Genomic DNA, 115,343 nt, shown 5'->3' on the forward strand with positions numbered 1-115,343 from the left:
GTCGACGAGGCCGCGTTGTCAGCGGCGTTGCGCGAAAACCGCATCGCCGGTGCCGCGATGGATGTCGGCCGCGCGCTGGACCAGATGCCGTCGCCTGAGCTGGCAAAACTGCCGAACGTCATCGCGACGCCGCATATCGGCGGACTGACGCCGCCGGCGATCGAGAGCCAGTCGCTGGAGACGGTAAGGCAGGTGGAGGCCATCGTTGCGGGCGAGGTCCCGGCCGGCGCGGTCAATGCCGACCGTTGGACGCGGCGTACCTGACTTAAGCGCGGGCGATCGCGTCTTCGGCATTTCGCGCCGCGATTAATACTACGGCCACCGCCGCCAGCGATGCGTTGGAGGTGATCCAATTCTGCCTGCGCCGATGCGCTGGTCCGGCGCTGGTATTGTTAGGGGCGGGCAGGAGTCATGAGTTCCGGCAAACGTTTTTAGAGCGGCGCGGTCGCTCGGCAGTCCCGAACTCATCCATTCCGCAATCAGTCGTGTAATCCGTGGCGCAGCTACGCTCGTTCCATCCATTGCTACGACCGAACCGGTCCGAGTGCCAGCCGCGAGAACGCCGTGCAGTGCAACGGAATCGTCCGCTACGGCAGCGGCGTCCGGGCCGGTTCGTGGAGGGAGGGCCATAGTCGGTGTTGCAACGGGCCCGGCACCGGAATAGCGGCTAGGGCGGCAATCGCTGCGCCGGAATCCGCCGATCACGATGGCGCGCTGTCCGGTGCCGAGCGCGTTGATGGTGCCTCTTCTGCGAATGGAACTGAGGCCTGCATCCTCCTCCTGCGGCCGCCCGGCCAGATCAAACCGCTGGTAAAGATCGTCATCGAATCGCGATTGCCGCCCCCAGAGTGGGTATCCGAATGGCGTGTCGCCGCGTTGCACCCATGCATCGACCGGACAAGCACTTCCCAGGTTATGGATTTCAACGCGCCAAGTGCCTGAAGGCGCGGTGGGAACGCCTGCGGTCATAGTCGTGGTCGGCGCCAGCGCCAACTTAATGTACGGCCGCTCTCCGGCAACGTCTACCGAACGCAGCCGGAAGCGGACGTTCGGCGGACCTATCGGAGGCCAGGCGCTGCCGGGATGAACCAAGTTGGACGTCTCACCGTTCGGCGCTACGAGGCGGACGGCGATTTGCGGGCGAGTTCCATCCGGTGCTCGCAGCGGCAGCCAAATATGCATGAAACTGTCGGCCTTGTTGTCCGGTTGGACGCGCCAGCGCAGTATTTCGTCCGGAGTGTTCGGTGACGTCGCCGGAGGCAGGTCGAAACGTGAATGACATCGCGCGAGGTAGTGATTGCCGGCGGGCAGAACGACGCGCAATGGAGTCGTGCGAGTCGCGATCAATTGGTCAATCGCACGTTCAAGAGGCGCTGTGCCGTCATGCGGTCCGGCGATGAAGCCATAGCTTAGATTGATGACCACCGGAAGGTGGCCAGCGCGATTCAAAATGTAGTGGATCGCATAAATCGCTGTCGCGGTAAGCAGAGCGCCAGAAGTTTCCTCAGTCACCCACTTCGGCAATTGAACGCCAATAAGAACGGGGACATCGGGACCTGCTTGCTGCGGATCGAGCCCGCAGGCAATGTCCATGACATGAGTACCGTGCTTGGCGCGGCGAGCGACCAAATTCTGTCCGGTCCGCCGATAGAACCGATCTTCATCCACGATATTTGAGTGCGTGCATTGCCCGAGCAACAGGTTGATCCGGCTCTCGGTCAGTTCGATCCCTGGCCCGAGCACGAAAAATGCAGGGTCATCCTGGTTCAAAAAATACTTGAATCGGGTATTACCATTGCTGAAGCGAAACCGTTCGTGTGCAAATGCCAGGCCGTCGTCGATCACACCGACGACAACCTTTTGCGTGGTCACCTTGGATTCTTCCACGGGTTCGGCTTCGATCTCCCTGTACGAACCTTCTTTCGCCAAGGACATCTCAATAGGCGTGCCTAGTTCGATGGTTTTGATCAGAGCCGCGAGCCGGGTCAACTTCGCAATGACCGTAGGATCAAATGCTGCCCCGGATGACAAGCGCAGTTTGCCCTCCGTGACAAGCAGTTCGAGTGTATCCCGATTCACAATGGCCATGCAGAATGTGATGTCGCTCGGTTTGAAGCCGTTCGGCGGCCTCTCAAAGACACGTGGGATGATGAACAGGTCCTGAGCCTCCAGATCCCGGACGGCCGACACAAAGGAAACGACCGATTCCTCCACTTCCAAAAGCACCCGAAACCACTGCCCGCGGAGGTAGGCGAATTGCGTGGCGACCGCCCATTCGAGTTCAGGAGCAATCAAGCTTGCGTTTCCGAGCATTGACGAACCCCAAAGTCTGTGGAGTAACCGGCCGAGCCGCGTAAAATTACTTCCACTCGGTCTTGGCCTCATCCCAGAGCCAGCCGAGGACGTCCGATCGCTCCGGCCATTGTGAATCTATCGGATCGACAAATGGCGGGACGATGCCGGGATGAGGTCTCTCTGTATCCATCGCCGGTGTAAAGTGATGGAAATCGAAATCGAGGCGGTCGGGATAGCGCTCGCCGTCGAAACGCCACGCGTCGAAAGGGGGCGATCCGCTTCCTGTTCCTGTGGCCCGTTGAATAAAGTAGCGGCCCAGCGTAAGTCCAAGCACTTGTCCAGCCGCGGTGTCGACCGGGAAGTGAACGCCCGCCACGGTACGATTGACAGAGATTCTCGCAGCTTCTCGCATCAGTTGCTCGCCAAGGTCCGCTCCTTTGCCGAGCAGTTCCCAGAGAACGCGCGCGACCATGTGGCACTCGGTCGCGTGTCCGCTCGGAAACGCGCCATGCCCGGGCGTGAGAATAATCGGCTGTACTTGAGACGACAGCTCGTTCGGTCGGCGGCACGCGAACGCATGCTTGATACGCATTTCGACGAAGTTGGCGAGCCTTAGCGCTGCGTCAATTAGTTCGATCGTCCTTTTCGTACGGTCAGGATGAAGATTGACGACCGAACTCCAGAATGCATATGGCGCTCCAAGCTCGGACAGGATTTCCGAGGCGCGATCCTCGCGCAGGTCCGAATACTGATCGAGAAAATCAAGCTGCTTGGTGAAGGTTGAGTCCGTGGGACGGATGAAGGTGGCAACCCTGCTAGAAGTGGCGGTGGGAGCCGCGGTTGACGCAAAGTGAAGGTGCCAAATCGTCATTGCATCATTCGACGTCTTCGTGACGGTTTGACCGTTATCCTGATAACTGAAATTTTCCGTGTGCCGGCTGAAATACAAATGCGACAACAAGTCGAAATCAATGATGGCTGCCCGTACCCACGGCTCCCAGGCATAAAGATTGGTTTTATCGTCAAGGTAGCGCGGAGGAGGGGTAATCGTTTGCCCCAACCAGTTTCCGACAATGCCGTCACGCTGCTTGATGAGGGCATCGGAGACAATTAGTGAGCCATAGCCGCCGTATGAGGCGCCGCCGGCTCCACCAGCACCGCCGGCACCACCAGCACCACCAGCACCACCAGCGCCGCCCGCACCGCCAGCCCCACCCAACAGACCCGCGCCGCCTGCTCCGCCTTCAGGACCCATCGTAGCCATCGACCGCCCTCCTGTTTATGCTATTGCGGCACGCCCGCTCCTTGTAGTGCGTTTGACCAAATCTTGCCGGTCTCGAACCCGCTGCTGGGATGGCGTTCCCGATATCCCGAGATCGTAAGACTCGGGTCAAGCCGCAGCAGTTCGCTCACCGTCTTGCGCGCATCGTCGTGCAATCCAAGCTGCCATTGCGAAATCGCGAGCGCACGAAACGTGGAGGTGTGGGTGCGATTTGCGCGCAGCGATCGCTTGGCAAGCTCGATTGCCCGTTTGTATTGCCCGGCGGAAAGAGCGGCCGTTGCGGCGAGTGAATCATAGAAGTATCGATGCGGGTCCAGCGGCGAGAGCCTTAACGCGCGTTGCGTGTGGTCAGTCGCGATCTTTCCTTCACCCTTGAATGCGTGAAGAGTGCCCTTCAACAGCCATGCCATTGAATCATTCGGATTTACTCGCAGCGCAAGGTCATACTGTTCTTCGGCGATATCAAACCGCCTCAAAAGGTTGGTATGCACAAAGCCCGAGATGGCCAGCGCGAGCGAGCATTGCGGGTCTGCATCGAGTGCCCGTCGCCCGCAGTCCAGAGCCAGTTGGGTATCCACTGCCGGCTCGTTGGACCAACCTTGCTGGATCCGCAAGACGTACCATTTGGCCAACCACGCCCACGGTATCGCCTGTCGAGGAACGCGTTCGGTCAGCGCCTGCAGCATTTGCCGGGACCGATCGAAATCCTGCGGCGAAAGCCGATGCATCAGGGCGATCGCGCCCATGAGCAGCGTATAGCTTTCCAGAGTGGGCAACGGCTGAGATTGGGCGCGCTGGAGTTCGCGAGTCATCACAGCCATGCTGACGCCGCTAACGATGCTTTCAACGACGCCGTCTTTGCCGCTGATGAGAGCAAGCGCATTGCCGTCCAGGCTTTCGGACCAAACGATGGTGCCGGGCTCGGATGCCGTCAGCTCGACATTTAGCCGTAACTTGTTTCCCAGTTTCCGATAGGCGCCAGACAAGACATAATTGGCGCTCAAATACCGGCTGACTTCGTCAAGAGATGTTTCGCGCTCGCGAAATACGGTTGTTGAGAGGCGAGAGATGACATTCAGTTCCGACGAGCGCGACAAGGCTGAAATGATTTCGTCGGCAAGAACTTCGCCTACGACCGAATGCTCTGGCTGATCAGCGCGTTCGGCAAACGGGATCACCGCGATGGTCGGGCGGAGCTGCGGCATCGATGTTGCGTGAGGTTCAATCACCGGCCGTGGTCCTGGTGGGCCAACGCGGTATGCGCGCACCGGCTGATGAAGATGCTTCAGGTAGCACGAACCCAAATCTTCGATGTCCGCGTCGAGCACGGGCGTAAGCTGGTCGCGCACATCCGCAGAAACAACGATCTCGCCCGGTCCGGCCAACCCAGTGAGCCGAGCGGCAAGGTTTACCCCGGACCCGTAGACGTCGTGATCGTCCGCCAGCAGATGACCGAAGTGCACTCCTATGCGAAGCAAGATTTGCTGGTTGGGCGGCACCCCTTCGTTGGCGCTCGCACCAGCACGCTGTAGCGCAAAGGCCGCTTTCACCGCGGGCGGTACAACTGGGAATTCGAGTAACAGGCCGTCGCCGTGGCTCTTGACGAGACGACCCCGATGGGAGGGCAAGATATCTCTTTCCACGGTCCCTACGAGTTGTCGCCATCGTCGTACCGAGTCATTTTCGTTTTCCTCCATGAGTCGAACAGACTCGACCACGTCGACGAACATTAGGGTCCGTACAACCCATTCAGGATCGTCCAAAGCACTGGTGAGATCGTTTCGAACCATCTGCCGTGCGGGTCTTTCGAGGAAGCGCTACTATTTTCGGACACGGCCTTGTCGATAGCAAGGCCGAACGTTTCCAATTGCGCCAACAAATCAGACCACCCCGGCCGAGGCTCAGGGCGATCTCGGGCCTCGGTTTCCAAAACATGCTGCCTTTCTTTTCCTCGATCAGATATGAAGTGCTTCACATTTAATGCGTTTTAGGCGTTTCCGGGCTTTGCCCGCGAACCAGCTCGAACAGAAACAGACCTTTCGGCCAAGGCTGCCGGTATTCGGAGCCACACAAGAAGGTACCCAATGCGTCTTCCCTTCTTCTACGGCTGGCTGATTGTCGTCGTGACGTTCGTCACCATGGCGATCGGCGTCAATGCGCGGACGGCGTTCTCGCTGTTCTTTCCGCCGATCATTTCCGAGTTCGGATGGGAGCGCGGCGTCACGGCCGGCGCCTTCTCCTTCGGCTTCGTGGTGTCGGGTGCCGTCAGTCCGCTGATCGGGCGCATGATGGATCGCTTCGGGCCGCGCGCGGTGATGGAGCTCGGCGTCGCGCTGATGGGCGGCGGGCTGTTGCTCGCGCCGCTGACGACGCAGCCATGGCATCTCTATCTCACGATCGGCGTGCTGGTCGGCGCGGGCAGTGTGTGCCTCGGCTATTCCGGCCAATCGCTGTTTCTGCCGAACTGGTTCATTCGCCGCCGCGGGCTCGCCATGGGGCTCGCCTTTGCCGGCGTCGGCATCGGCTCGGTAACGTTGCTGCCGTGGGTGCAGCATTTGATCGAGCAGACCAGCTGGCGCACCGCCTGTACAGCGATGGGCATCCTGGTGCTCGCCGTGCTCGCGCCGATCAATTTCTTGCTGCGCAAGCGCCCCGAGGATATCGGCTTGCTGCCGGATGGCGATGCGGCGCCGTCGGCGACATCGGCCGCGCCTCGCTCGAACGTCGTCGATCCCATGTGGGCCGGCACTGACTGGACGCTTGGCCGCGCGCTGCGCACCGCTCGGTTCTGGTGGATTGCGATCGGTTACTTCTGTGGCCTGTACATCTGGTACGCGGTGCAGGTGCACCAGACCAAATTTCTGCTCGACATCGGCTTCAGCGCAAACGTCGCGGTGTGGGCGCTCGGCGTCGTCAGCCTGCTCGGCATTCCCGGCCAGATCTGGCTCGGGCATCTTTCCGACCGGATCGGGCGCGAATGGATCTGGGCTATCAGCTGCGCCGGCTTTGCGATCTGTTTCGCCGCGCTGATCGCCTTGAAATTCGCGCCGGTGTTGCCGCTGGTCTATCTCATGATCTTCACGCAAGGCGCACTCGGCTACGGACTGACGTCGATCATGGGCGCGGTGGTGCTGGAAATCTTTCAGGGCAAGCAATATGGCAGCATCTTCGGCACCATTATGCTGGCGGCGCTGGCCGGCGGCGCCGCGGGCCCGTGGGCGACCGGGGTGCTGTACGATCTTTCGGGCAGCTACACGTCAGCCTTTGCGATCGGCATCGCCGTCAGCATCCTGTCGGCGGTTGCGATCTGGCGGGCGTCGCCGGGCAAGGTGAGGGCGGTCGCGGGACAAATGCACAAGGCGCACATCAGAAGCGACGCGGGTTAGCTGCCGTTGTTGCAAGGCTCGCGATCGCCGCTCATCGGGCGCGCGCTTCAATGTCGAACGTCTTTCGCAGCACTTCCGCACCGTCTCCGATCACGAGGCGGATATTTTCGTCTCAGGTCGATGAAATTCCCATCGTCCTCTGCAGGTCGCCGATGGCGCGAAAAAAGCTGTCGGGTGGCGTGGTCTCGGGGTCGATCAGGCGGTGCAGGCGGAAGCCGTCCTCCAGCGCCAGCACCAGCGCGCCGGCCCATGTCGGGTTGAGAATGGTCGTCCTGCCGCTGTTCCTGGCCGTGGTCTCGATAATGTCGGTGACCAGCTTTCGCCGGGCGCGCAGCCGCTTGGCGAGTTCAGGCCGGCGCTTTTCGGCGCGCGCCACGAACAGGATCATTTCCATGTGCAAGAGGGGAGAGCGGCCGAGCGGATCCTGCTGGCTGCGGTTCATGGTCTTCAGCGCATCGATGAAATCCGCAAGGTTCCTGTGCTTCTCGAGCAGGTCGCGGATGCGCCCGATGGATTGCTCGACGTGATCCTCGAGCATGGCGATGATCAGTTCGTCCTTGCTCCTGAAGTTCGAATAGAACGCCCCGCGCGTGAAGCCGGCCGCCGCCGCGATCGCCTCGATGCTGGCGCCGCCGATTCCCTGTTCCTCGAACACGCGCGCCGCCGCTTCGAACAGCTTTTCGCGGGTGTCGTCCCTGGTGGGTCTCGTTCGCACTCTTGACATCTGCCCAGTTTAGGCGAGAATGCAACTCAATACAACAATGTATCGAGTTTCGATCGCTCGACCCGGGGGAAACGCGCTGTACTGCGCATAGCAACCAGTTGAGGTCACCATGAACGAGCACGTTCAGCCTGCCAGTAGCGCGCCGCTGTTCAATCCGCTGTCCCCCGATTTCATTCGCGATCCCTATCCGCATTACGAGCGGATGCGCACCACCGATCCGGTGCACCTGACGCCGCTCGGCGTGTATGTCTGCAGCCGCCACGCCGAGGCCAGCCTCGTGGTGCGCGACAAGCGGTTCGGCAAGGACTATGTCGAGCGCACCATTCGCCGCTACGGTCCCAAGATCATGGACGAGCCGGTGTTCCGCAGCATGAGCCACTGGATGCTGCAGCAGGATCCGCCGGACCATACCCGCCTGCGCGGGCTGGTGGTGAAGGCCTTCACCGCGCGCCGGGTCGAGGACATGCGGCCGCGCATCCAGCAGATCGTCGATGAGACGCTCGACCGCATCATCCCGCAGGGCAAGATGGACCTGATCGAGGATTTCGCGTTCCGCCTGCCGGTCACCATCATCTGCGACATGCTCGGAATCCCCGAAGAGCATCGCGAGGTGTTTTATACCGGTTCGCGCGATGGCGGACGCCTGCTCGATCCGGTGCCGCTGACGCCGGACGAGATCAAGCAGGGCAACGCCGGCAATGTGATGGCGGCGATGTATTTCCAGCAGATGTTCGAGCTGCGGCGGAAGACCCCCGGTGACGACCTGATCACGCAGCTGGTGCAAGCCGAGGAAGACGGCAGCAAGCTCTCCAACGAGGAACTGACCGCCAATATCATTCTGTTATTCGGCGCGGGCCACGAGACCACGGTCAACCTGATCGGCAACGGCCTGCTGGCGCTGTATCGCAATCCCGACCAGCTTGCGCTGCTCAAGGCCAGGCCCGAGCTCATCACCAACGCCATCGAGGAGTTCCTGCGCTACGATTCCTCGGTGCAACTGACCGGCCGGGTGGCGCTGGAAGACATCGACGATCTCGGGGGAAAACGTATCCCGAAGGGCGAGAGCGTGCTGTGCCTGCTGGGCTCGGCCAACCATGACCCGGCGGTCTATCCCGACCATCCGGAACGCCTCGATATCGCCCGGCCCAATGTAAGGCCGCTGTCCTTTGGCGGCGGCATCCATTTCTGCCTCGGCGCCCAGTTGGCGCGGATCGAGGCCGAGGTCGCGATTTCGACCCTGCTTCGGCGGATCCCGGACCTGCGGCTGGATGACGCCGTCAATCCGGAATGGCGGCCGACCTTCGTGCTGCGCGGCCTGAAACGCCTGCCGGCGAGCTGGTAACGCCCTGGCGGGGCGTTTTTAACCCTCGGCTCCGGTGCTTGGAGCCGGTTGGGGCGTCTGTCAGTATGCCGCTGTGACATCGCCGCACTTGCCTCTATATTCCGGGCTGCTCCGGGGCCGGGTTCGGCGTAGCGCGGCCTGCGCGCCGGGGCGGTTCAAGGGGAGATACCGTGCAGACGACGCTGCTCGGCCTGGCAATCGCCTTCATCATTGCGTTGATTGCCGCGCTCGTCGGGCCATATTTCATTGACTGGAACCAGTTCCGGCCGCAATTCGAGGCTGAGGCGACGCGAATCGTTGGCGCGCCGGTCCGGGTCGGCGGCAAGCTCGACGCACGGCTGTTGCCGGCGCCGTCCCTGCAACTGCGCTCGGTCGTGGTCGGCGGCGCCAACGATCTCGGCAAGGTTCGCGCCGACAAGCTCGACGTGGAATTCAGCCTGGGCTCGCTGATGCGCGGCGAGGTGCGCGCCACCGAACTGACGATCAACGGCATGTCGCTCGATCTCGGGCTCGACGCCAAGGGACGCATCGATTGGCCGGCATCGACCGGGACGGTCAATCTGGGTTCGCTGGCGATCGACCGGCTCAATCTCACCGGGCGCATCGCCCTCCATGACGCGGCCAGCCGCAGCACGCTCGAACTGAACGATATCGCTTTCAGTGGCGACGTGCGCTCGCTGGCCGGCTCGGTCCGCGGCGACGGCAACTTCATGCTGTCGGGCACGCGCTATCCGTTCCGCGTCTCCTCGGGGCAGGGTCCTGACGGCAATGGCACCCGCATTCATCTCAATATCGACCCGGGCCGGCGCCTGCTCCTGGCAGATCTCGACGGCGTGCTGAACTTCGATTCCCGCAGCCCCCGCTTCGAAGGCGCGATCACGCTGGCCGCTCCTCCCGGCCAGAAAGGCAAGGGTAACGACCCACCGTGGCGCATTGCCGCGAAGGTCAAGGCCGATTATTCGGCGGCGCGACTCGATCAAATCGAGGTGACCTATGGCGCCGAGGAGCGCGCGCTGAAACTTTCAGGCAATGGCGACATCCGTTTCGGGGTGGCGCCGCTGTTGCGCGCGGCGCTATCGGCGCGTCAGCTCGACGCCGACAGGTTCGTCGCCAAGGACAATGTCAAGGATAATGCCACTGAGCCGGTTCGCGCGTTACCGGCGCTGCGGGCGCTCACATCAGTCATTCCGCATCTGCCGATCCCCGCGCAGGTCGAACTCGCTTCCGAGCAGGTCATGCTGGGCGGACGCCCATTGCAGGACATCGCTGCCGAGCTGCATGGTGACGACAAATTCTGGCATCTGCGAAGACTGGAGTTCCGCGCACCCGGCGCCACCAGGGTTTCGCTCAGCGAGGCCAGTGCGACGGTCGCTGCGCCGGACCGCTTCAAGGCCGCGCTCAGCGTCGAATCCTCCGATCCCGAGGCGCTGCTGACCTGGCTGCAGGGCCGCGGCGAGATCGCCTATCGCAGCCAGAAGCCGCTTCGGCTGCGCGGCGATGTGACCGTTGCGCCTGAGGGCTTTGCCATCGACGCCATGAAAGCCGACATCGAGGGCGGCACGGTGGAGGGGCGGGTGGTGGTGTCGCACCGGCAAGCCATTCACGGCTCCCGGGTCGATGCGGAACTGAAGGCGGAGCGTCTCGATCTCGATGCCGCCACGGCCTTTGCGCGGTCGCTGGCGGGGCCGCAAGGCGAGTGGCCGGATGAGGGAAAGCTTTCGCTCGACATCGGCCGCGCCACCTCCGCCGGCCAGGAGCTTAGTCCGCTGCTCGCCAGACTGGCCTACTCGCCGGCGAAGATATCGCTCGAGCAGTTGAAGATCGGCCAGCTTGAAAGCGTGACGCTGGACGGTGCGGGTAATTTCGACCGCGTCAGCGCGACCGGATGGTTCGCGCTCAATTCGAGCGCCGCCTCGCTCAGTCGGTTGACCAGCCTGATCGTCCCCTTTTCACCGGCGCTGGCCGCGCGGCTCAATGCGATGGCGCCCGGCACGGGCCCGGCGCGCCTGAAACTGGCGCTCGATCTCACCAGGATTGCCGGACAGTCCGATCGCGTCCAGGCGCGCGCCACGGCCGACCTTGACTCGGCGCTGCTCAAGGGCGTCACCACGATCACCGCAAGGCCAACTGTGGCGGCCATCCAGGGTATCGATCTCACCGCGCTCCGGCAGAGTGATGTCGGGATCGAATCGAAATTGTCGTCCGAGCAAGGCCGCGCTCTGCTTGTCCTGCTCGGCCTCGATCGCGCGGTGGCGGCGGGCGACGGCCCGGCGCAATTCGAGGGCAGTGCGACAGGCACGTGGGGCGGGCCGTTGCGGCTCAAGGCAAAGATCTCGGGAACGGGACTTGAAGCCGAAGCGGAAGGCTCCGCCGAACCATGGGCGCAGGAGGCCAACGGCAGTCTCTCCTTGAGGATTCGCCGCGCCGATTTCGGGCCGCTGCTCGATCTCAAGCCGGCGGATACGCTGGCGCAGAACATCGGCCTGTCTTCGCGCGTGCAGCTCACCGGCAACAGGTTGACCTTCGACGACCTCGACAGCAGCCTCGGCGGTTCGCGCCTGCGCGGCAGCCTCGCCGTGACGCTCGGCGAGGAGAAGGAGATCGAGGGCGAAATCGGCGCCGAGCAGCTCGCGCTGGCGCCGGCCTTTGCCCTGGCGCTCGGCGCCGCCGGACACGATGCCGCCGAGCCGCTCAGCACCGGGCTCGCGAAGGGCTGGCGCGGCAGGATCGCGTTTCAGGCGTTGCGCGGCCTGCTGCCGGGCGGAAGCGAATTGCAGCCGGTGAGCGGCGTGGTCAAGAGCGACGGCCAGTCGCTGACCTTCGATGCCATCAAGGGGAAGATCGGCGGCGGCGAGGTCACCGCCAGTGTGGATGCGAAGCCGGGCGCGAACGGCATTGCGTTGAACGGGAGCGTCCAGTTCTCCGGTGTCGACGGCACGGCGCTGCGTTATCGCAACCTCACGATGCCTGCCGGCCGCGCGTCGATGCAGATGACGCTGACGAGCCAGGGCCGCAGCGCCTCGGCGCTGGCGGGCGCGCTGTCCGGCAGCGGAACGCTGACGCTGGAGGCGGCGCGGATCTCAGGCCTCGATCCGCGCGCCTTCGAAGTAGCGGTCCGCGCCAATGACAGCGGTCAGGCAAAGGACGACGTTCGATTGAAGCAGATCGTCGAAGCCGCCCTTCCGGCCGGCGCGCTCGCGGTTCCTTCCGCGCAGATCCCGTTCACCGTCAGGGACGGCCGGCTTCGCGTGGGCGCCACGACGCTGGACGGCAATGGCGTGCGGGCCACCGTCTCCGGCGGATACGATATCGCCGCCGATCAGGCTGATATCCGCGCCGCGCTTTCCCTGACGATGACGACCGGGCGTCCGGAGATTCAACTGCTTGCCGTGGGCACGCCCGACGCGCTCAGCCGCAGTGTCGACGTTGCCCCTTTGTCGTCATGGCTGGCGGTCCGCGCGATCGATCACGAAACCCGAAGGCTCGATGCCATCGAACGTGGCGAACCGCCGCCGCCGGCGCCGGCGCCGATCGTACTGCCGCCCGTGGATGGACAATTGCCGATCCCGGAAGCGACGCTGCCGCCCGCACTGGTGACGCCAAAGGGTCGCGACCCACGGCGGCCTCCGGCGAAGAAGGCGACGGCGCCGCGTCCACCCGTGGTCAATGCGCCGCCCGCGCCCGTCGCGGGCCAGCCGCAGGTTGCGCCGCTGCCGCCGCCGATCGACGTGAGGCCCGCGCCGGGCGCCGCCAAGCCGAGGCCGCCGCGTCCGCCGCTTGCGCTGACGCCGCAGGTCGCCAATCCGCCACCGCGCTCGAACTAGCCGAGCACGATCTCGCGGCTAATCCCGATCGCCTTCAGAAATGCCTCGTCGTGGCTGACGGCGATCAGCGCGCCATCGAATCCTTGCAGCGCATTTTCCAGTTCCTCGATGGAAGCGAGATCGAGATGGTTGGTCGGCTCGTCCAGCAGCAGGAGGAACGGCGGTTGCGGGCGCGCGAATACGCAGGCGAGGCCCGCGCGCAGCCGCTCGCCGCCTGAGAGCGTGGCCGCGGTCTGCAGCGCCGCCCGGTTGCGGAACGCAAACCGCGCCAGCGCGGCGTGGGCCGCGTTGGCCGAGAGCTCCGGATTCAGGCGGCGCAGATTGTCGAGAATGCTCAGCCCGGGGTCGAGCAGGCCGATATGCTGATCGAGCACGGCAACGCGGTCGGTGTGACGGCGGACATCGCCGCGCGCGGGTTTCAGCTCGCCAGTGATCAGCCGGAACAGGGTGGTCTTGCCACTCCCGTTGGCGCCGCGTATAGCGATCCGCTCGGGTCCGCGCACATCGAACGACAGCGGTCCGAACAGATGGCGCTCGCCGAAGGCCATCGCCACGTCCTTGAAGGCGATAAGTTCGCGCCCACCGGGCAGATCGGTGCGCGGCAGATCGATCGAAAGCGGCGTCAGGATCTCGACTTGCGCCCTGGCTTTTTCCAGCGCCTCGGTGCGCTCGTCGATCAGGCGGCCGGCAAGCTGGCTTTCGCGCGCGGCGCTGTTCTCGGCGCGCTCCTTCTCGCGGTCCATGAACATCTTGTCCTCGATGCCCTTGGCGCGCCAGGCGCGGCCGGCCTTGTCGCGGCGCGCCTTCTTTTCCCGCGCCTTCTGCAGCGTGCGCTCGGTATTGCGCAGGGCATCCGAGGCGCGGTCGAGGTCGTCAGCGGCGCGGGCGCGGGCCGCCTCGCGCGCTTCGGCAAAGGCGGACCACGCGCCGCCGAATATGCTGATGCCGACCGGCGTCAGTTCGACGATGCGGTCGACGCGTTCCAGCAGCGCGCGGTCATGGCTGGCGACGAGGACGCCGCCCCGCCAGCGTTCGAGCAACTGCGCCACGGCCTGCCGGCCGTCGGTATCGAGATTGTTGGTGGGCTCGTCCAGCAGTAAGAGATCCGGCGCCTCGATCAGGAGGCGCGCCAGCGCGAGGCGCGTTCGCTCGCCGCCGCTCAAGGAGACGATCGGGCGATGCAGCGGCAGTGACGGCAGTCCGGCTTCGACCAGCGCCGCCTGCATCCTCGCTTCCAGCGTCCAGTCCGCTTCGGTTGCGTCATCAAGCGATTCTTGAAGCGATCCTTGGCCGCGTTCGAGCCGGCGCAGGCGGGCAAGATCGCCGGCGACGCCGAGCGCCTCGTCGACCGTCAGCCGTTCATCGGTCAGCTGCGCGAGCATGCCGATCGAGCCGATGCGTTGCAGCGATCCGCCCGCAGGTTCGATCTCGCCCGCGATCAGGCGAAGCAATGTGGATTTGCCGCAGCCGTTGCGGCCGACAAGGCCGGTGCGCTCGCGCCCGATGGCAAGCGTCAATCCATCGAACAGCGGGCGTCCGTCAGGCGTGGCCAGCGAGATGGAATCCAGAACGAGAAAGGCAGGCATGGAGAGCTTCCGAAAATGGACTGAGGTCGCGAGGCGCGGTCAGCTTTGCGATGTCCATTTCTCTCTCCAGGGTTTCTCTGTGACGGGTCTTCTTCCGTCGGTCGTCTTCCGTCGGTCGTCGGGTTCCGCCCGCCAGTTAGGCAGGGAACCGCAACGGCCAATCAATTAGATACATTGCCGTCATTCGTCCAGCCTGCCGCAACGCGCAGCGCCTCTGCGCGGCAGGCGGAATACTTGCCGCCCGGCGGGGTCTGTACCTGCGGCTGGACCATGGATTCGCTCACGCAGGAAACCGGAGGGTTCGCGGATGAAATCAGCAATCAAGCTCGCAACGCTGGCACTGTTTTCGGTGGCTCTGATCGCATCGCCGCCATCCGTTCCGGCCTTTGCCGCGGGGGGCGGAGGCGGCGGAGGCGGCGGCGGTGATCCGCCTTCGGCCAGCCCGCCGCCGCCGGACACCAGGTCCGCTCCCAGGTCGAGCTCCAAATCCAGGAAGAAGCCTACTAAACAGTCGAGCGCCGACGATGCCGCCTTCCGACAGGGATACCGTGCGGCTCACGCGACGATCTACGAGCGCAACGATTATGCTGCCGCCATCGATCAGCTCAAGGCGCTCGGCCACGACGATAACGCCGGCGTCGCCAACCTGATCGGCTATTCCTATCGCAAGCTCGGCGATTACAAGCTGTCGCAGACCTGGTACGAGCGCGCGCTGAAGGCGGACCCGAACCACGTGCTGACCTGGCAGTATTACGGCCTGTGGCAGATCGAGCAGGGCAATCGCGACCAGGCGTCGTATCATCTGAGCCGGATCGCAGCGATTTGCGGCACGGGCTGCGACGAATATCGGTCGTTGGCTGCGGCGCTCGAAAAGCCGCCCGGCACCGGACTCGTTTATTGAGCGTTGCTCTATTGAACGCGCAATGGAGCAGGGCGGGCGCGCTTGCGGCGCGCTCGCGCTGATCGAAGCCTTAAGCCTGCGGCCGCGGCGCGTCCGGCGCGGCAGCCGGCATGGCGCGGGTGCGGAAATAGTCGAGCACGAAGAGACGGATCGCCGAGGACAGATTGCCCTGTTGGCGATTGCTGTCGATCTCGCCGACCAGTTCGGACAGCGTCATGTTCCGCAGGCTCGAGATTTCCTTCATGCCGTTCCAGAAAGCCTCTTCGAGGCTGACGCTGGTCTTGTGGCCGGCGACCACGATCGAGCGCTTGACGACGGGTGACTTCATGATGCGTCTCCGTCATCGAGCTTGTGCTGGTCCAGGAGCTTGTGCTGATCCAAGAGATCGCCGGCGCGATCCTTGCGACGTTCATCGAGAGCGCGTTCGGCCTTGGTGCGGCCGAACCGTGCGCGGTTGGCATCGGCTCGCTTTGCCGATTGTTCCCGCTCGCTGCGCTTCTTGAACCGCTTCAGGTTGATCAGGTCTGCCATGTGCGCTTCCATCATCCGGCGACTCGAAGGCATGATGATCGATGACTTAAGCAAATATTTTCGCGCGGCGCGCAAGCAAACTCGACCGTCATTCAGAATCCTCGTATGGTACCCTGTGATAGCACCAAAAAATATATTTCGCTCTGCGAAAACCGAACAATGCTTGCTCCTACCATGCGTCAACGCAACCGCGATAGATGATCAACCTCATTCTTCAGCAATGATCCATAATTTTATATCTCTCACCCCGTAGTTTCCCGGGGGGCGCCGCCGCGGCGATCAGCCCGGGTGTGTCATTTTGTCCGGCTGCACCAGGCGTTCGAATTCGGCGTCGTTGACAAGACCGAGGCGCACAGCCTCTTCCTTCAATGTTGTTCCGCGCGCATGCGCCGATTTGGCGACCTTCGCCGCGTTGTCGTATCCGATCTTGGGAGCCAGCGCGGTGACCAGCATCAGCGAGCGCTCCATCAATTCGCGAATTCGCTTTTCGTCGGCGCGTATGCCCACCACGCAGTGTTCGGTGAACGAACGCGTCGCGTCCGACAACAGTTGAATGGAATTCATCATACAATATGCCAATACGGGCTTGTAAACATTCAATTCGAAATGCCCCTGGCTCCCGGCAACGGTGACGGTCGTCTGGTTACCGAACACCTGACAGCAGACCATGGTCATCGCTTCGCACTGGGTCGGGTTGACCTTGCCGGGCATGATCGACGAGCCCGGTTCGTTTTCCGGCAGGATCAATTCGCCGAGACCGGAACGCGGGCCCGAGCCCAGCAGGCGAATGTCGTTGGCGATCTTGAACAGGCCGGTCGCCACCGAATTGATTGCGCCATGCACCGAGACATAAGCGTCGTTGGAAGCCAGTGCCTCGAACTTGTTGGGCGCGCTGGTGAACGGCAGTTGTGTAATTTCCGCGACGTGCCCGGCGAACAGTTTCGCAAATCTCGGTTTCGAGTTGAGGCCGGTGCCGACAGCCGTTCCGCCCTGCGCCAGCGGGAACAAATCCTTCACCGCGATGCGCAGCCGCGCCATGCCGCTTTCGACCTGCGCGGCGTAGCCCGAGAATTCCTGTCCCAGCGTCAATGGCGTTGCGTCCTGGGTGTGGGTTCGCCCGATCTTGACGATTTTTGCGAAGGCCTTTTCCTTCTTGCGCAATTCGCGATGCAATTCGTCGAGCGCCGGAATCAGGTCGGCGATGATGCGTCCGGCGGCAGCGATATGCATCGCCGTCGGAAATGAATCGTTCGACGACTGACTCATATTGACGTGATCGTTGGGATGAACCGGTTTCTTTGCGCCGAGTTCGCCGCCCAGCATCTGGTTGGCGCGGTTGGCGATCACCTCGTTCAGGTTCATGTTGGTTTGGGTGCCGGAGCCGGTCTGCCAGACGACCAGAGGAAAGTGATCGTCAAGCTTGCCTTCGATCACCTCGCGTGCGGCACGGATGATGGCGCCGGCGCGGCGCGCATCGAGCAATCCGAGTTCCCGGTTGGTTTGGGCGGCGGCGAGTTTGACGATGCCGAGCGCATGGACGATCGCGATCGGCATGCGGTCCTGGCCGATCTTGAAATTCTGTCGCGAGCGCTCGGTTTGCGCGCCCCAATAGCGATCGGCGGGAACGTCGATCGGACCGAAGCTGTCGGTCTCACTGCGGGTGGATTTGTTTCCAGATGTTTCTGTGCGGGCCATGCGTCATGTCCGTTGCGCCGTGAAGTGGCGGAACGTTTACACTACAGCGTAGCCTATTTCTCGCGCTTAGATTATTTCTTGCGGAAACGATCCAGCCGAACCACTTCAGCGCCTTCGCTCGTCTTCGCCGGCTCGTCCTTGCTTTCCGCGGCGGGCTCCGGCGCGGCGACGGGCAGGGCGGACGGAGCGGGGACAGCCGGCAGCTTCGCCGCCGGTGCCTCAGCCGCCGTCTCCGACGGCTCGAACTGCAGGCCGAACTGCACCGAAGGATCGAGGAAGCTCTTGATCGCCGCGAACGGAACCACCAGCCGCTCGGGGATGCCGCCGAACGACAGGCCGACCTCGAAACGATCCTCCGTCACCACCAGGTCCCAGAACTGATGCTGCAGGATGATCGTCATTTCTTCCGGATATTGAGCGAGCAGCCGCGGCGACAGCTTCACGCCGTCGGCGGTGGACAGGAAGGTGATGAAGAAATGGTGCTCGCCCGGCAGGCCGTGTTCGGCGGCGTCGGTGAGCACGCGGCGCAGGACCCCGCGCAGCGCGTCGCGCGCCAGCACGTCATAACGGATGTGATCGGTCGCCATGGTCGTCCTGTATGGTCGTCCTGTTACGTTGGATGGCCGCCGGTCCCCCGACTCGCCCCTTTGCGCCATGCTACCCCGGGGGGAGCCGCAGGTCAGCAGGCGTGACGGAGCGAATTTGCGGCAGAACGGCGTCGTCGGCCGGAAATAAAAAGAATAAAGTGGAGGCTTCTGTTGCCAGGTGCCTCCGAACCCCGCCTAGCGGAGCTTAACCCACTAGGACTTTAGACTTGGTCTTTCAAACTGCGTTACGCAGCCTGAGCAACCGGAGCATAGTTGTCGTTTGCAACTATTGCATAGCCCGATAACGGCGGAACTATACCGGGAAAAAACTCGCCCTTTACGCCCTCGTCGATCCTGGTTCGCCCCCGCCGAAACCCATGCTGCAAGGTGGGCAAGGGTGGGCTTGGGTGGAGGCGCCGGGTACTGCCCCCGGGTCCGAATGGTTTATTGCGACGGTCATTTATTTCCATAGCCGGCGAACCGGCACCCCCAATATAGGGCGCAATTTTGGAGAAAAACAGGGGCCGAAGGCGCTGAACAAGAGGGGAACACGAGGTAATACTTTCGGTTTGATGTCGCTCAGTTGCGGTTTCGCCACGAATTCGACCGTTCCTGAAGTGCGACGGGTGCGGATCGGGTCCCGGCGCTGCATGAATTTTCGCCAGCAGGCCGTGCGGATCGCGCGGCCGATCGCCAATCGTTCGGGGGCTGCGACGCACCAATCGAAGGTTGCGATCTGCGGCCCCGTTGCTGGGCCTGATTGCAGCTTTGCATTTCATTTGCCATTCGGCTCGGAAGCGTTTTGGGTTTTGCTGGCGTTGTCTGAGGAAACTCGCTAGCAAGTTTCCGGGACAAGCATCCAGGTTATCCAAGCAACGGGCTCGAAGCCCGCTTTGGGGAGGAGTATCCATGAACGCCACGCCGGGCCATACGCCGGTTGAATCTATCTTGCCGAAATGGGTCCGCGGCCCGCAGGATTTTATCGGCGGCCTTGCGCTGATGGCCATCGCCCTGTTCGCCCTTTGGGCGTCGAGCGACCTGCAGGGCATGCGCGGATTTTCGTTCGGTGCCGGCACGGCGCCCCGGATGTTCGGATTTCTGCTGCTGGGCCTGGGCGCTGCCATCGCCCTCGTCGGCGTTTTCACCGAAGGCGCTCACCTCGCGAAATACCACTGGCGGGGTCCTCTGTTTGTGTCGCTGGCGATCCTGTCGTTTGCCTTCACGATCCGGCCGATGGGAATGATCTTCGCGGCCATGGCAAGCTTCGTCATCGCGGCATGCGGAACACCGGAGACACGGTGGGTGGAAACACTGATCGTCGGCGCCTGCCTGACGGCGTTCTGCAGCCTTTTGTTTCCTTACGCGCTCGGTCTGCCTTTGCAGCTCCTGCCGACTTTCTTGATCCGTTGAGGGCGTGATGGGAGATATTTTCTCAAACCTTGGACTCGGCTTCGGTGTCGTTTTCAACCTCGTGCAGTGGACGCCGGCCTTTCTTGGCGGGACCTCCATTCCGATCCCCGTCAACATTCTGCTGTGCCTGATCGGCGCGCTGGTCGGCACGCTGGTGGGCGTACTGCCGGGCATCGGCACCATCGCCACCGTGGCCATGCTGCTTCCGATCACGTTCGGCCTGCCGCCGGTCGGCGCGCTGATCATGCTCGCCGGCATCTATTATGGGGCGCAGTATGGCGGCTCGACCACGTCGATCCTGGTCAACATTCCCGGTGAGGCCGGCTCGGTGGTCACCGCGCTCGATGGCTTCCAGATGGCCAAACAAGGTCGCGCCGGTCCGGCACTGGCGATCGCGGCGATCGGATCGTTCTTCGCCGGCTGCGTCGCGACCGTTCTGATTGCCGTGCTGGGCGCGCCGCTCACCAAGCTCGCGCTGGCATTCGGGCCTGCCGAATATTTCTCGCTGATGGTGCTCGGCCTGATCTTCGCGGTCGTGCTCGCAAAGGGCTCGGTGCTGAAGGCGATCGCGATGATCGTGCTCGGACTGCTGCTGTCGATGGTGGGATCCGACATCGAAACCGGCGCATCGCGCATGGCTTTCAACATTCCCGAACTGGCTGACGGTCTCGGCTTCGCCACGGTGGCGATGGGACTGTTCGGGTTTGCGGAGATCATCCGCAATCTCGATGCCGGCGGTGAAAGCGATCGCCAGTTGGTTCAGCAAAAGGTCTCGGGCCTGATGCCGACGGCAAAGGATCTCAAGGATGCGGCGCCCGCGATCGGGCGCGGCACCGTGCTTGGATCGATCCTCGGCATTCTGCCGGGCGGCGGCGCCGTGATCGCATCGTTCGCGGCCTACACGCTCGAAAAGAAGATTTCGAAAACGCCCCAGAAGTTCGGCCGCGGCGCGATCCAGGGCGTTGCGGCGCCCGAAAGCGCCAACAATGCCGCCGCCCAGACCTCGTTCATCCCGCTCTTGACGCTCGGCATTCCGCCGAACGCGGTGATGGCGCTGATGGTCGGCGCGATGACCATTCACGGCATCGTGCCCGGTCCTCAGGTGATGCAGAAGCAGCCGGAACTCGTCTGGGGCATGATCGCCTCGATGTGGGTCGGCAATTTGATGCTGCTCATCATCAACCTGCCGCTGGTCGGCATCTGGGTGCGGCTGCTGCGGGTGCCGTATCGCCTGATGTTCCCGTCCATCGTGATCTTCTGTTCCATCGGCATCTACTCGGTGAACAACGCCCCGGTCGACGTCATGCTTGCCGGTGCATTCGGGCTGGTCGGCTACTGGCTGATCAAGCACGATTTCGAGCCGGCGCCGCTGCTGCTCGGCATGGTGCTCGGGCCGCTGATGGAAGAGAACCTGCGGCGGGCGCTTCTGATCTCGCGCGGTGACTGGTCAGTGTTCCTGACCCGCCCGTTGTCGGCGGTGCTGATGGCGATCGCCGCTGCCCTGCTGGTGCTTGCGGTACTGCCTTCGCTGCGCAAGAAGCGCGATGAGGTGTTTGTGGAGTCGGAAAACTGACCTGCGTCGGTGCGTCGCAGCTCGAAGTCTGGGCGACTTCGGGCTAACTGATGTGAGAAGCGAATGCCGGCTCGGGAGCGCCAGCATTTACGAATATCTCGGGAGGAAATCAAAATGAACTGGTATGGTCGCTCGCTTGCGAGCGGTTGCCTGGCTGTGCTTGCCGGACTGGCTGCGTTTACTGCGCAGGCGCAGGCTCAAGCCTATCCGACACGCAGCATCACCATGATCGTGCCGTTTGCGGCTGGCGGTCCGACCGATGTCATCTCGCGCATCGTCACCGGCCATATGGCGCAGACGCTCGGTCAAACCATCATCATCGAGAACGTGGTCGGCGCCGGCGGCACCACCGCCACCACACGCGCCTCGAAGGCAGCCAATGACGGCTATACGCTGATCACCGGGCATATGGGGACGCATGCGGCCTCCGTACCGCTTTATCCCAAGCTGGCCTATCATCCAGAGAAGGATTTCGAGCCTGTCGGCCTGCTCGCCGGCACGCCGATCCTGATCCTGGCGCGAAAGGATTTCCCGCCGAAGGACCTCAAGGAATTCATCACCTATGTGAAAGCGAATGAATCCAAGGTCAACGCGGCGCATGCCGGCGTCGGTTCGGTCTCGAACGTATCGTGCGAATTGTTGAACTCGATCCTGGGGGTCAAGCCGATCGGCGTTCCCTTCAACGGCACCGGGCCTGCGATGAACGCGCTGGTGGGCGGGCAGGTCGATTACATGTGCGACCAGATCGTCAACGCGGTGCCGCAGATTAACGGTGGCACGATCAAGGCCTATGCCGTGGCGACGGCGGAGCGCAATCCGTCCCTGCCTGATGTTCCGACCACCACCGAGGCCGGTCTGCCGGCCTTCCAGGCTCAGGCGTGGAACGCGATTTTTGCGCCCAAGGGAACGCCAGCGGACGTCGTTGCCAAGTTGAACGCCGCGATCGTCAAGGCGCTGGAGGACGAGGGCGTGCGCAAGCGCCTGCTCGATCTCGGCAGCGTTATCCCGGCTGCCGCGGATCGCACCCCGGCTGCGTTGGGAACCCTGGTGAAGAACGAAGTCGCGAAGTGGACGCCGGTGCTCAAGCCGGTGAATTAACCCATACAATCAAGACAATGAGCGAGGGGCGGGACGCAGGTTCCGCCCCTTGTCGTTTGCGCGCGGGATGATCATTTTTCCGGGTATAATCGGTGTGCGAAGCCGAATCGGCGTGTCGATCGGATGTCCCGGCCGCTAAATTCGCCGTTCTGACAAAGGCCTGAAGCACCTGCCATGAACCAGTACCACGATCTGCTCGAACGGATTCTCTCAGACGGCGCGGAGAAGCACGACCGCACCGGCACCGGCACGCTGTCGATCTTCGGTCACCAGATGCGGTTCAACCTGTCTGTCGGGTTTCCGATGTTGACCACCAAGCGGTTGCCGCTGAAGGCGATCGTGCACGAATTGCTGTGGTTCCTCGCCGGCGACACCAACATCAAATATCTCAAGGACAATGGCGTTTCGATCTGGGATGAATGGGCCGACGCCAACGGCGATCTGGGTCCGGTCTACGGATCGCAGTGGCGCTCCTGGCCGGCGCCGGACGGGCGCAGCATCGACCAGATTTCCAACGTCATCGACATGATCAAGCGCAACCCGGATTCGCGGCGGCTGATCGTGAGTGCGTGGAATCCGGCCGACGTCGACAAGATGGCGCTGCCGCCCTGTCATTGCCTGTTTCAGTTCTATGTCGCCAACGGCAAGCTGTCCTGCCAACTCTATCAGCGCTCGGCCGACGTGTTCCTCGGCGTCCCCTTCAACATCGCGTCCTATTCGCTGCTGACCATGATGGTCGCGCAGGTGACGGGATTGAAGCCCGGCGATTTCGTGCACTCGTTCGGCGATACGCATCTCTACTCCAACCACCTCGAGCAGGCGCGGCTGCAACTGACGCGGCCGACGCGTCAATTGCCGGTCATGAAGATCAATCCGGACGTGAAGGATATCTTTGCATTCCGGTACGAGGATTTTGCTCTCGAGGGCTACGATCCGCACCCGCACATCAAGGCCGAAGTCGCCGTATGAGCAGCAGCGGTGTGAGCATCTGATGTCCCTTCTGATCCGCCGCGCGCGGCCGGGCGAAGCGGGACTCGTGCTGTCCTTTGTTCGCGAACTCGCCGAATACGAAAAGCTGCTTCACGAAATGGAGGCGACGGAGGCCGACATCGATGCGGCGCTGTTCGGCGCCGATCCGCGATTGTTCTGCGAGATCGCCGAATGGGACGGGATGCCTGCCGGCTTCGCGGTCTGGTTCGTCAATTTCTCGACCTTCAGCGGCCGCTCCGGGATCTATCTGGAAGACCTGTTCGTTCGCCCCGCACTGCGCGGCAAGGGTATCGGCAAGGCGCTGCTGGTGCATCTCGCAAGGGAATGCGTGGCAAACGGCTGGTCGCGTTTGCAATGGTCGGTGCTCGACTGGAACACGCCGTCGATCGAATTCTACAAATCGCTCGGCGCCGAACTGATGGACGAGTGGACGATTTGCCGGGTCGGCGGCCCTGATCTGACGGCGCTGGCGCAAGGGACGCGGTAATGGAAATCGTTCTCATCGTGGCAGTCGCCGAGAACGGCGTGATCGGGGCCAGCGGCGCCATGCCGTGGCGGCTGAAGTCCGACATGGCGCGCTTCAAGGCGCTGACAACGGGAAGGCCCGTGGTGATGGGGCGCAAGACCTTCGTTACGATCGGCCGGCCGCTTCCCGGACGGACCAATATCGTCGTCACCCGCGACGTGGGCTTTCGCGCCGGCGGCGTTGTGGTCGCCAACTCCTTCGCGAATGCGAGGGCGATCGCCACCGGCGATGCGCTGCGACGTTTCGCCACTGAGATCGCTGTGATCGGCGGCGCGGAAATCTATGCCCAGTGGATGGAGGACGCCGATCGCCTCGAGATTACCGAGGTGCACGCCCGGCCCGATGGCGACACGCGTTTCCCACCCGTCGATCCAACCGCATGGGAAGAGGTGGCGCGCGTGCGGAATCCGGCCGGGCCGCACGACAGTGCCGATTTCTCCTATGTGACATTTCGCCGGCGCGGGAAGCGCTAATCGTCGCGTTAACCTCGCTAACCAATGTTTGCATTGACAATTATGGCGTCAGGCATAGCTGCTTCGAGCAGTAAGCTTGCGTTGTAAGGGACCTAGCGGTCCCCTATAAAGCCGGGCGGATATGCGAGGCTTTAAGGCATCCTGCCCCACAGGCGGACCCGGCCACCCGCAGAGGAGAGTTTATATGCCGTGGAAGAATCAAGGCGGGGGCCCCTGGGGCCAGGGTCCCAAAGGACCATGGGGCGGCGGTCCGCAATCGGTCGGGCCAAGGCCCCCCGATCTGGAGGACCTCCTGCGGCGCGGCCAGGACAAGCTGCAGCAGCTTCTGCCCGGCGGGCATTTCAGCGGCATGGGCATCGCGCTGGTGCTGGTTGGCGCGCTGGCGATCTGGGGGTTGTCCGGATTCTTCCGCGTGCAGTCGGAAGAACTCGGCGTCGTGCTGCGGTTCGGCAAGCACGTGCGCACCGTGCAGCCCGGCCTGAACTATCATCTGCCCTATCCGATTGAGGCCGTGCTGCTTCCGAAGGCGTTGCGCGTCTCCACCCTCTCGATCGGCATGTCGCTGATCGACGATCCGGCACGGCGCGGCCGCACCATGCGGGACGTGCCGGAAGAAAGCCTTATGCTGACCGGCGACGAAAACATCGTCGACGTCGACTTTACCGTGTTGTGGCGGATCAAGCCCGACGGCGTCGGCAATTTCCTGTTCAACATCCAAAACCCCGAAGGCACCGTGAAGGCAGTGGCCGAAAGCGCGATGCGCGAGGTGATCGGGCGTTCGCAGATCCAGCCGATCCTCACCGGCGCCCGCAACACGACCGAGCAGGCGGTCCAGGAACTGATGCAGAAGACGCTGGATACCTATGGCTCCGGCGTGCAGATCACGCAGGTGCAGATGCAGAAGGTCGACCCGCCTGCGCAGGTCATCGACGCGTTCCGCGACGTGCAGGCCGCGCGTGCCGACTTCGAGCGGCTGCAGAACGAGGCGCAGAGCTATGCCAACCGCGTCGTTCCCGACGCGCGCGGACGCGCCGCGCAGATCCTGCAGGTCGCCGAAGGTTACAAGGAACAGGCGGTCGCCGAGGCCAAGGGCCAGAGCGCGCGCTTCACGAAAGTCTACGACGAATACAAGAAGGCGCCTGACGTGACGCGGCAGCGAATTTACCTGGAGACGATGGAGCGGATTCTCGGCGGGTCCGAGAAGCTGGTCTATGACGGCGGCAACTCCGGACAAGGCCAAGGCCTCGTGCCGTATCTGCCGCTCAGCGAATTGACGCCGCGCCGTCCGGCGCCGACGGCTGGCCAGCAGCAGACCGGAGGCACCCGATGAGGTCTCCCGTTGCAGGTATTGTCACCCTGATCCTGCTGTTTCTCGCGGCGATCGTGGGCTACAGCTCGATCTTCACGGTGTCGCAGACCGAACAGGCGCTCGTGGTTCGGCTCGGCCGGCCGGTCGACGTCGTGTCGGAGCCGGGCCTTAACTTCAAGGCGCCGTTCATCGACACCGTCATCAGCATCGACAAGCGCATCCTCGATCTGGAAAATCCGTCGCAGGAAGTCATCGCTTCCGACCAGAAGCGGCTCGTCGTCGACGCCTTCGCCCGCTACCGGATCAAGAACCCGTTGCGCTTCTATCAGAGCATCGGCTCGATCCAGGCCGCCAACATCCAGCTCACCACGCTCTTGAACGCGGCGCTGCGCCGCGTGCTGGGCGAGGTCACCTTCATCAATGTGGTGCGCGACGAGCGCGAGGGCCTGATGACGCGCATCCGCGAGCAGCTCGACCGGGAGGCCGATCAGTACGGCATCCAGGTGGTCGACGTGCGTATCCGCCGCGCCGATCTGCCGGAACAGAACAGCCAGGCGGTCTACAAGCGCATGCAGACCGAACGTGAGCGCGAGGCCCAGGAATTCCGCGCCCAGGGCGGCCAGAAATCGCAGGAGATCCGCTCCAAGGCCGATCGCGAGGCGACCGTCATCGTTGCGGAGGCCAATTCGACCGCCGAGCAGACCCGCGGTGTCGGCGACGCCGAACGCAACCGTCTGTTCGCCGAGGCCTATGGCAGGGATCCGGATTTCTTCGCCTTCTACCGTTCGATGTCGGCCTACGAGACCGGGCTCCGTTCCAACGACACCCGCTTCCTGCTGCGGCCGGATTCCGAGTTCTTCCGCTTCTTCGCCAATCCGTCGGGCCATCCGCCGGCGGCTGCGGCACCGAAGCCTTAAGAACGTCCGGCCGGATACACGCGTTACGGCGAAGCGGGTCCGCTTCGCCGGCATAAAAGCAAAAGACGCTGAATAGCGGGGGGTTGTTTTCCGATGAGGTCCATAGCGTTCACCGACTTCCTCATCGGTGTGGGTATCCTCTTTGTGCTCGAAGGCCTGATGTTCGCCGCCAGTCCGGCCTGGATGCGCCGGGCGATGAAGAGCGCGCTGGCAACGCCGGACAATGTCCTGCGGATCGTCGGCATCGTCTCGGCGGTCGTGGGTCTGGTGCTGATCTGGTTTGTGCGGCGGTAGATATTCACCGTCATTCCGGGATGGTCCGAAGGACCAGAGCTCAGCTGTGCAAGTGCACCGGGGAACCCAAAGATTCTAAGATGTGCAATTGCGCATCTTAGTTTGACTTCGCGCCCCGGAATGACGGCAATAAACGGCCCGCAACTAGCTGTGGCGCCAACGCAATCGTGAGCCGGTTTTTCGCCGGAATATCAGGCGCAGATGCTTGCGCCTCGGACCCGTTCGGGCGCACTGTAGGCCCGAATTCACCCCCTTGGAGACAAGCCGACATGACCGGTGCCAGACCCGCCTTGAGCCGCCGCCTGTGCCTGATGGGGATTGCGATCTCGCTCAGTGCCGCCAGCTTGCTGGCGTCGGTGCCGGCTAGCGCGCGCGGGCCGGACGGCATCGCCGACATTGCCGAAAAGGTGATCGATTCCGTCGTCAATATCTCGACCTCGCAGAACGTCGAGGCCAAAGGCGGCGGCAACAACAGGGAAGCGATGCCGCAATTGCCGCCGGGCTCGCCGTTCGAAGAGTTCTTCGACGATTTCTTCAAGAACCGTCGCGGCGGCGCCCCCAAGGACGGCGACAAGAGCGGTGAGTTGCAGCGCCGCAAGACCAATTCGCTCGGCTCCGGTTTCATCATCGACGCCGCAGGCGTCGTCGTCACCAACAATCACGTCATCGCGGATGCCGACGAGATCAACGTGATCATGAATGATGGCACCAAGATCAAGGCCGAACTGGTCGGCGTCGACAAGAAGACCGACATTGCGGTGCTGAAGTTCAAGCCGGTGAAGCCGGTGAACGCGGTGAAGTTCGGCGATTCCGACAAGCTGCGGCTCGGCGAGTGGGTGATCGCGATCGGCAATCCGTTCAGCCTCGGCGGCTCGGTCACGGCCGGCATCGTGTCGGCGCGCAACCGCGACATCAGCCAGGGACCGTATGACAGCTACATCCAGACCGATGCATCGATCAATCGCGGCAATTCCGGCGGGCCGCTGTTCAACCTCGAAGGCGAGGTGGTCGGCGTCAACACGCTGATCATTTCACCGACCGGCGGTTCGATCGGCCTCGGCTTCGCGGTGCCGTCGAAGACGGTGGCAGGCGTGGTCGATCAGCTCCGGCAGTTCGGCGAACTGCGCCGCGGCTGGCTCGGCGTGCGGATCCAGCAGGTCACCGAGGAGATCGCCGAAAGCCTCAACATCAAGCCTGCGCGCGGCGCGCTGGTTGCCGGCGTCGACGACAAGGGGCCGGCCAAGCCGGCCGGCATCGAGCCCGGCGACGTCGTCGTCAAGTTCGACGGCAAGGACGTCAAGGACCCGAAGGATCTGTCGCGCGTCGTCGCCGACACCGCGGTCGGCAAGGAAGTCGACGTGGTGATCATCCGCAAGGGCAAGGAGGAAAGCCGCAAGGTCATGCTCGGGCGCCTCGAGGATACTGAAAAGGTGCAGCAAGCCGCCGCCAAGACCAAGGAAGACCCCGTCGAAAAGCCGGTGACGCAGAAGGCGCTCGGCCTCGATCTCGCCGCGCTGAGCAAGGACCTGCGCACCAGGTACAAGATCAAGGACAGCGTGAAGGGCGTGATCGTCACCGGCGTCGACAACGGTTCCGATGCCGCCGAAAAGCGGCTGTCGGCCGGCGACGTCATCGTCGAGGTGGCGCAGGAAGCGGTCAGCAACGCGGCCGACATCAAGAAGCGCGTCGATCAGCTCAAGAAGGACGGCAAGAAGTCGGTGCTGCTGCTGGTCTCGAACGGCGAAGGCGAATTGAGGTTCGTGGCGCTGAGCGTGCAGTAGGGGGCGCGCCGCCACGCGCTAGCTGTCATACTCCGCGAAGGCGGAGTATCCAGTACGCCGCGGCCCTTCGGTTCTATCGCTGACGTCTCTGGAATACTGGATCACCCGCCTTCGCGGGTGATGACAGTTGGGCACTACCTCCCACCCTGCGAACTCCTCGCGCCGATACCTTGCAACGCGGTGAGATCGCCGTCGATCCGCGCGCCCGCGGCCAGCGTCACCGCGAACTCTTCGGTAGTAATGCGCGAATGCCTCAGGTGAGCGAGACGACGGCCAGAAAGTGGATTGGTTCAAGGCGAAGCTTCGATCGCTTGACTTCAGGTATCTTGCTGTAGTGCTGCAGCCATAGTTCAAGAAAGCGGTCGAGGTCGACCAGTTCGATGTGAACGGCGCCGTGGCCTGCTTCGCGACGCGCCTCCCGTGAGAAGCCGCCGGAAGAAACAAACAGGCCGATTTCCCGGTCGCCCCGAATGATGCCTCGAAGTGCCGCGACATCTTCACGCGAAGCTGTCTGGTCTCGATGCTTTACTTGAACGCGGATATGCGGCGTCTGCGCGCCCAGCGGATCGATATAGGCAAGGATATCCGTCCCTCCATCCGAGCCTGGTTTTGAAACGGTGCTGGTGGCGTATCCCATCCCTTCAAGCAAGGCCGCCACGAGGTTCTGAAATTCGTAGCCCGAGAGGGTGTCGAGATAGGTGTCGATTTCTTCGCGCGCCTTCTCCTTGGCATCTTCGAACAAAACCGAAGTGTCGAGTGGCGCCGTTTCGTCGCGGGATCGCATCAGCCGCTTGAGTTCGTAATCCGGCAGCGTCACGAACTTCTGGCCTTCGTCGGTCACCCGCCATCGTCCGTCCGACTTGACGAGCAATACAGCCTTCGTCGCAGCGACAGAGTGGAAATGGAGGGCGGCTCGCCACCGCGGCAGCCCCGACCCCTTCATCGTCTCCTTGTCGAAATCATCCAAAGGCAGCTTTGATTCGATCTCCGCGTAGATGTCGCGTGGGCGCATGCCGTCCGGGTGAGCCCTTAGAAGTCCAAGCACGAATTTGATGAATGAAACGCCACGATCAACCGTCTTAGGTTGGCTCATTGCGACCCCTTAAGATGCTCATTCGTAGCAAGCTACTTAAGGTTGCTCATCGTCGCAATAGGTTCACGTTGCTGGCGTGAGCAACGAACCGATTTCAATTAGTCCGCGAACTCCTCGCGCCGATACCCCTGCGCATACAACAACGCGGTGAGGTCGCCGTAGTCGATCCGCGCGGCGGCGGCAGCCGCGACTGCCGGCTTGGCGTGATAGGCGACGCCGAGCCCCGCCGCCTGGATCATGCCGAGATCGTTGGCGCCGTCGCCGGTCACCAGCGTGTCGATCTCGTCGAGGTCGAAGGACTCGCGAAGCTCGATCAGCGTGGCCAGCTTGGCGGCGCGGCCGAGGATCGGCTCGGCGACTTCGCCGCTGAACTTGCCGTCGCGTACCATCAACGCGTTGGCGCGGTTCTCCTGGAAGCCGATCTTGGCGGCGACCGCATGGGTGAACAGCGTGAAGCCGCCCGAGATCAGGCAGGTGTAAGCGCCGCTGGCGCGCATGGTCATCACCAGCTCGCGGCCGCCCGGCGTCGGCGTGATGCGTTTTGCCAAGACCTCGTCGACCACGCCGACAGGCAGATCTTTCAAGAGCGCAACGCGCTCGCGCAGCGCCGGCTCGAATTCGATTTCGCCGCGCATCGCCCGTTCGGTGATCCCGGCGACATGCGCCTTCAGCCCGGCGAAATCGGCGAGCTCGTCGATGCATTCCTGGCCGATCATGGTGGAATCCATGTCGGCCAGAAAAAGCTTCTTGCGCCTGAAAGCTACAGGCTGCACGACAATGTCGATCGGCAGGTCGCCGCGCGCCTGTTGCAGGCGGGCTTCGATCGCCTTGATGTCATCAGGGCTCTTGACCCGATAGTCGAAGGGAATGTCGACTGCCACCTCGTCGAACAGCCATTGCGCCGTTCCCGGCGAGGGGAGAACGGCCAGCGCGCCGTCGACGATGGTGGTGTCGAGCGCGGGATTGGCCGGGTTGCAGATAAGGGTGGCGACGAGGGACATGCAGGCGAATTCGCTAATGTTGAGCAAGGCCGTGCTTATCGCAGGGCCGACCGCCAGCGGCAAGTCGGCCCTGGCGCTCGAATTGGCGCAAAAGGCCGGCGGTATCATCATCAACACCGATTCCATGCAGGTCTATCGCGATCTCCGCATCATCACGGCGCGGCCGACGGTGGAGGAGGAGGCCCGCGCGCCGCACCGGCTCTATGGCCATGTCGACGCGTCAGTCAATTTCTCGGCCGGCGCCTGGGTCGCGGACGCTGCCAAAGTGCTAGCGGAGGCGCGGGCGGAAAAGCGCTTGGCCGTCTTCATCGGGGGCTCCGGCCTGTACTTCAAGGCGTTGACGCGCGGTCTTTCCGCGGTGCCGCCGATCCCGGCCGAGGTGCGCGAGGCTGTTCGCGCCCGGCTGGAACGTGACGGTGTCGAAGCGCTGCATGCAGACCTGGCGCGGCGCGATTCCGTCTCGGCCGAGCGCCTGAAGCCGCGCGACCGCACACGGATTGCGCGCGCGCTGGAGGTCGTGGAGGCCACTGGCCGTACGCTGCCGGACTGGCATCGCGAAGGCCTGCCGCCGCTACTGCCTCGGAGCGAATTCACCGCCCTGTTCCTCGCGCCCGAACGGGACCAGCTTTATGCGCGGATCGATGCGCGGTTTGGCACGATGCTGGACGCCGGCGCGCTGGAGGAAGTCGCGGCGCTTGCCGCGCGAAAGCTCGATCCCCTGCTGCCAGCAATGAAGGCCCACGGCGTGCCCGCGCTGATCCGCTTCCTCCGCGGCGAAATCACGCGCGAACAGGCCGCCGAAATCGGCCGCGCCGACACCCGCCATTACGCCAAGCGCCAATTCACCTGGTTCAGGCATCAACTGCCGGAGTTCGAGTGGGTGAAGCCGGAGACGGCGAGGGAGTGGGTGGAAAGCCATCTGCCGTAGATCCTATGGGGTGGCAGGTGGTCAGGGGTAAGCTGAGTTTGCGAGCACCCAACCACCCGGAGGATCAACGATGCGCACTGATCACACTGACACACCCGCCGGCTGCGAGTATGGCACGGTTTACATTGCTTTCGAACTGAGCAAGGCGAAATGGCAGCTGGGCATAATGATGCCTGGCGGCGAGAAGATGAGCCGTTACCGGATTGATGGGGGCGACCTGGCGGCGCTGTCGGGTTTGCTGGTCAAGGCTCGGGCGAAAGCGGCGCAGGCGGGGAAGCCGGTTCGTATTCTGTCCTGCTATGAAGCGGGTCTCGACGGTCATTGGCTGCACCGCTGGCTGGCCGACAACGAGGTACTCAATTACGAGATCGATGCGTCGAGCATCGAGGTGAACCGGCGGGCCCGGCGTGCCAAGACCGATCGGATCGACCTGGCGCAGTTGATGCGCTCGTTTCTGGCGTACCTGCGGGGCGAACCGCGGGTTTGCAGCATGGTTCGGGTTCCCACGCCTGAGGATGAGGATCGCAAACGGCGTACGCGCGAGCGCGAGCGGCTGCTGAAGGAGCGCACCGGACACAGCAACCGGATCAAGGGGCTGCTGCATGGCCAGGGCATCCGCGATGTCATGCCCCTGAAGCCGGGCTTCTTGTCGGGTCTGGACGAGATGCGTACCGGCGATGGGCGCGTTCTGCCGCCACGGCTGAAGGATGAGATCCGCCGCGAGCATGAGCGGCTGGTATTGGTGCACACGCAGATCAGGGCGCTCGAGGCGGCGAATGCGGCCGCGCATCGGGCACCGGCAAAGGACTCGGTCGAGGCGAAGGCGGTTCAGCTTGCCCAACTCAAGGCGATCGGCCCGCACATCGCCCAGCTCCTGGCCAACGAGGTCTTCTACCGTGACTTTAAGAACCGGCGTCAGGTCGGCAGTTGCGTCGGACTGACCGACATGCCCTACGACAGCGGCGCCCGCCGTCGACAACAGGGCATCAGCAAGGCGGGCAATCGCCGGGCGCGAACGACCGCAATCGAGCTCGCCTGGCTGTGGCTGAGCCATCAGCCCGACAGCGAGCTGAGCCGCTGGTTCCGCGCGCGGGTTGGCAACCTCAAGGGCCGCATCCGCAAGATCGCCATCGTAGCGCTGGCGCGCAAGCTGATGGTGGCACTGTGGCGCTATCTGGAAACCGGCCTCGTGCCAACCGGCGCGGCGCTGCGCCCAAGCCTCTAACGAACGCCGGTGCGCCAATGACGGCCGACGTGACCCAGGACAGACGTGTGACCGAACCCGGGTTTGGGTCTTCGGATTCCGCTTTCGTAGATGGGTCCCGTCTCTTCTGGGCCTTACCTTCACCCGTGCATGAAAGATCAGGGTCCGGGTCACCACACCCGACCGGATACAAGTTGATGCGGTGTCTGCCGCATAACAACGTCACGGCCCAGTCCAGGATGTCGCGTCAACCCGCTCACCGCGCGCACCAAAACGTTCCGATCCGAAAGCTTCGCGCCAGCCTTGCCGCCGTCAAGGTCGCTACGCGCCGCCTCCGGCGGTGGCCTGCGGCCAACCTTGACCGCGGCCGCGCCTGGCGCAGCGATCAACCATCGGAACGAAACAGCCACTGCGAGCGCAGCGCGCTCCACGACAACGACCGGGAGCAACACATGCCCTGATCAATCATTCCCCTTGACAACCACAACCCCATACAAGCCCGGATGGAGCGCAGCGCAATCCGGGATTCGCTCAGCAACCACCGGCCCCGGATTACGCTGCGCTCCAATCCAGGCTACGAGCCTCCCCGCATGGCTGCACGCATAAAAATCCCACTCGCCGAACCGCCGGAACACAGTTACACTGCCTAAATCGCGCAAATGGCGTCCTTCCCTTGACTTCCGGGGACTGGGCGGTATAACCGCGCAACCTTTGGGAAGTCCGAGCCGCCGAATGCGCAATATTATTACCAAACTCCTTATCGTAGTCGTACCCAGGCGCACCGCCGGGGGTGGCTGAGGCCATCCCAAATTCAGGCGGTGTGCATGGGGCCTCTCGGGCCCTTTTTTTATTCCCTAGAGCATGATCCGGAAAAGTGGGAACCGGTTTTCCGAAAAGATCATGCTCAAACAAGAAGATAGAGCGAGATGAAGTTTCGAAGAAGCGTCATCTCGCTCTAGACCTCGAAACCGAAAAAGCCGCTGGCAGCAGTGCACCGGAGCAGACCATGACCGACAAGAGCCACGATCCGAACCAGATGACCGGCGCTGCGATGATCGTGCGCGCGCTCATCGATCATGGTGTCGAGCACCTGTTCGGCTATCCCGGCGGCGCGGTGCTTCCGATCTATGACGAGATTTTCCAGCAGAGCGACGTCGAGCACATCCTGGTGCGGCACGAGCAGGGCGCCGGCCATGCGGCCGAGGGCTATGCGCGCTCGACCGGCAAGCCCGGCGTGGTGTTGGTGACGTCGGGCCCCGGCGCCACCAACATGGTGACGCCGCTGACGGACGCCCTGATGGATTCGATTCCCCTGGTCTGCATCACCGGGCAGGTGCCGACGCATCTGATCGGCAACGACGCGTTCCAGGAGTGCGACACCGTCGGCATCACGCGTCCCTGCACCAAGCACAACTGGCTGGTGCGTGACGTCAACGATCTCGCCAAGGTGCTGCACGAGGCGTTCTACGTCGCGACCACGGGCCGTCCCGGACCCGTGCTGGTCGACGTGCCCAAGGACGTGCAGTTTGCAACCGGTACCTATCATCCGCCGCGCAGGGACGACGTGCACGTTTCCTACACGCCGCGCGTGAAGGGCGATGCGACGCAGATTCGCAAAGCCGTCGCGCTGCTGGCTTCGGCCAGGCGGCCGGTGATCTACTCCGGCGGCGGCGTCATCAATGCCGGGCCTGAGGCGTCAAAGCTGTTGCGCGAGCTGGTCGAGGTCACGGGATTCCCGATCACTTCGACCCTGATGGGCCTCGGCGCCTATCCCGCGACCGGCAAGAACTGGCTGGGCATGCTCGGCATGCACGGCACCTACGAGTCCAACATGGCGATGCATGGTTGCGACGTCATGCTGTGCGTCGGCGCGCGCTTCGACGACCGCATCACCGGCCGCGTCGATGCGTTCTCGCCGGGCTCCAAGAAGATCCACATCGATATCGATCCGTCCTCGATCAACAAGAACATCCATGTCGACGTGCCGATCATCGGCGACGCCGGCAATGTGCTCGGCGATTTGCTGCAGGTGTTCAAGGCGGAAGCGAAGAAGCCCGACATCAAGAGTTGGTGGCAGGAGATTGCCACCTGGCGCGCGCGTAATTCGCTCGCCTACAAGAAGAGCAACGACGTCATCCTGCCGCAGTATGCCATCCAGAAGCTGTTCGAGGCGACGCGCGGGCACGACACCTACATCACGACCGAAGTCGGCCAGCACCAGATGTGGGCGGCGCAGTTCTTCGGGTTCGAGGAGCCGCACCGCTGGATGACGTCGGGTGGTCTCGGCACCATGGGCTACGGCCTGCCGGCAGCACTTGGCGTGCAGGTCGCGCATCGCGACAGCCTCGTGATTGATATCGCAGGCGACGCCTCGGTGCAGATGACGATGCAGGAGATGTCGACGGCCGTTCAGTTTGAATTGCCGATCAAGATCTTCATCCTGAACAACCAGTACATGGGCATGGTGCGGCAGTGGCAGCAGCTCCTGCATGGCAACCGGCTGTCGCATTCTTACTCCGAGGCGCTGCCGGATTTCGTCAAGCTCGCGGACGCGTTCGGCTGCGTCGGTTTGCAGGCGATCAAGCCCGGCGATCTCGACGGCGCGCTCAAGGAGATGATCAAGGTCAAGCGCCCGGTGCTGTTCGATTGCCGCGTCGCTGCGCTGGAAAACTGCTTCCCGATGATTCCGTCCGGCAAGGCGCATAACGAAATGCTGCTGCCGGCGGAAGCCACCGACGAAACCACCGCCGCGGCGTTCGCCGGCGGCAAGGCGCTGGTGTGAGGTGAGACCGCAAAATGTTTGACCTCGAGGAGCTCGAACGCGCGCACGAAATCGTGGGGCAGGCGGTGCCGCCGACGCCGGCGCACACGTGGCCGTTGCTTAGCGAGCGGCTCGGCGCTGATGTCGTGGTCAAGCATGAGAACCACACGCCGATCGGCGCCTTCAAGGTGCGCGGCGGGCTGGTCTATCTCGACCGGCTGAAGCGGGAGCGGCCGAATACGCCCGGGATCATTTCCGCCACGCGCGGCAATCACGGGCAGAGCCTCGCCTTCGCGGCCGGCCGCCACGGCGTTCCGGCCGTGATTTATGTGCCGCGCGGCAATTCGGTGGAGAAGAACCGCGCCATGCGCGCGTTCGGTGCCGAACTGGTCGAACATGGCGAGGACTTTCAGGCGGCAGCCGAAGAAGCCGCGCGCCATGCCCAGTTCGCCGGCCTTCACATGGTGCCGTCATTCCATCCCGACCTCGTGCTCGGCGTCGCGACCTATGCGCTCGAATTGCTGCGCGCGGCGCCCGCCCTCGACGTGCTCTACGTGCCGATCGGGCAGGGTTCTGGCATCTGCGGCTGCATCATGGCGCGCGATCTGCTCGGGCGCAAAACCGAGATCGTCGGCGTGCAGTCGACCGAAGCGCCATCCTATGCGCTGTCGTTTGCGGCCGGCACGGTCGTGACGACTGAGTCCAGCAACACGCTGGCCGACGGCATGGCCACCCGCGTTCCCGTGGCCGAAGCGCTTGCGGTCATCCGCAAGGGTGCCTCGCGCATCGTGCAGGTCACGGACGATGAGGTCGCCGCGGCGGTGCGCGCCTACTGGACCGACACGCACAATCTCGCCGAGGGCGCGGGCGCGGCTGCGCTCGCAGCGGCGCTGCAGGAGAAGGCCAAGCTCGCCGGCAAGCGCGTCGGCCTGATCCTGAGCGGTGGCAATATCGATTTCGATCTGTTCCAAAAATGGATCGGGACAGACATCACTGCTACCGCCCAACGGGCGATGGTGTGACGAGAGGACATTTGAGGGGACGATAATGAACCAGCCCGCATCCGCCTACTTCCTGGAAGAGCGCCACGATCCCAACGAGACGCACACGCTCTCGGTCCTGGTGCAGAACGAGCCGGGGGTGCTCGCGCGCGTGATCGGGCTGTTCTCCGGCCGCGGCTACAACATCGAGAGCCTCACGGTCTCTGAAACCGAAAGCCAGAAACATCTCTCGCGCATCACCATCGTCACGACGGGTACGCCGATGGTGATCGAGCAGATCAAGCACCAGCTCGACCGCATGGTGCCGGTCTATCGCGTCGTCGACATGACGATCACCGGCCGCTCGATCGAACGGGAGCTCGCCATGGTGAAGGTGCGTGGCGGTGGCGACCACCGGGTCGAGGCGCTGCGGCTGGCGGATGCGTTCCGCGCCCGCGTGATCGACGCCACCACCGAGAGTTTTGTGTTCGAGATCACAGGCAATTCTTCCAAAATCAGTCAATTCATCGACCTGATGCGCCCGCTCGGCCTTGTCGAAGTGTCGCGCACCGGTGTTGCCGCGATCGGGCGCGGGCCTGAGGGGATGTGAAACATGCTGGCGCGGGACTGGTATTACAATCAAAGGCGGCAGCTCGGGCTCGATTCCGCGGTCGCCTCGATCTACGACCGGCATGACGACAGCGACCTCCGCGCCCGCGCGGCGCTGACCATGCTCGGCGTGCAGAAGGGCTGGCGGGTGGCCGATATCGGCTGCGGCAACGGCGTACTGGCCTGCGAGGCGGCGCTGCTGGGCGCCGAAGTCGACGCGATCGACATTTCGCCGGCGATGCTGGCGCTCGCCAACATCCAGGCCCGCGACCGCAAGGTGGCGATCCGCACCCAGCCGGCCGGCATGCTGAGCTTCGCCTACCAGCCGAATTCCTATGACCTGATCGTCAGCGAATTCACGCTGCACCATTTGCCGGATTTCTGGAAGGCGGTGTCGCTGGCAAGAATCTATGCGGCGCTGAAGCCCGGCGCCAATTTCTACCTGCGCGACATCGTGTTCGTCAGCACGCCGGACGGCACCGAACGCGATGTCGAGCAGTGGGCCGATTTCACCATCAAGAACCACGACTTCCAGCGCGAGGGCGTGGTCACCCATATGCGCGACGAGTACTCGACCTTCGGCTGGGTGATCGAGCGCATGCTGACCGATGTCGGCTTCACGCTGGAATCGGTCGACTATCACGCGCCGCTGCACGGCACCTATCTCCTGCGCAAACCGAAGCCGGACCAACAGAGCTAAGAAGACCAACAGAGCCAAGAACCAACAGAGCCAAGAAGAATGAAACCGGCCGATGTCTGCATCGCCGTCCTGGTGGCGGTGATCTGGGGGCTTGCCTTTGTCGCGAGCCGGATCGCGCTCAACGAATTTTCGCCGGAACTGATGACGACGCTGCGCTTCGCCATCGCCGCCTTGCCCTGCCTGTTCGTGGCGCGGCCGAAGGTTTCATGGACGGTGCTGGCCTCGATCAGCTTCACTTTGTTCCTCGGCCAGTTTCTGGCGCAAGCCTTTGCCATCGCGTATGGCGTTCCCGTCGGTCTTTCCAGCGTGATCGTGCAGAGCCAGGCGCTGTTCACCATCGGCTTTGCCGCGCTGCTGTTCCGCGAGCGGCCGGGCGCATGGCAGACCGTCGGCATCGGTGTTGCCACCATTGGCCTGCTGATGATCTGCGGCACCGTCGGTTACGATTTCAGCGTCGGTGCGTTTGCCGTTCTGATGATCTCGCCGCTCAGCTTCGCGGCCGGCAATCTGTTGCTCCGGCGCGCGCCTGATGTGCCGATGTTCGACCTGTTCGCGTGGCTGTGTCTGGTCGCGGCGGTCCCGCTGCTTGCGCTGACGCTGGTCAGCAATGGCCCGCAGCCGACCTGGCATGCGCTGACCCATATGTCGCTGACCGGCCTGATGTGCATGATCGGTCTCGGCGGGGTCTCCACCAGCATCGCCTACTGGCTGTGGGGGAGGCTGCTGCGCGACTACCCGGCGGCGCAGGTGGTGCCGTTCGCGCTGCTGGTGCCGTTCGTCGGTTCCGCCGCCTCGAGCGTGGTGTTCGGCGAAACCTTTGGACCGCTGCGGCTCGCCGGCATGGTCACGGTGGTGGGTGGCATTGCCGTCATGCTGCTGTCGAAGCGTCCCAAGACTTCAGAAGATTCGGCCTTAGAAAAACAAGTTCTGCCAAAGATCGCGTGAGGCCCCATGTCGCATTCGCTCCTGATCGCCTTCGTCATGTTCGCCACGGTGATGTTCTTCACACCGGGGCCGAACAACATCATGCTGCTGTCGTCGGGGCTGACCTACGGCTTCCGTCCCACCATCCCCCACATCATGGGCATTACGGTCGGCTTTGCCTTCATGGTCGGCGCGGTTGGCCTCGGGCTCGGGACCATCTTCATCGCCTATCCGATTTTGCAGACCATCCTGAAATATGCCGGGGTGGCCTACCTGGTCTACCTGGCCTGGGCGATCGCGATCTCCGAGCCGCCCTCGGCGGAGCAGGACAAGGCCCGCGGCCGCCCGATGACATTCTGGGGCGCGGCCATGTTCCAGTGGGTCAACGCCAAGGGCTGGGTCATGGTGATCGGCACCATCACCGCCTATGCGGCGATCGCCGCTTACCCCTGGAACATCGTGATCCAGGTCGGGCTGAGCCTGCTCCTGGGTATCCTGTCCTGCACCACCTGGGCCCTGTTCGGCACGGCGCTGCGGCCGGTCCTGACCTCCCCGCGGGCGGTGCGGGCCTTCAACATCGTCATGGCGGTGCTGCTGCTGGCCTCGCTCTATCCGGTCTTCATGGACGCATGATGCCGCACCGCGCCATGCAGAAACGGGTTTCCCCTCAAGCGGAAAATGCTCTAGACAACGCCGGAAATTCGCGGGCGACCGGCGGTCTTACCCACCCAAATGCCTGATTAACCGGCCGATTTGGCCATCGATTAAGGAAACGACCCATGCGTGTTTATTACGATCGCGACGCCGACCTGAACCTGATCAAGGGCAAGAAGGTCGTCATCGTCGGCTACGGCAGCCAGGGCCACGCCCATGCGCTGAACCTGAAGGATTCCGGCGTCAAGGAAGTCGCGATTGCGCTACGCAAGGGCTCGGCCTCGGCCAAGAAGGCGGAAGCCGCCGGCTTCAAGGTGATGGAAGTCGCCGAAGCCGCCAAATGGGCCGACCTCGTCATGATGCTCACCCCCGACGAGCTGCAGGGCGACATCTACCGCGAGCACCTGCACGACAACATGAAGAAGGGCGCCGCGCTCGTGTTCGCCCACGGCCTCAACGTCCATTTCAACCTGCTCGATCCGCGCGCCGACCTCGACGTGCTGATGATCGCGCCGAAGGGCCCCGGCCACACCGTGCGCTCGGAATACCAGCGCGGCGGCGGCGTGCCCTGCCTGATCGCGATCGCCAAGGACATCTCGGGCAACGCCCATGACCTCGGCCTCAGCTACGCCTCGGCAATCGGCGGTGGCCGCGCCGGCATCATCGAGACCACCTTTAAGGAAGAGTGCGAGACCGACCTGTTCGGCGAGCAGGTGGTGCTCTGCGGCGGCCTGGTCGAGCTGATCAAGGGCGGCTACGAGACGCTGGTCGAAGCCGGCTACGCGCCCGAGATGGCCTATTTCGAGTGCCTGCACGAGGTGAAGCTGATCGTCGACCTGATCTATGAAGGCGGCATCGCCAACATGAACTACTCGATCTCCAACACCGCCGAGTACGGCGAATACGTCACCGGCCCGCGCATCGTGACCGCGGAGACCAAGGCCGAGATGAAGCGCGTCCTCGCCGACATCCAGGGTGGCAAGTTCGCCCGCGACTGGATGCTGGAGAACAAGGTCAACCAGACCTCGTTCAAGGCGACCCGCGCCAAGCTCGCCGAGCACCCGATCGAGGAAGTCGGCGCCAAACTCCGCGACATGATGCCGTGGATCAAGAAGGGCGCGCTGGTCGACAAGACGAAGAATTGATGGTGTCGTTCCCCGGATGCAGCGCAGCACGCTCCCGGCGATGCGAAGCATCGTCCGGTGTGATGCGCTGCTGGTCCGGGGTCCCTCTCGCGAAGCGGTTCCGGCTCTGCGGCGCATCGCTAACGCGCTGCACGCTTCCAGGACGCGAGAGTATCCAGTGGCCGGTTCGAACGATGCACTACCGGCATACCAAATCTTAAACCTTGGTCGGCATTATCCGGCGAGATCGCGAATGCGGTCTCGCCGTTTCTTCGAAGAATTGTTGGCTCGACTATATTCTTGAAGGCGTCGCACCGAGTGTGCCGCCCGAGCCGAAACGAAGAGCTGACGCTTCATGCACATTCTTGGTGCGAAGCAATTCAACAAATACATTAGCGACGGAAAAGTCAGCGTTTACCGAGTCAAAGCGCAGTTACTTAATCTGCGCTCTCATTCGTGAAACGAGATCGACGGCGCGTTGAACAGCGAGACCGGTATCCGTTTCCTCGCTCCGAACGTCTCACGTGTTGGATCAGCAGCGAACCCGGCCTCGACCTTGAGTCTCTGCAGAGTGATGCGCGTTCCGTCGTCGGAACGTGCGACAGTCTCCAGCATTGCGTGGCATTTATTGGGCCGGGAAGTCGCCTCTGTCGCGGACTAGGATTTGGATTTCGCGACTGTGGCCGTGTCCCCGGGAATCACAATCCAGTAGTTTCTGCCGTTGTATCGGGGATCGGTGTTGTCGCTGGACGAGAACATAATGCCGAAATCTTTCCAGTGGGCATATCGGCCCAGACCAATGTCCTCGATGGTGTGGTGTGCGCTGTAGGCCGGTCCTAGCGCCTTGTCGTTCTCGTAGAGAATAACCGGAGACCTCTGGTTTTGTGGATCGCTGTCTTCCAGCGCCCGCAAGCCCGGCGGCCCCCTGTAGAGGAACATATGTTTGGTCCTGTCGCTGCCGAAAAGTGTCGCACCACTTACCAGCAGCGCGCCGGGCTTCGGCGGGTGCGGAGCGGAGAGGGCCGTCCAAAGCGCGACAGGCAAATAGGCTGCAAAGACAGCCAACGCCATGCCAGTCACCTTTGCCGTTTGAAGACGCTCGATCATGTGTCTGGCGGGAAAAAGTACCGCATGGTGAAGCGAGCCGCGAGCAGCAGCACCACGAGGGTGACCGTCGCGCAAATGAGAAGTTCCAGTTTCATTCGGTTATTGCAGCCCCCTGCACCACGAGTCGGATCATAGCATTCCAACCAAACCGCGAACAACCTTAAATAGTTGCTCGGATGCCTCACCCGGAGCACAGCCCGGCTCGGGCGACGCCGCAACGATCGCGTCGAAGTTACAGGCCAAGCCCGCGAATCCAAACGGCCGGCGACGATTTCAGGGTGGCAGTGACGTTCTTGCGGGCCTTGGCGGCGCCGACTTTTATCGATGGCGGTGCGGGTGCCGATACGGCAGGTTCATTCCGGGCTGGACGGCCAAGACGAAATCATCATGATCAATGGAGCCGCCGCCGGCAGCATCCATGCCAGTGATGATCAGTTCCCGGCATCGTGCTCATTCGAACGGAAATGCCGGGCCCGGGGCGGCGTGCTCAACTCGCCCGAATGATCGGTTCCTTCTCGATCTTGTTGTGAAGCTGCCAGAAGCGGACGGTGCGCTGCGCCGTCTCCATCGACAGCTTGCGGAAATCACGTTGCGCGATCTCCAGGGTCTGTTCGCTGATCGGAGGCTTTACCGGCCGGTTGCGCAGGATCGACTCGACCGTCGGCCAGTTCAGGCGTGCCGAGCGGCAGGGGATGAGGATCAGGTCGGCGCGGGGGCCTTCCATCAACCTGGCTGTCATTTCGACCGGCATGTCGTTGAGGACGGCAAGCGCCACGGTGACCTCGTCGAACTTGTTCGATTCGGCGAACTTGTAGACCGCCGCGTCGTCCAGCTCGTTCAGTCCCTTCATCAGCTTCACGTATTCCTCGGCAACGCCGAAGCTGCGGCTCGAAGGCGGTGCCTCGCGGGCGATCTCGTTCAGGACCCGTTTGATCTCTTCCTGGACTGTGGGCGGCGCGATGGCCAAAAGCCGGGCGCGGACCGCGTCCTTGGCGCGGCGCAACAGGTCAGCAATGAACTTTGCCGGGAAATCGGCGCGCAGGCCGAGGATTTCCACCAGTTCGTCGTCCGCGCCGGCGCGGGCGACGATCGTGGAAAAGCCCTGGTCGGAGAACTTGGCGCCGGCGTTGTTGGCGAGTTTTCGGATCACCTGGTCTTCGCCGCGGCCGACGATGACGTCGGTCACGGCCGCAGGCAGTTCGGCACGGCTGGAAATGGCGAGCAGGTGGTCCTGCCCCTTGCTGCTGGCGATCTCGACCAGCACCTCGGTCCCGAGCCGGCTGGAATTGGCAAGCACATTGCCGGCGACCTCGATCTCGTCGTCCCAGGCCAAATGCTGGATCACCTCGAACGGCGCGTAGTCGAGCGGCGCCAGCCGCCTGGAAAGTTCGGCCTTCGCCCGCGTTTCGACGCGCGCGATCAGGAGGCAGAGCACGTCGTCGAAGACCTTGACCTGGTCGTCGCTGAGGCGTTCCCCGTCATTGAGGAACAGATCGGTGACCTGCCGCAGGGTTTCCACCCGTCGGGCAGACGAGCCGCCTCTGACGGCATCTTCAAGTTCGGCAATGATTGAGTGCGCCGGCTGTTGCACCATTGTGGGCAGCCTGTCTGGTTGTTGAAGGGTTGGCGCGCACAATGACAAGCCGAGCCTTACGCCCGCGTTAAAGGCGCGACCCGGTAGAAATACAGATCGACTGCGCCTGAAATGGGCAATCGGTTGGCGGCGGCGTAACAAGCGCGTCGGCGTCGAAGCAGGCCGCGCATTGCCAACACCGCGTTTCGAATTGCTTTACCAACGTGATTGGGACGTATGCGGCGATTTCACGCGATAAATCGCCGATGTCGAACCGGATCTGGCATGTGCCGCCGCTTCCGGTATCTTGGTCCGGCTGCTATCCTCTCCAAACCGTTCCCGGGAAAGATCGAATAGCAACGGGCCGAACAAGACGCCGTCAAGGCTGGCCGCACCCGCGGAGGAAGCTCACCAAGCCGGTGCTTAAGCATTCCTTCACGACGAACTTCATTAAACCTCTCACAAGGGCTTAAGGTCATGAGATCTGTTGTCATCACCGGGGCGTCCACCGGCATTGGCTGGGCCAGCGCCAAGATGTTGCTCGACCGCGGTTTCCGCGTGTTCGGCAGCGTGCGCAAGCAGGCCGACGCCGACCGTCTCAAGGGCGAGTTTGGAGCAAACTTCACGCCATTGATCTTCGACGTCACCGATGAGGCTGCCGTGCTGGCCGCCGCGCGCGAGGTCCGTGGCGCCCTCAATGGCGAAACGCTCGCCGGCCTCGTCAACAATGCCGGCATTGCGGTCACCGGCCCGGTGCTCGAACTCGCCGCCGACGAATTCCGCCGCCAGATGGAGGTCAATTTCATCGGGCCGATCATCGCAACCCAGGCTTTCGGACCGCTGCTCGGCTCCGATCCGTCCCTGAAGGGACCGAAGGGACGGATCGTGATGATCTCCTCGGTCTCCGGCAAGAGCGGCAGCCCGATGACGGCAGCCTATGCCGCCTCGAAGCATGCGATCGAGGGGCTGTCAGAGAGCCTGCGCCGCGAACTGATGCTGTTCGGGATCGACGTCATCATCATTGCGCCGGGCGCGGTGAAGACGCCGATCTGGAGCAAGGCCGAGGAGGTCGATATCTCTCCTTACAAGAACTCGCCGTATTTTCCGGCGCTGGAGAAAATCCGCGCCTTCATGCTCGGCCTTGGTGCCACCGGATTGCCGGCGGAGACAATTGCCGAGAAGGTGTTCGGGGCATTGACGTTGCCGAACCCCAAGGTGCGCTACATGATCGCGCCGGATCCGATTCAGCAGTTCATGGCGGCGGTGCTGCCCAAGCGCACCCTCGACCGGATCATCGCCAAGCGCCTCGGGCTGACGCCGCAGGGATGAAGTCGGCCGTGATGACGCGCATTGGCAAGACCCACGCCGAGTTGACCCTGCTCGCCAACGCAGCGCTTCGCGCTCAACCCGGGTGCGAAACAGCTTCCGTTCCGGCGCTGTCGGCATTGCCCGTCCGCGAGGGGCGAAACTGGGAAATCCCCAACGTCGTGCTCGGCGACAGCCTGATCAGCGATGTCGATCGGGCTGTCATCACGGTGCACCATCAACTCGGCCGTAAGTTTTTCTTGCTGGCGAACAACTAGATCAACCGGCCTGAACGGTCCGCTTGGCCCGCGGTGCCATCGCGATCATGCGCAGCGCGAACACGGCAACCAGCGGAATCAGGAACAGCGCGTAGAGCGGCATGTCGGGAATCCGCTTGCCGAACGACACCATGAACTGGAACAGCAGGTAATAGCCGCCGGCGAGATGCAGCCGGCGCCAGGCGCGCGCGCCGATCGCGGCCGCGGTGCGGTCGAACGAGGTTGCGGTCATCGCGATGATGAAGGCATAGCCGATGCCGCCGAAGATGTAGGACGCGGTCGAGGTTGCTGCGGCATATCCTATGGGATCCATCATGGCGAAGGCTAAGATGGCGACCGCGTGGATGGCGTGCGAGGCCGCAAAGCTGACGCCGAGATAGCGGCGGTTGCGGCGCTGCCATCGCGTCCATGCGTTGGGCCACAGCCGGGCCAGTGCGGCACCTGCGAAGGCGACGCAGAACAGCACCAACGAGGTCCGCGCGGTGAAGCGGATCACCATCCGCACGCCGTCGACCTCAAAACCCCGCATGCCGGCGATCCAGATGCTAAGTGCGAGCAGTGTCAGCGACAGCAGGGCGAACAGCCGCCAGCCATCGAACCAGTTCTGACGCGTCGGCATGTTTCGCCCCATTGTTTGCGCCGTCATTGCGAGCGAAGCGAAGCAATCCATTCTTTCTTGACGTGGCGAGATGGATTGCTTCGCTGCGCTCGCAATGACGCGGATGGTGATGTAATCACCAGTTACATGTCCATGGCCTGTTTGGTCAATCCGTGTAATCGGTGCTTACATTCACAAGGCGGTGATGGTAGGAGAGGGCATGCGTCCTGCCGCCAAATCTCCTGCAGCGAAAGCGCCCACGGCCAAACCGCGCCGCCGCATTTCGCGAGCGCCCGCGCCAAAGCCGTATCACCACGGCGATCTCCGGCGGGTCCTGATCGACGCCGCGCTGCAATTGGTCGGCGAAGGCGGGGCGGAGGCGGTCAGCGTCCGCGAGGCCGCCCGCCGCGCCGGCGTCTCGCCGGGAGCGCCGTTCCGGCATTTTCCGAGCCGCGACGCCCTGATGCAGGCGGTGGCGGAGGAGGCGCAGCGGCGGTTCCGCGCCGAGATCGAGGCGGCGCTGGCCGAAGCGCCGGCTGGCGATCCCCTGGCGCGGTTTCGCTGCCTGGGTCTGGCCTATCTGCGCTGGGCAATGCGAAACCCGACGCATTTCGAGGTCATCTCCAGCCGCCGGCTGTTCGATCACGACAAGGCGGCTGGCGTCTCACGTAACAATGCCGAGTTGATCGAACTCACCGAGCGCACGCTCGAGGAGGCCTTTGCGGCGGGCCAGCTCCGGTCGGCGGACCTCAGGCAGGTCCAGATCGCCGGCCGGGCGCTGGTCTATGGATTTGCCCGAATGAATATCGACGGCCATTTCCCGCGCTGGGGCGTCGCCGGCCCCGAGGCCGAGCAGACCGCCGAGGCGATCCTCGACCTCTTCATCGAGGGCATTGCCAAGCGGCCCTAACAACTGGTGTCATTCCGGGGCGATGCGAAGCATCGAACCCGGAATCTCGAGATTCCGGGTTCGCTTCGCGCCCCGGAATGACGGTGACCAAGCCGGGCTACTTCGCGCCCCGGAATGACACTAATTGTCCCCCGTATTTACCCTGCGGGGCAAATTCATTGCGCGTTCATGACGAAACCACTACGTTTTTATGACACGACACAGGTTCCGGATGGGTCGTGCGTCTCCTGGTCGTCACCAGCCAAGGCTTTGCATTGCGCCGGGTCATGTTGCGTATTCACCCATGGCGCCCGCGCCAAATCCAGGGCCCTCCGCCACTACCCTCGTTGCCGGTCTTGCCGCCATCGGGTTCTGGCGGCTTTCGGCTGTCGCTGCACCGCACATGGCCGCGCTGGGGGTCATGCTGGAGACCGAAGCCGATTTCGGCGGCCGCATGGGTTTTGCGCTGGCCTGGGGCATCCTGAACTTCTGCTTTATCGCGCTGCTGCGGCGCCCGGCGCTGTCGGGCGCGCTGTCGCTGACGATGGTCGTGCTGCTGGTGCTGCTGTCCCGGCTCAAGCACGACGTCGTGCAGATGACCGCGAATTTCGTCGACCTGATGGTGATCGACCGCGACACCGCGGCCTACCTGTTCACGATCTTTCCGAACTTGCGCTGGAGCGTGGTCGGCGCTGCGCTGGTCATCCTGCCGCTGATGTACGCGCTGTGGTGGCTCGATCCGTTCCGCATCCGCCGCCTGCCGGCAGCCGCCGGCCTGCTGGCCTGTCTTGCCGCGCTGACCGGGCAGGCCATGACCTGGCCGGACGAAGCCTGGCGCGGCTACTACGACGACGGCTATCTCTCCAAATTCGCCCGCTCGGGCGTGACAGCGGTTTCCGACTTCGCCACTTACGGCTTCATGGAATCGGAGGCCGTGACGGCCGAGCGGTTGAAGATGCCGCTGGTCGATTCCTGTCATGTCGCCGGCCGCCGCCCGCACATCATCATGATCCATGACGAGTCGAGCTTCGACATCCGTCAGGCCAACGGCGTCAAGGTGCCGCCGGGCTATGGCAGCCACTTCAAATCCTTTGACGGCCGCGAGCGCAAGTTCATGGCCGAAAGCAGCGGCGGCGCAAGCTGGATGGCCGAGTACAACGTACTGGCGGGCCTGTCGTCGCGCTCGTTCGGCCGCTTCTCCTATTTCGTCACCCGCATCGCGTCGGGGCGGGTCGAGCGCGGGTTGCCGCTGGCGCTGCGCCGCTGCGGCTACAACACCCTCTCGCTCTATCCGGCCTACGGTGCCTTCATGGGCGCGCGCGGCTTCCAGAGTTCCACGGGCATCCAGCACTTCTACGACGCGCGCGATCTCGGCGCGAAGGGCATCGAGCCGGACAGCTTCTTCTACGACAAGGCCGTGAAGCTGATCGCCGAGCAGCCGGCCAATACGCCGCTGTTCACCTTCGTCTATCTCGCCGCCAATCATTTCCCCTGGGAAACCAAATTCCGCCCCGACCTGCTGCCGGCCTGGAGCAAGCCCGGCAACGCGCCGGTGGTCGACGAATATCTGCGCCGCCAGACCATGAGCGCCGGCGACTATGCGGGCTTCGTCGCCAGCCTGAAGAAGAAATTCCCGGCACAGCCGTTCCTGATCGTTCGCTATGGCGACCATCAGCCGGAGTTTTCGTCGAACCTGCTGGATCCCGGTCTGGACGAAGCCCGGGTCGCCCGCAAGTTCGACACCTACGACCCGCGCTACTTCACTACCTATTACGCGATCGACGCCATCAACTTCGAGCCGGTGAAGAGTTCCGCCGTGATGGACAGGATCGACGCGCCCTATCTGCCGTTGGTAATCCAGGAAGCCGCCGGCATTCCGCTCGACCCGTCCTTCGAGGAGCAAAAGAACATCATGCTCCGTTGCAAGGGTGTATTCTACGCCTGCAAGGACGGCGCCGAGGCGCGCAGGTTCAACCGGTTATTGATCGAGGCAGGTTTCATCAAGGGGCTTTAGGACGCCGATATGTCTGCGATTGCTGAACCTGGAATGAGCGAAAGCACCGTCGCGGAATCGCGCGGTATCAGGTTCTTTGCTCTCGCTGGCCTGATCGTTGCTGTCCATCTCGCGGGGCTGGCGGTTCTCTCGACCACCGAATACGGCCCGTTTGCGATCACGTTGTCCGTGCTGGCGTGGGTGTTCCTGAACTGCTTCCTGCTGGTCGTGCTGCAGCGGCCCGGAATCTGCGCCGCGCTGGCGCTGGCTTTCATCGTGATCCTGATCGCGCTGTCGCACTTCAAGTTCGGAATTCTGCAGTTAACGCTGACGTTCCTCGACTTCCTGATCATCGACCGCGATACGTTTTCGTTTCTGCTCTCGGTGTTCCCGCGCTTGCAGATGCAGTTGATCGCGGCGGGCCTCGTTGCGGTTCCGCTGTTGTGGCTGATCTGGCGTTTCGATCCGTTCCGCGTGCGCCGCCGCCTTGCACTGACGGGAGTGGGGGCGAGCGCTGCGCTGATCGCGGCGATGTCGGTCGCCTCGCCCGAGCAGGCATGGGAGCCATTCCAGGGCGTCAATCATATTTCCAGTCTGGCGCGCTCCGGCGTGGTGGCGGTGTCGCGGCTGGCTTCGACCGGATGGATCGAAGCCGATCCGCCGGCGAACGGTCCGCTCAGCCTCGCGCGGGACGCTCGCGCCGCCGGCCTTTCGGCGCTGCCGCCTGACGCTGCCTGCGATGCCAACGCAAAGCGGCCGCACATCATCATGCTGCTCGACGAGTCGAGTTTCGACGTCACGTCCGCGCCCGGCATCAAGGTGCCGGCGGGGTACACCGACCACTTCAAGTCCATCGACGGCAAGCAGCGCACCATGATCGCGGAGTCGACCGGCGGTCCGACATGGTACACCGAATTCAATGTGCTGACCGGCCTGTCGGCGCGCTCGTTCGGCGATCTCAAGTTCTACGTGACGAGGATAACCGCAGGTCGCGTGACGCGTGGACTGCCACAGGCGCTACGGAACTGCGGGTACAAGACGTTCTCGCTCTACCCGACCTATGGCAACTTCCTTGGCGCGCGAACCTTCCAGAAGGGAGCCGGCGTCGGCCATTTCGTCGACATGGCGGATATGGGCGTGAACCAGGACATGCAGCCCGACAAGTTCTATTTCGATCAGGCGCTAAAGGTGTTTGCGCGCGAGCAGGCCCAGCAAGCGCCGGTCTTCATGTTCGTCTACCTCACCGCCAACCATTTTCCCTGGACCGACGTCTACCGGCCCGATCTGACGCCGCCGGGCTGGACGCCGCCGGGAAACACGGCGGAGGTCGATGAATACATTCGCCGCCAGACCATGACGGCGAATGACTATCGCGAATTCACCGCGCGGCTGAAGCACGACTATCCGGATCAGTCGTTCCTGGTGCTGCGTTTCGGCGATCACCAGCCAGCCATTTCGCAAAAGATGCTGGAGCCGGGGATTGATCAGGCGACGCTGGCGAAACGGGTGATGGTCGCCGATCCACGCTACTTTTCCACCTACTATGCCATCGACGGCATCAACTACTCACCCTCCAGCCTGTCGTCGGCGCTCGAGACGCTCGATGCGGCATATATTCCACTCGTCCTCCAGGAAGCCGCCGGCATTCCGCTCGACCCGTCGTTCGCCGAACAGAAGCGCATCATGCTCCGCTGCAAGGGCACGTTCTACGCCTGCAGGAAAGGCGCGGAAGCGCGCAGGTTCAACCGGCTGCTGATTGATGCCGGCATGATCAAGGGGCTTTGACGCGCCGTCATTGCGAGATCTCGTAGGGTGGGCAAAGGCGCACTTGCGCCGTGCCCACCGTCTTCCAAATGTCGAAGGCTCTGCGCTACAGTGCGTCATGTCACGTTATGTCAGGGCAAACATCAAGGGTAGCATTTTCTTTTTTACGGTCGTTCTGGCGCAACGACCAAGTAAGCTGTTGTTCAAGGAAATCGGTCGCCTCCGGCGCATTTATCAAGCCGTCCGACAAGAACGCCCGTTTGAAACCATAGCCATCTGCATCTTGCCCGATCACATTCATGCAGTCTGGAGATTGCCAGAAGACGACGCGGATTTCTCTACCCGCTGGAGCTTGATCAAGAGCGGCTTTTCGCGCGGCCTCGACGCGCAAGAGCGATCGGCAAGCAAGGTTATCAAGCGGGAAAAAGGCATCTGGCAACGTCGTTATTGGGAGAATGCCATTCGAGACGATGCCAATCTCGAGCGACACGTCGATTATATTCACTTCAATCCGGTGAAGCACGGGTATGTCACGCGTGTGGCTGATTGGCCTCACAGCAGTTTCCACCACTACGTTGAACGTGGACTTCTTGCCGCAGATTGGGGAGGAGATTTAGTCGGCCGTGAAAAATTTCCCAAGCCGTTGAGAGGGAGTCGATTTTCCTGGCTCGGCGGCTTTTGAGATTGCCAGCTTTTGGGGCTTGATAGCGGGAAAGCTTGCAATTTTGTTTTTTTGGTTTCCCTCGAATCGGGGGTCGTGATTCTCTTGGTGGCATCGGAGGGGACGATGCGGCCAAAGGAACGACGAGAGACGGGACAGAGCGACCTTCTGCGCTCGCGGCTGGACGCGATCATCGATATGGGCCACCCGCTGGTGAAGCTGGCGCGGACGATCGACTGGCCCTTCCTCGAGCAGAAATTCGGAGCGGTCTACGAGGACAAGCCCGGCCGGCCGGCATTGCCGACGCGGCTGATGGCGGGGCTTGCGATCCTCAAGCACACCTACGACCTCTCCGATGAAGTGCTGTGCGAGCGCTGGGTGGAGAACCCCTATTACCAGTTCTTCTGCGGCGAGGAGTTCTTCCAGCACCGCCTGATGTTCGACCGCTCCTCGCTGACGCGCTGGCGGCAACGCATGGGCGAGGAGAAGTTGCAGGCCTTGCTGCAGGAGAGCCTTGCGGTGGCCAGCAAGACCGAGGCGATCAAACCGGCCGATCTTAATCGGGTCATCATCGACACGACGGTGCAGCCCAAGAACGTGATGTTCCCGACCGATGCCAGGCTGCTGAACCGCGCCCGCGAGATCCTGGTCCGGCTGGCGAAACGATATGGTGTCAAGCTGCGCCAATCCTATGCCAGAGTGGGCAAGTTCGCGCTGATCAAGCACCAGCGTTATGCCCACGCCAAGCAGTTCAAGCGCGCCAACAAAGCCTTGAAGAAGCTCAAAACCTATCTCGGCCGTATCATCCGCGACATCGGCCGCAAACTTGGTGGCAACGCCGACTTGCTCGGTGGGATCGTGTTGGAGCGCATGCTGGCACGGGCGCGACGCGTGCTTGAGCAGAAGCAGCACCAGCGTGGACCGAAGGTCTACTCGCTGCACGCGCCGGAGGTGGAATGCATCGGCAAGGGCAAGGCGCACCGACCTTACGAGTTCGGCGTCAAGGTCTCGGTCGCCACCACGCTGGCGCACGCCAAGGGTGGGCAGTTCGTGACCCATGTGAAGGCGCTGCCCGGCAACCCCTATGACGGCCATACACTTGCAACCGTCATCCCCGAGATGGAGGAGCTGATCGGCAACACCATCGAGCGCGCGCTCCTCGACAAGGGCTATCGCGGCCACAACGCCCCGCCCGATTACAAGTTCAGGGTGTTCATCTCAGGACAGAAGCGGCGGGTGACACCACAGATCAAGCGCGAGCTCCGACGGCGTTCCGCCGTCGAGCCGGTCATCGGCCATCTCAAATCCGAGCACCGCATGGGCCGCAATTACCTCTGGCATCGCCAGGGCGATGCCACCAATGCCGTCATGGCCGCCGTCGGCTACAACTTCCGCCGCCTCATCCGGTGGCTGAGCTTTCTGCTGTTCGAAATCCTCTCTCGGCTCAGCCTCAAATTGCGGCTCAGCCCAGCCTGAAATCCCGATTCTTCACGGACGACGATTTACGGGAAATTCCTGGTTCGTTTGGCGAATGATGGTGGGCACGGCGCAAGTGCGCCTTTGCCCACCCTACGAAGTCTGCGCTCCTGGCAATAACGGGGATGGGCCATGGCAGACAATGGCCTACTTCTTCCCCACCTTCTCCCACAGCCACTGCGCCACGGCGTCCGGCGAACTCGCGGCATCGTTGCCGGCGGCGCGCAGATTGGCCTCGCGCATCGTGGCGATGTCGATCTTGCCGAGCAGCGGGGTCAGCGCCTTGCGCAATGCCTCGTCATCGGCGCGCTTCGGCGCCAGCAGCACCATTGCATCATAGGGCGGGATCGCGCGCTTGACGTCGCCCAGAACAACCAGATCATATTTCGCGATCAGCCCGTCGCTGGTGTAGCCGGCGATGACGTCGACCTCGCCGGAGGCGACGGCTGCATACATGAAGTCCGGCTGCATCTGCCGCTGGCCGCGGAACGACAGGCCGTAGGCCTTGCGCAGCGCGGTCCATTCGGGGCGCGAGAAGAATTCATAGTCGCCGGCAATCGACATGTTGGCCGCGCGCGAGGCGAGGTCGGCGATGGTGCGGATGCCCAATTGCTCGGCGCGCTTGCGCGGCATCACCAGCGCATAGGCGTTCTCGAAGCCGAGCTCGCCGAGCAGCGTGATGTTCTGCTTCGCCAGCATCGTCTTCAGTTCGGCCAGCAGCACCTCTCGCGGCCTGATGTCGTTGCGCTGGAACTGGTTGGCCCACAGCGTGCCGGAATAGTCGACATAGACGTCGATGTCGTTTGCCGCCAGCGCCCCGAAGATCACGTTGGAGCCGAGGCCCTCTCGCGTCGTCGCAGGAAGCCCCGCGGCTTTCAGCCGCTGCGCCATCAATGCCGACAGCACATATTGTTCGGTGAAGGTTTTTGCGCCGACGACGTAGTTCGTCTGCGACCGCATGATGGTCGGCACCAGCGTGGCCGCGACCAGCGCCGCGATGCCGGCGCCGCCGAGGACCGCGCGAAAACGGCTGCGGTTGCGCAGGCCACCTTCGATTAGCGCCAGCAGTTGATCGACCAGCAGCGCCAGCGCCGCGGCGGCAACGCAGCCGAACAGCACGAACACCCAGTTCTGGGTCTGTAGCCCCGCAAAGATGTAATTGCCGAGGCTGGTCTGGCCGATCGGCGTCGACAGCGTCGCGGTGCCGATCACCCAGACCGCCGCGGTGCGGATGCCCGCCATCATGACCGGCAGCGCCAGCGGCAATTCCACGGTGAACAGCGATTGCCGCGGCGTCATGCCGACGCCCTGGGCTGCTTCCAGTATCGCAGGCTCCACGCCCTGCAGGCCCGTAATGGTGTTGCGCAACACCGGCAGCATTGAATAGAGCGCCAGCGCCAGCACCGCGGGCAAAAATCCGAACGCGGAGAAGCCGATGCCGAACCACGACAGCGACAGTGCCGCGAGCGCCAGCAGCAGCGGATAGAACAGTGCCAGCAGCGCCAGTCCCGGCACCGTCTGCACGATGCTGGCGAGCCCGAGCAGCGCGCCGCGCGCTACTCGACGATTGCGTACCGCAATCGCGAGGGGCAGGCTGACCAGGAGGCCCAGCGCCAGCGCGGTGACGCTGACGCGGACATGGCTGCCGAGATAATCGGGTAGATGACTGAATGCCTCGCTCCAGCGCGGATCGGCGAAGATGCTCATGCCGCACCGTCCCGCGGCAGCAGGGCGCCGAGTCGCTCGGCCTGCCGGCGCGGCGTGCGCAGCAGTTCGCCGACATAAGCATCGTCACTTTCGGAAAGCTCTGGCGGCGTGCCCTGCGCCAGCAGCCGGCCGCCGCCCATCACCGCGATCCGGTCGGCGAGCAGAATGGCTTCCGTCATGTCATGGGTGATCATGACCGTGGTCAGGCCGAGCGTGCGATGCAGCTCGCGAAAATCGTCGCCGAGCGCATCGCGGGTGAGCGGATCGAGCGCGCCGAACGGCTCGTCCATCAGCACGATGCGCGGCTTTGCGGCAAGCGCGCGCGCCACGCCGACGCGCTGACGCTGGCCGCCGGAGAGTTCGTGCGGCAGCCGGTCGCGGTATTCCGCCCGGTCGAGCCTGACAAGGTCGAGCAGTTCATCCACCCGCGCGGAAATCTCCGCAGGCGGAGTGCCCGTCAGCTTCGGCGTAATGCCGATATTGTCGGTGACGGTCAGATGCGGAAAAAGTCCGCCGCTTTGAAAGACATAGCCGATCCGCCGCCGCAGCAGGATCGGATCGACGCTGCGCACGTCTTCGCCCTCGACCGTGATCGAGCCGGAATCCGTCTCGATCAGCCGGTTGGCGAGCCGCAACAGCGTGGTCTTGCCCGAGCCGGAGCCGCCGACGATGGCCAAAAATTCACCCTCGGCGACCTCGAGCGAGACGTCGTCGACAGCCACCACGCGGCCGCCGTCAAAGGTCTTGCCGACTTGGGTATAGGCGATCAGGGGAGCGGCCATGCGATCTCGACTCTCACCCTCCCCTGGAGGGGGAGGTTCGACGCGACTGAAAGGAGCGGCGGGGTGGGGTGACGGTCTCTCCCCTCGAACAGTGTCCGAGTTGAGAGATCACCCCACCCCGTCTCGCATCTTGCGATGCGAGGCCGACCCTCCCCCTCCAGGGGAGGGTGGAGATCAACTACCACGTCACGCCGCCGCGTTGAACTTATCCTTGGTAACCGCTAAGGCATCTCTCCAACCTTTGGGGAGAAACATGGCGGATTCGGCTCAGCCAACGGCGGTCGCACTCGACAATGCGACCGTGGCATTTCGCGTTGCCGGGGATCGCGTCTACACAGCCGTGGAGCGGGCCAGCCTGTCCGTCGCCCATGGCGAGTTCGTCGCCATTGTGGGCCCGACCGGGTGCGGGAAATCGACGCTGCTCAATGTCGCAGCCGGCCTCCTGAAGCCCGCCGCGGGGTCGGTGAAGATTTTCGGCAAGCCGCTGACGGGGTTGAACCGCGATGCCGGCTATCTGTTCCAGGCCGATGCGCTGTTTCCCTGGAAGACCGCGATCGACAATGTCGCCATTGGCCTCGACATCAAGGGCGCGCCGCGCGAGCAGGCGCTGCAGCGCGCGCAGGGCTGGCTCACCTCCGTCGGGCTCGGCGCCTTCGCCAACCGCTATCCGCACATGCTGTCGGGCGGGCAGCGCAAGCGTGTCGGCCTTGCGCAGGTTTTGATCCGCGATCCAAAAATCCTTTTGATGGACGAGCCGTTCGGCCCGCTCGATGCCCAGACCCGGCAGATCATGGGCAATCTGCTGCTGGAACTGTGGAACGCCGACCGCAAGGCCGTGCTGTTCGTCACCCACGATCTCGAAGAGGCGATCGCGCTCGCCGACCGCGTCGTGATCATGTCGGCAGGTCCCTCGGCGCGCATCATCGGCGACTGGCGCGTGCCGTTGCCGCGCCCGCGCGACATCTCCGAAGTGCGGATGGAAAAGCAATTCCACGAACTGCACCGCGAAATCTGGAGCGTGCTGAAGGACGAAGTGATGAAGGGTTATGCGCAGTCGACGCTAAGTGCGGAGGTCGGCTGATGTCGCGCCTGACACTGCTGTTCTGGCAATTGATGGTGGCCGTGGTCGCACTCTCGCTGTGGCAGTTCCTCGCCACCGTGCCGGTGTTCGGCCGCATCCTGCTGCCGCCGTTCTTCTTCTCCAACCCGGTCGATGTCGGCAGCCAGATCGTCAAATGGTTCACGTCCGGCGTGATCTGGAAGCATCTGATGATCACGCTGTGGGAGTCGGTGCTGGCTTTCGTGATCGGCTCGGTCGGCGGCGTGCTGGTCGGCTTCTGGTTCGCGCGCCAGCCCCGCGTCGCCGCGGTGTTCGATCCCTACGTCAAGATGGTCAACGCGCTGCCGCGCGTGGTGCTGGCGCCGATCTTCACGCTGTGGCTCGGCTTAGGCATCTGGTCCAAGGTCGCGCTCGGCGTGACGCTGGTGTTCTTCATCGTGTTCTTCAACGTCTATCAGGGCGTCAAGGAGGTCAGCCAAACCGTGCTGGACAACGGCCGCATGCTCGGCATGAGCGAGCGGCAATTGACGCGGCATGTGTACTGGCCCTCGGCGTTGTCGTGGATGTTTTCGTCGCTGCACACTGCGGTCGGCTTTGCCGTGGTCGGTGCTGTCGTCGGCGAATATCTGGGATCGGCGGCCGGTCTCGGCTACCTGATCCAGCAGGCCGAAGGCGTGTTCGACGTCGCCGCCGTGTTCGCCGGGATGTTCGTGCTGTCAGCCTTCGTCATCCTGATCGACATGGTGGTGACGCTGGTCGAGCGCCGGCTTTTGATCTGGCGGCCGGTCGCGGCGGAGGGCAGGGGGTAGCCGCCTCCGGCATTGCAAGGCGCAGGCCTATGCCCAGAGTGCACTACAAGCTGTTTGACATAGGTGTGTAATGTTATAACGTTACGCAAACCTTTGCTCCTTCAGGCTGTGTCGACAATGACTGTTGTTTTCTTCCCAAGGTCGCCGCGCCACCAATGGAACGTAGTGCGCGAATTGAAAGAGCATGCCCGGACAGCCATCAACGCCGATGATGAAACAATAATCACCGTAAGCGAACGCGGTGATCCCGGTTGCGGCGGCGCCCGAACCATCGTGCTCATCATGCACCCGAGACGGCCAACCGAGGCCATCACGATCGACAAGCCGCTCGAGCAGATCACGCAGACAGACCTTGCGGATGCGCTGGCGCCGTTGGCCGCAGCAGCCGGCCTGCCCGAATCTCCATCGAAACGGAATGACCATCGCTTACCCGCGGATCGACGCTAGCCGGCGCAGACCAGTTGCAGCATCAGCAAAGGACAATCCCATGCAGATGGCTTTGAACCGGACTCCGGTCACGGTGATTACCGGCTATCTCGGGGCCGGAAAGACCATGCCGCTTACCGTATCCTCACGGAGACGCACGGCAGGCGCTACGCCGTCGTCGTCAATGAATTCGGCGAGGTCGGAATCGACAATGACCTCATCGTCAACGCCGAAGAAGAGAACTTCGAAATGAACAACGGATTTGAGTCCTGCCGCGTTTGATCGTCGATGCATTGGCGAACTGCACGCGGCATTTTTCGAGCATGCGCCAATCATCTCAGGCTCGTGCGGAAAGCGGCACGATTCATCTGCTACCGTTTCAATTTGATTGTGGCGTCACGACCGGTTGATCGTGGTCGGTATGGCAGCAGATGATTTTTTCCGGCCATATCAGTTCATCGTGCGATTCAAGAACCTCCCGGCCAGTCGTGAAAATGATCCACAATGCAACGGCTCCTGCGATGATTGGATCGAAGATTGGATAACCCGTCACTAGAAGCAGTAAGCCCGCGGCCACCGGGGCAAGGGATACCCATACGTCGCCAAGATTGTGGATATACGCGAGCCGGATTGCAGCGTTGTTTCGGCTTGGCTCCAGGAGCAAGCGGGCCACGCTCCAATTGGCGGCAGCGGCAGCCAGACCGACGATCATCGGAACGACGCCCTGAACCGGCACCGGATTGAACAGACGCTCGCCGGCCTGCCACAAAAGCAGCCCGCTGACCGCAATCAGCCCGACTGAGTTAAAGAGATTTCCGGCTCGCAACAGCCGCTGCGAAGGACCTCTGGTGACGAGGAATGCTGCATACAGGCAGACCAGAGCCAACTCGTCCGACAGGTTATGTGCGCTGTCCATCAGGAGGCTCAGGCTCGATGCCTGATAGCCAGCAACACCCTCCACCAGAAAGATTGCAGTGTTTATCGCCACTGCAGCGGCGACGGCTTTTTGATGATGAGCCACTTTGCATCCCCAATTTCCGCGGCTTGGCAAATATGTGCACTAGAATGCGCTTCGAGGTGCTGAACACGACCTACTTCGTTCGCGCGGTTGCGATATCGTCGCAGGCGTCATCGGCCGGCGTCTCCAGCGCCGCCAGGGTTTGATCACCATCGCCCTCAGGCTAATTGCACGGGCCCGTGATCATCGCAATGATCACCGTGCGGATGGTGCAGCCGGCCGTCTACAAGATAGTCGACATGGTCACCATGCGGCACCGCTTCATGTCCGCAGTTTGGACCGTGCGTGTGCTCGCAATGGACTTGAGGCGTGCATTGCACGGGATTTGTGGCATTTACCGTGATGGCATGTTCGTCCACGTGATCCTCGTGCATATGGTGAAGATGGCCGTCGTGAAGATAATCCACATGTCCGTCATGACGAACCGCGGTGTGCCCGCAATCCGGGCCATGCTTATGAGTGTGGTTGGCATGGTGTTTCTCGGTACATGTGATCATTGGCAATACTCCTTGCGCTTGTTTGCCATCGGTACCCCGTCATCGCAGACAATAGTGGAATGGTTGCGGAAGCCAACGATGCCTGAGGTGCCGGCACCCTGATTTAGTTACCGATAGCCAATGTTTTAACGTTCAGGTGGGAACGAAGGTTGCGAGCCGAGCACCAATCTACGGGTTCAGATATCCGTGACTGTTACATGGATTCAGAATCGTAGGGTGGGCAAAGCGAAGCGTGCCCACCATCAAGCTCGCGATGCGGATGGATGGTGGGCACAGCGCGAAGAGCGCGCCTTTGCCCACCCCACGGCGTTTGCGCCTAGATGGCGACATCGGATGCCAGCTGAAATTGCGGATCCAATGTCACGTCAGCGGTGATCGAGTTGGAAATGAAGCAGTTTTCCTTAACCTTAGCCATGATCGTTTGGGCGGCGGCGATATCAGCCTCGCTTCTCAGGACCAGGGTTGGCCGAACGCTGACTTCAACAATTCGATATTTGCCGTCGACGTTTTCCAGCACGCCTTCCGCGGCGCTTTCATAGGCGACAAACTCGAGCCGCTTGCTTTGCGCGAACGATACAAACGTCAGCATCATGCAAGCATTCAGCGCGGCGACCAGCATTTCTTCGGGAGCCCAGACGCCCGCCTCTCCCTTGAATTCGGGAGGACTGCCGATCTCGATGTCGGGTTTGCCGGGCGCCGACGTTCGGCCGCGGCGAGCGGTGTCCCAGACCAGGTTGTTGCTGTACCGAAAGGACTTGTATGTTTTGCCTGTTGCCACGTGATCCTCCAGGAATCGTAGGTGGGCAAAGCGACCTGTCCGCCGTAGCTCAACGAGCGAAGGCGGAAGCGTGCCCACCATCACGACCACAGCAAGAACATGGTGGGCACGGCGCGAAGAGCGCCTTTGCCCACCCTACGAAGCTGCGACGTGCAGCGTCAATTCAACATCTTCGTATCGTCAGGCGCCTGCGGCGGCGTCTTGATCGCGATCGCCTTGAGGGTGCGGCCGTCCGGCTTGGTGCCGCCATGCGCGGTGCCCTTGGGGATCACGACCAGATCGCCCGGCTTTACCCGCACTTCCTTGTCGCCCAGCCAGATCGTGCCGGTGCCGTCGAGGATGTACTGGATCTCGTTGGTGTTGGGATGCATGTGCTTGCCGACATTGCCGTCCTGGATCGAGATGGTCATGCCGTCGGCGGCGACGAACAGTTTGGAGCGCATGCCGGTGCCCGAGGGCATGCCGAGCGCATCGCCTTCGAGTTCGCCGGTGTGGATGACCTGCGCGGCGATGTTCTCGGCGGCAATCGCCGGCCGTAGCAGATGGGTGACGCTGCAACCGGCGGCGAAGGCGGCGGCGAGCGATAGCGTGATGGCCAGGCGATTCATGGCAGTCTCCCCCTGTGTTGATTATTGTAGAGGCGATGCTATGCCGCTCTTTCGCGCTTGGCCAGCGGTCGGAAAGTCGCCTTCTCAACGTCCACGCGCTGCTCTATCTTGCCCGCCAACGAATGGAGGAACCCATGAAGAAACTGTTCGGCCGGCTGGCCGGGGTGCTGCTGGCGATGGTGCTGACGACAGGTCTTGCCGCAGCGCAAAGCAAGGTCACGGTCGCGATCGGCGGCGGCTCCTGCCTGTGCTATCTGCCCACCGTGCTGGCCAAGCAGCTTGGCGAATACGAAAAGGCCGGCCTTGCCGTCGAGCTGGTCGACCTGAAGGGCGGTTCGGACGCGCTGAAGGCCGTGCTCGGCGGCAGCGCCGACGTGGTGTCGGGCTATTTCGACCACTGCGTCAATCTGGCCGCCAAGAAGCAGGAATTGCAGTCCTTCGTGATCTATGACCGCTACCCCGGCCTGGTGCTTGTCGTATCGCCCGCCCATACCAATGAGATCAAGTCGATCAAGGATCTGGCCGGCAAGAAGGTCGGCGTCAGCGCGCCGGGCTCCTCGACCGACTTTTTCCTGAAGTATCTGTTGAAGAAGAACGGCCTCGATCCGACCAGCGCCGCGGTGATTGGTGTCGGCCTCGGCGCGACCGCCGTGGCGGCGATGCAGCAGGGGCAGATCGACGCAGCGGTGATGCTCGATCCCTCCGTCACCGTTTTGCAGGGCAGCTATCCCGATTTGAAGATACTCGCCGACACCCGCACGCAAAAAGACACGCTCGCGCTGTTCGGCGGCGAGTATCCGGGCGGGGCGCTCTACACCACCACGGCGTGGATCAAGTCGCACGAAAAGGAAGTGCAGGCGCTGACCAATGCGATCGTCAACACGCTGGCCTGGATCCACTCGCATTCGCCGGAAGAGATCATGGCGAAGATGCCCGATGAAATCGTCGGCAAGAACAAGGAGCTCTATCTCGCCGCGCTGAAGAACACGATCCCGATGTATTCGGAGACCGGCAAGATGGACCCCAAGGGCGCCGACGCGGTGCTCGCCGTGTTCAGCGAAGGTTCGCCCGAGGTCGCGAAAGCCAATATCGACGTGACCAAGACCTGGACCAACAAATATGTCGAGCAGGTCAAGAAGACCACCGGCACGAGCGCGAAATAAGGGCAGGGCGGGATCGGCGTGAAATCAAGCGAAGTCAGGCGATGAGTGACACGAAACCCTTGGTCATTCATCGCGTCAGCGCGCTCGACCTCGTTGTCGAAGCGTGGACGTGGCCGTTTGCCGAAACGCGCCGCGCGGAGATAGCGGCGCATTTCGCCGACAAGCAGCGTGAAAAGCCCGCGCTGTGGAACGGTCGCGTCCTGCTCGGGCGCAATCCGGTGTTTGCCGGCGACCGCTTCAGCGCCAGCTATTTCGAAACCGATTTCGCAAGTTTTCTGGCGTGGCGCGACTGGGGCTTTCCTGACCCAAGCGTGTTCAACGGGTTCGGCATGGGCGCGCTCTGCTGCGCCGACGGCGCCTTCGTGCTCGGCGAGATGGGCCAGCACACGTCGAATGCCGGGCGCATCTATTTTCCTTCCGGAACACCCGATCTCGACGACATCAGGGACGGCACGGTCGACATATCGGGCAGCGTCACGCGCGAACTCGAGGAAGAGACGGGCCTTGCGCCCGGCGAATACGAGAGCGAGCCGGATTGGCACTGCATCTATACCGGACCTGCGGTTGCGATGATCCGCATGTTGCGGGTCGATATGTCGGGTGACGTCGTGCGCGACCGGATCGTGGCCAATCTCGCCTTGCAGCGTCAGCCTGAATTAGCCGCCATCCACCTCGTGCGCGGCGCCGACGATCTCACCTCCGCAATGCCGCGTTTTGTCACGGCGTTCATCGAGGCGCAGCTCGCTTCCGGGTCCTGACGCCAGCAATACGCTTGACATCTGGTCGCGCTACCAATGTGATAGGCGGCAACAAGAACAAGAAAAAACGCAGTGCACAAAAAATAATCCAGGGAGGATTCCATGCCGGGGCGCAAAGCTGCACGCCTTCTCGTTGGGCTGTCTGCCGCAATCGCGGTGCTGGGCATGGCGGTTACTGCCGAAGCCCAGGAAAAGAAAATCAAGATCGGCGTGATCTACGACCTGACCGGTCCGCTCGCCGGCGGCGGTTCGGAACTGCAATATATCGGCGCCAAGATCATGCTCGACCAGTACGCCAAGACCGGCGTCGAGGGTTACAAGGTCGAGGCGGTTTATGCCGACGCCCAGAGCAAGCCTGATGTTGCGATCAACGAGGCGGTGCGGCTGATCGAGCAGGAAAAGGTCAACATGCTGCTCGGCTTCTTCTCGTCGGCGCAATGCGTGCCGGTGGCCGCGCGCGTCGAGCAACTGAAGAATTTCATGTGGATCACCACCTGTATCTCTTCGGCGGTGCTCGCCGACAAGAACTTCAAATACGTGTTCCGCCCGCAGGCTTCCGGCGACCAGTTCGGCATGATGACGATGGATTTCATCGCGCAGAACTCGAAAGAGAAGTTCGGCAAGGAGCCGAAGGATCTGCGCGTCGCCATCATCCACGAGGACGGCGCCTACGGCGTCGACGTGTCGAAGGGCAATGAGGCCGGCGCCAGGAAGGCCGGCTTCAACATCGTGATGAAGGAAGGTTATTCGGCCACCGCGCCAGATCTTTCCGCGCTCGTCACCAAGCTGAAGCGCGCGCGGCCTGACGTACTCTTCCACACCGGCTACAACCCGGACATCACCTTGTTCGGGCGGCAGGCGCGCGAGCAGGGCCTGAAATTCGCAGCGCTGGTCGGCCACGGCGCGGGCTATGGCGTCTACGAGAATGCTGAAGGAAGGCTTGGGCGCTGACGTCAACTACGTCTTCAACACCGATCCGATCTCGATCTGGCTCGCCAACCAGAAATCGATGGATCCGAAGCTGCCGCCGGTCATCAAGATGGTCGGCGAGGAATTCGACAAGGCCAAGCCCGGCGTTGCGATCCGTTCCGCCCATGTCGGCATGGCGGCGTCGAACACCTACCTCTTCCTCACCGACGTGCTGCCGCGCGCCATCAAGAAATATGGCGGCGTCGATCCCGATGCGTTGCGCAAGGCCGCGCTCGAAGTCGACATTCCCGAGGGTGGCACCATGCTGGGCTTCGGCGTCAAGTTCCACGGCGAGGGCACGCAGATGGCCGGCCAGAACGAGCGCTCGTTCCCGGTGGTCATCCAGTACATTGACGACAAGTCCTACGTGGTGTGGCCGAAGAGCCAGGCGCAGCGCGAGGCCGTGCTGCCGCTGCCGAAGGGAACCACGTTCAGCAACCAGTAAAGCCAGCAAACGAGTAAGCGGAGGTTCTGGCGTGCTGACGGTAGAAGGGTTGGTGAAGCGTTTCGGCGGCTTCACCGCTGTCAACAACGTGTCGTTTCGGGTCGAGCAGGGCGAGATTCTCGGCCTGATCGGTCCCAACGGCTCCGGCAAGAGCACGATCTTCAACATGCTGTCGGGCACGCTGGTGCCGACGGCGGGATCGATCCTGTTCGACGGCGCGGAGATCGCGGGCGTGGCCCCGCATCGTATCATCAACAGCGGCATCGGCCGCACCTTCCAGATCCCGCGGCCGTTTCATCGGCTCAGCATTTTTGAGAACGTGGCGCTGGCTGGCTATTACGGCCAGGGCCGCCACAGCCGCGTCAAGGCGGATGAGGCGGCCGAACGGGCGCTCGGGATGGTCGGCCTGCCGACGGACCGGCACGCCAGCGTCGATGGACTCGGCGCCGCCGGATTGAAGAAGCTCGAACTCGCCAAGGCGCTCGCGACGGGGCCGAAACTGCTGCTCGCCGACGAAAGCCTCGGCGGGCTCGATGAGCACGAGATGGATCAGGCGGCCGACATGCTGCGCAAGATCCGCGACGAGCTCGGCATCACCATCATCTGGGTCGAGCACATCATGGGCGTCCTGATGCGCGTGGTCGACCGCGTGATGGTGCTCGATCACGGCGAGAAGATTTCGGAAGGGCTACCGAGCGCGGTGGCCGGCGATCCCAGGGTGATCGAGGTCTATCTCGGCACGGACGCGGATTCGAGCCAGGCTGCGGCGGCGGAAGCGCGCCGCAAGGCGGGGGTCTGACGCATGCTCGAATTGAAATCGGTCGACGCGGGCTACGGCAGCTTCCAGGCATTGTTCGGCATCAATCTCGAGGTCAGGGCGGGCGAGGCGGTCGGCGTCATCGGCCCCAACGGCGCCGGCAAGACCACGCTGATGCGCGTGATCTCGGGCCTGATCCGCCCCACCAGGGGCGCGATCTCGATGGAAGGCCACGACGTGCTAGCGACGCCGGCGCATCGCATCGTCGAGCTCGGCATCGCGCATGTGCCGGAGAACCGCCGGCTGTTTCCGCGCCTCACCGTCGACGACAACCTGAAGATGGGCGCCTACATGCCGGGCGCGCGCGCCAAATATGCCGAGCGGCTGGAATTCGTGTTCGATCTGTTTCCGCGCATGAAGGAGCGGCGCAGCCAGATGGCCGGCACCATGTCCGGCGGTGAGCAGCAGATGTGCGCGATCGGCCGCGCGCTGATGTCGGACCCGAAACTCCTGCTGCTCGACGAGCCGTCGGCGGGGCTGGCGCCGGTGGTGGTGCAGCAGGTGTTCGAACTGGTCAAACGCATCCGCGCCAGCGGGCTGACGGTTTTGATCGTCGAGCAGAACGTACAGCAGGTGCTGAAGGTGGTCGACCGCGCCTATCTGCTGGAGGCCGGCTCCATCCGCGCCTCCGGCACGTCGGAAGAGATGCTGTCGACCGATACGATCAAGCAGGCCTATCTCGGGGTTTAGTGATGCAGGCATTCCTCGATATCTTCGACATCTATCTGCTGGAGGCCGTGGTCAACGGCATCCTGCTCGGCGGCGTGCTGGCGCTCTTGGCGCTCGGGCTGAACTTGATCTTCGGCGTCATCGACGTCACCTGGATCTGCTACGCCGAACTGGTGATGATCGGCATGTACGGCATGTACTACATGGTCCAGGTATTCGGCATGCCGTACTGGGTTGCCGCGCCGTTTGCGATCCTGCTGGTCGCAGCCCTTGGCGCTGCGCTGCATTACATCGTGATCGCGCCGCTGCTCACCGCGCCGCCGATCAACCAGTTGCTGGCGACCGGCGGCGTGCTGTTCATCCTGCAAAGCTTTGCCACCGTCGCCTTCGGCATCGATTTCCGCAATCTCGGCATCCGCCTGCCGGTGCTGGCGATCGGTGAGATGCATTTCAGCTATTCGCGGCTCTTGGCCTTCGCCGCCGCCCTGATCGGCATGCTGGCGATCTACTTCTTCATGAAGCGCACCTATACGGGGACTGCGATCCGCGCCGTCGCGCAGGACCGCCAGATCATGTCGCTGATGGGGGTCGATACCAGGCGCATCTATCTCATCACCTCGGCGCTGGGCGGCGCGCTCGCCGGCCTCGCCGCCTGCCTGCTGGTGCTGCAGTACGACGTGCACCCCTTTGTCGGGCTGTCGTTCGGGCCGATCACCTTCCTGATCTGCGTGCTCGGGGGCCTTGGCAATTTCGTCGGCGGCTTCATCGCGGCGTTCGTGTTTGCCCAGATCATTTCGCTGGGCGGCCTGTTCTCCGACCTCGAATGGGGTTACGTGCTGGCCTTCGCCTTCTTCATCGTCATGATGTTCATCCGGCCCGCGGGCCTGTTTGCGAGGCGCTCGTGAATCTCCGTCATGCCGCCTGGGGCGTTGGCCTCGCCGCACTGATCGCGCTGCCCTTTGTCTATCGCGAGCCCTATCACCTGCATATTCTGGTGCTGATCCTGATCTGGTCGTTCGCCTACACCGCGTGGTCCATCATGGGCCGCTTCGGTCTGGTATCGCTCGGCCATGGCGGCTTCATGGGCGTCGGCGCCTATGTCACCGCGCTGTTGTGGAACCATCTCGACGTCTCGCCGTGGATCGGCATTCCCATCAGCATGGTGGCGGCGGGAATCCTGGCGCTGATCGTCGCCTATCCCTGTTTCCGCTTCCGCATCACCGGGCATTATTTCGTGCTGGTGACGCTGGCGCTGTCAGGCATCGTGCTGCAGGTCATCACCGCCACCCGCGACTACACCGGCGGCTCGCTCGGCTACACGCCGAACCGCGCCCGCAGCGGCTCTGGATGGATGGCGCTGCAGTTTGACGACAAGATCACCTGGTACCTGATCGCGCTGTTCGTCTGGGTCGTGGGCCTGTTGATCTGGCGCTGGGTCGACCGCAGCATGAGCCGCTACGCCATGGAGGCGATCTCGGAAGACGAGGACGCAGCGGCTGCGGCCGGCGTCAACGTCACGGCCGAGAAGCTCAAGATCACACTGATCTCGGCGCTGATGACCGCGCTTGCCGGCGCGCTCTACTGCCAGTACCAGATGTTCATCTCACCCGACACCGTCAGCGGCATCGCGGTGTCGCTGCAGATGGTGTTTGCCGTCATCGTCGGCGGCCTCTACGTCTCGCTTGGGCCGACCGTCGGCGCCATCATCACCATCATGCTGGCGGAAGTCTTGCGCATCCGCTTCGGCACCGGCGCGGTTGGCTGGGACAACCTCGTCTACGGCGTGCTGCTGGTCGTCTTCATCATATTCCTTCCCAAGGGCATTCTTGGTAGCGTTCTCGACAGATTGAAGACGCGACCCAAGCCCTCCGGGACGAAATGAGCAAAAAACCTTCGCAACCACTGGCGAACGAGCTGAAACCCTATGTCGCCCCGTTCCGCTACGACGGCTCGGGCGAATTTCACCTGAAGTCGCACAAGACCAATGAGAAGGGTGGCCTCGACAAGGAAAAAGCGACCAAAATCATCGAGTCCAATCGCGAGCGTTTGTCCGATTTTCAGGAAAAACTCTACGCGCAGGACCGCTGGTCGATGCTGCTGATCTTCCAGGGCATGGACGCCGCCGGCAAGGATTCTGCGATCAAGAGCGTGTTCGAGGGCGTCAACCCGCAGGGCTGCGAAGTCACCGCGTTCAAGCAGCCGTCGACGAAGGAGCTCGACCACGATTTCCTGTGGCGCAGCATGATCGCGCTGCCCGAGCGCGGCCGGATCGGCATCTTCAACCGCTCCCATTACGAGGAATGCCTGGTGGTGCGGGTCCACCCGGAAATTCTCGCCAAACAAAAGATACCGCCGAAGCTCGTCACCAAGGACATCTGGCGCGACCGCTTCGAGGACATCTCCGCGATGGAGCGCTACATCGCGCGCAACGGCACCGTGATCCTGAAATTCTTCCTCAACGTCTCCAGGGAGGAGCAGCGCGAGCGCTTCCTCGAGCGGCTGGAGGATCCGGCCAAGAACTGGAAGTTCTCGCTGGCCGATATCGGCGAGCGCAAGCTGTGGGACAAATATCAGGCCGCCTACCAGGACCTGATCCGCCACACTTCGTCGCAGGCGGCGCCCTGGATCGTGGTCCCCGCCGACCACAAATGGTTCGCCCGCGTCGTGATCGGCTCGACCATCGTGGCCGCGCTGGACAGTCTCGACCTGCATTTCCCGAAAGTCGACAAAGCCGACCGCAGCGAGTTCACAAAGGTGCGCGAGGCGCTGCTGGCGGAAGAGAAGGCGATGAAGAAGTAGGGTGGGCAAAGGCGCGCTTGCGCCGTGCCCACCATTGTCTCGAATACCCCGGGGTGGAACGGTGGGCACGCTGCGCTTTGCCCACCCTACAGGCCGGTCGGCCAAATACGTGTGACGACAGCATCAGCCAAGTGCGGAAAGATGGCGTAGCGCCCGCAGTTCCTTTGCTGCCGCTTTCATGAGCGGCCTTGCCTGCTCATCCTCGCGGCCAACGATAATGCCTGAAACAAAGGCGCGGGCACGTCTGTTTTGCGGCGGGGCCTGTAGCGCGGCCTCTGCCGCCATCTTTCGGTCCGCAATGAAGTCGTTGAGCGAACCCAGGGCATCCTGGATCTTCTTCGCATGTTTCGATAGACGCGCGAGCGCCTTTCGATCGCGTTTGGCGCGGAAAAGGCTTTCGAAGAACTCTACCGCGTACCTGATCTTCTTCATCCTGATCCGGAATTTGTGCCGCTCGGGCGCCGTCATCTCCTGCAGCTTCCCTGCGTCCCTTTGCGCTTTCCTGATGCGCCGATCCAGGAGCTTCCCGGCGAACTCGCCAAGTTCGGTATTTGCGGTGTCCGTCCGGCCCTGCTGCGCCTCGATCCACTCGAGCACATCGACGAGCAGCACGCGGCATCGCGGCGAATCGACAGCCTTCCTGGCCCGCTCGAGCGCCTCGGCGCGTTTATCGGCAAATTGCTTCGCAATGGCTTTGCCGCCCCGCCGCGGTGTTATTTCGCGAGCGACAGGGCCAATCTTCTCCTCCAGGAAGACGTGGAGCTCGCGCGCGTGGGCAAGCTCGCTTGTCAGCCACCTCAGCTCTGCCTTGATCTCTTCGGTTTTCGCAGCCGCCAATGCCTCCGAGAACAGCGAGATGGCCGCACGCAAGCGGCGCAAGCCTACGCGCATCTGATGCACGCCTTCCGGATCAAGCTTGCGGACGGCATCGGCGTTTCCGGAAAAATGGCGAAGGGCGGAGCGGGCGATCACCTGGAAACCCTCAATGGCGCTCATTCGCTTCTTAAGTTCGATCGGTTCGGCAAACACAGCCTGAGCGCGCTTTCCGTTGACAAGATCGTAGCCAACGTCTGCCTTCGCTCTCAAACAAAGCTCGGCCGCGAGCTTTCGCTCCAGCGCCTTCGCGACGCGAAACAGATCCCTTGCTGGACCTTTTTTCAATTCGAGTTCAACCTCCTCGATGCGGCTCGTCCGCCCCGCCGCATTGATCTTGCCGTGATCAATGGCAAGCTCCAGCTCGCTCCGTCTGGTGCGGACCGGCAGGGTGATGCGATGCACCGAGGTCTCGAAGATCGGCTTCAACTTGCGCCGCAGCTTGTTCGAGGCCAGCCGCTGAAGCGGCGTGCCGTTCGCTTGGTCGAGATCGGGAGCGCGACCTCCTATTTCTGTTTCCCATTCGCCGCGACCGAACTGCGCGCCGGACGTCTTCTTGATCGTTTGTACGTGCTTGCCGTCTGTTTGCCTGACCCGGAGCAGAAATCCGCGCCGCTTCAGCTTGTGTTTCCGCGTGTCGAAATAGGTCGACAGCAGATCGCTCTCCGCGCGCTCGCCGATTTTGCAGCCGGGCACCGTCAACTTGTAAGAGGACCCGAGATTGCGCTTGGGCATGCGGAACTTGATTTCGGTCTCAACGCCCATCTGATGCTCGTCTGAAAGACTAGGCTGATAACGCCGGAAGGCGCTTCCAAGTGCCGGCCAGCAAACAGAACCGTCATTCCGGGGCGATGCGGAGCATCGAACCCGGAATCTCGAGATTCCCCGATGCGCAATTGCGCATCTGAGGTCTGGTGCTGCGCACCATCCCGGAATGACTCTCCTTCGAAAGGTCACCCGTCCTGACCATCTTTTGGCATTGCGGCCGGCCATAATTCTCGTCTAGAACGACCTCCGGACGTATTCCCGGCAACGAACCGTCAATGGTTTTGGCTGAGGATTTGGCCGTCCAAAGGGTCTGGCAATGCTGATTCGCAGCAAAAAGTACGGAGTTCGGGGTGGAGCGGCCAAGGCTGCCCTCGCGCGTCCGGCTGCGTCCGCGCCCACCCTCCTTCTTGGCGGGCTTCTGCTTCTTATCGGCCCCTGAGGGCCGTCTGGGCGGTTTGCGCCTGGGCACTCAGGGGTTCGCGCGAGATCACCAGACCCTTCAGCGCCTGGAAAAAAGGCGCTACCACCCAAAAGGAACTTCAGAAATGACCACCGCCAACAAGTCCGAAAAGGACCGCGTCATCGTATTCGACACCACCCTGCGTGACGGCGAGCAGTGCCCGGGCGCGACCATGACGTTCGAGGAAAAGCTCGAGATCGCCGAAATGCTCGACGACATGGGCGTCGACGTCATCGAGGCCGGCTTCCCGATCACCTCGGAAGGTGACTTCCAGGCCGTCAGCGAGATCGCCCGCCGCTCCAAGAATTCGGTCATCGCCGGCCTGTCGCGCGCCAACCCCAAGGACATCGACCGTTGCGCCGAAGCGGTGAAGTTCGCAAAACGCGGCCGCGTCCACACCGTGATCGCGACCTCACCGCTGCACATGCGCGTCAAGCTGAACATGACGCCGGAGCAGGTGATGGAGCTCTCGATCGCCAATGTCACCCGCGCGCGCAACCAGATCGACGACGTCGAATGGTCGGCCGAAGACGGCACCCGCAGCGAAATGGATTATCTCTGCCGCATCGTCGAAGCAGTGATCAAGGCCGGCGCCACCACGGTCAACATTCCCGACACGGTCGGCTACACCGTGCCGGAGGAATACACCAACTTCATGCGTACGCTGATCGAGCGTGTGCCGAATTCCGACAAGGCGATCTTCTCGGTGCACTGCCATAACGACCTCGGCATGGCGGTGGCGAATTCGCTGGCCGGCATCGCCGGCGGCGCGCGGCAGATCGAATGCACCGTCAACGGCATCGGCGAGCGGGCGGGCAATGCCGCGCTGGAAGAAGTCGTGATGGCGATCAACGTCCGCAACGACGTGTTTCCGTGGTGGAACAAGATCGACACCACCATGCTGACCCGGGCCTCGAAGCTGGTATCGGCGGCGACCTCGTTCCCGGTGCAGTACAACAAGGCGATCGTCGGCCGCAACGCGTTCGCCCATGAAAGCGGCATCCATCAGGACGGCGTGCTGAAGGACGCATCGACCTACGAGATCATGCGGCCCGAAATGATCGGCCTGAAGAAGTCGTCGCTGGTGCTCGGCAAGCACTCCGGCCGCCACGCCTTCGTGCACAAGCTGGAGGAGATGGGCTACAAGCTCGGCGCCAACCAGCTGGAAGACGCCTTCGTGCGGATGAAGGCGCTGGCCGATCGCAAGAAGGACATTTACGACGAGGACATCGAGGCGCTGGTCGATCAGGAGATCGCGGCCTCGCATGACCGGATCAAGCTGGTCTCGCTGACGGTCATCGCCGGCACCCATGGTCCGCAGCGCGCGACCATGAAGCTCGACGTAGAAGGCCAGACCAGAATCGAGGAAGCCGAAGGCAACGGCCCGGTCGATGCGGTCTTCAACTGCATCAAGGCGCTGGTGCCGCACGAGGCCAAGCTGGAGCTCTATCAGGTCCACGCCGTCACCGAAGGCACTGACGCGCAAGCCGAAGTGTCGGTGCGGCTCGCCCATGAAGGCCGCTCGATGACCTCAAAGGGGTCCGATCCGGATACGCTGGTGGCGTCAGCGAAAGCCTATCTCGGTGCGCTGAACAAGATCGTCATGAAGCACCAGCGCGACATGCCGGCACAAGCAGCAAGCTGATCGCGGCGCATGACAAGCCAACCCGTGAAACGCGGCGCCTTGGCGCCGCGTTTTTCTTTGGCGGCCGTCTTCTTTTACCTGTGTAAGCCGTTCCCCGAACGATGATTGTTCGAGCCGGCTGCGTCCCGCCGATGCTCCGCGTGCGGCGTTATCGATCCCTGCGCGATCTCCTGCAATGCGCGACGGCCAGCGGCCTCCAGGCCGCCGAGCGTCGTGTTGCCTCTCTTCGCGGCTTGAACCAGTTTCTGCGCAACGTATTTCCGCGTTGCGTGATCGCCTCCGCTGTTCGGCAGCCCGCGACAGACATTCTCGAGCGCAGCATCCATCTTGGCGATGGTGCGCTCATCCAGCTTTGTCATGGCAATGGCTCCAAAATACCGTTTACTTAATAGATCCGGCCGACCGTTCCGTTCATGTGAAGGAAGGATAGCCGGGCAGTACGCGTGCTATGATTTGGCCAAGTGGCGCAATTGACTGTCCACTGCCCGACATTATTTCCATTTTTTCGCGAACTGAGCCCGGACCGGCGAGGGAAAGCGCGTCCAATGCGATCGGAGGCTTGGCGGGTAGCAGAACAATCTGTCCGCTAGAGCGGGATGACTTTTCTTCGAATCGTCATCCCACTCTATCTCTTTGATTTACGCATGATCTTTTCGGAAAACCGGTACCCACTTTTCCGGATCATGCTCTAGGCATTCTTTGATCGCAACCGAGGGCCGCTAAAGCGGACGCTTCGCTTTGCCCGCCTGCGACATACCGGCACGACGGGCAAAGTACTTCTGATTTTCCGAAATCGTGTCAACCCCAGGAATCAAAAATATTCTGCTTTCGTTCTCACCCAAATCACCCGCATAACTCCGCTTGTCTCACCCAATTGAGGGGCGTTGGCCATCGTCACGAACGTGCGGTGAGATGCGATGGACGCAAGAGCTGCGACTGACGTGTGTGGCTTGAGCGTACGGCGAAGTCGTGTGGTTCTGACGCCGCGGTGCTGGCGCTAAGTTGGCGGTTGCGCATCGATCCTATTGGATCGAGCGCGGTGTCCCGCCGGCGATGGTGGCAAGAAAGCCGTTCACCAGGAAGAGCACGAAGTAAGCCGTAAAGCCAATGCGCAGGGAAGGCCGGAATGCTCCCGCTGCCCTGTATGCTCGTGTGCAGTTTTGTTTGCGCAAATCGCACGCGAGACCGCGGGTGCAGCAAGCACCCGGTCTTCCCTGCGCCCTCTAATTTTCGAGGAGGGCAAACGAAGATGCAAACCTCGGACGCAATGCGCCGCGAGAAGGCGAAACTATAGGCCGCAGCGTACCGGCTCGCCTACCCGACGAAATGGAATATTGCATTTTTGCGGTGCAGCAAAGCTCGCGAGGGCACCCTGCTAACGGGCAATGGCAATTCGGCTGGCTTGTCTGTATTGGTGCAACTGGCATGCAAGCTTCGGAACCTGCGTTCGCGCGCTCCGGGGAAATAACGGGAGGATACATGCGCAAGCTGATTTTGGCCGCGGCATCGATCGCGGCACTCGCTGTGGTCGGCCCCGCCGCGGCGCAATCGCCGATCGTGATCAAGTTCAGCCACGTGGTGGCGACCAATACGCCGAAGGGGCTGGCGGCCGAGAAGTTCAAGGAACTGGCCGAGAAATACACCGCCGGCAAGGTCAAGGTCGAAGTCTATCCGAACTCGCAGCTCTACAAGGACAAGGAAGAGCTGGAAGCGCTCCAGCTCGGCGCGGTGCAGATGCTGGCGCCTTCGAACTCGAAGTTCGGCCCGATCGGGGTCAAGGAATTCGAGGTGTTCGATCTGCCCTACATCCTTCCCGACCTGAAGACGTTGCGCAAAGTCACCGACGGCCCGCTCGGCACCAGGCTGTTGAAGCTCCTGGATTCGAAGGGCATGACCGGCCTTGCCTACTGGGATAACGGCTTCAAGCAGATGAGCGCCAACAGGAAGCTGGTGACGCCGGCCGACTACAAGGGGCTAAAATTCCGCATCCAGTCTTCCAAGGTGCTGGAAGCCCAGTTCCGTTCGCTCGGCGTGATTCCGCAGGTGATGGCGTTCTCCGAAGTCTATCAGGCGCTGCAGACCGGCGTGGTCGACGGCCAGGAAAACACCTGGTCGAACATCTACACCCAGAAAATGCATGAAGTGCAGAAGTACATCACCGAAACCAATCACGGCTACATCGGCTACGTCGTGGTCACCAACAAGAAGTTCTGGGATGGCCTGCCGGCGGACGTCCGCGCGCAGTGCGAGAAGGCGATGAAGGAAGCCACCGAATACGGCAACGGCCAGTCGGCGAAGGAAAATGACGACGCGCTCGCCGAAATCAAGAAAACCGGCAAGAGCGAAATCATCAAGCTGACGCCTGAACAGGACGCCGCCATGCGCAAGGCGGTAGAGCCGGTCTACAAGGACGTCGCCAGCCGCGTCGGCCAGCCGCTGATCGACGAATTCCTCAAGGAGACAAGGGGCGCGACGAACTAAAGTGGGGTTGCAGGGCTTCCGTGCGGCGGCACGGAAGCCCTTTGACTGTCTGAAATATGCTATGACCGAGTGGGGACTGCGGGCCGCAACCGGTGCCGCTGGCATAGCGCAGGGTCCGGCCGCAAGGCCGATCCTTCAGGGGGAAGTTGATGCTGCTTCGGATCCTCGATCGGCTTGAGGAGATACTGATCGCGACGCTGATGGCGTTGGCGACGACGATCATCTTTATCGCGGTGATGCACCGTTATCTCGTCGGCGTTCCATTCCTGTATCCCATCCTGTTTCCGATCAACCTGTCCTGGGCGCAGGAACTCTGCATCTACATGTTCGTGTGGGTTGCCAAGTTCGGCGCCGCCTATGGCGTGCGCACCGGCATCCATGTCGGCGTCGACGTCGTCGTGAACCAGCTCAGATCGCCCTGGCGCAATGCGGTGGTGCTGTTCGGGCTGTTCTGCGGGGCGTTCTTCACTGCCGTGATCGGGACGATGGGCGCAAAATTCGTCTGGGGCCTGATGCACACCGACCAAGTCTCGCCTGACCTGGAGATCCCGAGCTGGTTCGTCTACCTCTGCATTCCCTTGGGCTCGTACCTGATGTGCTTCCGCTTCCTGCAGGTCGCCTACGGCTATTGGCGCACCGGCGAGCTGCCGCACCATGATCACGCGCATGTCGAGGGCGTCGAGATCGAAGAGCCCGGCGTCGGCGCGGCGGGAGTCACCCGATGAGCGCCCTGATCATTTTCACCCTGCTGATCGCGTTGATGCTGACGGGCATGCCGATCTCGATCGCGCTCGGCATGACGGTTCTGACCTTCATCTTCACCATGACCAACGTGCCGACCGAGTCGGTGGCGCTGAAGCTTTTCACCGGCATCGACAATTTCGAGATCATGGCGATCCCGTTCTTCATTCTCGCCGGAAATTTCCTGACCCATGGCGGCGTCGCGCGCCGCATGATCAATTTCGCGACCTCCATGGTCGGGCACTGGTACGGCGGCCTCGGGCTTGCCGGCGTGATGGCCTGCGCCCTGTTTGCCGCGGTGTCCGGTTCGTCGCCGGCGACCGTGATCGCGATCGGCGCCATCATGTTGCCGGCGATGGTACGCCAAGGATTCCCGAAGCGCTTCGGGGCCGGCGTCATCACCACCTCTGGCGCGCTCGGCATTCTGATTCCGCCTTCGATCGTGATGGTGATCTATTGCGTGGCGACCGGCGGCAGCATTGCGCTGGATCCCGCCGGGCAACGTGTTTCGTCGGCATCCGTCGGTCAGATGTTCATGGCGGGCGTCATCCCGGGCCTGATGCTGGCGACGCTGCTGGGGGTCACGACCTTCTATCGGGCGTACAAGTATGATTATCCGCGACTGCCGAAGGCGAGCTGGACCGAACGTTTCGTGGCGTTCCGCAAGTGCATGTGGGGATTGCTGCTGATCCTGATCGTGCTCGGCGGCATCTATGCAGGTCTGTTCACGCCGACGGAGGCCGCCGCCATCAGCGCGGTTTACGCCTTCGTCATCGCGGTATTCGTCTATCGCGACATGTCGCTGAGGGATGTGCCGAAGGTGCTGCTCGGCTCCGCCAATATGAGCGCGATGATCCTCTACATCATCACCAACGCGGTGCTGTTCTCGTTCCTGATGGCGAATGAAAACATTCCCCAGCAGATCGCGGCGTGGATCACCTCGGTCGGCGTCGACTGGATCATCTTCCTCCTGATCGTCAACCTGCTGCTGCTGATCGCAGGCAATGTGATGGAACCGTCTTCGATCGTCCTGATCATGGCGCCGATCCTGTTTCCGGTGGCGGTCAAGCTCGGCATCCATCCGGTGCATCTCGGCATCCTGATGGTGGTCAACATGGAAGTCGGCATGTGCCATCCGCCGGTCGGGCTGAACCTCTATGTAGCCTCCGGCATCGCCAAGATGGGTATCACCGAGCTGACGATCGCGGTGTGGCCGTGGCTTCTGACCATGCTGATCTTCCTCGGCGTCATCACCTATGTGCCGGAAATCTCGCTGTGGCTGCCGCGCGCGCTGGGGATGCTCTAGCCTCGCGCGCATTGCGGTGGATCAAGCGGCGTCACATTACATCTTGGTAAGGGATGCCTCTCTTGCCAACCTTTAAGTTGAACGCCGGTTGAGGCGAGGCCATCTTCAAGCAACCTTTCACAGGAGGTTCGCATGAGGAAGTTCGCCATCGCAGCGGTCGCGGTTCTTGCCATTGCCGGCTCGACCGCCGTCTATGCCCAGCATCGTCATTGGGGCTACGGCCATTCGCGGATGAGCCCGGAGGACCGGTCGGCCTATGCGGATGCCCGGATCGCGGCCGTTCATGCCGGCCTCAAGCTGACGGCGGACCAGGAAAAGCTGTGGCCGCCGGTTGAGGCCGCGGTCAGGGAGTTCGCCAAGCTCAGAATCGATCGCGCCAACGCGCGGATGAACCCGCCGAAGGACGATTCCAGCCAGCAGAAGCCGGATGATCCGGTGGCGCGGCTGCGTGACCGGGCCGAGAATATGGCAGCTACCGCGGCGGCCATGAAGAAGATCGCGGAAGCCGCCGACCCGCTCTACAAGACGCTCGATGACGGCCAGAAGCGCCGGCTCGCCGTTCTGACCCGGTTTGGGGGCAGGGAAGGCTGGCGCCATCACCGGTTCGAGCGCGAAATGGGCAGGGACCGCGACTTTGACCGCGACCGCGGCTACGGCCGAAATCGCGATGACCGGGACCATGGACCGGCCCGGGGCGGCCCCGAACGGCTCTGACGCGCCCCCTCAATCGGGGCCCGATCGAAACATCGGCGGAAGCCGCTGAAATCCAGCGGTTTTTTGCCGTTCTGCCGGTCAGCCAAAGCCCGGGAAAACTCGCTTCGGCTTGCTGGACATCCCCGGGTCGCTTTGCTAAACGACGCCCTCTCGCGAGAGCTTTCCGGAAGCTAAGCATCCGGGCGCATAGCTCAGTTGGTAGAGCAGCTGACTCTTAATCAGCGGGTCCCAGGTTCGAGCCCTGGTGCGCCCACCAAGCCTTTCAAGGGGCTTGGGACCTCTCGTGAGAAGCATTCCGACAAGCGGTCAGCGGCTATTCCGACAAGCCGGCTGTTTTTTAGTCGCTCCTCGCGTCGCTATGTCGGTCCGCGGCGCGCAACTCCGCATCTGCGAGATCGCTGTCGGCGCCTTCGTAAACCAGCCGTGATGGAATGAGGTGAAGGAAAGCTCGTTACGAATTTCCAGCTTTGGCAAACTGAGAAATCTGCTTTGAGCCGGCGCGCGCACCATCCTTCAGTTCGTGGCTCGCAAACAGTGCCAGGCCCGTTCATACAGCCGCTGCGTCTTGCGCCCACCAGTTCTACGTACAGCTTGAAAAGCTCTTCAGACAGATCTTTGTTAGCTCCAAATTTCAACAGCACTGATTTTGGAATCTTCCAAAGCGAGCGTTTGGAAACTTTCCAAACACGGTGTCAGCTGACTCGAGTCGTCGATGATCGAGACATTCTAAGTCGCAGCGCACGCATTTGCGTTGTGGTCACCATAGCGCCTCTCTAAAGACGCGGTGCAGCTCGCTCGCGATCGGACTTTGCCGATAAGGCACAGGCAACCAACCCGAAGTGCGAGTCTGCGGGGCATCTGATTCACAGAGCCATAAGTGTCGGGCCGAGCTCAGACGCGGAGAGCGGATCTTCGATCCATGGTCGTTGCAGGTCGAGCGTAGAACCATTTCACGTTGTGCGGCGTGCTATTGAGGGGGACTTTCGGGAAATGCGACGTGCAGGTGGGGTTGGAACGGCAGCTCGCTTTGGTGCGACACTGCTGGGTGGAGTGGCGTTGTTTGCGTGGTTCGAATCGCCCGCTCGATCCCAAACATCGCAAGGCGGCAACTCCCTTCCACCCGTTACTGTCGATGCTCCGTCGCAACAGTCGGTCCGCCGCGCGCCAACCAAACGAAGTGACGCCCGGGTCCGATCGACTTCACGGCGCACCACGGTGCCTGCCGCCCCGCAAGCGGAAACCGTCGCGGTGCAATCGCAGCCGTCGCAGCCGGGTGTCGTGCCCGCCTTTGCCGGCGGCCAAGTCGCTCAAGGCGCGCGGCTGGGAATGCTCGGCAACACCAACACAATGAAGTCACCGTTCAACGTGACGAGCTACACGGACAAGTTCATCCGGGATCAGCAGGCGGCAACCGGTGCGGATGCCTTGATCCTGGATCCTTCCGTGCGCAGTTCCCACCCAACGGGCGGCGTGGTCGATTCCTTCAACATTCGCGGCTTCCCAATCAACGAAGGCAACAATGGTGAGTTTGCCTTTGAGGGCCTCTACGGGATCGCGCCGAGCTACCGCATCTTCACGGATTACGTCGAGCGCATCGAGGTGCTCAAGGGTCCCTCAGCCGCGCTCTCGGGCATCGCACCCAATGGCGGCGTCGGCGGCGTCATCAATGTCGTGCCCAAGCGTGCGGGAGAGGATTTGACCCGCCTCACCGCGAGTTACAGTTCGGCCGCACGGTTCGGCGGTCACTGGGACGTCGCGAAGCGCTACGGCGACAGCAAGGAATGGGGCGTGCGCGCTAGCGGCAGCCTGCGCGGCGGCGACACGCCCATCGACCGCCAGTCCGAAACGACGGGCGTCGGAGCGCTGGCCCTCGACTATCAGGGCGAACGGTACAGGTCCTGGCTCTATTTCCTCGCGCAGACCGATCGGTTCACCGCGCCGTCACGCCCGTTCCTCATGACTGCGGGCCTGCCGGTGCCAAAGGCGCCGGACGGCCGGCTGAACGTGATGCAGCCCTGGGAATGGTCGCGCATCAACGATCAATCCGCCCTGTGGCGCAACGAATACGATCTAACCGATCAGGTGACGCTGTTCGCCGATGTCGGCGGATCGCACACCAATGTCGAGCGGTTCTTCGGTCTGCCGACGATCACGAGTGCGAGCGGCAACACCACCTCGACGCCGCAATTCTTCGGGCTCAGCATCGATCGATACACCTACGATGCCGGCGTCCGCGCCCGTTTCGACACCGGCTTCGTTCGCCATGCCGTCACCTTCCAGGCGTCGGTCTATCATGACGCGCTGTATCGGCGGCTCACCAATGGCAGTCAAGTCACGTCGAATATCTATAATCCGACCGTGGCGCCAACTCAGTTCGCGAACGAGATCCCCGGACGCCCTCGGCTCTCGGACAGTGAGCTCACGGGGCTCTCGATTGCTGACACCATGTCCGTGCTCGATGAGCGTGTCCTGTTGACCTTGGGTGTCCGGCGCCAGGGCGTCGAGGGGAATAACTACGGAACGCTGACGACGTCCTACGACAAGACCGCGACCACGCCCGTGGTCGGCCTCGTCGTCCGGCCCCGGGATAACGTCTCTTTGTATGCGAACTACATCGAAGGTCTGAGCCGGGGCGAAGTCGCGCCGCAGGGCACTTCCAATTTCGGCGAAGTGCTCGCGCCCTACATCGCCAAGCAGTACGAGGCCGGCATCAAGGTGGACTTCGGGCGGGTCGCAACCACCTTCAGCGCCTTCGAGATATCGAAGGCGAGCGGTGAGCGGTTGGCCAACCGCTTCTCGGCGACCGCCGAAACGCAGGTACGTGGGCTCGAGTTCAACGTCTACGGCGAACTCATGCCCGATGTTCGTGTCCTCGGAGGCGTTTCGCTGCTGGATGGCACCCTGACGAAGACAGCCATCGCGGCGAACGTGGGCAATACGCCCATCGGCGTTCCGAACGTACAGGCCAATATCGGCGCCGAGTGGGATCTGCCGTGGGTGAGAGGGCTCACCTTGAATGGGGCCGTCATCTACACGGGCAGGCAGTTCGTCGATGCGGACAACAAGCAGCCGATCCCGGATTGGACGCGGCTCGATCTCGGCGCCCGCTACACGACGGCGATCAACGGCAGGAAGACGATTTTCCGCGCGAACGTTCAGAATGTGACCGGTGAGAATTACTGGTCCAGCGTGGCCTCATTCGGAACGTTCTTCCTGGGAGCACCGCGCACGTATCTCCTGTCAATGACCGTGGACATGTAATCGCTGCATATGTTGTCGGGCACAAACCTTTGGCGCATGCTGCGGGAAGAGGCCGAGGCAGTTTTCGACGCGCTCAGGCCGCGCATGTTGTCGGACGCGTTCTGGCGGGAAGAACGCAAGGCCTTTCTCGAGAAACCCTGGCCGAGCTGCTCGGTGCTACGGGTACGTCTGGAGCGTTATCGCGACTATCGGGTTGCCAAATCCAGTGGCGGGAGCGGAATGACAAATGCTTCCACCGCGCTTCGCGGCTTCGGACCTGTTTACCAGAAAGATCACGCAGGTCGCGATAGATGCGCATCCCGTATCTCGATCGACGCAATGTGGCTTGTGGTATTTGCGAGCGCCAAGCTTGGCGTAGTTGTGACAATTAAGTGTCATGTCGGGGCAGGCACGACGAACAGACTCAGCAAAGTCGAGTGCGCTCAGGATGGAGCACTGCATTCATCTTACAATTTTTGCGTTAGCATTGTTGCAATTCATAATCTCGCCAGATTGGGATACCAGTTGTTTATCGACAAGAACCAGTTATTCGGCGACGAAAGAGGCCAACTTGCGAAGGCCGTAGTCTCTGGCTGTTCAACTGTCATGCGGTGGGTCGGCTGTTTGTCAGGGGAGAAGCCATGTGGTCGCGCAGCCTGTTGGTCCAGAATCTGTTGGTCCTGAAAAAGGCCAAGCCGCAAGACAACGATGCCGACAGTGCCAATGCGATCGCCGAACGACCGGTCTCCCCTGAGATGCAGATTGTGCCGGCGCTGAGCGGCAACTTTGAGCACGCGCTCGTCAATGGTGCCCTCTCCGGTGACGCAGGGGCAGCGAGCAGGTTTCTCGAACACGTCTCGACGACATTATGGTCGATCGTCGTGAAGCTGGTAGGCGAAGGAGCGGACGCGGAGGCTGCGTTCCTTCACATCGTCGCATCACTGAAGGCTGACGATTATGCGCGGCTGCGGAGGTTCGATGGGCGCTCGCGGCTTACGACGTATTTGTCGCTGGTCGCCCGTGATGTTCTCGCCGACGAACTGGCGGGACAATTCAGTAAAACGCCGCACGAAGCGTGGGAGAGATTCTCGCGTTACTTCGAGACCGACATTCGCAGCCGGATCGCCAGACAATTGCCGCGTAACCTTGGTAGAGCCGGTCGCGAGGATACATATCAAGAAGTATGCCTCAAGCTGATCGAGAATGATTTCCGTCGTATCCGCTTATACGGAGGCCGCGGCAGCTTCACGGGCTATATTCTGACCGTGGTCGATCGCATCTTGATCGATCTCGTGCGGCGTGAGGCGCCCCGACGGCGTTTGCCGGTGGCGATTTCTCGTTCGACGCCGCTTGACCAGGCGATTTATGCAGCCGTGGTGTGGGAGGGTTGTCCGCTGGACACCGATCGCCTCGCTGCTGCACTGCGCGGCAGGCTGGCGCAAGATCCGACAGCCGCTGATGTCGCCGAGTCGGTCGCGCGCGTTGCCGGCATGGCGAAGCTGGAACGCACGCCGCCTGCGACCGAGGCCATCTCGCTCGACGCGCTGCTTGGCGAAGGTGGAGGTATTTCCATCGCGGATTCGTCGCCGACGCCAGAGGACCGTTTGCTGCTCTTTGAGGAGGAAGAGCGCCGCGCTACTCTCGTCGCTGCCGTCAATGCGGCTGCGGAGAAGCTTCCCGCCGATGAACGGTTGTACCTTCAGATTGTATTTTCGGCCAATGAGCCGTTGCCAGCACGTGACATCGCTAGGCTGATGGGTTGCCCGGTCGAGGACGTCTATCGTTTCAAGCAGCGAACCCAGAAATGGTTGAAAGAAATTGCGGTGCAATTGGAAAAGAATTCCGATATGTCCGTCTGAACATGGGTATTGGAATTCTGCCCGATGATCGAACGCCCTAGTCAGGAACCGGCGTCTGTGCCCGCCGAGGACGATGACCGCTCCGACCGGCTGCAAACCTATGAGCTGCTTCGCGCGCAATTGTCGCGGACCATTTCCGAGGGTTTGGAGCAGGGTTCCCTTGCAGCAGGTCAATGGGACGAGATTGACAACGCTCAGATCGCTGCGTTTCTCGACTGTTCCCTGCCGCGGGCAGAGTGGGATGCTGTCGCCGCGAGACTTGCGAACGACCCGGTGGCCCGCGCGGAGTTAACTTCCGCGGCGGCATTGCTGGACGAAATCCACGTGCGGCCTGCGACGGCCCCAGCGGGTCTGGTGGTGCGGGCGGCTGGTGTTCTTGCTGCGTCGGAACAGAGCCGAACGCAGGTTTCGGCAATGGCGGTCAGTCCAGTTGCTCGGTACCGGCGCTCGATTGCGTGGTCCGGCTTCGCTCTCGCCGCCTTGGCCGTGATCGCGATCCCGACCGCTGTGAAGATGGTTGGGGACGGTGCAGCCATCGCGGTCAAGCAGGACGACGCAGGTGATGCGATCGGCCGCGGAATCGTGGCGACCCCGTCCGGTCCAACGAAGAAGAAAGATGCTCACTCGTGCAGCGACGCGAACGAACAAGCCAGGAAATCGACACCCGGCAACATGGGAAGCGATCGCGGTACTGGACCGGGGGCGACCGCGGGGGTGACCGAACATCCAGGCAAGGCAGCGCCCACCGATGATAACGATCCATGCGGGCCAAGGCCGGCAGGGGGCCGTAGGCATGAGCGCCCCGCTTCCGCAGGACCGAACTGACCTAAACTCGACGCTTAAGTCGTCCGGGCCGCATCTCGGTTGCGGGAGGTGCGTTGTGCTCCATCACGAGGATGGGTCTAACGAGACATCGCGATGGCTGGCGACAGACCAAAAATGAGAGCCTGTCCGTCTGCTCCAATGTTGCCATCCAACAAAGGAGCAAGAGATAATGCGTTATACAACGACGAAGGCTGCGATCGGATCACGCTTGAGCATGCGCAGAGCGTTGCTGCTCTTGCATTTGGCGGGTGCCGCTTTGCTCGCGATTGCCGTAGCCGGGCCTGCACGTGCGCAGAGCACCGGCATCGCCGCTTGCGACGACTTTCTGCAAAAATATGATAGTTGCGTTACGTCGAAGCTTCCGGAGGCGCAGCGCGCGACCTACAAGGCACAGCTCGACCAGACGCGCAAGATGTGGGTTGATATGGCCAAGAGTCCATCAGCGAAGTCAACCATGGAAGGGACGTGTAAGCAGACGATGGACGCGATCAAGACTTCGCTGCAAAGCTTCGGCTGCTCGTTCTGATGTAGCCGCGCGGGCAGGAAGGCTGGGGTGCTCATCTGATCGCCGCAGCCTTCTGAGTACGGCGCGTCCAGGCGAAGAACCTGGAGTTCACCCTGCCAGAGCGTGATCCGGAGAAACATGCCCTCAGGCCGATGGTGGGACAGCGGTTTTCCCTTGAGCCTAACAAAGGCGACGCGTTTGCGCGGAGATGATGCTCAAGCAAAGAGCCAGAGCATGATCTGGCTTTCCGAAAAGACCATGCTCAAAACAAGCGCCGATGGCGATGTTTCCTGAACTCGTCCCGCTTTAGGTTCAAGATGAGACCGCCGCTTGTCGTGGGGGTCTCGAAAGCGATGTGACTACCTCGCCTATCGCGATTTAATCTCCCGGCAGCGGGCCGCGCGCAGTCCCGTTAAAGCGTCGCGCTGCAGCAGTGTCGGGCAGGCATTGCCAAGGTAGTAGCTGTCGCCAGTCTCGCGGGCGACCTGCGCCACTACCGCAGGGCCGAGTGTGCTCCAGCAGGCTTCCGTGAGCGCCTTCGACGCCTTGGCTTCATCCCAGTCGGGAGGCCGGCTGAGCGCGGCAATGACAGCGTTGGTGAGATCTGGATCCGTACAGACTGCCGCATTCGTTTCGGCCGGCGCCTCGATCGCGATGGCGAAAAACGGCGCGGCGGCCGAGCGGTTGAGCTTGCGTCCGACGAGACGGGCGGCGTCACGCGCGAGGTCCGCGCGCGCCGTACCGACGCTCTTGGGCGTTGTGCGCACGAAGCTCTCCAGTCCCCGGCGGCAATCGGCTGTCCCGTAAGCCTGCTCAAGGCAGTCGCCGAACGCGGACAGGCCGATCGACGCGCGCAGGGCCAGGAATTCCGGGTTGTCGTTCAGGATCGGAAAGGTCGTGGCATAGCGCTCGAGCGCCGCAAGCCGATCGCCAAACGGATGAGGCGACGTTGCAAGTGGAGTTAATTCGCCGATCGCGGCTTGTTCGGCCAACGAAGCCCAGTGTGCGTCGCGCGCCGTCGGCCTCACCGTTGTCAGGTGGCCGCGGAGCTCGCTCCAGCTCTTTGCGGCCGCCAGCGCGTCGAGCTCGGCGATCACAGGATCGGCCGAAGGAGCCAGCACGGCCTCGGCGGCGCGCTTGTCGACGTCGGAGAGCAGGGCCGCGGTTTGTGGTGGCGGCGGGTCGGCGGGCGTGGTGCGTCCGCTTGAGTTGAGTACGATCTCGCCGACGACCTGATCGTAGTAGGCTGGCGTTTGCTCGAGGCCGACGCTCGCCGCCAATTGCCGGACCTCGATTTGCAAGCGCTTGGCAATCTGCACCAGTGTTAGGTCCGGCTCCGCCAGCCGGCGGACGAGGTTTCGTGTGAACACGGAGTTCGAGGCGCGCTCGGTGCTGGACAGCCGGTCGAGCGCGGTCTGCTTGGCGCCAGCGGAGAACATGATGAATACGCCCTCGGCAGGCGTCATCGCGGCGAGGCCGCCGCTGCCCTTGAGCCCGCGCCCGCCCGGCCGTTCGAACGGATTGTTACGGCAGGCGTCGAGCATGAGCACCGCCGTGCGGGCGCCGCGCGCCTGCAGCCGGTCGATGATCCGGTCGGCTGGAAACGCGGAATCGCGGATCAGCTCTTCCTGTCCTTCGCGGACCTCCGGGATGTCTGTCGGCAACAGGTAGTTCTGGCCGCGGATCTCGAAGCCGTGTCCAGCGAAGAAGAACAGCGCGATGTCGCCCGGCTCGATCATTTTGTCGAAAGCGAGCATGGCCTCGCTCATGGCACGGCGCGGCTGGTTCTCGACGACCATCACCGAGAAGCCGAGCCGGCGCAGGGCGGTGCCGACCGCGCGCGCGTCGTTGACGGCGGTCTGCAGCCGCGGAATGTTCTCATAGGCGTTATTGCCGACCAGCAGGGCGACGCGCTTCTCCGCGCGTGCGGTCGTGGCGAAGCTTATCGCGACACTCAGCGCGAGGATCGCCAGGCACGAGTTTGCTTTCAACATGGATGCTCTCGTCGATGCTCTAGCGGGCTCATGGAGCGGCTGTCTCATCCGGTTGGCCAAACTGTTCGGCGGGTGAGCGCCATTATCCGTCAACTCATTGTTTGTCAGCTCTGTGGCCGGATAATGTGCATGCTGTGGGTCGGCAGGTTGGCTGCGAACTTCATCATGGGCGGGTAGCCGACGATGAGCGGGCCGGCAAATAATGAAAATAGTCCAGATTGCTGATGACGATCGAGACGCGCCGGCGGCAGGCAGACAATCCTGGAGCATATTCCAGTTCGTTCGCCACGGGATTTCGTCACGCCCAAGTTGACTTTTCAGCAACCTGCTGGGGGGCGCGATGCGTTCAAGATGAAGCGTCATCGCGCTTTGGCTTTTTGTTGAGTATGAACTTTTCGGGAAAATCGGTGCTCCCATCGGGTCGTGGCCCGATGGGCGTGATTTTCCGGACCATGCCCTAGATACGATAGAGAAACGTAGCGACGATCGTCCATAGGCCGAGGACGATCGCGGCATAACCGAGCACCGTCTGATAGGGGACAATGGCAGCGCGAATCTGCTCGCCACGCTGAGCCGCTTGAGCGTTGTGGCTGAAAATGAACTTCGTCAGCAGCGCATAGCCGAGCAGCAGGCCGAGTGATGCAATTAGCACGCCGGTCGCGAGGTAGGTCAGCCACCAGACCGGCACGTAGCCGAACCAGTTCAGGTTGATGATCGCATTGATGATGGTCCAGGCGCCCCACAGGCAGGTTATGAATCCGAACCATCCCTGGTAAGGTACCATCAGTTCGATATACGCCTTCGCGTCCGGACGCCTCGCAACGATGCTCGAAGCGGCCGCCAGGGCGCCGAGCGCGAGCAAAACCAGCCCAGTAATAAGACCCGACATTGGATTCCTCTCTTTCTTGACAACAATGCACCATATTGCGGTGACATTTCGAGACGGCCCGCGGCCGTCGCCACCACGTCAAGATAGAGAGACGGACCGGTGAACATTTTTCTCCGCGCCGGCTGCTGTAAATTCGTGCCCGGATAAAGATCCAGCTACATCACCGATCGCAGACTTGAGGCGCGCCGAGGACGGCCGGCCTGCGATCGCCTCCTTGGCTTCGACCTCCACGATCAGGGTGTCGCCCGCCAGCCTGACGTCGACCCGGTCGGCGTCGCGGATGACGACGCGCTGCAGTTTCGCAGCGATGATCTCGCGTGCGATCGGTGAGGTGAGCATCTCGGCCAGGGCTGTTCCTGTGACGGCGATGGCGTCTGCCATGGCGGACCACGCGGCCGAGTCAGCGGAAAGGCGCGGTGCGTCGAGCGAGATTTTGAGCGCCGGGGCGCCCGCGCGCCCAAGCCTGCGCCCGAGCGACTCGGCCTCGGTCTCCGCCTGCTCTTTCGTTGCGTTCTTGACGACGAGTGGCTCGGCTTCCTGGTCGTGATACGCGTCAGCCGAACCGCCCGACAATTTGTCGCTGAATACAAGGACGCGGCCCGTTTCGTAGATCCGAAGAACCGAGACGCCGTCATCGCGCTTGAGCGTCATCGAATCGTAAGGAGCCGGCTCGGCAGTCAAGGCCAGGATTTCGGCGGAGCCGTCGAAGCGCAGCTTGATCGGCGTTCCCATGCGGTCGATCACAAAGCCGATCAATCCGCTGCCGGTGCTGTAATGCCCGATGCGAAGCCGCGAGCCCCTCTCCGCGGCGAGGGCGCCATGGCCGGCGATCAAGGCGAGGGCGGCGCCGACGACGGTCGCTCGGAAACGTCCGGACATGGCAGACCTCACAGCATCACGACAATCCGCAGGATGCGGTACCGCTGATGAGCGCAGCGAGAGATGAGAAACAAATACGGAGTTTTTGCGGCCGATACCTACGTTGAACGCGGTGCATTCATGATTCAAATGTTTCAATCAAGATGCACCGCTCCAGATGCTGCGATGACACGGTGCTGCGATGACGCGGGAAAATCACCGCCGCTGTCCGTCTATCCCCAAGTCCGCCGCAGTGGCCGGACGCCGTGCCCACACGGGATGCGCGCATGAACATCTAAATTGGAGTTGTCCGCTATGATTATCCGTGCCGGTGTCGCCGTCGTCGCGCTCTCGATCTTCTCCTCGGTCGCGCTTGCGCAATCGCTGAAGGACAAGGAGTATTTCGCGGAACAGGAAAAGTATCTCGCGGCAGAGGTCACCTCCACCAACGAGCGGTGCGGCAACAGTCTCACGGCGAAGTTTAACTGGTTGAAGCCGCCGACGCCGGAGGATCGGAAGACCTACAGCGCCTACGGTTACTGCAAGGTAGCTCTCGAAGCCATGTGGCGCGTCTGTGGCTCCGAGGCCGGCAAGGAAGCCGTCAAACAGAAGATCAAAAGCCTGACTTGTAGTTTTGGACCGCAGCGCACGGTTGTGCTCAAGGACGGCACGATCGACTACGAGGTCAATTTCAATTCGAGCAACGACGTCGACTACGTGTTCGAATATTTGCAGAACAATTTGTGAGGTGCAACGGCGTCAGAACGCATTGGTCTTTGAACAAGGATGCACCAGTCTCTCGCTCGGTACAGCGCACCGGCATCATTCGTTCACGCGCCATCCTTGGTGGACTTCACCACCACCTACGCCTGTGCTTAGGTTTTCGGTACACACAACAGGCTTCTGACGCATGATCGCTCGTCGACCGTGATCCCGACTGGCGGACTGAGCCCGTGCTCTGGGTAGTGCACGGGAATCCGCCAGGCGGGGTGCCCCATTCGCGGAGGCGGGTTATTGCCCATTTTATGAGTTTATGCTCATATTGGGCATGAGAAAATTACGATGATCCGGCCCGATCTCATCATTTTCGACTGCGACGGCGTATTGGTCGACAGCGAGGTGCTGAGCTGTCGCTGCCTCTCTGACACGTTGGCGGGATACGGCATCAGCCTTGACATCGATCAGGCGCTTGATCTGTTCCTTGGGCGAAGCGTGACGGCGGTCTTCGAGCATTATGAAGCGTTGGGACGCTTGAACCCCGAGAAATTTTCGGCCGAGCTGAGGGCAGGGGTTCGAGCGGCGTTTCTCTCGTCACTTTGCCCAATCGAAGGGGTGAACTCGGTACTGGAGGACTTGCAAATCCCCCGTTGCGTCGCCTCGTCCAGCGACGTCGATAGGGTGTCTTTCTCCCTTTCTCTGACCGGCCTCGCGCCGCATTTCGGCACGCGTCTCTATACTTCCCAGATGGTGGAGCGCGGCAAGCCGGCGCCCGACCTCTTTCTCTACGCGGCCGAAAAGATGCGGGTAGATCCGCGTCGCACCCTCGTGATCGAGGATAGTGTCAGCGGCGTCAAGGCGGGCAAGGCTGCCGGCATGACCGTTTGGGGCTTTGTCGGAGGCAGTCACTATCAATCGCGTGACGGGAAGGCCATTCTCCGCGAAGCGGGAGCCGATCGCGTATTCGCACGGATGGCGGATTTCTGGCAGACGGATCGGCAAGGAACCTGATGGCAGCATCCGATAACGAGAAGTCGCGCCTGGACGAAGCCGCGCGGGCCGGCTGGCTCTACTTCATTGCCGGTCACACCCAGGATGAAATCGCCAAGATGCTGCAGGTTTCGCGCGCGTCGGCACAGCGCCTCGTCTCGCTGTGCCTCGCCGAGCGCCTGATCACTTTCCGCCTGGAGCATCCGATCGCTGCATGCATGGAATTAGCAGCGCGGTTGAAGGATTTGTTCCATCTCGCCTATTGCGAAGTCGTGCCGACCGATCCCGCCGCGCCGCTGTCGGCCGCTGGAATCGCCGAGCGCGCCGCCAACATCCTTGAATCGACGTTGCGGACCGAGAAGCCGACCATCGTGGCGCTTGGCACCGGGAGAGCAGTGCGGGCTGCCGTCGAGCGCGTGTCGCCGATCGACTGTCCGAACCACCAGATCGTGTCGCTGGTCGGAAACATTTCGGCCGACGGCTCGGCCAGCTTCTTCGACACTGTCGGCCGTCTCGCCGACCGGACCAAGGCGCGCCACTATCCGATGCCGCTGCCGTTTCTGATGTCGTCCGAGCGCGAGCGCGACCAGATGCTGAAAATAGATCCGATCGCCAGGGTGAGAGCGGTCGCCGCCAAGGCCGACCTGCGGCTTGTCGGGGTCGGGCAGATGGATCGGCAGGCGCAAGTTCACGTTGACGGTTTCGTCTCGCGCGAAGAACTGCTCGAGATGATGCGGCTGGGCGCCGTTGGCGAACTGACCGGCTGGGCGTTCAACGAGGAGGGGCACCTCATCAAAGGCGGGACAAACCTTCGTCTCACCAGCATTCCGCCGCGGGTACCTGCCGAGACCCTGACCATCGGAGCGGCGGTCGGTCGTGCCAAGGTTCCGGCCATCAGGGCGGCGCTGAAGGGGCGGCTTCTCAACGGGTTGATCACCGACGAGGCGACGGCAGGCGCAATCCTCAAGCCGTAGCGAACTGGCCGGTCTTCGGCCTCGGCGTGCGCGGGTTTCCCGCCAGCCGATCCTGGCATGCGATCCCATTAAACCATGTCCTCCCGCCCAGCGAGTCCAGTGCGGAAGCGCGATCCGATCCTTGACAACGCTTCGGCCCGGTGTGAACATAAATGCAAGGCGTGGGCATATGCTCAACGCCGTAAGGGAGGTTATCGTGAAACACGTCCTCAGCGCCCTGCTGGGCGCGGCTACCTTGTTGGGCGCAGCTCCTTCCGTCGCACAGACATCCCTGACCATCGCCACCGTGAACAACGGCGACATGATTCGGATGCAGGCGCTGACCAACGAATTCACCGCCAAGAATCCTGACATCACCGTCAAATGGGTGACACTCGAAGAGAACGTCCTGCGCCAGCGCGTCACCACCGACATCGCGACCAAGGGCGGACAGTTCGACGTGCTGACCATCGGCACCTATGAGGTTCCGATCTGGGCCAAGAAGAACTGGCTCATTCCGCTTGACAATCTCGGACCCGACTACGACGCCGCGGACCTGCTTCCGAAGATCCGGGATGCCGTGTCGGTTTCGGGCAAGCTGTACGCCGCGCCGTTCTATGGCGAGAGTTCGATGGTGATGTATCGCACCGACCTGTTCCAGAAGGCCGGCCTGACCATGCCGGAAAAGCCGACCTGGGATTTCGTGATCGATGCGGCGAAAAAGCTCACCGACAAATCCGGCGGCGTCTTCGGCATCTGCCTGAGGGGCAAGGCGGGCTGGGGCGAGAACATGGCGTTCCTGACCGCGATGTCCAACTCGTTCGGCGCGCGCTGGTTTGATGAGAAATGGCAGCCGCAATTCGACAAGCCGGAATGGAAGAAGACACTTTCGACCTATGTCGATCTGATGAAGGCCGCAGGCCCTCCCGGCGCCAGCTCGAACGGCTTCAATGAAAACCTCGCGCTGTTCAACTCCGGCAAATGCGGGATGTGGATCGATGCCACGGTGGCTGCGTCCTTTGTCACCAACCCGAAGGATTCCAAGGTTGCCGACAAGGTCGGCTTCGCGCTTGCGCCGAATGCGGGGCTCGGCAAGAACGCCAACTGGCTGTGGGCGTGGAATCTCGCCATCCCTGCGGGCTCGAAGAAGACCGCAGCCGCCGAGAAGTTCATCGCCTGGGCGACCAGCAAGGATTACACCAGGCTCGTCGCCTCGAAGGAAGGATGGGCCAATGTCCCGCCCGGCACCCGCACCTCGCTCTATCAGAATCCGGAATATCTGAAGGTTGCGCCGTTTGCCGGGCTGACGCTGGCATCGATCGATGCCGCCGATCCGAATAAGCCGACCGTGCAGTCGGTGCCTTACGTCGGCGTGCAGTACGCGGCGATTCCGGAATTCCAGGGCATCGGAACTAGCGTCGGCCAGCAATTCTCGGCGGCGTTGGCCGGGTCATCGACAGTGGACGCTGCGCTCGCAGCCGCGCAAACAGCCACCGAACGCGAAATGAAGCGCGCCGGCTACATCAAGTAGTGCGACACGCAATTCTGGCTGCCGTCAGGCCCCCGGGCAGGGACGGCAGCCCCATCTCCTTTCCCAGATAACAGGAGGCGGCGATGGCAACGCAGCAAACCCAGGTCCTCGGAAGGGCCCTGCTGACGCCGGCCGTCGCATTGCTGTTCATCTGGATGATCGTCCCGCTGGCAATGACGGTCTACTTCTCGACGTTGCACTACAGCCTACTCGATGCGGAAACCTGGAGCTTCGTCGGGCTGGAGAATTTTCGATATTTTCTCACCGATCCCGCTTTTCTGACCGCACTACGGAACACGCTGGTGCTGGTCGGATCGGTGCTCGCAATCACCATCCTGCTCGGCACGCCACTGGCGCTGCTGCTCGATCAGCAGGTGGTCGGGCGCAGCATCATCCGCCTGATGGTGATCGCGCCGTTCTTCGTGATGCCGACCGTCAGCGCCCTGGTCTGGAAGAACCTCTTGATGCATCCGGTGTCCGGACTGTTCGCCTGGGTCGCGACACTCGTGGGCGCAACGCCGATCGACTGGTTCAACGATGTGCCTTTGTTCGCGGTGATCCTGATCGTGGCCTGGCAATGGCTGCCGTTCGCCACCCTTATTCTGCTCACGGCGCTGCAATCCCAGGACGAGGAGCAAAAGGAAGCGGCCGAGATGGACGGGGCGAGCGCACTTTCGACCTTCATCTATCTCACTTTGCCGCATCTGGCGCGGCCGATCACCGTAGTCATCCTGATCGAAACGATCTTCCTGCTGACCGTGTTCGCCGAGATCTTTGTTACGACCGGCGGCGGCCCGGGCCTCGCGACCACCAATATCGCGTTCCTGATCTATACGCAGGCGCTGGTCCAGTACGATGTCGGCAACGCGTCAGCCGGCGGACTGGTCGCGGTCGTGATCGCCAATATCGTCGCGTTCTTCCTGGTGCGGATCGTCGGACGGAATCTGGAGGCGTAGGCGATGGCACGCAAGGTCACAGCAAGGCGCGTCTGGGTGTCCACCGCTGCGGCGTGGCTGTTCGGATTTCTGATTTTCCTGCCCATCCTGTGGATGGTGCTGACGAGCTTCAAAACCGAGCTCGAGGCATTCTCGATGCCACCAAAATTCCTGTTGTTTCACTGGACCACTGAGAACTACGCGACAGTGCAGGAGCGCAGTGACTATTTTCATCATGCGCTCAATTCGATCATCATTGCCGGCGGGTCGACGCTGATTGCGATGATCATTGCCATTCCGGCGGCCTGGTCGATGGCGTTCGCGCCGACGAAACGCACCAAGGATGTTCTGCTCTGGATGCTCTCGACCAAGATGATGCCATCGGTCGGCGTGCTGGTTCCGATTTACCTGATCTACCGGGATTTCGGGCTGCTCGACAGGCGCGCCGGTCTCGTCATGATCCTTTGTCTCGGCAATCTGCCGATCGTGATCTGGATGCTCTTCACCTATTTCAAGGAAATCCCGAAGGATATTCTGGAGGCGGCGCGGATGGATGGTGCGACCATCGGACGTGAACTCGTTTATGTTCTGACGCCGATGGCCATCCCGGGCCTTGCCTCGACGCTTCTTCTCAATTTCATTCTGGCGTGGAACGAGGCGTTCTGGACACTGAATCTTTCGACCCTGGACGCAGCACCGCTCACAACATTCATCGCGTCCTATTCAAGTCCCGAGGGCCTGTTCTGGGCAAAACTGTCGGCCGCCTCAACGCTCGCCATTGCCCCGATCATCATTCTCGGATGGTTCACGCAGCGGCAGCTTGTCCGTGGACTGACCTTCGGCGCCGTCAAATAGCAAGGGGACCAGAGATCATGGGCCAGATAACGCTGCAGGGAGTCAGAAAATCATTCGGGCCGGTCAACATCATCAAGGATGCCAATTTGGATATCGAAGACGGCTCCTTCGTGGTGTTCGTCGGGCCGTCCGGCTGCGGGAAGACGACGCTGTTGCGCCTGATCGCCGGGCTCGAGGATGTCACCGGTGGGAAAATCCTGATTGACGGCAAGAATGTGGTGGACGTGCCGCCGGCCAAGCGGGGCCTGTCGATGGTGTTCCAATCCTATGCGCTCTATCCGCATATGAGCGTCCGCGGCAACATCGCGTTCGGCCTGAAGATGGCCGGCCTGCCGCGGCCGGATATCGACCGCAAGGTGGAGGCCGCGGCCGCCACGCTGAATCTCACGCCCTATCTGGACCGCAAGCCACGCGAGCTATCCGGTGGACAGCGCCAGCGCGTGGCGATCGGACGCGCGATCGTGCGCGAGCCCAAGGCGTTTCTGTTCGACGAGCCCTTGTCGAATCTCGATGCAGCGCTGCGGGTCCAGATGCGCCTGGAAGTCACCAAATTGCAGAAGCAACTTGCGACCACCGCCATCTATGTCACCCATGACCAGGTGGAGGCCATGACGATGGCCGACAAGATCGTCGTGCTCAACGCCGGCCGTATCGAACAATATGGCTCGCCGTTGGAACTCTATGAGCATCCGGCGAATCTCTTCGTCGCCGGCTTCATCGGATCGCCAAAGATGAATTTTGTATCCGGCGAGGCGGCAGGCCAACCCGGCGTCGCCACGCTCGGCGTCAGGCCCGAACACCTGAGGATCGGCAAGGAGGGAGAGGGTTGGCCCGGCACCGTGTCGGTCGCAGAGCATCTGGGCAGCGACACCTTCCTCTATGTCGACGCCGGCAAGCTCGGTCTGCTGACGGCGCGTTGCATCGGAGAATTCAATCTCAAGGCCGGCGACCGCCTCTGGCTTTCGCCCGATCCAACCCGGCTGCACCGCTTCGACAAGGACGGCGCGGTGATAGCAGCATGAGCGGACGGCACGCTGCGCCGCGATAGGAAAACAGGAATAACAAGAAGATGTATCTGGAAAAATTCAAACTGGACCGAAAAACGGCGGTTGTTACAGGCGCCGGCCAGGGAATCGGCCTTGCCTGCGCGGAGGCCTTGGCGGAGGCCGGAGCGAAGGTCGTGATCGCCGATCGCGACCCCCAACTTGCCGATGCCGGGTGCGCGAGCCTGAAGGCGAAAGGCCTGGATGCCGAGATCGTCATCATGGACGTAACGGACTCGAAGCGCGTTACCGAGGTCGCCGACCAATTGGCAGCCCGCTACGGCGGCATCGATATCCTTGTCAACAATGCCGGCATTGCGCGAAGCGAGACGCCGGCCGAAGAGGTTGCCGACGAACACTGGAACAATGTCATCGACGTCAATCTCAACGGCACGTTCTGGTGCTGTCGCGCCTTCGGCAAGCACATGCTTGACGCAAAGTCCGGTTCCATCGTGAACATCGGGTCGATGTCGGGCTTCATTGTCAACAAACCGCAGGAGCAGTGCTACTATAACGCTTCCAAGGCCGCGGTGCACCATCTCACCAAATCGCTCGCGGCCGAGTGGGGGGCACGCGGCGTCCGTGTCAACGCCGTGGCGCCGACTTACGTCACCACGCCTCTCAATGCTTTCGTCAAAAGCAACCCGAAGATGTACGATGCCTGGATCGGTGGTACGCCGATGGCCCGAATGGGGGAGGTCGACGAGATCGCATCGGTCGTCCTGTTTCTGGCGTCTGACGCCGCCAGCCTGATGACCGGGAGTGTTGTCCTCGTTGACGGAGGCTATACGTGCTGGTGAGCTGGCGCTGAACTGAAGCGGGGTTGCAATGCAGCAGGCCTTCATCGGTATCGACGTCGGAACGTCGAGTGCCCGCGCCGGAGTGTTTGACGAGAAAGGAACCTTGCTGGCGACCGCCCGGCATCCGATCACGCTATGGCACGAAGCGGGCGGTGTCGTCGAACAGTCGTCGTCCGAGATATGGTCAGCATGCGCCGCGTCGGTTCGTGCCGCGATGGGAGAGGCAGCCATTCCGCCTTCCACGGTCAAGGGCCTGGGTTTTGACGCGACCTGCTCGCTCGTGGTGCTCGATGCCGGCGGCCATCCGCTGACCGTAAGTGGGTCCGGCGACGACCGAAGAAACGTTATCGTCTGGATGGATCATCGCGCTATGGCCGAAGCGCGCGAGGTGAACGAGACGCAGGACGAGGTCCTGCGCTATGTCGGCGGCTCGATCTCACCGGAAATGGAAATTCCAAAACTGCTTTGGCTTAAACGGCACCTGCCGTCGACCTATCGGTCCGCGGGCCATTTCTTCGACCTTGCCGACTATCTTTCGTTTCACGCCACCGGATCAACGGCCCGGTCGATATGCACGGTCGTCTGCAAATGGAATTATCTTGCCCAGGATCAGCGCTGGAGCCGCGGCTATTTCGAGCGCGTTGGTCTTGGCGATCTTGCCTCGGACGAATATGCGCGAATCGGAAGGGAGATCGTCGCACCCGGCACGTCGCTGGGTGCCGGCCTGACGAAGTCCGCGGCACGGGATTTGGGACTTCTCGAAGGCACGCCGGTCGCCGCATCGCTGATCGACGCGCACGCCGGCGGCGTGGGCACGATCGGTGGGCGCGGGAAGTCGGGTGAGCCGGTCGATGTGTGTCGTCGCCTTGCCTACATTATGGGGACCTCGGCTTGCATCATGGCAACGACGCGTGAGCCGTGCTTCGTCCCCGGCGTCTGGGGTCCTTACTATTCGGGAATGGTGCCCGGCTTCTGGCTCAACGAGGGCGGACAGTCCGCAGCCGGTGCCGCCATCGATCATCTCGTCAGGTCTCATCCCGCTTACAGCGAGGCCGTCGCGACTGCGCACTCCGCCGGCATGGAAGTTCTGGAATTTCTCGAACGGCGCATCGTCTCGGGCGTCGCGAGCCTGGGTGGGGCGGCGTTGCTGGCCCGTGACATCCACGTTCTGCCCGAGTTTCTCGGCAACCGGTCGCCCTTTGCCGATCCCTATTCCCGCGCGGTCGTTGCAGGCATGGATCTCGACGTCGACATCGGCTCGATGGAGCGGCTGTTCGTGGCCGGGCTGTGCGGGCTTGCGTATGGACTTGCCGATGTCGTCGAAGCTTTTCGAGCGCACGGCGTGGACAGCGATATGATGGTGATCAGCGGTGGCGCAGGACGAAGTCCGCTGGTTCGCCAGATCATGGCGGATACAACCGGCCTGACCGTTGCGGTCCCCGAAACGCAGGAGCCCGTGCTGCTCGGCGCCGCCATGCTGGGCGCGGTTGCGGCGAAGTCTTGCGGGTCAATCGGTGAGGCGATGGCCTCAATGTCCGCGATCGGCCGGCTGAGCGAACAGACACCGCCGGGACTAGCCGATTTCCACCGGACAAAGCGGCGGGTTCACGGGCTGATGCGAAAGCTGGAGCAAGACAGCCGTCATGCGATGCAGGGGATCGCATCGATCGCCAGACGTGATACGAAGAACTAGAGCCATGCTGCTGAGTTGCGGAGATGCCCTGGTCGATTTCCTGCCGGTCAAGTCCGTGGATGGACGCGACGCGACTGTGCCAGTTGTCGGAGGATCCTGTCTCAACATCGCCGTCGGCATGGCGCGTCTCGGCGCGCCGGCGGGGTTTGTGGGCGGCATCTCCACCGATCTCTTCGGCCGCATGATTGCCGATCATGCGTCGGCCTCGCAGGTCGACCTTCGCTACGTGACGCGCAGCGATTGCCAGACGACCCTTGCCTTCGTCCGCACTATCGCGGGCGAGCCGCAATATGCGTTCTATGACGAGGCGACGGCGTCCCGAAACTGGACCTATCGGCAGGGCTCCATCCCCTTCGACGAGATCGAAGCGATTCATGTCGGATCGACCACGCTTGCCAACGACAACGGGGCAGCCCAGGCGCTGGCGATGATCGAAGACGCAGCCGGCTCGATCACCATCTCCTTCGATCCAAATTGCCGGCCCAATCTGGTCAGGCATAAGGCGCACTACGTCGATCAGATGAATGCTTTTGCGGCCGCTGCAGACATCGTGCGAATGTCGGATGTCGATTTTGAATTTCTATACGGCGGCAACGACTATGCGGGAAAGGCCAGGTCGCTCATCGAGGCGGGCGCCGGCCTGGTTGTTGTCACCCGTGGGATCAAGGGAGCGCAGGCGTGGCATGGAAGTGCAGGCGCAGTTGAGGTTCAGGCCCCCGCCGTAGATGTGGTGGACAGCATTGGGGCTGGCGACAGTTTTCAAGCGGCGCTCCTATTCGCTTTGCGTGCGATCGGAAGGATCAAAACCCGCCCCCTGTCGCAGATGAATTCCGATGAGCTTTGTCGAGTGCTGTCGTTTGCCTCGATTTGCGCGGCCTTCACATGCGGGCGGGCCGGGGCCGATCCGCCGCGCCAATCGGATGTCGGCGCCGCCTTATCTCGTCTTTTGTCGGATGGGCTCGGCTGAGAAATTGCGCCCGCCAGGTGCGTGTCATGGCAATGTATTGGCGCAAAGTGCTCATCGCCGAGAAACTTTATTGTAGTTCGACGGCCTCCGGCCGACGATCACATCGCATTGGCGGTCAGTCATTCCCGCCCACCCCGTTTGACTTGTCGTTCTGCTTGCGGGGCGAGCGCTTTCGTGGCCGGCCAGCCCGCAGGAGTTGCCTCAGGCGGCTTTTGAACTGCGCAATAAGATCGTCGTTATAAAGTTCCGAGCTTGTGTCGCTATCTTGTTTCTCTGGCTCGGAATCCGGGACCTCAGGTAGCTTTTGCATCGAGGCTGGCTCCTGCGGGAGGCCTATGCGTGTGAGTTCACGGTCGAGATTTGCGGTTCTCCAGCCGTTGGGAACTCCGACGGAACCAGCGTGGAGCGCTCGTGCGCAGGCAGAGGAGTCTCGGCTTTATCTTCAGAGGTTCGTATTCCGCACTCGACGGCAGACTGGTTGATCTGCGCGATCATAAGGGCGGCGGTCTTGAAGGAGACATCGATAGCCCGGCTGAGCTGAAATGGCTTGATAGGTTCCGTGCCGCACCCGGTCAGGAAGAGAGCCTTCAGCCATTTGTGAAATGGGACGTGGCTGCACTCGAACATTGTGCCTGTTCGCACCGAGAACAGCTTTCGGCAGCCATAACACTTGCGCGTGCCAGTCTTAGTACTGGATCCTCTTAGGAGACTAGTTCGGCTATTTTCGCCGCAATGTGGACACACAACCCCGTTCGGCCAGATGCAGGCCTCGACAAGTTCGAGCGCAGCACACTCATCTTTGAAGCAGCGAGAGAGGTCGGTACGCATACGGGGCCTCGTTTACGTCCAAAACGTCGTCGAGACGTTCCACTCCCCCGATTTCATTCTCAGAAATGTTTACGCGCGCTTACGGCATGCGAGAACCGTACCAGTTCACGAATGAAGCTAGGTGCGGATCGCAAATGCGGATTGCAGACCAGGCTTCAGTTCAGTTTCGAGCTGATTTGGATCGGTTTCTCTCGGAATAAAAATTTCTGATACAGCGTGTACGTGATCACTCTACCGCGAATGCGCCAGCTCCCGAGCGTGAGATCGATGGCGGTGCGTGCACACTGAGCGATCAATATGCACAAGCATCGCGCATTAGTGGGTTAGAATAATCAAGTTGCGATGCACCAATAGTTACGCATTAATTAACAACAATAGTTGCGCACTTATTAGCGATGCGGGCTGACCGAGAGATTTGTTCCCGGTACTGCCGATTAAGCGAGACCAACTAGCGAGACCCAGTCGTGACCGCGGCGCGAGCCGCGGAATGAGGACGGCTTGCGTGAAGGTCCCTCATTGGAGCTTAAGCTAATGCAGTTGTATCAGTTGCCGAAGAGTGCGACCACAGAAGTCGGCCTGCTCATCGACAGGCGCATCAAGCAGAGATCGGCAAGGTATCCGATCGGGGGCGTACCGAAACGGTTACTTGATATTCTCGTTTCTTCGTCAGCGCTGCTGGCCTTCGCGCCGCTCCTTCTCCTCATTGCATTGCTTCTGAAGGTCATGGATCGCGGTAACATTCTTTACCGGCAACCACGCGTCGGCTTTCGTTCTTCCACTTTCGGCTGTCTGAAGTTCAGGACAATGGCAATGGATGGCGACGCGGTGCTGGCGCGGCATCTTCGTGATTATCCCGAGGCTGCGAGGGAGTGGGCCGAAACGCGCAAGCTAAAGTGCGATCCGCGCGTGACTGCGGTTGGCCTGGTGTTGCGTCAAACCAGTCTGGATGAATTGCCACAGCTCTGGAATGTTCTTCGAGGCGACATGAGCATCGTGGGTCCGCGGCCGGTGGTCGTCGAAGAGATCACAATGTACGGACCGAGCGCGGGGCACTATCTGCTGACGCGTCCTGGTCTAACCGGCGCGTGGCAGGTCAGCGGACGCAACGATGTTTCCTACGAGCGCCGCGTTTCCATCGATCGGGACTATGTCGAGAACTGGTCGTTCTGGAATGACATAAAGATCATCGCGAAGACTGTGCCGGTGCTGATTACGGCCAAGGGCACATACTGATGCGGGTCGCAATAGTCCACTATTGGCTTGTCGGGATGCGCGGCGGCGAGAAGGTCCTCGAAGCCATCTGCGAACTCTATCCATCGGCCGACATCTTCACGCATGTAGTGGTGCCGGAGTCCATCTCCCCGGCGATTGCCAACCATCGAATCGTCACGTCGTTCATCGCCAAGCTGCCGCGGGCAAAGTTATGGTACAAGAAGTATCTGCCGCTAATGCCGCTTGCGCTCGAGCAGATCGACCTTCGCGGCTACGACTTGATCATCAGCAGCGAGTCCGGTCCCGCGAAGGGCATCATTCCTCCCGCGCATGCGGTGCATGTCTGCTATTGCCATTCCCCGATGCGGTACATCTGGAACATGTACCACGATTACAGGTCCGCGTCCGGCCTGCTGACGCGCGCCGCGATGACGCTGTTCTCTCACTACCTGCGCAACTGGGATCAGGGGTCATCTGCTCGGGTCGACTTGTTCGTTGCCAACTCCCACAATGTTTCATCGCGTATCCGGAAATACTTTCGCCGCGAATCCGATGTTGTCTTTCCACCAGTCGATGTCGACGCCTTCGAGCAGGTTACGGCTTCTGATGTCGGCGACTACTATCTGATGGTGGGGGAACTGGTTGCCTATAAGCGGGCCGACCTGGTCGTTGACGCCTTCAACGCGTCTGGCAAGAGGCTCATCGTTATAGGCGGCGGTGAGATGCTGGATACTCTCAAGCGGCACGCGCGGCCCAACGTCACGATTATGGGACCGCAGCCATTTGCAGTCCTTCGGCATCACTATGCGCGTTGCCTTGCTTTGATTTTCCCCGGTGAAGAGGACTTTGGCATCGTTCCGGTCGAAGCGATGGCGAGCGGCCGGCCCGTCATCGCATTCGGCCGCGGCGGCGCCACCGAAACAGTTATCGACGGCGTTACTGGCGTGCTGTTCTCGGAGCAGACCACGGAGGCGCTTGGGAAGGCGATCACGCGCGCCGAGACGATCAGCTTCTCCGCCACCGACATCGTTCGGCATGCAGCCGGCTTCAGTAAGGAGCGCTTCAAGCGCCAAATGAGGCGTTCGGTTGAACGGGCATTGCGCGAAAACGCGACAGTTGCTGGCGGCCACCAGATTCAGAATCTGTCCGGCGCCGGAGCGCGAGTTGTCCATGCGAGCAGGTTCTGGGGCGGATGAATCGCATTCTGTTACAATGTTGAGTGGTAGTATCATGAAGGTTGTCACCTTCAACGTTAAGTACAGCCCCAACCTCGGTGATGGGGTGATTGCCGAATGCCTCGAAGCCGGGCTTGGGCGGCGACTACCCGATGTCGGCATTGAAGCTCTGGATCTTGCCGGACGCACCGATCGCGACAGTTCGGCGAGATCAGGCCGTCGTGTCCTTGCCTTGAAGGCACTGCAGATGATGCCCGCCTTGCTGCGCGATGTTTTGGTAGAGGCAATCCTTCGCCTTCAGATGAGGAGGAAATGCCGACCGGTCTGGCGCGAAGCGTTACGCGATGCCGATCTCGCGATTGTCGGTGGCGGCCAGCTAATCCAGGACGGCGACCTCAACTTCCCGGTCAAGCTGTCGATTGTGGCGGCAGAGTGCAAGCGCAGCAATGTTCCGATCGCCTTGTTTGGGCTAGGTGTCGCCGAAAGCCGGTCTGGACGAGGTGCAGCACTGATCTCGTCACTGTTGCATGCGGACCAGCTGGTGTTCGCAGGCGTGCGCGACAGCGATTCTGCGAGACGGCTACGCCAGCGTCGCGTGAAGGGCGTCGTCGTGACGCCGGATCCCGGCCTGATGGCGTCTCAGGTGTGGCCATCAAGTGCGCGGCGACAGCGCAAGCGCCCTGTTATTGGCGTCGGGATGACCCATCCGGTCATTCTGCAACATCACGGGGAGGGAAAGTCTGATGATACGACCGTTATGGGTCTCTATCGAAGCTTGATCAGGCGACTGCTGGCATCGGGATACGACGTAACCTGCTTCTCGAACGGAGCTCGGGAAGACCAGACTTGCCTGGACCGTGTCGTTGGTTCGTTCTGTGGTGACGATGGGCTGGCGCGCGCGCCAGACTGCAGGACACCCCGGGAACTCGCGGAGCTGGTGGGAAGCTTCGATGCGGTCATCGCGCACCGGCTGCACGCATGCATCCTGGCATACTCCTACCGCATAGCGCACGTCGGATTGAGTTGGGACCCAAAGCTCGCGGCGTTCTTTGCGAATGTCGGACGGAGCCGGTACCTGGTGGAGTTCAGCGATGACGCTGTGCAGATAATGCCAGAGCTCCTGGCCGCTGCGCGGGCCGAGACGATCTGCGAGGTCCAGCATAAGCGTGTACTCACATTAACGGGGGCATCGATCGATGGTCTGGTGGGGCTGCTCAAGGGGGAGACGCGGCCAAAGCTGATCGAACATTCCGAACGGGCCTTGAACCCAATGCGTCTCAGCAAGGTTCGCGCATGACCATCGAGATTATCGGCATTGGCACAATTTTGGCGGGCCTCTGGGTGCTGTGGCAGGGCCCAATCGCGGCGTTCTGGGTGATGGCCCTGGCTGCCCTGCTGGGGGCAGCGGCTGCGTTCAAGGTTCCGGCGCTGGGCGACGCAAGCGTCCCACCGGTCGTGGTAGTCGCCATCTTTCTTGCGATGACGGTCGCACTGCGGCCGCGTCTGCGCACGGCAGCGCTCGAGAGTCTTGCGCCGGCGGGGCCCGGTTTCTGGGTTCTGCTGTTCACGATCTACGCCGTTGCAACCGCATTTTTCATGCCGCGGCTGTTTCAAGGCCTGACCTACGCCTACTCGCTCGCGCGAAACGACGCCGACATTGGTATCGTCAGTCTTCCGTTGAAGCCTCGGGCCGCCAATGCGACGCAGGCCTTCTATCTCATCGCGGATCTCGGATGCTTCATGAGCACCTGGGCGCTTATGGTCCGGGACCAGGCGAGGGGCATCACAAATGCGTTGATCGTGTGTGCGGTGGTCTTGCTCGCCTCGGCCGTGGCCGACGTCGCCACACATTATACCGACACGGGATTCTTGCTCTCCTGGCTCCGCAATGCCAACTACCGGATGCTCGAGTCCGGTGAAATCGGCGGATTCAAACGCATCGTCGGCACATTCACCGAAGCCGGCGCCTTCGGCTATGCGGCGCTGGGCTTCCACGCATTTACCCTGAGCCTTTGGCTGTACGGGTTCCGCACTCGCATCACCGGATCGCTCGCGCTGCTTCTCGCGGTATCGCTGTTGTTATCGACTTCGACGACGGCCTATGGATCCTTGGCGATGTTCTCGTCGCTCATGCTGGTCAGTGCGCTTGTGAAGCTCGCCAACGGACAGGCCACCGGCAGGGACTGCAGTTATCTTTTTATCGTCTCGATGATCCCGTTCCTGCTTTTAGTGGTCATCTTGTTCGTGCCTTCGATCTGGTCGGCTGTGACGGGCCTGTACGATGCAGCCGTCTTCAACAAGCTGGCAAGCCAGTCCGGGATTGAGCGCATGCGCTGGAATTACTTCGCGCTGCAGAACTTTTGGGACACTTCGGGCTTCGGCGCCGGGCTCGGGAGTGTCCGGGCGTCCAGCTTTGTGGTCGGCTTGCTCGCCAATACGGGCGTTCTCGGCTTGCTCCTGTTCGTCGTGACGCTGGCCTCGGTGTTCACTATGGGAAGGCCGATTTCTTTTGAGGATGTTGTCGCGCGTGCAGGCCTGCATGCATGCCTCGCTCTCTTTGGCTCAGCCTGCATATCGGCTGGTAGCGTCGATCTTGGATTTCTCTTTTTCATCTTCTTTGCGCTTGCCGCTAGCGGGCGACATTTGCGTGAGCTTGCGGCTCCGGCGTTGGTGAAAAGCAATCCATTGATCGCCGTGGGGATGTAGTTCATGAGACAGCCGCACTATCCGAAATCGAATGACAAGGTGTTCGGCGTCTGGGACATTGCCGCCTTTCTCCTGGAGAACCGCAAGACGATTGCTGCTTTCATCGCAGCGACCGTTTCTGCCGCTGTGGTCTATCTTCTGCTGGCGACGCCGATATTCGTGGCTACGACCAGTGTCATCATTGACCCCAACCGGGGAGCGGAACTGTTCAATGCAGCGCCAATGCCTCCGACGATGACGTCGGATCAGTCGCGCGTTGAGAGCCAGATGGAGGTAATCAAGTCGGACCGGGTCGCCAATTCGGTTATCTCACGGCTGAAACTTGAGCAGCGGACGGAGTTCGCGACCGGACCTTCGCTTTTCCAAACTGTCCTGGCCCGGCTTACTCCAACTTCGACGGCTTCCGCAGCAGGAGAGGCCGGTCCTCCAGATACGACGGAATTTCGTGAGGTTGCGTCACGCTTTGCTGGCAAACTGTCAACGAAACGTATCGGACAGTCTTTAGTCATTGAGATTGCCTTCTCGTCCGCCGATCCGAACTCGTCCGCAGAGATCGCCAATGAAATCGCCGAATCTTTTATCAGAACGATAGTCGAGGCCAAGTCCAAACTCGCAGAGGAGCAGGGCAAGTGGCTCTCGGAGCGATTGGAGACCCTGCAGCAGCAGGCGTTCGAGGCGGCGCGCAGGGTTAACCGCTTCCGCTCCGTCGGCGACTCCCTTTCCAGCCAGGACGCTCGAGCAAAGCTCGAAGAACTCGAGAGCATCGCGACCAGTTATCGCAAGATGTACGATGATTTCCAGCGCCAATATAACGAGACGCTCCAGCGCATCAGCTATCCGGACGCTGATGTAAGAATCATTTCCCGGGCGTCGGCCCCGCTGGGAAAGAGCAGCCCACGCACCTCGCTCGTTCTTGCATTCGCGGTTGTTCTGGGAGGACTGAGTGGAACGGCGTTTGCGGCGGTACGCCTCACTGGCGATCGCGCCGTTCGCTCCCTGGCGCAGCTGAGCACGAATGTCGGAATAGCCCCCCTTGGTGCGATCAATGATCTTTCAGAGGCGAGCATCTGGCGGGAAGGGAAGCTGCGGTGGTTCAGCAGGAGCGCGACGGCCCGAGACGCTGCGGGTACCTTGAGCAGGATTGCGGCCGGCCGCCTGAGCGCTTCGGTGAAGACCGATCTTCGAAGGCTAAGAACGACTATCGCGTCGCTAACGGCGAATCCGGATGTCTTGTGCATCGGCGTGATCGCCTGTTGCGAAGGTGAGGGATCGACGACGGTTGCGGCATGCCTCGCCAATGAATACGCGCGAAGCGGCGCACGGACCATTCTCGTCGATAGCTGCGCTGACAGCCGGACACTAAGTCAGGAGCTGGCCACCGGAACGACGACAAAGTCGCAGCCGGATGGACGACAGGAGTCCGAGCGAGCGGTCGGGCCTGGTGCTCTTGCATTGGCATTGTTGCCGTCTGCCGAAAGTTACCTCGAGCCGGGCGAAACCAATCGGCTCCTGATGGAACGGACGACGGAAGTACTCACGCAATCCCGGCTGGAGTTCGAACGGATCATCGTCGATCTGCCAGCGCTGCTGTCGTCGGATCATTGGAAGCTGCTCAGTTCCCACATTGACCAGGTGATCATCGTGGTCGACTTCGGGAAAACGACAGTCGACCAGGCAAGAGACGGCGTGATCGAACTCAATCTTGCAGGCCGCAAGGTGCTCGGTGCCGTTCTCAATCGCGTTCCTGCAATTGCTCGGAAGACCTGGTCATGACGATTGCCGGGCAGAGAGAGGTAGTGATGACCACTAGCGCGTTTGCCGAACCTTCAGCAACTCCTGTGTTGTCAGCCATTCGAAGTCGTCCCCGACTCAAGGCAGCGATGAAAAGGTACCTCGAAGCGATTGGCTATGACACGACCGACTGGGTGCGTGTGGCGATGTATCGGCATGCGTTCGAGTTCATCACGCGGTTGGGACCGGAGCGACTTCGTGTTTTGGAGGTGTCGGCCGGCTCGCAATGGAAAAGCAGGTTTGCCTTCGAGTCATTCATGGGGACGAGCTATCCGACTTTCGATATCTGCAAGGATGTCTTGCCGGATCAGTTTGATCTGGTCATCGCCGACCAGGTCTTTGAGCATTTGAAGTGGCCGACACGTGCTGCCCGCAATGTATATGAGATGGTGCGGCCAGGCGGCCACTTCCTCATCGCTACGCCGTTTCTGGTTCGCTATCACCCATCGCCGATAGACTGTAACCGGTGGACGTCCGAGGGGCTTTCCTGCCTCTTGCAGGAGGCAGGGTTTCCCGAAGCTGGGATTCAGACCTTCGCCTGGGGCAATCGTCCGTGCCTTAAGGCTAACCTGTCAGCATGGCGCAAGCGCGGTTTCTTCGGCTCGCTGCGCAACGAGCCGGATGTCCCCATCATGGTGTGGGCGTACGCCAGAAAGCCGCTCGGACCCGCGGAGGCAGCTGGATGAGCGGCACAAGCTCGAATTGGTCCGAAGAACGCGTGCACCATCCGCCGCTCAGGATTGTTGTAGGTATTGCAACGTCGGGTCGCCCGCTCATACTTGCGCGCGTGCTGGAACGCTTGCGCTTGCAGACGCGCATTGCTGACGCGGCCATTGTTTGCGGCGCATCGCCAGCCGATGTATCAGGGATCGATTCAGGACATCCGGGACTTCGCTGCATCACAAGTGATCGGGGCCTGACGATACAGCGTAATGCGATCCTCAGGGCGGGCGCGGCCTTCGACCTCGTCGTCTTCCTCGACGACGATTTCGTGCCTTGTCCCGGTTATCTTCAGGCTGTCGAACGGACCTTTATGACAAGGCCCGATGTCGTCGTTGGCACCGGACATGTTGTCGCCGACGGCATTCGTGGTCCCGGACTCGCCTTCGAGGATGCGCTCAAGACGCTGCAGCAAGACGGTCAGGCGGAGCCGACGCAGGAGATCGAGAACGTCTATAGCGCCTACGGCTGCAACATGGCGGTACGCATCGACGTGGTGCGTGCGAGGGGGCTGGAGTTTGATGAGACCCTGCCACTCTACGGCTGGCTGGAGGACGTCGACTTCAGCCGTCGCATGGCGGCATATGGCCGGATTGTGAAGATCGATGCCGCGCGCGGCGTCCACCTCGGCGTGAAGTCCAGCCGTCAATCGGGTCGCCGGCTCGGCTACTCGCAGGTTTCCAACCCGCTCTATCTGGTTCGCAAGGGCACCTGCTCGAGCAGCAAGGCGCTGAAGCTGATGAGCCGCAACGTCGTGGCCAACGTCGCCAAGGCGTTTCGCCCGGAGCCTTACATCGATCGCGCCGGTCGACTGAAAGGAAACGTTCGTGCGTTGCTCGACTTGCTGGCCGGCCGCCTGTCACCGAAACGCGTTTTGAGTTTGTGAGATTCATGTATGTTGCAGGTGATTGACCAAATTCGTCCGGCATCCGGGTCGCAACAAGCGCGGCTGGCGCCGGATCGTGTCGTCATCATCAACGATGTATCCCAAGTGCGTGGAGGCGCCACGAATGTGGCGTTGCATTCCGCGGCATTGTTGGGTGACAGCGGCATTCCGGTTACTTATTTCACCGGCGACCATGGCTTGCACTCCGAGCCCCGGCTGCGCAATGCAGATGTCGTGGCCGTCGGCGGTGAACATATCCTCCGAACGGCATTGCCGCGCGCGGCACTGGACGGGCTCTACAACGTGTCGGCCGAACAGAGGTTGGCCGCCTGGATTGCCGCCAACGATACGCCGGGCACGATCTATCATCTGCATGGCTGGTCGAAGATACTATCACCTTCGGTCTTCCGTGCGCTGCGTCCAGTCGCAAAGCGCCTGATCGTCAATGCTCATGACTTTTTCCTGGTTTGTCCGAACGGCGGCTATTTCAACTTCCGCAGCGAAAGTCCCTGCGAGCTGCGGCCGATGAGCGCGTCGTGCCTGCTCAGCTCGTGCGACCGGCGCAACTATGCCCACAAGCTCTGGCGATCGGCCCGCCAGGAAATTCGTCGCGCAGTCTTCGATTTTGCGTCGGGCGCCAGGGTTCTGGCGGTTCATGAAGGCATGCTGCCGCATCTCGAACGCGGCGGAATTCCGCGGGCGAGGCTTGCGACCCTGCGCAACCCGGTTACGCCGTGGTGCCCACGACGCATCGAAGCCGAACGAAACAAGGTGTTCCTGTTCGTTGGCAGACTCGAGGAGGACAAGGGTGTCGACCTTCTTCTTGCGGCAGCCCGCGATGCGAACGTGCGCGTTCGTGTGATAGGTAGCGGTCCGATCGAGGGCAAGCTTGCCGGGATCTACCCCGAGGTGGAGTTCACCGGATGGAAGAGCGCAAATGACATGCCCGCACTCGTCCGCGATGCCAGGGCCCTGGTCATGCCGAGCCGCTACCGTGAGCCGTTCGGCCTGGTGGCGTTCGAGGCGCTCGCCAGCGGCCTGCCGGTCGTCGTCTCCAGTTTTGCGATGATCGCCGACGAGCTATCGGAGGTCGGAGCAGGCATATCCTGCGATCCTTACGATCGGGATGCATTCAGCAAAGCCCTGTCGATTCTGGCATCCAACGACGAACTGACCGCTTTGATGAGCGATCTGGCGTACGCCAATGCCGCTCGCTTCTCGCTGACCCCGAGCGAGTGGGCGCAGCGGCTTGTTTCGTACTATAGCGACGCCCTGCAGGAGGCCGTAGCGTGATGAACAGGCTTGCTGCGATCCAGATTCTGCGTGCCGTTGCGGCGCTCCTGGTCGTTGTTTCTCATGCAATCTTGCGGCAAGCCGAATGGGCTCCGACCGATCCGTTGACCAGTCAGATCGCGATACATATCGGCCTCCTTGGCGTCTGGATCTTCTTCATCATCAGCGGCTTCATCATGTCGTACACTTACTACGACAACTTTGCTGTTCCCGGCGCCGCGGGGCAGTTCATCGCCAGCCGCATCATCCGGATCGTTCCGATCTATTGGTTGGCCACCGCGCTTGAAGTTGTGCTGCGCCTTCATCACGGCGCCGGGCTGGACGTCCACAAGCTGATCTGCTCGCTGTTCTTCATTCCGGTTGCGGTCGAACCAGGCCCGATGGCGGCGATGCGTCCGACGCTCGGCGTAGGCTGGACGTTGAACTACGAGATGATGTTCTACGCGGCTTTTGCGTCGGTGCTGTTGCTGTCGCGCAGGAAAGGACTGACGGTGCTGATTGCTCTGATGGCAGGAGTTGTCCTGACGGGAACGGTGTTCAAGCCGATTGCCGATACGCGCGCTCCCACGAGCCTGATCACGTTCTATTCCGATCCCATCATCCTGCTGTTCGGTGTCGGCGTCTTGCTCGGAGCTGCCGCCCGCTGGCTCAAGAGCGCGCATGCCGTTCGCAGCAACGCTTTCCTTTTGATCGCGCTGGCCATGTTTCTCGTTGTTGATGTCATGTTGTTTGCAGCCTTCGTTGGCACTCATCCAGTTGACGTCGAGTGGATCGCTACCTTCTGGGTCATCAGTGCGATTTGTGTCGTCCTTTGTGTCACGGTGCGGATAGACGAGACGCGATGGCTCACCCAAAGGCTCGTGCAGTTGGGGGACGCATCCTACAGCCTCTATCTGTTCCATTTCTTTGCGATCATTGCCGCGGAGAAGCTTTGGTGGTGGTTCTTTGGGAAAAGCGAATCATGGATGTTTGTCCTCCTCTCTGCCGTCGTGGCCATCCTGGCAACCATCGCGATCCACAATTTCGTCGAGCAACCGATCGGCAGGCAATTGCGACGCTTCAGTGCGTTGTTCAATAAGTGTCGATTTGTTCGAACCGAAACCGTCCGAATTCCGATGAGCGGGATGCCTGGTGATGTAACTGTGACCTGGAACGGAGTTGCATCGCCTTTGGAGCCATCGCGTTCAGAGGTGTCATCCGGCGCGCCCTTCCGCGCCGACATGGTCCACAGGAGACGCTAGTCATGCAGCACGCAACGTGGAACGCCATCGAGTCCTCCTCGGTCGCGATGAGCGTTTACCGCTCCTATCGGAGGCTGCTTCCGTCATCAGCCCGAGCCCTGCTACGCTGGCTTGCGATGCCCCGCTGGAATGCGGCTGCGGCCCTAGTCCGTCATCGCGCTGCTGACACAGTACTCTCCGGCCCGTTTAGGGGAATGCATCTGAGCTTGACCCCGGTCTCCAGCCGAAATCTGCTCGGTTATCTTCTCGGCACGCAGGAGATCGAGCTGCATGACGTTGTGCGTCGGGTGATTGCGCGCGGCTATCCGCGCATCATCAATGTCGGTGCGGCTGATGGGTACTACGCCATCGGATTCTTGCGGCAAATGCCACGGACGAAGGTTACAGCCTTCGAGGGGGAGCTGGAGCATCATGCCGGCCTGCTGCGGGCGGCTGTTCTGAACGGCGTTTGCGCCCGGTTTACGCTCAGGGGCTTCTGCCATCCGGATGACCTCGGGGCCGAACTCGCCGAACTCCCCGGTCCGACCCTGGTGCTCGCAGATATCGAAGGCGGAGAGCTTGATATGCTCGACCTCACCAAGGTCCCACGCTTGTCCTGCGCCGACATCCTGGTGGAAACGCATGACGCCTTCGTGCCCAACTGTACCGAAAAGTTGAAGGCGCGATTTTCGGAAACGCACAATGTTGAGCAGATTGTCGCGCGGCCGCGTTCCCTTGCAGACTTCCCCGCGGCGATTATCCCCGAACTTTCGAAGTTCATGCCGCGCACCGCTGTCGAACTCATGAACGAGCGACGGACTGGAACGCAGATGTGGCTCTATCTCACCGCAAAACGGCAGCCGGAAGTCGAGACTGTTGGAATTGTAGAGAAATCAAATTCGGACAGAGGCAGTTTGTGAGTATTCTACTAGCCAGTGGCACGTCATACCTTCCCCACGTCGTCGGTGGTCTGGAAGTCAATACGCATGAACTCGCGCTCGAACTGAACCGCCGCGGAGTCAAGACCTCCGTGTTGTCGCGGTTGCCGCTACGGCGAGTGGATGGAGCGTTGCGAGCTGCCGCCAACTTTCTTCGTGGGACCGACGTATGCGTGGACCGGCAGCTTGGCTACGATGTCTACCGATCGCGCAAGCCGTGGGACAGTCTAGACGGGCTGCCTCTGCCTCGTCTGGTCGTGGTTCAGAACGGGAAGATGGTTGAGATCGCCAAGGCGTTCGTCCGCCGCGGCGTGCCGGCGATCGCCTATCTGCACGGGCTGGAGTTTGAAATCGGCCGCAGGCGTTGGACCGGCTCCAGCGGAGGTCTTCCTTTTCACGCCTATATAGCCAACTCGGAGTTTACTGCGGGAAGGTTCCGCGAACGGTTCGGGATTCATGCCTGCGTCATTCCGCCTGTGTTCCGGGCCGAGCGCTATCGCCTGGCCGGTGATCGTCGTTATGTCACTTTCATCAATCCGGTGGCCGAAAAGGGCGTCGATGTCGCCCTCGCGATTGCCGAGCAATGTCCGGACATTCCGTTCCGCTTCGTGAAGGGGTGGCCCCTGAGAATGCGCCAGGCCGCACTGCTGAAGGGGCGCATCCACAGGCTGGCCAATGTCGAACTTGTCGAGCGCAGCGACGACATGTCGCCGATCTATGCCTCGACACGTGTATTGCTGGTACCGAGTCAATGGGAGGCGGAGACCTGGGGCCGCGTCGTCTCAGAGGCACAGTTCAGCGGAATTCCCGTGCTGGCGAGCGATCGTGGCGCATTGCCGGAGACGGTCGGTGCAGGCGGGGCCATCATCAAGTATGACGCGCCTGCCTGCACCTGGGCCACCGAGTTGAGGCGGATGTGGTCCGACGATCTGTATTACCGGCATCTGCGGCAGGCAGCGCTGGCGCATTCGCGCCGCCCGGAACTCGACTTCAAGCAGCAGATCGACGCCTTTCTGGCAGTTGCCACGAGGATTGCGGCATGACTGCCTCAGCGCTTCTGCCACGCCCGGACATAGTCGACATACATGTAGGACGGGCTCGGTGCCTCGTCGATCGGCCATCCGGCGCCAAGCCCGAGATCGATCAGCATGTACATCGGCTGATGATGTTCGGCGGCCGTCGGCACGCTCCCGACCTCACGACGATCGAAATAGAATCGCGTCCACTCGCCGTCGATCTTTACACCATAGGTGTGGAAGTCTGCGTAGAGGGAGTTGGGCGGCACCGCGACGAACTTGTGCGTCGTGCGCGATTTTTTCGGCTCCTTGCGATCCCACACGTGAACCGAAGCGGTGTAACGCGCGGGAATATGGCCGTAGTGCTCGACCACGTCGACCTCGGACGTATGAGTAGACCGATCGAGACCGATCAGCCAGAAGGCGGGCCAAAGGCCCTTGCCCGCTGGAAACCTGGCTCGCATTTCAAAGTACCCGAACTGCTGCGCAAAGCCCTTGCCTTCCCGATCGACGGACGCCAGAAGCCCGCCGCGCCACTTCCCATCTGCGCCTTTGGCGGCTTCGATGCGGAGCTGGCCGTTCTGCGTAGTGAATGGAAAGCCCGGCTTCGGATCCGCGAAGGCCGCGCTCCCAAAGTCGCCGTTCCACGGCGTGTGAGCGATCCAGCGCGTTCCCGGTCCCCACGCGGACACGTCCAACGCGTCAAAATCCTCGCTGAAGGTTTGTATGAGATCCGAAAGATTGAGTTCGTCGCCGGTGTCGGCGCGCCCGAGCGTCGGAAATCCAGCCAGTACAAGAAGGAGCAAAAGAACTCGTGTAACCATGTCAACGCCTCATACCCTAAAGGGGAAGGCCTCCGACCCGAAAGAACCATAGCGATGCTTGATGACGATGTCATGCATCGCAAGTATCGGTGGCTCGACAGGTCTGGACCTATTATGCAGTGGCCGTCGGCATGCAAGCTGGAAGTCCAAAAGGGCGCACTGCATGTCTAGGTTCGTGAAGAACTCGATGCTTGGCGCGCTGGCGGGAGGTGCAATTGCGCTTGCGAGCTTCCTCAGCAGCATTGCCGTGGCTCGTACACTTGGCGTGAACGAGACGGGATCGGTCGCCTATGTTATCTGGCTTGTTTGGATGGCCGCGCCCTTCGTCGATCTGGGTCTATCGTCCGCTGTTGGACGGTTCCTGCCGTTCCTGCACGGGAGCGGACAGTCCAGCGTGGCGGCACATCTGGACAGAAACCTCTCGCGACGGCTCGTGATTGCGGCGCTTATCGCGGCCATCTGTTCTGGCACGATGGTGTGGATGTATGGTCAGCGATCCGTTGCAGAGTTCCTCAGTGGCGATGCGGCGAAGGGCGCATCAATGCCGCTGGTCGTCCTCATGATCCTGCTTGTCGTCGGCCAGGCGTTGACCACTTACACCTATGCTCGCTTGAGGGGACGGCAAGAATTTTTAATGGCGGCGCGCATCGCTGGCGTTTCGCTGTTGCTTCAGGTCTTCGCCGTGATCGGCGGTTCACTGTTGTTCGGGATCACGGGCGCATTGGCTGGTTACGCTGCGGGGATGCTGGTTCCTTCAGTGGTGTGCCTGTCAGCGATGTTCGGGCCGGCGTCAATCGATCGCACGCTGAGCCGGCGCGTGACCTCGTTTGCCCTCTACTGTTGGGGCGCCAATGTCACCAGTGCCATTGTCTGGTCGCGGATCGAGCTGTTCTTCCTTGAACGCTACTGGGGAATGGATTCGGTGGCGATGTTCGCGGTTGCCCTGGCGCTGACCCAGCTCGCCGTTCAGGGCCCCATGTTGCTGACAAGCGCAGTGCTCGCGTCGCTTGCCGAGAAACGCGGGCGCGACGATCTGGATGGCATGAGAGGGCAGTTCGCTGCCGCGGTCCGGCTTCTGGCGGCACTCGTATTTCCGATATGTTTTGGCACCGCTGCCATTATTCCAGAGCTGCTGCCGGCTCTCTATGGCGACAAGTTCGTCGCTGCCGTGCCGGCGGCAATGGTCCTTGTTTCCGTTGCAGCGCTGAGCGTGTTGTCGACAATCGCCACCAGCTTGGTGCAGGCGCTCGAGCGAAGCGACTTCGTATTCGTAAGCTCCCTCTGTGGTGCCGCATGTGCGCTGGCCGCTGGTTTTCTGCTGATCCCCGAATTCGGCGTGATAGGCGCCGCTTCCGCGCGGGTGGCAATTCAGATCTTGATGATCGGCCTGGGTTGCTGGTTCGTAGTGCAGCGGCTCGGGTTCACCATTCCGGTGGTTGCGGTGCTGAAGCTCTGTGCAGTTGCACTCGCCAGCGCTGCGGCGGCATCCGTCGGCATCAGGGTTGTCGGCCATCCTTCAAGCATACCGTTGGCGATTGCCGCAGGAGCGGCGGTCTACGTGGTTGGGCTGCGCGTAGTGAACGCGGTCGAGCCTGGTGATGTAGCTTTCCTGACTAATCTTACGCGATCGCTGCCGCCGGCTCTCGCGGAGATCGCTGCTCGTCTTGCAGCTTTCGTAAGTGCAACGAAGCGGAATGAAAGAATGCTGCCGCCATGAGATCAGAAGAGGACCACCGTATGCCGATGGAGACATGGACTACGGCTTCGACCTGGAGCCATCGCGTCGCGCCGCCGAGGATCGGCGCATCGCTTGCGGCTCTTTGCGTGCTTCAACTTCTCGCCGCACCGGCTTTCAGCGCTGAATATCTTCTTGGCCCTCAGGACAAACTGCGCCTGAAGGTCGTCGAATGGCGCGCCGGCAAGGCCGAATACTACGAGTGGACACCGCTTGGCGCGGAATACACCGTAAATCCTGCTGGTCGCGTCTCTTTGCCGATGATCGGCGAAATCGCCGCGGAAGGGCGGACCAGCGACCAACTCGCTCGTGCGATCACGGCAGAACTGTACAAGCGCACCGGCTTTATGGGCGCGCAGGAAGCGGCGGTCGAGATAGTCCAGTATCGCCCGTTCTACGTGCTTGGCGATGTGGAGCGCCCCGGTGAATTCAGCTTTCGTCCCGGCTTAAGCGTCTTGCAGGCAGTCGGCGTAGCTGGCGGCTTGCATCGGCCAAGCGAAGCCGGGATGCGGGAGCAGATCAACGCGGCAGGAAACGTCGAAGCTGCACGTCTGGAACTGTGGCGGACCTACATCCGCCGCGCTCGGCTCGAAGCTGAGCTTGCCGAGCAGAACACAATCACTCTCCCGCCCGAGCTCGCTAACAAGAAGGATATCGGAAGTCTCCTGGCAGAGGAGGCAACGATCCTGATAACCCGGCGCGACGCGCAGCAATCGCAGCTCGCGGCCTTGTCGGAACTGCGATCGCTGTATGAGAAGGAGATTACCTCGCTGCAGAGCAAGCTGGCGACACAGGAGAAGCAGGTCGCCCTGGCCCAGCGCGAGCTGAGTACCGTTGGCGCGCTTGTCGATAAGGGGCTTGCAGTCACGTCGCGGCAGTTCGCGCTGGAGCGCACGACCGCAGATATTCAAAGCGGAATGCTTGATGTGCAAACCGCGTTAGTGCGGGCGCAGCAGGAAGTGCGGAAGACGGAGCGCGATGCGACCGATCTGGTCAAAGACGGCAAGGCGAAAGCCTCGTCCGAACTGCGGGAGGCCAAGGCCAGCATCGAGCAGCTGATCAATCGAATGAGTACGTCTGAAACGCTTGTCGCCGAGACAGCGACGTCGCCGCGGACGGCTCAAAATGAGGGCGGCGGGAAGTCGCTTTCCTACTGGATACAGCGGCGCAAGGACGGCGCGATGGCAACATTCCCGGCTGACGACGGAGCGCTTGTGGAACCTGGCGACGTTGTTCGCGTCGAGGTCAATCGCGCGCCGGGTGCTGCAGCGTCAGTCTCACGCAAGGGTGTCGCGACAACGGCATTCAACGCGGGGAACTACGCCACCATCGTTTCGCAATCGGGTGAGCAGTAGAGCGGAGCATGCAATCAAACGGGCTTCAGCTTGTGGAATGGTCGGTCTTGCTCGCGCGCGCGACATGCAGAATCGCATGCAGCCGGGCAAATCCGGGCGAACGAGCCTTCAGCTTTATGAGACATATTCGTGCGACGACGGCTCCCACGTATCCGACTTGCAGAAAAAGCAGCGCCAACAGCAACTCGATGGCAAGCACGTTCCAGGAGGCGTTGGCCAAGCCGAGCAGCAGTGCGTATCCGGCAATGAGTGCCGCGACGCCGATTGCAAAAGCGCCGAGTCGAAAAACGACGCCGCAGGCAAAGCCTGCGGCCGTGAACAACATGCCCGCGAGCATTCTGAGCTACCTTTGCGGTCGGTCGCGTCGGCGATCCAATCGGAACGCGCCCCGATCTCTGTCGATAAGCTGCGTTCTATCCGACAAATATTAGCGTCAAGATGCATGAACAAATCAATAAGTCGCGCCTAAAAAATGGGCAGGAGGCCACCTTCGAGAGCTCGAGGAACAGAATGGGATCCGGGGCAGGAGCAGAGCGATTGCCGGTTCCACC

General features: G+C 62.0%; 102 protein-coding genes, 1 tRNA gene, 1 other RNA gene and 2 pseudogenes (1 of these 106 only partly in view). 78 read left to right on the forward strand and 28 right to left on the reverse strand.

All coding sequences use genetic code 11. The annotated features are described in order from the left end of the window. Positions 1–264, forward strand: the end of a protein-coding gene (locus V1294_RS12145) for a hydroxyacid dehydrogenase (protein ID WP_334497320.1). It extends 714 nt beyond the left edge of the window; only the last 264 of its 978 coding nucleotides appear in the window; its start codon lies beyond the left edge, outside the window; its stop codon occupies positions 262–264. Between the two features lie 48 nt (positions 265–312). On the opposite strand, the gene V1294_RS12150 is transcribed toward V1294_RS12145, so the two are convergent. The 3 genes from V1294_RS12150 to V1294_RS12160 are packed head-to-tail and all read right to left on the reverse strand — an operon-like array spanning position 313 to position 5,307. Beyond that, positions 313–2,313 (reverse strand): S8 family serine peptidase, encoded by a 2,001-nt coding sequence (locus V1294_RS12150; RefSeq protein WP_334497321.1) that lies wholly within the window; start codon positions 2,311–2,313, stop codon positions 313–315. Between the two features lie 46 nt (positions 2,314–2,359). Next, entirely contained in the window at positions 2,360–3,559 is a 1,200-nt protein-coding gene (locus V1294_RS12155; protein ID WP_334497322.1) for a phosphatase PAP2 family protein, read from the reverse strand. Between the two features lie 20 nt (positions 3,560–3,579). Continuing rightward, positions 3,580–5,307: an adenylate/guanylate cyclase domain-containing protein gene (locus V1294_RS12160; protein WP_334497323.1), complete on the reverse strand. Its 1,728-nt coding sequence runs from the start codon at positions 5,305–5,307 to the stop codon at positions 3,580–3,582. A 354-nt stretch (positions 5,308–5,661) separates the two neighbouring features. On the opposite strand from V1294_RS12160, the gene V1294_RS12165 reads away from it, so the two are divergent. Beyond that, a complete protein-coding gene (locus tag V1294_RS12165) occupies positions 5,662–6,963 on the forward strand; it encodes an MFS transporter (protein WP_334497325.1) in 1,302 nt (433 codons plus the stop codon). Between the two features lie 112 nt (positions 6,964–7,075). Here the strand turns inward: V1294_RS12165 and V1294_RS12170 are convergent, their stop codons facing one another. After that, complete coding sequence (locus tag V1294_RS12170) at positions 7,076–7,687, reverse strand: TetR/AcrR family transcriptional regulator (RefSeq protein ID WP_334497327.1); 612 nt, start codon at positions 7,685–7,687, stop codon at positions 7,076–7,078. Positions 7,688–7,796: 109 nt separating this feature from the next. Between V1294_RS12170 and V1294_RS12175 the strand changes: the two genes are divergently transcribed. Together V1294_RS12175 and V1294_RS12180 are read left to right on the forward strand one after the other, a co-directional pair. Beyond that, on the forward strand, positions 7,797–9,029 hold the full coding sequence (locus V1294_RS12175) for a cytochrome P450 (protein WP_334497329.1): 1,233 nt from the start codon (positions 7,797–7,799) through the stop codon (positions 9,027–9,029). A 170-nt stretch (positions 9,030–9,199) separates the two neighbouring features. After that, positions 9,200–12,853 (forward strand): AsmA family protein, encoded by a 3,654-nt coding sequence (locus V1294_RS12180; RefSeq protein WP_334497331.1) that lies wholly within the window; start codon positions 9,200–9,202, stop codon positions 12,851–12,853. Here V1294_RS12180 and V1294_RS12185 read toward each other — a convergent pair. Then, complete coding sequence (locus tag V1294_RS12185) at positions 12,850–14,439, reverse strand: ABC-F family ATP-binding cassette domain-containing protein (protein ID WP_334497333.1); 1,590 nt, start codon at positions 14,437–14,439, stop codon at positions 12,850–12,852. The genes V1294_RS12180 and V1294_RS12185 overlap by 4 nt on opposite strands. 307 nt (positions 14,440–14,746) lie before the next feature. Here V1294_RS12185 and V1294_RS12190 point away from each other — a divergent pair, with 307 nt between their 5' ends. Next, complete coding sequence (locus V1294_RS12190; protein ID WP_334497335.1) at positions 14,747–15,340, forward strand: tetratricopeptide repeat protein; 594 nt, start codon at positions 14,747–14,749, stop codon at positions 15,338–15,340. Between the two features lie 70 nt (positions 15,341–15,410). On the opposite strand, the gene V1294_RS12195 is transcribed toward V1294_RS12190, so the two are convergent. The 5 genes from V1294_RS12195 to ssrA form a co-directional block, all read right to left on the reverse strand. Further along, positions 15,411–15,668: a ribbon-helix-helix domain-containing protein gene (locus V1294_RS12195; protein WP_334478021.1), complete on the reverse strand. Its 258-nt coding sequence runs from the start codon at positions 15,666–15,668 to the stop codon at positions 15,411–15,413. Next, complete coding sequence (locus V1294_RS12200; RefSeq protein WP_334478022.1) at positions 15,665–15,871, reverse strand: DUF4169 family protein; 207 nt, start codon at positions 15,869–15,871, stop codon at positions 15,665–15,667. The genes V1294_RS12195 and V1294_RS12200 overlap by 4 nt, the downstream gene beginning before the upstream one ends. A gap of 279 nt (positions 15,872–16,150) precedes the next feature. Then, a complete protein-coding gene (gene fumC, locus V1294_RS12205) occupies positions 16,151–17,566 on the reverse strand; it encodes a class II fumarate hydratase (protein WP_334497337.1) in 1,416 nt (471 codons plus the stop codon). A gap of 71 nt (positions 17,567–17,637) precedes the next feature. Next, positions 17,638–18,153, reverse strand: a complete 516-nt coding sequence (locus V1294_RS12210; protein WP_334478026.1) for an SspB family protein — start codon at positions 18,151–18,153, stop codon at positions 17,638–17,640. Positions 18,154–18,310: 157 nt separating this feature from the next. Next, positions 18,311–18,677, reverse strand: a transfer-messenger RNA (tmRNA) gene (ssrA, locus tag V1294_RS12215). 385 nt (positions 18,678–19,062) lie between these two features. Here ssrA and V1294_RS12220 point away from each other — a divergent pair. From V1294_RS12220 to V1294_RS12265, 10 genes are all read left to right on the forward strand, one after another. Continuing rightward, a complete protein-coding gene (locus V1294_RS12220) occupies positions 19,063–19,563 on the forward strand; it encodes a tripartite tricarboxylate transporter TctB family protein (protein WP_334478028.1) in 501 nt (166 codons plus the stop codon). Positions 19,564–19,570: 7 nt separating this feature from the next. Further along, the gene (locus V1294_RS12225) at positions 19,571–21,136 is read left to right on the forward strand and encodes a tripartite tricarboxylate transporter permease (protein WP_334478030.1); all 1,566 of its coding nucleotides are present in this window, start codon (positions 19,571–19,573) and stop codon (positions 21,134–21,136) included. A 114-nt stretch (positions 21,137–21,250) separates the two neighbouring features. After that, positions 21,251–22,234, forward strand: coding sequence for a tripartite tricarboxylate transporter substrate binding protein BugD (locus V1294_RS12230; protein ID WP_334497339.1), 984 nt, complete (start codon positions 21,251–21,253; stop codon positions 22,232–22,234). A 174-nt stretch (positions 22,235–22,408) separates the two neighbouring features. Further along, complete coding sequence (locus V1294_RS12235; protein ID WP_334497341.1) at positions 22,409–23,203, forward strand: thymidylate synthase; 795 nt, start codon at positions 22,409–22,411, stop codon at positions 23,201–23,203. A 22-nt stretch (positions 23,204–23,225) separates the two neighbouring features. After that, positions 23,226–23,711 carry a GNAT family N-acetyltransferase gene (locus V1294_RS12240; RefSeq protein ID WP_334497343.1) on the forward strand — a complete coding sequence of 162 codons (486 nt, stop codon included), beginning with the start codon at positions 23,226–23,228 and terminating at the stop codon, positions 23,709–23,711. Continuing rightward, a complete protein-coding gene (locus tag V1294_RS12245; protein WP_334497345.1) occupies positions 23,711–24,223 on the forward strand; it encodes a dihydrofolate reductase in 513 nt (170 codons plus the stop codon). The genes V1294_RS12240 and V1294_RS12245 overlap by 1 nt, the downstream gene beginning before the upstream one ends. A gap of 184 nt (positions 24,224–24,407) precedes the next feature. Further along, positions 24,408–25,553 carry an FtsH protease activity modulator HflK gene (gene hflK / locus V1294_RS12250; RefSeq protein WP_334478038.1) on the forward strand — a complete coding sequence of 382 codons (1,146 nt, stop codon included), beginning with the start codon at positions 24,408–24,410 and terminating at the stop codon, positions 25,551–25,553. Continuing rightward, the gene (gene hflC, locus V1294_RS12255) at positions 25,550–26,449 is read left to right on the forward strand and encodes a protease modulator HflC (RefSeq protein ID WP_334478040.1); all 900 of its coding nucleotides are present in this window, start codon (positions 25,550–25,552) and stop codon (positions 26,447–26,449) included. Before hflK ends, hflC begins: the two co-directional genes overlap by 4 nt. Before the next feature lie 93 nt (positions 26,450–26,542). Continuing rightward, positions 26,543–26,743, forward strand: a complete 201-nt coding sequence (locus tag V1294_RS12260) for a DUF2065 domain-containing protein (protein ID WP_108515372.1) — start codon at positions 26,543–26,545, stop codon at positions 26,741–26,743. Positions 26,744–27,054: 311 nt separating this feature from the next. Beyond that, the gene (locus tag V1294_RS12265; protein ID WP_442895439.1) at positions 27,055–28,524 is read left to right on the forward strand and encodes a Do family serine endopeptidase; all 1,470 of its coding nucleotides are present in this window, start codon (positions 27,055–27,057) and stop codon (positions 28,522–28,524) included. A gap of 253 nt (positions 28,525–28,777) precedes the next feature. Here the strand turns inward: V1294_RS12265 and V1294_RS12270 are convergent, their stop codons facing one another. Then, positions 28,778–29,617 (reverse strand): restriction endonuclease, encoded by an 840-nt coding sequence (locus V1294_RS12270; protein ID WP_334497349.1) that lies wholly within the window; start codon positions 29,615–29,617, stop codon positions 28,778–28,780. A 98-nt stretch (positions 29,618–29,715) separates the two neighbouring features. Continuing rightward, on the reverse strand, positions 29,716–30,618 hold the full coding sequence (gene serB, locus V1294_RS12275; RefSeq protein WP_334497351.1) for a phosphoserine phosphatase SerB: 903 nt from the start codon (positions 30,616–30,618) through the stop codon (positions 29,716–29,718). Positions 30,619–30,634: 16 nt separating this feature from the next. On the opposite strand from serB, the gene miaA reads away from it, so the two are divergent. The 9 genes from miaA to ilvC all read left to right on the forward strand — a co-directional run bounded on the left by miaA (position 30,635) and on the right by ilvC (position 40,523). After that, the gene (miaA, locus tag V1294_RS12280) at positions 30,635–31,546 is read left to right on the forward strand and encodes a tRNA (adenosine(37)-N6)-dimethylallyltransferase MiaA (RefSeq protein WP_334497353.1); all 912 of its coding nucleotides are present in this window, start codon (positions 30,635–30,637) and stop codon (positions 31,544–31,546) included. 70 nt (positions 31,547–31,616) lie between these two features. Beyond that, positions 31,617–32,771 (forward strand): IS110 family transposase, encoded by a 1,155-nt coding sequence (locus V1294_RS12285; protein ID WP_334495995.1) that lies wholly within the window; start codon positions 31,617–31,619, stop codon positions 32,769–32,771. Between the two features lie 985 nt (positions 32,772–33,756). Beyond that, entirely contained in the window at positions 33,757–35,532 is a 1,776-nt protein-coding gene (locus tag V1294_RS12290; protein WP_334497355.1) for an acetolactate synthase 3 large subunit, read from the forward strand. 14 nt (positions 35,533–35,546) lie between these two features. Next, complete coding sequence (locus V1294_RS12295; protein ID WP_334497357.1) at positions 35,547–36,533, forward strand: threonine dehydratase; 987 nt, start codon at positions 35,547–35,549, stop codon at positions 36,531–36,533. 25 nt (positions 36,534–36,558) lie between these two features. After that, positions 36,559–37,101, forward strand: a complete 543-nt coding sequence (gene ilvN, locus V1294_RS12300; RefSeq protein WP_108515356.1) for an acetolactate synthase small subunit — start codon at positions 36,559–36,561, stop codon at positions 37,099–37,101. Between the two features lie 3 nt (positions 37,102–37,104). Then, positions 37,105–37,800, forward strand: coding sequence for a class I SAM-dependent methyltransferase (locus V1294_RS12305; protein ID WP_108515354.1), 696 nt, complete (start codon positions 37,105–37,107; stop codon positions 37,798–37,800). Between the two features lie 39 nt (positions 37,801–37,839). After that, complete coding sequence (locus tag V1294_RS12310) at positions 37,840–38,745, forward strand: EamA family transporter (protein WP_334478052.1); 906 nt, start codon at positions 37,840–37,842, stop codon at positions 38,743–38,745. A gap of 6 nt (positions 38,746–38,751) precedes the next feature. Continuing rightward, complete coding sequence (locus tag V1294_RS12315) at positions 38,752–39,357, forward strand: LysE family translocator (protein WP_334478054.1); 606 nt, start codon at positions 38,752–38,754, stop codon at positions 39,355–39,357. 146 nt (positions 39,358–39,503) lie between these two features. Next, the gene (ilvC, locus tag V1294_RS12320; protein ID WP_108515348.1) at positions 39,504–40,523 is read left to right on the forward strand and encodes a ketol-acid reductoisomerase; all 1,020 of its coding nucleotides are present in this window, start codon (positions 39,504–39,506) and stop codon (positions 40,521–40,523) included. Positions 40,524–41,159: 636 nt separating this feature from the next. Here ilvC and V1294_RS12325 read toward each other — a convergent pair. Then, the gene (locus V1294_RS12325) at positions 41,160–41,609 is read right to left on the reverse strand and encodes a hypothetical protein (RefSeq protein WP_334497359.1); all 450 of its coding nucleotides are present in this window, start codon (positions 41,607–41,609) and stop codon (positions 41,160–41,162) included. A gap of 324 nt (positions 41,610–41,933) precedes the next feature. Here V1294_RS12325 and V1294_RS12330 point away from each other — a divergent pair, with 324 nt between their 5' ends. Then, the gene (locus V1294_RS12330; RefSeq protein WP_334497361.1) at positions 41,934–42,113 is read left to right on the forward strand and encodes a hypothetical protein; all 180 of its coding nucleotides are present in this window, start codon (positions 41,934–41,936) and stop codon (positions 42,111–42,113) included. Here V1294_RS12330 and V1294_RS12335 read toward each other — a convergent pair. Then, complete coding sequence (locus tag V1294_RS12335) at positions 42,097–43,203, reverse strand: DUF2336 domain-containing protein (protein WP_334478058.1); 1,107 nt, start codon at positions 43,201–43,203, stop codon at positions 42,097–42,099. The two genes, V1294_RS12330 and V1294_RS12335, sit on opposite strands and share 17 nt — an antisense overlap. Positions 43,204–43,659: 456 nt before the next feature. On the opposite strand from V1294_RS12335, the gene V1294_RS12340 reads away from it, so the two are divergent. Together V1294_RS12340 and V1294_RS12345 are read left to right on the forward strand one after the other, a co-directional pair. Further along, a complete protein-coding gene (locus V1294_RS12340; protein ID WP_334497363.1) occupies positions 43,660–44,511 on the forward strand; it encodes an SDR family oxidoreductase in 852 nt (283 codons plus the stop codon). A gap of 11 nt (positions 44,512–44,522) precedes the next feature. Continuing rightward, positions 44,523–44,765, forward strand: a complete 243-nt coding sequence (locus V1294_RS12345) for a hypothetical protein (protein ID WP_334504611.1) — start codon at positions 44,523–44,525, stop codon at positions 44,763–44,765. 1 nt (position 44,766) lies between these two features. Here V1294_RS12345 and V1294_RS12350 read toward each other — a convergent pair whose 3' ends face one another. Next, positions 44,767–45,384, reverse strand: coding sequence for a hypothetical protein (locus V1294_RS12350; protein WP_334497365.1), 618 nt, complete (start codon positions 45,382–45,384; stop codon positions 44,767–44,769). A gap of 199 nt (positions 45,385–45,583) precedes the next feature. Here V1294_RS12350 and V1294_RS12355 point away from each other — a divergent pair, with 199 nt between their 5' ends. The 5 genes from V1294_RS12355 (at position 45,584) to V1294_RS12375 (ending at position 52,146) form a co-directional block, all read left to right on the forward strand. Beyond that, a complete protein-coding gene (locus V1294_RS12355) occupies positions 45,584–46,273 on the forward strand; it encodes a TetR/AcrR family transcriptional regulator (RefSeq protein ID WP_334497367.1) in 690 nt (229 codons plus the stop codon). A gap of 283 nt (positions 46,274–46,556) precedes the next feature. After that, positions 46,557–48,266 (forward strand): sulfatase-like hydrolase/transferase, encoded by a 1,710-nt coding sequence (locus V1294_RS12360; protein ID WP_334478071.1) that lies wholly within the window; start codon positions 46,557–46,559, stop codon positions 48,264–48,266. A 33-nt stretch (positions 48,267–48,299) separates the two neighbouring features. After that, positions 48,300–50,030, forward strand: a complete 1,731-nt coding sequence (locus V1294_RS12365) for a sulfatase-like hydrolase/transferase (protein ID WP_334497369.1) — start codon at positions 48,300–48,302, stop codon at positions 50,028–50,030. 97 nt (positions 50,031–50,127) lie between these two features. Further along, a complete protein-coding gene (locus V1294_RS12370) occupies positions 50,128–50,691 on the forward strand; it encodes an REP-associated tyrosine transposase (RefSeq protein WP_334497372.1) in 564 nt (187 codons plus the stop codon). Positions 50,692–50,796: 105 nt separating this feature from the next. Next, complete coding sequence (locus tag V1294_RS12375) at positions 50,797–52,146, forward strand: IS5 family transposase (protein ID WP_334495671.1); 1,350 nt, start codon at positions 50,797–50,799, stop codon at positions 52,144–52,146. 147 nt (positions 52,147–52,293) lie between these two features. Here the strand turns inward: V1294_RS12375 and V1294_RS12380 are convergent, their stop codons facing one another. After that, entirely contained in the window at positions 52,294–53,853 is a 1,560-nt protein-coding gene (locus V1294_RS12380; RefSeq protein ID WP_334497374.1) for an ABC transporter permease/substrate-binding protein, read from the reverse strand. Further along, positions 53,850–54,635: an ATP-binding cassette domain-containing protein gene (locus V1294_RS12385; RefSeq protein ID WP_334478078.1), complete on the reverse strand. Its 786-nt coding sequence runs from the start codon at positions 54,633–54,635 to the stop codon at positions 53,850–53,852. Before V1294_RS12385 ends, V1294_RS12380 begins: the two co-directional genes overlap by 4 nt. A gap of 253 nt (positions 54,636–54,888) precedes the next feature. Between V1294_RS12385 and V1294_RS12390 the strand changes: the two genes are divergently transcribed. The 4 genes and pseudogenes from V1294_RS12390 to V1294_RS12405 form a co-directional block, all read left to right on the forward strand. Beyond that, positions 54,889–55,716, forward strand: a complete 828-nt coding sequence (locus V1294_RS12390) for an ABC transporter ATP-binding protein (protein ID WP_334478080.1) — start codon at positions 54,889–54,891, stop codon at positions 55,714–55,716. Next, positions 55,716–56,504: an ABC transporter permease gene (locus V1294_RS12395; RefSeq protein ID WP_334497376.1), complete on the forward strand. Its 789-nt coding sequence runs from the start codon at positions 55,716–55,718 to the stop codon at positions 56,502–56,504. The genes V1294_RS12390 and V1294_RS12395 overlap by 1 nt, the downstream gene beginning before the upstream one ends. Positions 56,505–56,621: 117 nt before the next feature. Next, positions 56,622–56,951, forward strand: a complete 330-nt coding sequence (locus tag V1294_RS12400; protein ID WP_334478083.1) for a hypothetical protein — start codon at positions 56,622–56,624, stop codon at positions 56,949–56,951. Between the two features lie 46 nt (positions 56,952–56,997). Then, positions 56,998–57,209, forward strand: a pseudogene (locus V1294_RS12405) (GTP-binding protein); the annotation flags it as partial. A gap of 100 nt (positions 57,210–57,309) precedes the next feature. On the opposite strand, the gene V1294_RS12410 reads toward V1294_RS12405, so the two are convergent. Then, complete coding sequence (locus tag V1294_RS12410; protein WP_334497378.1) at positions 57,310–57,951, reverse strand: cation diffusion facilitator family transporter; 642 nt, start codon at positions 57,949–57,951, stop codon at positions 57,310–57,312. A gap of 188 nt (positions 57,952–58,139) precedes the next feature. On the opposite strand from V1294_RS12410, the gene V1294_RS12415 reads away from it, so the two are divergent. Then, positions 58,140–58,547: a hypothetical protein gene (locus tag V1294_RS12415; protein ID WP_334497380.1), complete on the forward strand. Its 408-nt coding sequence runs from the start codon at positions 58,140–58,142 to the stop codon at positions 58,545–58,547. 214 nt (positions 58,548–58,761) lie between these two features. Here V1294_RS12415 and V1294_RS12420 read toward each other — a convergent pair whose 3' ends face one another. Next, positions 58,762–59,223 carry an OsmC family protein gene (locus V1294_RS12420; RefSeq protein WP_334478088.1) on the reverse strand — a complete coding sequence of 154 codons (462 nt, stop codon included), beginning with the start codon at positions 59,221–59,223 and terminating at the stop codon, positions 58,762–58,764. Positions 59,224–59,381: 158 nt separating this feature from the next. Further along, positions 59,382–59,831 carry a cupin domain-containing protein gene (locus V1294_RS12425; protein ID WP_108515307.1) on the reverse strand — a complete coding sequence of 150 codons (450 nt, stop codon included), beginning with the start codon at positions 59,829–59,831 and terminating at the stop codon, positions 59,382–59,384. 134 nt (positions 59,832–59,965) lie between these two features. Here V1294_RS12425 and V1294_RS12430 point away from each other — a divergent pair, with 134 nt between their 5' ends. The 8 genes and pseudogenes from V1294_RS12430 (at position 59,966) to V1294_RS12465 (ending at position 67,451) form a co-directional block, all read left to right on the forward strand. Next, positions 59,966–60,994: an ABC transporter substrate-binding protein gene (locus tag V1294_RS12430; RefSeq protein ID WP_334497384.1), complete on the forward strand. Its 1,029-nt coding sequence runs from the start codon at positions 59,966–59,968 to the stop codon at positions 60,992–60,994. A gap of 41 nt (positions 60,995–61,035) precedes the next feature. After that, positions 61,036–61,752 (forward strand): NUDIX hydrolase, encoded by a 717-nt coding sequence (locus V1294_RS12435; RefSeq protein WP_334497386.1) that lies wholly within the window; start codon positions 61,036–61,038, stop codon positions 61,750–61,752. A 102-nt stretch (positions 61,753–61,854) separates the two neighbouring features. Further along, a pseudogene (locus V1294_RS12440) lies at positions 61,855–63,166 on the forward strand (ABC transporter substrate-binding protein). Between the two features lie 31 nt (positions 63,167–63,197). After that, positions 63,198–63,965, forward strand: coding sequence for an ABC transporter ATP-binding protein (locus V1294_RS12445; RefSeq protein WP_334497388.1), 768 nt, complete (start codon positions 63,198–63,200; stop codon positions 63,963–63,965). 3 nt (positions 63,966–63,968) lie between these two features. Continuing rightward, positions 63,969–64,673: an ABC transporter ATP-binding protein gene (locus tag V1294_RS12450; RefSeq protein ID WP_334497390.1), complete on the forward strand. Its 705-nt coding sequence runs from the start codon at positions 63,969–63,971 to the stop codon at positions 64,671–64,673. A 2-nt stretch (positions 64,674–64,675) separates the two neighbouring features. Further along, entirely contained in the window at positions 64,676–65,557 is an 882-nt protein-coding gene (locus V1294_RS12455) for a branched-chain amino acid ABC transporter permease (protein WP_334497392.1), read from the forward strand. Continuing rightward, positions 65,554–66,534, forward strand: coding sequence for a branched-chain amino acid ABC transporter permease (locus V1294_RS12460; protein ID WP_334478099.1), 981 nt, complete (start codon positions 65,554–65,556; stop codon positions 66,532–66,534). Before V1294_RS12455 ends, V1294_RS12460 begins: the two co-directional genes overlap by 4 nt. Then, a complete protein-coding gene (locus tag V1294_RS12465) occupies positions 66,531–67,451 on the forward strand; it encodes a polyphosphate kinase 2 family protein (protein WP_334497394.1) in 921 nt (306 codons plus the stop codon). Before V1294_RS12460 ends, V1294_RS12465 begins: the two co-directional genes overlap by 4 nt. 123 nt (positions 67,452–67,574) lie before the next feature. Here V1294_RS12465 and V1294_RS12470 read toward each other — a convergent pair whose 3' ends face one another. Next, on the reverse strand, positions 67,575–69,317 hold the full coding sequence (locus V1294_RS12470; RefSeq protein WP_334497396.1) for a CYTH and CHAD domain-containing protein: 1,743 nt from the start codon (positions 69,315–69,317) through the stop codon (positions 67,575–67,577). Positions 69,318–69,637: 320 nt separating this feature from the next. On the opposite strand from V1294_RS12470, the gene V1294_RS12475 reads away from it, so the two are divergent. Further along, on the forward strand, positions 69,638–71,197 hold the full coding sequence (locus V1294_RS12475; protein WP_334497398.1) for a 2-isopropylmalate synthase: 1,560 nt from the start codon (positions 69,638–69,640) through the stop codon (positions 71,195–71,197). A 74-nt stretch (positions 71,198–71,271) separates the two neighbouring features. Here the strand turns inward: V1294_RS12475 and V1294_RS12480 are convergent, their stop codons facing one another. Next, positions 71,272–71,556, reverse strand: coding sequence for a hypothetical protein (locus tag V1294_RS12480; protein WP_334497400.1), 285 nt, complete (start codon positions 71,554–71,556; stop codon positions 71,272–71,274). Between the two features lie 1,120 nt (positions 71,557–72,676). Here V1294_RS12480 and V1294_RS12485 point away from each other — a divergent pair. The 9 genes from V1294_RS12485 to V1294_RS12530 all read left to right on the forward strand — a co-directional run bounded on the left by V1294_RS12485 (position 72,677) and on the right by V1294_RS12530 (position 82,889). After that, positions 72,677–73,678 (forward strand): TRAP transporter substrate-binding protein, encoded by a 1,002-nt coding sequence (locus V1294_RS12485; RefSeq protein WP_334497401.1) that lies wholly within the window; start codon positions 72,677–72,679, stop codon positions 73,676–73,678. 149 nt (positions 73,679–73,827) lie between these two features. Further along, positions 73,828–74,403, forward strand: coding sequence for a TRAP transporter small permease (locus tag V1294_RS12490; RefSeq protein WP_247780370.1), 576 nt, complete (start codon positions 73,828–73,830; stop codon positions 74,401–74,403). Beyond that, positions 74,400–75,725, forward strand: coding sequence for a TRAP transporter large permease (locus tag V1294_RS12495; protein WP_334497404.1), 1,326 nt, complete (start codon positions 74,400–74,402; stop codon positions 75,723–75,725). Before V1294_RS12490 ends, V1294_RS12495 begins: the two co-directional genes overlap by 4 nt. Positions 75,726–75,857: 132 nt before the next feature. Next, the gene (locus V1294_RS12500) at positions 75,858–76,439 is read left to right on the forward strand and encodes a Spy/CpxP family protein refolding chaperone (RefSeq protein WP_334497406.1); all 582 of its coding nucleotides are present in this window, start codon (positions 75,858–75,860) and stop codon (positions 76,437–76,439) included. Between the two features lie 180 nt (positions 76,440–76,619). After that, positions 76,620–76,695: transfer RNA gene (locus V1294_RS12505), tRNA-Lys, on the forward strand. A 734-nt stretch (positions 76,696–77,429) separates the two neighbouring features. Further along, positions 77,430–79,700 (forward strand): TonB-dependent receptor, encoded by a 2,271-nt coding sequence (locus V1294_RS12510; RefSeq protein WP_442895335.1) that lies wholly within the window; start codon positions 77,430–77,432, stop codon positions 79,698–79,700. 620 nt (positions 79,701–80,320) lie between these two features. Next, positions 80,321–81,538 (forward strand): sigma-70 family RNA polymerase sigma factor, encoded by a 1,218-nt coding sequence (locus V1294_RS12520; protein ID WP_334497410.1) that lies wholly within the window; start codon positions 80,321–80,323, stop codon positions 81,536–81,538. A gap of 24 nt (positions 81,539–81,562) precedes the next feature. Further along, a complete protein-coding gene (locus tag V1294_RS12525) occupies positions 81,563–82,363 on the forward strand; it encodes a hypothetical protein (protein ID WP_334497412.1) in 801 nt (266 codons plus the stop codon). A 169-nt stretch (positions 82,364–82,532) separates the two neighbouring features. Continuing rightward, entirely contained in the window at positions 82,533–82,889 is a 357-nt protein-coding gene (locus tag V1294_RS12530; RefSeq protein WP_334497414.1) for a hypothetical protein, read from the forward strand. A gap of 347 nt (positions 82,890–83,236) precedes the next feature. Here the strand turns inward: V1294_RS12530 and V1294_RS12535 are convergent, their stop codons facing one another. The 3 genes from V1294_RS12535 to V1294_RS12545 all read right to left on the reverse strand — a co-directional run bounded on the left by V1294_RS12535 (position 83,237) and on the right by V1294_RS12545 (position 86,630). Beyond that, entirely contained in the window at positions 83,237–85,378 is a 2,142-nt protein-coding gene (locus tag V1294_RS12535) for a caspase family protein (protein WP_334497416.1), read from the reverse strand. Next, a complete protein-coding gene (locus V1294_RS12540) occupies positions 85,320–85,751 on the reverse strand; it encodes a hypothetical protein (protein WP_145963620.1) in 432 nt (143 codons plus the stop codon). Before V1294_RS12540 ends, V1294_RS12535 begins: the two co-directional genes overlap by 59 nt. A 78-nt stretch (positions 85,752–85,829) precedes the next feature. After that, positions 85,830–86,630 (reverse strand): DUF4908 domain-containing protein, encoded by an 801-nt coding sequence (locus tag V1294_RS12545; protein ID WP_334497418.1) that lies wholly within the window; start codon positions 86,628–86,630, stop codon positions 85,830–85,832. A gap of 294 nt (positions 86,631–86,924) precedes the next feature. On the opposite strand from V1294_RS12545, the gene V1294_RS12550 reads away from it, so the two are divergent. The 10 genes from V1294_RS12550 (at position 86,925) to V1294_RS12595 (ending at position 97,093) form a co-directional block, all read left to right on the forward strand. Then, positions 86,925–87,356, forward strand: a complete 432-nt coding sequence (locus tag V1294_RS12550) for a hypothetical protein (RefSeq protein WP_334483633.1) — start codon at positions 86,925–86,927, stop codon at positions 87,354–87,356. 315 nt (positions 87,357–87,671) lie between these two features. Continuing rightward, positions 87,672–88,337 (forward strand): HAD family hydrolase, encoded by a 666-nt coding sequence (locus V1294_RS12555; RefSeq protein WP_334497420.1) that lies wholly within the window; start codon positions 87,672–87,674, stop codon positions 88,335–88,337. Beyond that, the gene (locus V1294_RS12560) at positions 88,337–89,290 is read left to right on the forward strand and encodes a sugar-binding transcriptional regulator (RefSeq protein WP_334497422.1); all 954 of its coding nucleotides are present in this window, start codon (positions 88,337–88,339) and stop codon (positions 89,288–89,290) included. The genes V1294_RS12555 and V1294_RS12560 overlap by 1 nt, the downstream gene beginning before the upstream one ends. A 196-nt stretch (positions 89,291–89,486) precedes the next feature. Continuing rightward, positions 89,487–90,800 (forward strand): ABC transporter substrate-binding protein, encoded by a 1,314-nt coding sequence (locus V1294_RS12565; protein ID WP_334497424.1) that lies wholly within the window; start codon positions 89,487–89,489, stop codon positions 90,798–90,800. 83 nt (positions 90,801–90,883) lie between these two features. Then, positions 90,884–91,756, forward strand: coding sequence for a carbohydrate ABC transporter permease (locus V1294_RS12570; protein ID WP_334497426.1), 873 nt, complete (start codon positions 90,884–90,886; stop codon positions 91,754–91,756). 3 nt (positions 91,757–91,759) lie between these two features. After that, entirely contained in the window at positions 91,760–92,590 is an 831-nt protein-coding gene (locus V1294_RS12575) for a carbohydrate ABC transporter permease (protein ID WP_108515245.1), read from the forward strand. Positions 92,591–92,607: 17 nt separating this feature from the next. After that, positions 92,608–93,612 (forward strand): ABC transporter ATP-binding protein, encoded by a 1,005-nt coding sequence (locus tag V1294_RS12580; RefSeq protein WP_334497429.1) that lies wholly within the window; start codon positions 92,608–92,610, stop codon positions 93,610–93,612. Between the two features lie 47 nt (positions 93,613–93,659). After that, positions 93,660–94,433 (forward strand): SDR family NAD(P)-dependent oxidoreductase, encoded by a 774-nt coding sequence (locus V1294_RS12585; RefSeq protein WP_334483612.1) that lies wholly within the window; start codon positions 93,660–93,662, stop codon positions 94,431–94,433. 28 nt (positions 94,434–94,461) lie between these two features. After that, positions 94,462–96,126 carry an FGGY-family carbohydrate kinase gene (locus V1294_RS12590; RefSeq protein ID WP_334483610.1) on the forward strand — a complete coding sequence of 555 codons (1,665 nt, stop codon included), beginning with the start codon at positions 94,462–94,464 and terminating at the stop codon, positions 96,124–96,126. Positions 96,127–96,130: 4 nt separating this feature from the next. Continuing rightward, positions 96,131–97,093 carry a carbohydrate kinase family protein gene (locus V1294_RS12595; protein ID WP_334504613.1) on the forward strand — a complete coding sequence of 321 codons (963 nt, stop codon included), beginning with the start codon at positions 96,131–96,133 and terminating at the stop codon, positions 97,091–97,093. A gap of 333 nt (positions 97,094–97,426) precedes the next feature. Here V1294_RS12595 and V1294_RS37955 read toward each other — a convergent pair whose 3' ends face one another. Beyond that, entirely contained in the window at positions 97,427–97,921 is a 495-nt protein-coding gene (locus V1294_RS37955; protein ID WP_442895336.1) for a transposase, read from the reverse strand. Positions 97,922–98,452: 531 nt separating this feature from the next. Between V1294_RS37955 and V1294_RS12600 the strand changes: the two genes are divergently transcribed. The 11 genes from V1294_RS12600 to V1294_RS12650 are packed head-to-tail and all read left to right on the forward strand — an operon-like array spanning position 98,453 to position 110,905. Beyond that, positions 98,453–99,154 (forward strand): sugar transferase, encoded by a 702-nt coding sequence (locus tag V1294_RS12600; RefSeq protein ID WP_334497431.1) that lies wholly within the window; start codon positions 98,453–98,455, stop codon positions 99,152–99,154. Continuing rightward, entirely contained in the window at positions 99,154–100,329 is a 1,176-nt protein-coding gene (locus tag V1294_RS12605) for a glycosyltransferase (protein ID WP_334497433.1), read from the forward strand. The genes V1294_RS12600 and V1294_RS12605 overlap by 1 nt, the downstream gene beginning before the upstream one ends. Before the next feature lie 34 nt (positions 100,330–100,363). Next, a complete protein-coding gene (locus V1294_RS12610; protein WP_334497435.1) occupies positions 100,364–101,605 on the forward strand; it encodes a polysaccharide pyruvyl transferase family protein in 1,242 nt (413 codons plus the stop codon). After that, the gene (locus V1294_RS12615) at positions 101,602–103,014 is read left to right on the forward strand and encodes a hypothetical protein (protein WP_334497437.1); all 1,413 of its coding nucleotides are present in this window, start codon (positions 101,602–101,604) and stop codon (positions 103,012–103,014) included. Before V1294_RS12610 ends, V1294_RS12615 begins: the two co-directional genes overlap by 4 nt. Before the next feature lie 3 nt (positions 103,015–103,017). Beyond that, the gene (locus tag V1294_RS12620; RefSeq protein ID WP_334497439.1) at positions 103,018–104,787 is read left to right on the forward strand and encodes a GumC family protein; all 1,770 of its coding nucleotides are present in this window, start codon (positions 103,018–103,020) and stop codon (positions 104,785–104,787) included. Then, entirely contained in the window at positions 104,784–105,491 is a 708-nt protein-coding gene (locus V1294_RS12625; protein WP_334497441.1) for a methyltransferase domain-containing protein, read from the forward strand. The genes V1294_RS12620 and V1294_RS12625 overlap by 4 nt, the downstream gene beginning before the upstream one ends. Continuing rightward, positions 105,488–106,411 (forward strand): glycosyltransferase family 2 protein, encoded by a 924-nt coding sequence (locus V1294_RS12630; protein WP_334497443.1) that lies wholly within the window; start codon positions 105,488–105,490, stop codon positions 106,409–106,411. The genes V1294_RS12625 and V1294_RS12630 overlap by 4 nt, the downstream gene beginning before the upstream one ends. A gap of 9 nt (positions 106,412–106,420) precedes the next feature. Continuing rightward, on the forward strand, positions 106,421–107,704 hold the full coding sequence (locus tag V1294_RS12635; protein ID WP_334497445.1) for a glycosyltransferase family 4 protein: 1,284 nt from the start codon (positions 106,421–106,423) through the stop codon (positions 107,702–107,704). Continuing rightward, a complete protein-coding gene (locus V1294_RS12640; protein ID WP_334504615.1) occupies positions 107,704–108,945 on the forward strand; it encodes an acyltransferase family protein in 1,242 nt (413 codons plus the stop codon). Before V1294_RS12635 ends, V1294_RS12640 begins: the two co-directional genes overlap by 1 nt. A gap of 2 nt (positions 108,946–108,947) precedes the next feature. Beyond that, positions 108,948–109,844, forward strand: a complete 897-nt coding sequence (locus V1294_RS12645; protein WP_334497447.1) for a hypothetical protein — start codon at positions 108,948–108,950, stop codon at positions 109,842–109,844. Continuing rightward, entirely contained in the window at positions 109,841–110,905 is a 1,065-nt protein-coding gene (locus tag V1294_RS12650; RefSeq protein ID WP_334504618.1) for a glycosyltransferase, read from the forward strand. The genes V1294_RS12645 and V1294_RS12650 overlap by 4 nt, the downstream gene beginning before the upstream one ends. 5 nt (positions 110,906–110,910) lie before the next feature. Here the strand turns inward: V1294_RS12650 and V1294_RS12655 are convergent, their stop codons facing one another. Then, entirely contained in the window at positions 110,911–111,702 is a 792-nt protein-coding gene (locus V1294_RS12655) for a glycoside hydrolase family 16 protein (RefSeq protein WP_334483579.1), read from the reverse strand. Between the two features lie 187 nt (positions 111,703–111,889). On the opposite strand from V1294_RS12655, the gene V1294_RS12660 reads away from it, so the two are divergent. Continuing rightward, positions 111,890–113,419: a lipopolysaccharide biosynthesis protein gene (locus tag V1294_RS12660; RefSeq protein WP_334483577.1), complete on the forward strand. Its 1,530-nt coding sequence runs from the start codon at positions 111,890–111,892 to the stop codon at positions 113,417–113,419. A 20-nt stretch (positions 113,420–113,439) separates the two neighbouring features. Beyond that, positions 113,440–114,792: a polysaccharide biosynthesis/export family protein gene (locus tag V1294_RS12665; protein ID WP_334497449.1), complete on the forward strand. Its 1,353-nt coding sequence runs from the start codon at positions 113,440–113,442 to the stop codon at positions 114,790–114,792. Positions 114,793–114,817: 25 nt separating this feature from the next. Here the strand turns inward: V1294_RS12665 and V1294_RS12670 are convergent, their stop codons facing one another. Then, positions 114,818–115,129, reverse strand: coding sequence for a hypothetical protein (locus V1294_RS12670; RefSeq protein ID WP_334483572.1), 312 nt, complete (start codon positions 115,127–115,129; stop codon positions 114,818–114,820). Positions 115,130–115,343 lie beyond the last annotated feature (214 nt).

The sequence above is a fragment of the Bradyrhizobium sp. AZCC 1678 genome, assembly GCF_036924765.1.
GTDB lineage: Bacteria > Pseudomonadota > Alphaproteobacteria > Rhizobiales > Xanthobacteraceae > Bradyrhizobium > Bradyrhizobium algeriense.

Coding starts and splice junctions, on each gene's coding strand:
- V1294_RS12170 (WP_334497327.1), bottom strand. CDS start 7,687: ATGTCAAGAGTGCGAACGAGACCCACCAGGGACGACACCCGCGAAAAG.
- V1294_RS12330 (WP_334497361.1), top strand. CDS start 41,934: ATGGCGGTGCGGGTGCCGATACGGCAGGTTCATTCCGGGCTGGACGGC.
- V1294_RS12450 (WP_334497390.1), top strand. CDS start 63,969: ATGCTCGAATTGAAATCGGTCGACGCGGGCTACGGCAGCTTCCAGGCA.
- V1294_RS12555 (WP_334497420.1), top strand. CDS start 87,672: ATGATCCGGCCCGATCTCATCATTTTCGACTGCGACGGCGTATTGGTC.
- V1294_RS12455 (WP_334497392.1), top strand. CDS start 64,676: ATGCAGGCATTCCTCGATATCTTCGACATCTATCTGCTGGAGGCCGTG.
- hflC (WP_334478040.1), top strand. CDS start 25,550: ATGAGGTCTCCCGTTGCAGGTATTGTCACCCTGATCCTGCTGTTTCTC.
- V1294_RS12190 (WP_334497335.1), top strand. CDS start 14,747: ATGAAATCAGCAATCAAGCTCGCAACGCTGGCACTGTTTTCGGTGGCT.
- V1294_RS12185 (WP_334497333.1), bottom strand. CDS start 14,439: ATGCCTGCCTTTCTCGTTCTGGATTCCATCTCGCTGGCCACGCCTGAC.
- V1294_RS12175 (WP_334497329.1), top strand. CDS start 7,797: ATGAACGAGCACGTTCAGCCTGCCAGTAGCGCGCCGCTGTTCAATCCG.
- V1294_RS12365 (WP_334497369.1), top strand. CDS start 48,300: ATGAGCGAAAGCACCGTCGCGGAATCGCGCGGTATCAGGTTCTTTGCT.
- V1294_RS12535 (WP_334497416.1), bottom strand. CDS start 85,378: ATGCCGCGATCGTCCTCGGCCTATGGACGATCGTCGCTACGTTTCTCT.
- V1294_RS12235 (WP_334497341.1), top strand. CDS start 22,409: ATGAACCAGTACCACGATCTGCTCGAACGGATTCTCTCAGACGGCGCG.
- V1294_RS12590 (WP_334483610.1), top strand. CDS start 94,462: ATGCAGCAGGCCTTCATCGGTATCGACGTCGGAACGTCGAGTGCCCGC.
- V1294_RS12495 (WP_334497404.1), top strand. CDS start 74,400: ATGAGCGCCCTGATCATTTTCACCCTGCTGATCGCGTTGATGCTGACG.
- V1294_RS12355 (WP_334497367.1), top strand. CDS start 45,584: ATGCGTCCTGCCGCCAAATCTCCTGCAGCGAAAGCGCCCACGGCCAAA.
- V1294_RS12195 (WP_334478021.1), bottom strand. CDS start 15,668: ATGAAGTCACCCGTCGTCAAGCGCTCGATCGTGGTCGCCGGCCACAAG.
- V1294_RS12360 (WP_334478071.1), top strand. CDS start 46,557: ATGGCGCCCGCGCCAAATCCAGGGCCCTCCGCCACTACCCTCGTTGCC.
- V1294_RS12635 (WP_334497445.1), top strand. CDS start 106,421: ATGTTGCAGGTGATTGACCAAATTCGTCCGGCATCCGGGTCGCAACAA.
- V1294_RS12415 (WP_334497380.1), top strand. CDS start 58,140: ATGATCACCGTGCGGATGGTGCAGCCGGCCGTCTACAAGATAGTCGAC.
- V1294_RS12395 (WP_334497376.1), top strand. CDS start 55,716: ATGTCGCGCCTGACACTGCTGTTCTGGCAATTGATGGTGGCCGTGGTC.
- V1294_RS12200 (WP_334478022.1), bottom strand. CDS start 15,871: ATGGCAGACCTGATCAACCTGAAGCGGTTCAAGAAGCGCAGCGAGCGG.
- V1294_RS12575 (WP_108515245.1), top strand. CDS start 91,760: ATGGCACGCAAGGTCACAGCAAGGCGCGTCTGGGTGTCCACCGCTGCG.
- V1294_RS12660 (WP_334483577.1), top strand. CDS start 111,890: ATGCTTGGCGCGCTGGCGGGAGGTGCAATTGCGCTTGCGAGCTTCCTC.
- V1294_RS12545 (WP_334497418.1), bottom strand. CDS start 86,630: ATGTCCGGACGTTTCCGAGCGACCGTCGTCGGCGCCGCCCTCGCCTTG.
- V1294_RS12270 (WP_334497349.1), bottom strand. CDS start 29,617: ATGAGCCAACCTAAGACGGTTGATCGTGGCGTTTCATTCATCAAATTC.
- V1294_RS12550 (WP_334483633.1), top strand. CDS start 86,925: ATGATTATCCGTGCCGGTGTCGCCGTCGTCGCGCTCTCGATCTTCTCC.
- V1294_RS12290 (WP_334497355.1), top strand. CDS start 33,757: ATGACCGACAAGAGCCACGATCCGAACCAGATGACCGGCGCTGCGATG.
- V1294_RS12165 (WP_334497325.1), top strand. CDS start 5,662: ATGCGTCTTCCCTTCTTCTACGGCTGGCTGATTGTCGTCGTGACGTTC.
- V1294_RS12655 (WP_334483579.1), bottom strand. CDS start 111,702: ATGGTTACACGAGTTCTTTTGCTCCTTCTTGTACTGGCTGGATTTCCG.
- V1294_RS12340 (WP_334497363.1), top strand. CDS start 43,660: ATGAGATCTGTTGTCATCACCGGGGCGTCCACCGGCATTGGCTGGGCC.
- V1294_RS12525 (WP_334497412.1), top strand. CDS start 81,563: ATGATCGAACGCCCTAGTCAGGAACCGGCGTCTGTGCCCGCCGAGGAC.
- V1294_RS37955 (WP_442895336.1), bottom strand. CDS start 97,921: ATGCGTACCGACCTCTCTCGCTGCTTCAAAGATGAGTGTGCTGCGCTC.
- V1294_RS12580 (WP_334497429.1), top strand. CDS start 92,608: ATGGGCCAGATAACGCTGCAGGGAGTCAGAAAATCATTCGGGCCGGTC.
- miaA (WP_334497353.1), top strand. CDS start 30,635: ATGTTGAGCAAGGCCGTGCTTATCGCAGGGCCGACCGCCAGCGGCAAG.
- V1294_RS12465 (WP_334497394.1), top strand. CDS start 66,531: ATGAGCAAAAAACCTTCGCAACCACTGGCGAACGAGCTGAAACCCTAT.
- V1294_RS12645 (WP_334497447.1), top strand. CDS start 108,948: ATGCAGCACGCAACGTGGAACGCCATCGAGTCCTCCTCGGTCGCGATG.
- V1294_RS12345 (WP_334504611.1), top strand. CDS start 44,523: ATGACGCGCATTGGCAAGACCCACGCCGAGTTGACCCTGCTCGCCAAC.
- V1294_RS12530 (WP_334497414.1), top strand. CDS start 82,533: ATGCGTTATACAACGACGAAGGCTGCGATCGGATCACGCTTGAGCATG.
- V1294_RS12560 (WP_334497422.1), top strand. CDS start 88,337: ATGGCAGCATCCGATAACGAGAAGTCGCGCCTGGACGAAGCCGCGCGG.
- V1294_RS12385 (WP_334478078.1), bottom strand. CDS start 54,635: ATGGCCGCTCCCCTGATCGCCTATACCCAAGTCGGCAAGACCTTTGAC.
- V1294_RS12520 (WP_334497410.1), top strand. CDS start 80,321: ATGTGGTCGCGCAGCCTGTTGGTCCAGAATCTGTTGGTCCTGAAAAAG.
- V1294_RS12475 (WP_334497398.1), top strand. CDS start 69,638: ATGACCACCGCCAACAAGTCCGAAAAGGACCGCGTCATCGTATTCGAC.
- V1294_RS12305 (WP_108515354.1), top strand. CDS start 37,105: ATGCTGGCGCGGGACTGGTATTACAATCAAAGGCGGCAGCTCGGGCTC.
- V1294_RS12615 (WP_334497437.1), top strand. CDS start 101,602: ATGACCATCGAGATTATCGGCATTGGCACAATTTTGGCGGGCCTCTGG.
- hflK (WP_334478038.1), top strand. CDS start 24,408: ATGCCGTGGAAGAATCAAGGCGGGGGCCCCTGGGGCCAGGGTCCCAAA.
- V1294_RS12490 (WP_247780370.1), top strand. CDS start 73,828: ATGCTGCTTCGGATCCTCGATCGGCTTGAGGAGATACTGATCGCGACG.
- V1294_RS12240 (WP_334497343.1), top strand. CDS start 23,226: ATGTCCCTTCTGATCCGCCGCGCGCGGCCGGGCGAAGCGGGACTCGTG.
- V1294_RS12640 (WP_334504615.1), top strand. CDS start 107,704: ATGAACAGGCTTGCTGCGATCCAGATTCTGCGTGCCGTTGCGGCGCTC.
- V1294_RS12470 (WP_334497396.1), bottom strand. CDS start 69,317: ATGGCCGGCCGCAATGCCAAAAGATGGTCAGGACGGGTGACCTTTCGA.
- V1294_RS12485 (WP_334497401.1), top strand. CDS start 72,677: ATGCGCAAGCTGATTTTGGCCGCGGCATCGATCGCGGCACTCGCTGTG.
- V1294_RS12625 (WP_334497441.1), top strand. CDS start 104,784: ATGACGATTGCCGGGCAGAGAGAGGTAGTGATGACCACTAGCGCGTTT.
- V1294_RS12230 (WP_334497339.1), top strand. CDS start 21,251: ATGAACTGGTATGGTCGCTCGCTTGCGAGCGGTTGCCTGGCTGTGCTT.
- V1294_RS12370 (WP_334497372.1), top strand. CDS start 50,128: ATGTCACGTTATGTCAGGGCAAACATCAAGGGTAGCATTTTCTTTTTT.
- V1294_RS12665 (WP_334497449.1), top strand. CDS start 113,440: ATGCCGATGGAGACATGGACTACGGCTTCGACCTGGAGCCATCGCGTC.
- V1294_RS12160 (WP_334497323.1), bottom strand. CDS start 5,307: ATGTTCGTCGACGTGGTCGAGTCTGTTCGACTCATGGAGGAAAACGAA.
- V1294_RS12540 (WP_145963620.1), bottom strand. CDS start 85,751: ATGTCGGGTCTTATTACTGGGCTGGTTTTGCTCGCGCTCGGCGCCCTG.
- serB (WP_334497351.1), bottom strand. CDS start 30,618: ATGTCCCTCGTCGCCACCCTTATCTGCAACCCGGCCAATCCCGCGCTC.
- V1294_RS12595 (WP_334504613.1), top strand. CDS start 96,131: ATGCTGCTGAGTTGCGGAGATGCCCTGGTCGATTTCCTGCCGGTCAAG.
- V1294_RS12155 (WP_334497322.1), bottom strand. CDS start 3,559: ATGGCTACGATGGGTCCTGAAGGCGGAGCAGGCGGCGCGGGTCTGTTG.
- fumC (WP_334497337.1), bottom strand. CDS start 17,566: ATGGCCCGCACAGAAACATCTGGAAACAAATCCACCCGCAGTGAGACC.
- V1294_RS12480 (WP_334497400.1), bottom strand. CDS start 71,556: ATGACAAAGCTGGATGAGCGCACCATCGCCAAGATGGATGCTGCGCTC.
- V1294_RS12610 (WP_334497435.1), top strand. CDS start 100,364: ATGAAGGTTGTCACCTTCAACGTTAAGTACAGCCCCAACCTCGGTGAT.
- V1294_RS12570 (WP_334497426.1), top strand. CDS start 90,884: ATGGCAACGCAGCAAACCCAGGTCCTCGGAAGGGCCCTGCTGACGCCG.
- V1294_RS12260 (WP_108515372.1), top strand. CDS start 26,543: ATGAGGTCCATAGCGTTCACCGACTTCCTCATCGGTGTGGGTATCCTC.
- V1294_RS12315 (WP_334478054.1), top strand. CDS start 38,752: ATGTCGCATTCGCTCCTGATCGCCTTCGTCATGTTCGCCACGGTGATG.
- V1294_RS12500 (WP_334497406.1), top strand. CDS start 75,858: ATGAGGAAGTTCGCCATCGCAGCGGTCGCGGTTCTTGCCATTGCCGGC.
- V1294_RS12150 (WP_334497321.1), bottom strand. CDS start 2,313: ATGCTCGGAAACGCAAGCTTGATTGCTCCTGAACTCGAATGGGCGGTC.
- V1294_RS12220 (WP_334478028.1), top strand. CDS start 19,063: ATGAACGCCACGCCGGGCCATACGCCGGTTGAATCTATCTTGCCGAAA.
- V1294_RS12510 (WP_442895335.1), top strand. CDS start 77,430: ATGCGACGTGCAGGTGGGGTTGGAACGGCAGCTCGCTTTGGTGCGACA.
- V1294_RS12325 (WP_334497359.1), bottom strand. CDS start 41,609: ATGATCGAGCGTCTTCAAACGGCAAAGGTGACTGGCATGGCGTTGGCT.
- V1294_RS12400 (WP_334478083.1), top strand. CDS start 56,622: ATGACTGTTGTTTTCTTCCCAAGGTCGCCGCGCCACCAATGGAACGTA.
- V1294_RS12245 (WP_334497345.1), top strand. CDS start 23,711: ATGGAAATCGTTCTCATCGTGGCAGTCGCCGAGAACGGCGTGATCGGG.
- V1294_RS12335 (WP_334478058.1), bottom strand. CDS start 43,203: ATGGTGCAACAGCCGGCGCACTCAATCATTGCCGAACTTGAAGATGCC.
- V1294_RS12375 (WP_334495671.1), top strand. CDS start 50,797: ATGCGGCCAAAGGAACGACGAGAGACGGGACAGAGCGACCTTCTGCGC.
- V1294_RS12390 (WP_334478080.1), top strand. CDS start 54,889: ATGGCGGATTCGGCTCAGCCAACGGCGGTCGCACTCGACAATGCGACC.
- V1294_RS12225 (WP_334478030.1), top strand. CDS start 19,571: ATGGGAGATATTTTCTCAAACCTTGGACTCGGCTTCGGTGTCGTTTTC.
- V1294_RS12265 (WP_442895439.1), top strand. CDS start 27,055: ATGGGGATTGCGATCTCGCTCAGTGCCGCCAGCTTGCTGGCGTCGGTG.
- V1294_RS12585 (WP_334483612.1), top strand. CDS start 93,660: ATGTATCTGGAAAAATTCAAACTGGACCGAAAAACGGCGGTTGTTACA.
- V1294_RS12620 (WP_334497439.1), top strand. CDS start 103,018: ATGAGACAGCCGCACTATCCGAAATCGAATGACAAGGTGTTCGGCGTC.
- V1294_RS12210 (WP_334478026.1), bottom strand. CDS start 18,153: ATGGCGACCGATCACATCCGTTATGACGTGCTGGCGCGCGACGCGCTG.
- ilvC (WP_108515348.1), top strand. CDS start 39,504: ATGCGTGTTTATTACGATCGCGACGCCGACCTGAACCTGATCAAGGGC.
- V1294_RS12380 (WP_334497374.1), bottom strand. CDS start 53,853: ATGAGCATCTTCGCCGATCCGCGCTGGAGCGAGGCATTCAGTCATCTA.
- ilvN (WP_108515356.1), top strand. CDS start 36,559: ATGAACCAGCCCGCATCCGCCTACTTCCTGGAAGAGCGCCACGATCCC.
- V1294_RS12425 (WP_108515307.1), bottom strand. CDS start 59,831: ATGAATCGCCTGGCCATCACGCTATCGCTCGCCGCCGCCTTCGCCGCC.
- V1294_RS12430 (WP_334497384.1), top strand. CDS start 59,966: ATGAAGAAACTGTTCGGCCGGCTGGCCGGGGTGCTGCTGGCGATGGTG.
- V1294_RS12605 (WP_334497433.1), top strand. CDS start 99,154: ATGCGGGTCGCAATAGTCCACTATTGGCTTGTCGGGATGCGCGGCGGC.
- V1294_RS12670 (WP_334483572.1), bottom strand. CDS start 115,129: ATGCTCGCGGGCATGTTGTTCACGGCCGCAGGCTTTGCCTGCGGCGTC.
- V1294_RS12310 (WP_334478052.1), top strand. CDS start 37,840: ATGAAACCGGCCGATGTCTGCATCGCCGTCCTGGTGGCGGTGATCTGG.
- V1294_RS12295 (WP_334497357.1), top strand. CDS start 35,547: ATGTTTGACCTCGAGGAGCTCGAACGCGCGCACGAAATCGTGGGGCAG.
- V1294_RS12600 (WP_334497431.1), top strand. CDS start 98,453: ATGCAGTTGTATCAGTTGCCGAAGAGTGCGACCACAGAAGTCGGCCTG.
- V1294_RS12285 (WP_334495995.1), top strand. CDS start 31,617: ATGCGCACTGATCACACTGACACACCCGCCGGCTGCGAGTATGGCACG.
- V1294_RS12435 (WP_334497386.1), top strand. CDS start 61,036: ATGAGTGACACGAAACCCTTGGTCATTCATCGCGTCAGCGCGCTCGAC.
- V1294_RS12350 (WP_334497365.1), bottom strand. CDS start 45,384: ATGCCGACGCGTCAGAACTGGTTCGATGGCTGGCGGCTGTTCGCCCTG.
- V1294_RS12630 (WP_334497443.1), top strand. CDS start 105,488: ATGAGCGGCACAAGCTCGAATTGGTCCGAAGAACGCGTGCACCATCCG.